The following is a 115,343-nucleotide window of genomic DNA, read 5'->3' as shown; positions in this document are numbered from 1 at the left end:
CGGGGAGTCGTCAAGGAGTCGTACGGCCATGCCGCTCCACTGCGAGCCCTGGCCGGGGAAGACGAACACGGCGCGGCCTTCTCGGCTCGCCGTGCCCTGGATCAGGGTGGGTGCGGTGGCGCCCGCGATCAGCGCGTCCAGCCCGGCGCGCAGGGTGTCCTCGTCCGCGCCGATCACGACGGCCCGGTGCTCGAAGGCAGTGCGGGTGGTGGCCAGCGAGTAGCCGATGTCGGCGGGCCGCGGGTGCGGGTGGCGGGTCAGGTGGTCGCGCAGCCGGGCGGCCTGCTCGCGCAGGGCGTCGACGCTGCGGCCGGACAGCGTCCAGGGCACCACGGTGTGCGAGGCGTCGGGGACGGTGGCGGGCGCCGGGGCGGCGGGCGGTTCCTCGACGATGAGGTGGGCGTTGGTCCCGCTCAGGCCGAAGGAGGAGATCCCGGCGCGCTTGGGCCGTCCGGTCTCGGGCCAGGGGGCGGCCTCGGTCAGCAGCCGGGCCGCGCCCTGGGACCAGTCCACATGGGGGGTGGGCGCGTCCACGTGCAAGGTGGCGGGGAGGGTGCCGTGCCGCATGGCCAGCACCATCTTGATGACTCCGGCCACACCGGCCGCGGCCTGGCTGTGCCCGATGTTGGACTTCAGCGAGCCGAGCAGCAACGGCCGCTCGTCAGACCGCTGTTGACCGTAGGTGGCCAGCAGCGCCTGGGCCTCGATGGGGTCGCCGAGCCGGGTGCCGGTGCCGTGCGCCTCCACCGCGTCCACGTCCGCGGGGCCGAGCCCGGCGTCGGCGAGGGCCTCGGTGATCACCCGTCGCTGGGCCAGGCCGCTGGGGGCGGTGAGGCCGTTGCTGGCGCCGTCCTGGTTGACGGCGGAGCCGCGCAGCACGGCCAGTACCGGGTGCCCGTTGCGGCGGGCGTCCGACAGCCGCTCCAGTACGAGCAGTCCCACGCCCTCGGCCATGCCGAATCCGTCGGCGGCCGCGGCGAAGGACTTGCAGCGGCCGTCCGCCGCGAGGCCGCGCTGGCGGCTGAATCCGGTGAAGGTCAGCGGCGAGCCGATCACCGTGGCGCCACCTGCGAGGGCCAGGGTGCACTCGCCCCGGCGCAGCGCCTGGGCGGCCAGATGGATGGCGACGAGCGAGGAGGAGCAGGCGGTGTCCACGGTGACGGCCGGGCCTTCCAGGCCCAGGGTGTAGGCCACCCGGCCGGAGAGCACGCTGGTGGAGATGCCCGCTACGAAGAGTCCTTCGAGTTCCTCGGGCACCTCGGCCATGCTGCCGCCGTAGCCCTGGTAGGCCGCTCCGGCGAACACCCCGGTACGGCTGCCCCGTTGGGCGGCCGGGTCGATCCCGGCCCGTTCGAGCGCTTCCCACGCGGTCTCGAGCAGCAGTCGCTGCTGGGGGTCCATCGCGAGGGCCTCGCGGGGCGAGATGCCGAAGAAGGCGGCGTCGAACCGGCCTGCCTCGTAGACGAAGCCGCCCGCTCCCGCATAGCTCGTGCCGGGCCGGTCGGGGTCGGCGTCGTAGAGGCGGGCCAGGTCCCAGCCGCGGTCCGCCGGGAATTCGGCGACCGCGTCGCGCCCCTCGGTGACCAGTTCCCACAGCTCGTCGGGGGTGCTGACGCCGCCGGGGTAGCGGCAGCTCATCGAGACGATGACGACGGGGTCGTCGTCGGTGGCCGCCTCCGCCGGTACGGCGGCTGCTTCCGCCGCGGCGCCGCCGAGGAGTTCGGTGCGCAGGTGCAGGGCCAGCGCGGCGGCCGAGGAGTAGTCGAAGACGACGGTGACGGGCAGACGGAGCCCGGTGGCCGTGTTGAGCCGATTGCGCATCTCCACGGCGGTCAGCGAGTCGAAGCCCAACTCACGGAAGGCGCGGTCGGGTTGGATCTCGGCCGGGGTGTCATGACCGAGCACCGCGGCGGCCTCGGCCCGGATCAGCTCGGTCAGTACGCGCTCGCGCTCGGGCTCGGCCAAGGGGCGCAGCCGCTCGCGCAGGGCCGAGGAGGCGGAGTCGTCCTCGGTGCCCGAGGTGACGGGGTCGGGCGCCAACGCCTGGCGTACTTCGGGCAGTTCACCGATCAGCGGGCTGGGGCGGCTGGTGGTGAAGACGGTGGCGAAGCGGCTCCAGTCGATGTCCGCGACCATGACCAGGGTCTCGTCCTGCTCCAGGACCTGGCGCAGCGCGGTGACACAGGTGGCGGGCGGCATGAACACCACGCCCTGGGCGCGCAGTTGCTTCTCGACGAGGTGGGCGGCCATTCCGGCGCCGTTCTCCGGGCTCCAGATGCCCCACACGACCGAGGTGGCGGCCAGGCCGCGGGCCCGGCGGTTCTCGGCCAGGGCGTCCAGGTAGGCGTTGGCCGCGGCGTAGGCGCCGTGGATGGCGCTGCCCCACACGCCGGAGATGGAGGAGAACAGGACGAAGGAGTCGAGCGAGTCGCGGTCGAAGACGGCGTCCAGGTGCTGCGCGCCGCCGACCTTGGCGTAGAGGGTGTCGGCGAATTCGTCCAGGTCGGTGTCGGCGAGCGCCACCAGTGATCCGGCCCCCGCGGCGTGCATCACGGACCGGATCTCACGGCCGTCGCGCGCCAGCCCGTCGACCAGCGCGGCCAGGGCCTCGCGGTCGGCGACGTCGCAGGCGGCGATGGTGACCCGGGCGCCCGACGAGGTGAGTTCGGCGGTCAGTTCGTCGGCTCCGGGGGCTTCCGGGCCGCTCCGGCTGACCAGTACCAGGTCCTCGGCTCCCTCGCGGGCCAGCCAGCGGGCGATGTAGGCGCCCAGGCCGCCGGTGCCGCCGGTGATCAGGGTGGTGCCGCGCGGGTTCCACGCGCGCCGGGGCGGCCGGTCGCCGAGTGCCGCCCTGACGAGGCGTCGGCCGTGTATGCCGGTGGCCCGGACGGCCAGTTGGTCCTCTTCGCCCAGTCCGGCGAGCGCCCGGCACAGCCGTGCCTCGGCCCGCGTGTCCAGCGTCTCGGGCAGGTCGACGAGCCCGCCCCAGCGCTGGGGGTACTCCAGGGCGGCCACCCGGCCGAGGCCCCAGGTGAGGTTCTGGGCGGGCCGGGCGGGTGCGTCGGCCCGGCCGACGCTGACCGCGCCCTGCGTCGCCCACCACAGGGGCGCGTCCACCTCTGCATCGGCCAGGGCCTGGACCAGCGCCAGGTGCGCGGCGGTGCCGGTGGGCACGGACGGGTGGCGGGGGTGTGGCCGTTCGTCCAGGGCCAGCAGGGAGAGCACTCCGGTGACGGGCTCGGTGGCGGTGGCCAGGAGCTGCCGCAACTGCTCCGCCAGTGGCCGCCGTTCGAGTTCCGTCCCGTCGAGGACGACGGGCAGGACGTCGGCTCCCGCGCGGTCGAGGGCGCGCAGACAGAACTGGGACGCCTCGTCCTCGTTCAGCGGGGCGGGCAGCAACACCAGCCAGGTGCCGGACAGTTCGGCCGTCTCGCCGTCGGGCAGCGCCCGCCAGTCGAGCCGGTAGCGCCAGGAGTCGACGGTGGCCAGTTCGCCGCGCCGTTCCCGCCAGGCCGCCAGGGCGGGCAGGACGGCGCTGAGCGGGTCCTCGGGCGCGACGCCCAGGGTGGCGGTCAGCTCCGGCAGGTTCCCGGCGCGTACGGCCTCCCAGAACCGGTCCTCCACTGGGTCGAGGGGGCTCTCGCTCGCGCGGGACGTGCTCCCGCCGGACTCCAGCCAGTAGGAGCGGTGTTGGAAGGGGTACGTGGGCAGGGCGACGCGCTCGTCGGGGTGCCCGGCGAACAGCGCGTCCCAGTCCGGTGACAGGCCCTGGACGTGGGCCTGGCCCAGGGACAGCAGGAACCGGTCGAGCCCGCCCTGGTCCCGGCGGAGCGTGCCCAGCACGGCCGCCTGTCCCCCGGCCGCCTCGGCGGTCTGCTCCACGCCGACGGTGAGGACGGGGTGGGCGCTGATCTCGACGAAGAACGTGTGGCCCTGCGCGAGCAGTTCGGTGATCGCCTCTTCGAAGCGCACCGTGCGGCGCAGGTTGCGGTACCAGTACCCGGCGTCCATGGTGGCGGTGTCCAGCCAGGCGGCGTCCACGGTGGACATCAGAGCGATGTCACCGGTGACGGGCGTGATCCCGGCCAGCGAGGTGTCCAACTCCTCGCGTATCTCCTCCACTTGGGCGGAGTGGGAGGCGTAGTCGACGGCGATGACGCGCGCCTGTACGTCCTCGGCGAGCAGGTCGGCGACGATCCCCTCGATCGCCTCCGGGTCGCCGGCCAGCACGGTGGACGCGGGGCCGTTGACCGCCGCGACGGACAACCGCTGGGCCCAGCGCTCCAGATGGTGTTCCAGTGCGTCGGCGGGGAGCGGCACGGAGGCCATGCCGCCCCGTCCGGCCAGTGAGGCCAGGGCCCGGCTGCGCAGCGCGACGACCTTCGCGGCGTCGTCCAAGGAGAGAGCGCCCGCCACACACGCCGCGGCGATCTCACCCTGCGAGTGCCCCACCACCGCGTCCGGCTCGACACCGTACGAACGCCACAACGCAGCAAGCGACACCATCACCGCGAACAACGCGGGCTGCACCACATCCACCCGCTCCAGCGACGGCGCACCCTCCTCACCCCGCAACACCGCCGTCAACGACCAGTCCACATACGGCGCCAACGCCCGCTCACACTCAGCGAGCCGCTCCGCGAACACCACCGACTCGTCCAGCAACGCGGTCGCCATCCCCACCCACTGCGACCCCTGCCCGGGGAACACGAACACCGTCCGGCCCTTGGTGCCGGTGGTGCCCTGGACCAGGCCGGGCGCGGCGGTGCCCTGGGCGAGCGCTTCCAGTCCCTCGGTGAAGCCCGTACGGTCGTCCGCGACGACGACCGCGCGGTGTTCGAAGGCCGCGCGGCCGGTGGCCAGGGCACGGCCCACCGCGCCGGGGTCCGGTTCGGGGTGGGCCGCCACGTGGTCGAGCAGTCGGCGGGCCTGTTCTCGCAGTGCCGGTGCCGTACGTGCGGAGAGCACCCAGGGCAGGGGCCGTACGGCAGGCGCGGGGCCGGGCTCGGGGGCGGGCTGCGCGGCGGGGGCCTGTTCGAGGATCAGGTGAGCGTTGGTGCCGCTGACGCCGAAGGCGGACACTCCCGCCCGGCGCGGCCTGTCGCCCTGCGCCCAGGGGCGGCTCTCGGTCAGCAGCCGTACGGCGCCGGTGGACCAGTCGACGAACGGGGACGGCTCGTCCACGTGCAGAGTGGGCGGCAACTCGCCCTGGCGCAGGGCCATCACCATCTTGATGACGCCGCCGACGCCCGCGGCGGCCGAGGAGTGGCCGATGTTGGACTTCAGCGACCCCAGCCACAACGGCCGGTCCTCGGGGCGGCCCTGACCGTAGGTGGCCAGCAGGGCCTGCGCCTCGATCGGGTCGCCGAGCCGGGTGCCGGTGCCGTGCGCCTCCACCGCGTCGATGTCCCCGGGCAGCAGCCGGGAGTCGGCGAGCGCCTCGGTGATCACCCGTTGCTGGGAAGGGCCGTTGGGGGCGGTCAGGCCGTTGCTGGCACCGTCCTGGTTGACCGCCGAACCCCGGATCACGGCGAGCACCTGGTGGCCGTTGGCCTCGGCGTCCGAGAGCCGTTCCAGCAGCAGCAGACCCACGCCCTCGGACCAGCCGGTGCCGTCGGCGGCGGCCGCGAACGCCTTGCAGCGGCCGTCCTCGGCCAGCGCCCGCTGCCTGCTGAAGGCGACGAACGCGTCCGGGGTGGACAGCACCGCCACCCCGCCGGCCAGCGCCAGTGAGCACTCCCCGCTGCGCAGCGAGCGGATGGCCAGGTGCAGCGCCACCAGAGAGGAGGAGCACGCGGTGTTCACCGTGAGGGCGGGGCCCTCCAGGCCGAGGGTGTAGGAGATGCGCCCGGAGACCACACTGGTGGCCGTGCCGGTCTCCAACAGGCCCTGGAGTTCGGGGAGATGGCGGGACTCGCCGCCGTAGTCGTTGTTGATGGCGCCGATGAAGACACCGGTCCTGCTGCCGCGCAGGGACGTCGGGTCGATGGCGGCCCGCTCCACGGTCTCCCAGGCGGTCTCCAGCACCAAGCGCTGCTGCGGGTCGGTGGCGAGGGCCTCGCGCGGGGAGATACCGAAGAACCCGGCGTCGAACTCGGCGGCGTCGGCGAGGAATCCGCCGTGCCGGGTGTAGGAGGTGCCGACGCGGTCGGGGTCGGGGTCGTAGAGCGCCTCGGCGTCCCAGCCCCGGTCGGCGGGCCACTCGGTGATGGCGTCGGTGCCCCGGGCCACCAACTCCCACAGTCGCTCGGGGGTGTCGGCGCCGCCGGGGTAGCGGCAGCCCATGGCGACGATCGCGATCGGGTCGTGCTGGGCGTCCTCCGCCTCGCGCAGCCGCCGCTTGGCCTCGCCCAGGTCGGCGGTGGCGCGCCTGAGGTAGTCGAGGAGCTTGTCGTTGTCCGGCATCTGTTCCCGCTCTCCCTCAGGCCATTCCGAAGTCGTTGTCGAGGAGTTCGAACAGCTCGTCGGCGGTGGCCGAGTCGAGCGCGGAGCCGTCCTTGGTGTCGCCGCCCGCTCCGGTGCGCTCGGTCCACCCGCGCAGCAGGATCTGCAGCCGGGCGCCGATCTCGTCGGTGCCGGACAGCTCGGGCGACAGGGCGGCCAACGTGTCGGCCAGCCGGTCGAGTTCGGCCAGGACCGGCACCGTGGGCGAGGTGGCCTCGCCCAGCACCGTGGACAGGTGTGCGGCGAGCGCGGACGGCGTGGGGTGGTCGAAGACCGCGGTGGGCGGTATCGGTATCCCCAGGGCCTCACTCAGCCGGTTGCGGTACTTCACCGCGAGCATCGAGTCGAAGCCCGCCTCGTTGAAGGCGCGTTCGGCGTCCACCGCCGCGGGACCCGTATGGCCCAGGATCGCCGCCGCGTGCCCGACCACCAGGTCGAGCACCGCCCGAAGCCGGTCCGGTTCCGCCAACGCGGCGAGTCCGTCGGCCTGTTGAGGCTCGGGCACGGTCTGCGGTGTCGGGGATCGGTCCGCGGCCACCGGGGTGGCGGTGCCGTAACGGCCGGGTGTGGGCAGCCAGTAGCGCCGACGCTGGAAGGCGTAGGTCGGCAGCGTCACCCGGTGTACGGGGCCGGGCAGGAGGGCGGTCCAGTCCACCGTGGCGCCGTACGCCCACGCCTGGGCCAGGGCCGCGGCGACCCGGTCCATCGCACCGTCCTCGCGGCGCAGGGTGCCCACGCCGGCCATCGGCCGACCGGCCAGCTCGGCGGTGTGCTCGACCGCGGGGAGCAGCACGGGGTGGGGGCTCACCTCGATGAACAGGTCATGGCCCGCGTCCAGCAGGGTGCGGGTGGCGGCGGCGAACTCCACCGGCTCCCGCAGGTTGCGGTACCAGTAGTCACCGCTCAGCACGGCGCCGTCCAGCAACTCCCCGGTGACCGTGGAGAACAGCGGGGTCTTCGCGGGGCGGGGCCGTATCCCGGCCAGCGCGGTGCGCAGTTCGTCGCCGATCTCGGCCACCTGGGCGGAGTGGGCGGCGTAGTCGACCGGGATCCGCCTGGCCCGTATGTCCTGGCGGGCGCAGTCGTCCAGCAGCGCCGTCAGCTCGTCGGGGGTACCGGCGACCACCACGGCCTCGGGGCCGTTGATCGCGGCCACACCGATCCGCTCGCCGTGGGGCAGCAGCAGTTCCCGGGCCCGTTCCTCGGAGACCGCGAGGGACACCATGCCACCTCGTCCGGCCAGCGCGGCCAGGGCCCGACTGCGCAGCGCGACGACCTTCGCCGCGTCGTCCAACGTGAGAGCGCCCGCCACACACGCCGCGGCGATCTCACCCTGCGAGTGCCCCACCACCGCGTCCGGCTCGACACCGTACGAACGCCACAACGCAGCAAGCGACACCATCACCGCGAACAACGCGGGCTGCACCACATCCACCCGCTCCAGCGACGGCGCACCCTCCTCACCCCGCAACACCGCCGCCAACGACCAGTCCACATACGGCGCCAACGCCCGCTCACACTCAGCGAGCCGCTCCGCGAACACCACCGACCCGTCCAGCAACGCGGTCGCCATCCCCACCCACTGCGACCCCTGCCCGGGGAACACGAACACCGTCCGGCCGTCGTGGGTCCGGCCGTCCACCGCGTACGGGGTGGGGGCCGCCTGTGCCACGTCGGCCAGGGCGTCGAGCAGGTGGTTCCGGACGGTTCCGACGATCACCGCCCGGTGGGCGAAGGACGACCGGGTGGCGGCCAGGGCGTGGGCGATGTCCGCGGGCCTCGCCTCGGGGTGGGCCCGCAGATGCTCCCGCAGACGGCGGGCCTGGTCCCGTAGCGCGCCTTGCGACTTGGCGGACAGCGGCCAGCAGACGGTACGGGACGTCGCCGTCGTCGGCTCCGGGCCGGGCTCGGCGGCCGGGGCTTCGGTGGGCGCCTCCCCCGTGACGGCACGGACGTCGGCGGGCTCCTCCGCCGGCACGGCATGGGCGTCGGCGGGCGCCTCTTCCAGCACCGCGTGGGCGTTGGTGCCGCTCATGCCGAACGCGGAGACCCCGGCCCGGCGCGGGCGGCCCGGGTCCTGCCAGGGCCGGGCCTCGGTGAGCAGCCGTACGGTGCCCGCCGACCAGTCGACCCGGCTGGAGGGCTGGTCCACATGGAGCGTGCGGGGCAGGGTCCGGTGCCGTAGGGCCAGGACCGTCTTGATGACTCCGGCGACGCCCGCCGCCGCCTGGGTGTGGCCGATGTTGGACTTCAGCGAGCCCAGCCACAGCGGCCGGTCGGCGGGCCGGTCCTCGCCGTAGGTGGCCAGCACGGCCTGCGCCTCGATCGGGTCGCCGAGGGTGGTGCCGGTGCCATGGGCCTCCACCAGATCGACGTCGGCCGCTGCCACCCCCGCGTTGGCCAACGCCTGGCGGATGACGCGCTGTTGGGCGGGTCCGTTGGGGGCGGTGAGACCATTGCTGGCGCCGTCCTGGTTGATCGCGGTACCCCGCACCACCGCCAGCACCGGATGTCCCTTCGCGCGGGCGTCGGAGAGCCGCTCCACCAGCAGCACCCCGGCTCCCTCGCCCCAGCCGGTGCCGTCCGCGGCGTCGGCGAAGGAGCGGCACCGGCCGTCGGTGGACAGCCCGCGCTGACGGCTGAACTCCACGAACAGGTCCGGGGTGGCCATCACGGCGGCGCCACCCACCAGGGCGAAGGAGCACTCACCGGCGCGCAGCGCCTGCCCGGCCAGATGCAGTGCCACCAGCGAGGAGGAGCAGGCGGTCTCCACGGTGACAGCGGGGCCCTGTAGGCCCAGGGTGTAGGCGACCCGGCCGGAGGCCACGCTGGTCACGGTGCCGCCCAGCAGATGCCCCTCCACATCCGCGGCGCCGTCCTGCGGACCTGTGCCGTAGCCCTGGCCCGCGACGCCGAAGTAGACGCCGCCCTGGCTGCCACGGACCGACTGCGGATCGATGCACGCGCGTTCGAGCACTTCCCAGGAGGCTTCCAGCAGCAGCCGCTGCTGGGGGTCCATGGCCAGTGCCTCGCGGGGCGAGATCCCGAAGAACTCCGCGTCGAACTCCCCCGCGCCGTCGAGGAATCCGCCGGACCGGGTGTAGCAGGTGCCTTCGTGCTCGGCGTCGGGGTGGTACAGCTCCTCCAGCGGCCAGCCTCGGTCGGCGGGCATCTCGCCGATGGCGTCCACCTCGTCGGCCACCAACCGCCACAGGTCGTCGGGGGTATGCACACCGCCCGGGAAGCGGCAGGCCATGGCGACGACGGCCAGCGGCTCGGCATCGGGTGCCGCCGCCGCGGCGGGTGCCGCCTCGACAGTGCCGGTGCCGGTCAGTTCGGCCAGCAACTGTCCGGCCAACTCGGCGGCGGTCGGGTGGTCGAAGACGGCGGTGGCGGGCAGCGCCGCTCCGGTGGCCTCGGCCAGCCGGTTGCGCAGCTCGATCGCGGTGAGCGAGTCGAACCCGGCTTCCCTGAAAGGCCGTTCGGCTTCCACGGCGAGCGCCGAGTCATGGCCGAGCACGGTCGCGGCCTCGGTCCGTACGAGGTCGGTCAGGAGGCGCAGACGTTCCGGCGCCGCCAGGCCGGTCAGCCGGTCGCGCCAGGCCGTGCCGGTGTCCGGGTCGCCCGCGCGGGCGGGCTCGGCGGGCCGGGCCTCGGGAAGCTCGCTCAGCAGGGCGCTGTCGCGGCCGGAGCGGAAGGCGGGGGCGAAGGTCGCCCAGTCCACGTCCGCCACCGCGATGCCGCTCTCCCGGCGGTCCAGCGCGCCCTGGAGTTCAGCCAGGGCCGTCTCCGGTGCCAGGGGGATCAGCCCGTGGCGGCGCAGTTCCGTCCCGACCGCGCCCTGTGCCATGCCCGCCCCGGCCCACGGCCCCCAGGCGACCGAGGTGGCCGCCAGACCGCGGGAGCGGCGCCGCTCGGCCACCGCGTCCAGGTAGGCGTTGGCCGCCGCGTAGCTGCCCTGGCCGCCGCTGCCCCAGGTCGCGGAGACCGAGGAGAAGAGCACGAAGGCGTCCAACTCCTGGTCGGCGAAGAGGGCGTCGAGGTGCGCGGCGCCGAGCAGTTTGGCGGCCGTCTCCTCGGCCAACCGCTCCAGGGTGCACTCCGCGATCCTCGTGTCGGAGGTGAGTCCGGCGGCGTGGAAGACCGCCCGTACGGTCTCGCCGTCGGTCCGCAACCGCTCCAGTACCGTGGTCAGTTCGCCACGGTCGGCCACATCACAGGCCAGGACAGTGGTACGGACGCCCAGCCCGGTCAGCTCCTCGCGGAGCCGGACCGCGCCGTCCGCGTCCGGGCCGCGTCGGCTCAGCAACACCAGGTGGTCGGCGCCCTGTTCGGCCAGCCGCCGCGCCACCTGGGCGCCGAGCCCTCCGGTGCCGCCGGTGATCAGGACCGTGCCGCGCGGCGTCCAGGCCTGTTCGTCCCGCGCGGTCGGCTCGGGCGCGCGGCGCAGTCGGCGGGCGAGCACCCCGGTCGGGCGTACGGCCACCTGGTCCTCGTAGCCGTCGCCGTCCCCGGGCTGCGACAGTACGGCGCACAGGGCGCGCCGCGCGTCCGCGTCCAACTCCTCGGGCAGATCGACCATTCCACCCCAGCGGTGCGGGTGTTCCAGCGCCGCCACCCGCCCGAGGCCCCATACGGAGGCCTGCTCCGGGTCGGCCGGGCCGAGGTCGCCTTCGGGTACGGCACCTGTGGTGGCACACCACAGACGCGCGTCGCAACCGGCGTCGCCCAGCGCCTGGATGAGCAACAGGGTCGTGGCGAGGCCGCAGTTGAGCGAGGCGAGGCGGGGGCGCGGGGCGTCGGCGAGGGCCAGGAGGGACAGCACCCCGGCGGCCTCCTCGCCCGCCAGCACGGCCTTCTCGCCCACCAGCGCGGCCAGTTCGGCCCGGTCCGCGTCCGCCGCGACGGGAACCACCGTCACCTGGGCGCCGTGTTCGGTGAGCGCCTGCTCGCAGGCGCGGGCGGTGGCCTGGTGTGCGTGCTCGGCGGGCACCACCAGCAGCCAGCGGCCGGACAGCGCCACCGTGGGGGGCTGCCGCACGACCGGCTGCCAGTCGACGCGGTAGCGCAGCCGTGCCGTCGGCGCGGACTGCGGCTCGGGCCAGAACCGCTGGTGCTGGAAGGGGTAGGAGGGCAGTTCGAGACGGTGCGCGGACCTGTCGTGCCAGTCGGGCGACCAGTCGACCGCGGCTCCCCGCACATACAGTCCGGCCAGCGCCGCGCCGACGGACTCCGGCTCCGGGCGTCCTTCGCGCAGCATCGGTACGGCCCGGACGCCGGGGTCGTCGGCCAGGCACTCGTGCACCAGGCCGGACAGCAGCCCGCCGGGGCCCAACTCCAGGCAGTCGGTGACCCCTTCGGCACGCAGCCGAAGGGCGCCGTCCAGGAAGCGTACGGTTCCCCTGACCTGACGGACCCAGTACTCGGGGTCGCACAGTTCGGCGGCGGTGGCCGGCGCGCCGGTCAGGTTGGAGATCACGGTCAGGTGTGGCGCGGAGTACGTCAGTCCCTCGGCCACGTCCCGGAAGGCGTCCAGCATGGCGTCCATCCGCGCCGAGTGGAAGGCGTGGCTGACGGCCAGTTCCTTGGTACGGCGGCCCTGCGCCGCGAAGGCCTCGGCGAGCTTCGCCACGGCTTCGCGATCGCCCGAAAGCACGGTGGAACGTGGACCGTTGACGGCGGCGACACCGACCCCGGCATCGTCGGTCAGCGCCTGGCGCACCTCCTCCTCGGTCGCCTCCACGGCTGTCATCGCCCCGCCCGGGGGCAGCGCGTCCATCAGCCTGCCGCGCGCGGCCACCAGCGCACAGGCGTCCGCGAGGTCGAACACACCCGCCACATGGGCGGCGGCCAACTCACCGATCGAGTGCCCCAGCAGCAGGTCCGGGCGCAGGCCCCAGTGCCCGGCCAGTCGGAACAGCGCCACCTCCAGGGCGAACAGGGCGGGTTGGGTACAGCGGGTCCGCTGCAACAGGTCCGCCTCGGGAGAACCGGGGGCGGCGAACATCACGTCCCGCAGCGGAAGATCGAGATGGGGGCCGAGATGGCTGAGGACCTCGTCCAAGGCGTCGGCGAACACCGGTTCGTCCCGGTACAGTTGCGCGCCCGCGCCCGCGCGCTGGCTGCCCTGTCCCGGGAACAGCATGGCCGTACGCCCCGGCGTGGCCGCCACTCCGGTGATCAGCCGCCCGCTGCTCCGCCCCTCGGCCAGCGCGCGCAGCGCATTCCGGACCGACTCCAGGTCCGTTCCGAGGACCGCGGCCCGGTGTTCCAGCGCGGCCCGTCCCGAGGCCAACGAGTAGCGCAGATCGGCGAGTTCGAGACCCTCGGGGTGCGCGTCCAGGTAGGAGCCGAGCCGCGCGGCCTGGGCCCGCAGCGCGGGCTCGGTACGGGCGGACAGCAGCACCGGAGCGACGACACCCCTCGCAGAACTCCCGTCATCTTCCGCCGAGTTGACGGACGGCTCCGTCTCCGGTGCCTGCTCCAGGATCAGATGGACATTGGTCCCGCTGATCCCGAACGAGGACACGCCCGCCCGGCGCGGCTCGCCCGTGCGGGGCCAGGAGATCCGCTCGGTCAGCAGCCGCACTCCGCCACCGGACCAGTCCACGTGCGGACTGGGCTCCTCGATGTGCAGGGTGGGCGGCAGTTCAGCGGCCTGGAGGGCGAGCACCATCTTGATGACCCCGGCCACACCGGCCGCGGCCTGGGTGTGTCCGATGTTGGACTTGACCGAGCCCAGCCACAGCGGATCGGCCGCACGCCCGGCGCCGTAGACGGCCTGAAGCGCCTGGGCCTCTATCGGATCGCCGAGGCGGGTGCCCGTCCCATGCGCCTCCACCGCGTCCACCTGGCCCGCGTCAAGTGCGGCGTCGGCCAGGGCGGCCCGGATGACCCGCTGCTGCGCGGGGCCGTTGGGCGCGCTCAGGCCGTTGCTGGCGCCGTCCTGGTTGACCGCGCTGCCCCGCACCACCGCGAGCACCCGGTGCCCGGCCGCCTGTGCGTCGGAGAGCCGTTCCAGGAGAAGCACACCGACGCCCTCGCCCCAGCCGGTGCCGTCCGCCCCGGCCCCGAAGGCCTTGCAGCGGCCGTCGGGAGCCAATCCGCGCTGGCGGCTGAACTCCACGAACAGCTTGGGGGTGCTCATCAGCGTGACGCCCCCGGCGAACGCCTGCTCACAGTCACCGCGCCGCAGCGCCTGGACCGCCAGGTCCAGCGCGACGAGCGAGGACGAACAGGCCGTGTCCACCGTGAGGGCGGAGCCTTCCAGGCCCAGCACATAGGAGATGCGTCCGGAGAGCACACTGGCCGTGTTGCCGGTCAGGAAGTGCCCCTCGGAGGCGCCCTCGTCCTGGCCCAACAGGCCGATGTAGTCCTGCCCGTTGGTGCCTACGAACACCCCGACCCGGCGACCGCGCAGTGCGGCGGGGTCCTGCCCCGCGCTCTCCACGGCCTCCCAGGCGGTCTCCAGCAGCAGCCGCTGCTGCGGGTCCATCGCCAGCGCCTCGCGCGGCGAGATCCCGAAGAACTCCGCGTCGAATCCGCCGATGTCGTCCAGGAACCCGCCCTGCCGACTGTACGTGGTACCGGGGCGGTCGGGGTCCGGGTCGTACAGCCGCTCCACGTCCCAGCCCCGGTCCAGCGGCCACTCCCCCACCGCGTCCCGGCCGTCGGCGAGCAACTCCCACAGATCGGCGGGGCTTTGGACACCACCGGGGAAGTGGCAGCCCATGCCGACGATCGCGATGGGCTCACTGTGCCGATCCGCTGTCCGCGGCCCGGCCGCCGACTTCTCCTCCTGCGCCGGGCTCTCGAATCCGCCGAGCTGCCCCAGGAGTTGACCGGCCAGCGCACGCGGCGTCGGATGGTCGAAGAGCACGGTGGCGGACAACCGCAGACCGGTCGCGGCGCTGAGCCGGTTGCGCAACTCCACGGCGGTCAGCGAGTCGAAGCCCGCCGCGGAGAAGGCCCGGTCCGGGAGCAGCGCGTCCGTCGTGCCATGGCGCAGTACCGCCGCCGCCTGGGTGCGCACCAGATCGGTGACGAACGCCTCCTGGTCGGAGCGGGTCAGACCGGCCAGTCGCGCGCGCAACTCCCCGTCCTGCTCCGCCCGCTCACCGGGGTCTGATACGGCCTCGAAGCCGGGCAGTTCACTGAAGAGCGCGGTGGAGCGCAGCCCGGCCGATGCGGCGAACCGCCGCCAGTCGGCGTCGGCGACCACCAGCAGCTCGTCGTCCTCCTCGATCGCCCGGCCGATGGCGGTGACCGCCGACTCCGGTGCCATCGAGGGCAGACCGCGCTCCCGCAGCCGCTCGGCCAGCCGGTCCGCCAGCATGCCCTCGCCGCTCGCCCACGCACCCCAGGCGATGGCCGTGGCGGGCAGCCCGGCGGCCCGGCGGACGGCGGCCAACTGATCCAACGCGGCGTTGGCGGCGGCGTAGTTGCCCTGTCCGGCGTTGCCCGTCACACCCATCACCGAGGTGAAGACGACGAACGCGGACAGCTCCTGTTCCCGCGTCAGCTCGTCGAGATGGCGCGCGGCCGTCAACTTGGCACGCAGCGAGGTGGCCAGACGTTCGGGGGTGAGCGCGTCCAGCACTCCGTCATCGAGCACGCCCGCCGCGTGGATGATGGCGGTGAGCGGCTGCCCGGCCGGAATCGCGGCCAGCAGCGCCGTCGCTGAGTCCCGGTCGGCGACATCGCAGGCCGCGATCGTCACGGCTGCGCCCAACTCCAGGAGTTCCGCACGCAGTTCATTCACGCCAGGGGCCTTCGCTCCTCGGCGGCTGACCAACAGCAGATGCTCCGCGCCCTGCCCCGCCAGCCAGCGCGCCACATGGGCGCCGACCCCGCCGGTCCCACCCGTGACCAGGATCGTGCCGCGCGGTCGCCAGCCGTCAGCGGATCCGGCGCGCCCGGCCGACGCGGCGCGCAGCCGCCGCCCGTAGACGCCGGTGGACCGCACCGCGACCTGGTCCTCGTCACTCACCCCGGCGAGCACCGCGCACAGCCGCCGCACCGCGCGCTCGTCCAACTCCCCAGGCAGGTCCACCAGTCCGCCCCAGCGGTCCGGGTGCTCCAGCGCCGCGCTGCGGACCAGACCGGCCACAGCGGCCTGGGCCGGGGCGCCCGGCAGCTCGCCCGCCCCGACCACGGCCGCACCCCGGGTCACACACCACAGGGGAGCGTCGATACCGGTGTCTCCCAGGGCCTGGACCAGCGCCAGGGTGAGCGCCACGCCGCCGGGGACATCGGGATACCCGGGATGCGGGCGCTCCTCGGCCGCCAGCAGCGACAGGACTCCGGCCACCGGCTGCCCGGCGACCTGGGCCAGCGCCGCCGCCAGTGACTCCCGGCTCTGCCCCGGACCCTCGGCGGTCACGACGGGCAACAGGTCCACTCCCGCCGCCGCCAGACCGCGTACGACATCGCTCGCGCCGCCGCCCTCGGGGCACACCACCAGCCAGCGACCGGAGAGCGCGGCACCGGACGGCAAGGACAGCGGGCGCCAACTCACCCGGTACCGCCAGGAGTCGACGCGTCGGCCGCGCTCCCGGTCCTGCCGCCACGCGGACAGCGCGGGCAGCACCTCGCCCAGGGCCTGCGGACTGACCTGAAGGGTCTGCGAGAGCCGGGCCGGGTCCTGGAGTTCGAGTTCCGTCCAGAGGCCGTCCGTTGCCGCGGTGAGCGCGGGTGCGGACTCCAGCCAGTAACGCTGGCGTTGGAAGGGGTAGGTGGGCAGCTCGACGGGGCGGGCGTCGGTGCCGTCGAAGGCGGGGGCCCAGTCGACGTTCACGCCGTGGGTCCATGCCTCGCCCAGGGACAGTAGGAACCGCTCCATGCCTCCGTCGCCGCGGCGCAACGTGCCCACCGCCACCGCGTCCGCCTCGGTCTCCCCTACCGCCATGGTGAGTACGGGGTGCGGGCTGGACTCGATGAACACCCGGTAGCCGTCGGCCAGTAGGGCTCGGGTTGCTTGCTCGAACTCCACCGTCTGCCGGAGGTTGCGGTACCAGTACTCGCCGTCCAGACCGGCGGTGTCCAGCAACCCGCCCGTCACCGTCGAGTAGAACGGCACCTCGGCCGTACGCGGCGCCACGTCCGCCAACGCCTGCGCCAACTCCGCCTGAACTCTCTCTACTTGAGACCCATGGGAGGCGTAGTCGACCGGGATCCGACGCGCACGCACACCCTCCCCCGCACACCACGCCATCAACTCGTCCAACGACTCGGTGTCACCGGAGACCACCACCGAGGACGGGCCGTTGATAGCGGCGACCGAGAGACCAGCCGTCAGGTGTTCACGTACTTCGCTGACCGGCATGGCCACCGACACCATGCCCCCATGGCCCGCAAGAGCACCCAACACCTGAGAACGCAGAGCCACCACACGCGCGCCGTCCTCCAACGACAGACCACCCGCCACCACAGCAGCCGCGATCTCACCCTGACTATGACCCACCACCGCATCCGGCACCACACCGAACGACCGCCACAACTCAGCCAGCGACACCATCACCGCGAACAGAACCGGCTGCACCACATCCACCCGGTCCAGATCCAGATCCCCGGGCTCACCGCGCACCACATCCAGCAACGACCAGTCCACATGAGGTGCCAACGCATCAGCACAAGCGCGCATCCGGTCCCGGAACACCTCCGAAGACTCCAGCAACCCCCGCGCCATCCCCACCCACTGCGACCCCTGCCCAGGGAACACGAACACCGTCCGCGCATCCCCCACAGCAGCACCCGTCACCCCCGTACCGGACGCCACCGCCTCCAACCCACCCAACAGCTCGGACCCTGTGCCCACCACCACCGCACGATGAGCATGCCGAGCCCGGCTCACGGCAAGCGAGTACCCCACATCAACCGCACGCGCCTCCCCGACACCCGCGTCCAGCAGACGCCGCGCCTGCTCCCGCAACGCATCCGCACTCTTCGCGGACAACAACCACGGCACGGGAACACCCGAATCACCCGCATCATCGGCCCGCTCCCCCGCCGCCTCCGACCCAGGCGCCTCCTCCAACACCACATGCGCGTTCGTGCCACTCACACCGAACGACGACACACCCACCCGACGTGGCTGATCGGCGCGTGGCCAAGGGGTCGGCTCGGTCAACAGGCGTACGGCGCCCGCGGACCAGTCCACATGTCGGGAGGGGGCGTCGATGTGCAGGGACATCGGGAGCAGTTCGTTCCGCAGGGCCAGCACCATCTTGATCACGCCACCGACCCCGGCGGCGGCCTGCGTGTGACCGATGTTGGACTTCAACGACCCGAGCCACAGCGGGCGTTCGGCGGGCCGGTCCTGCCCGTACGTGGCCAGCAACGCCTGCGCCTCGATCGGGTCACCGAGCGTGGTGCCCGTGCCATGGGCCTCCACCGCGTCCACCTCGCCGGAGGTCAGCGCCGCGCTCGCCAACGCCTGCCGGATCACCCGCTGCTGCGAAGGACCATTCGGCGCCGTCAGACCATTGGACGCACCGTCCTGGTTCACCGCACTGCCCCGCACCACGGCCAACACCGGATGCCCGAGCCGCCGGGCATCCGACAGCCGCTCCAGCAGCAGCACCCCGGCGCCTTCAGCCAGACCGAAGCCGTCGGCCGCGTCCGCGAACGCCTTGCAGCGGCCGTCGGGGGCCAGTCCGCCCTGCCTGCTGAACTCCACGAACATGCCCAGCGTCGGCATCACCGTCACACCGCCGGCCAGCGCCAGCGAGCACTCGCCGTTGCGCAGCGACTGCACGGCCAGGTGCAGGGCGACCAGGGAGGACGAGCAGGCCGTGTCCACAGTGACGGCCGCGCCTTCGAGTCCCAGGGCGTAGGCGAGGCGGCCGGACGCGACACTGCCGGTGTTGCCGGTGAGCAGGTGGCCGCCGACCTCCGACTCCTCGTGCAGCCGGGGGCCGTAGTCCATGGTCATCGCGCCGATGAAGGCGCTGGTCCGGCTCGATCGCAGGGTCGTCACATCGATACCGGCCCGCTCGAAGGTCTCCCAGGTGACCTCAAGGAGCAGCCGCTGCTGCGGGTCCATCGCCAGGGCCTCGCGCGGCGAGATGCCGAAGAACTCGGCGTCGAACTGGTCGGCTTCCGGGAGGAATCCGGCCTCCCGCTGGTAGTAGCGGCCGGGGCCGACCGGCTTCGGCTCGTATGCCTCGGCGGTGTTCCAGCCGCGGTTGTCGGGGAACGGGGACACCGCGTCGGTGCCCTCGGCCAGTAACTTCCACAGCTCTTCGGGGCTGTTGGCGCCACCGGGGAAGCGGCAGCCCATGGCGACGATCGCCACCGGTTCACCGGGGTCCACCTGGTCCGCGCCGAACTCGCTCTCGCTCTCGGCGCCACCTCGCAGTCGGGTGAGGAGGAAGTCCGCCAGCGCCTCGGGCGTCGGATAGTCGAACACCGCCGTGGCGGGCAGCGTCAGTCCGGTCGCCGCGGCGATACGGTTGCGCAGCTCCACCGCCATGACCGAGTCGAACCCGACGTCCGCGAACGGGCGTTGGGGGTTGATCGACGAGGATGTTCCCAGTACGGCGCTCGCCTCGCGGCCCACCAGCCGCAGCAACGTGGCTCGTTGCTCCACCGGCGACTGGCCGGTGAACCGTTCGGTCGCGTCATCCGGTACGGCTTCGGTGTCGGTGTCGTCCGCCGCGTCGGCGCGCAGGTCCTCGGGCAACTCCTCGCCGTCGCCCGCGACTTCGCCGAGCACCGCCGCCCAGTCCGGGAGCACACCATGGACGCACAGCTCCCCGAGGGAGAGCAGCATCCGTTCGGGCCCGCCCTGGTGTCGGCGCAGGGAGCCGGTGACCAGCGCGTCGGCGCCGTGCTCCTGGACGGTCTCCTGCATCGCCGAGGTCAGCACGGTGTGCGGGCTGACCTCCAGCAGCACGCCGTAGCCGTCGTCCAGCAGGGCGCGGGTGGCCTGGTGGAACCTCACCTCGCCGCGCAGATTGCGGCACCAGTACTCGGCGTCCAGCCGGGTGTCCTGGAGGAGGCCGCCGGTCACCGCCGAGTAGTAGGGCAGCCGGGCCGTCCGGGGTCGCACAGGAGCGAGGTCGGCGCGCATGCGCGGGACGATGTCGTCGATGTGCGAGGAGTGGGCGGCCAGGCCGACGGCGATCCTACGGGCGTGCAGTCCCGCCGCGGCCAGCTCGGCGAGCAGTTCACCGGCCGCGTCCGCGTCCCCTGAGACGACCACCGAACCAGGGCCGTTGACGGCGGCGACGACCAGGCGCCCGGCCCAGCGGTCCAGATGCGGCCGGAGCTGGTCGCGGGAGGCCATCACCGAGATCATCTCGCCTCGTCCGGCCAGGGTGGCCTGGGCCTGGCTCCACCGGGCGATCACCAGGGAGCCGTCGTCCAGGCTGAGTACGTCGGCGACCACGGCGGCGGTGACCTCGCCGATGCTGTGTCCCAGCACCGCGCCGGGCCGCACACCGTAGGACTCCCACAGCGCGGCCAGGGACACCGTCACGGCGAACAGCGCGGGCTGTACGACGTCGGCGTGCTCCAGCGCCGGAGCGCCCGGGACGCCGCGCAGCACATCGGGCAGCGACCAGTCGATGAACGGCTCCAGCGCCTGCGCGCAGTCATCCATGCGGGCGCGGAACACCGGGGAGGATTCGAGGAGTTCACTGGCCATGGTGGGCCACTGCGAACCTTGGCCGGGGAAGACGAACGCGACCTCACCGCCTCGGCCGCCCCCTGTCAGCAGTCCGGCCGTACCGCTGCCGTCGGCCAGTGCCCTCAGCCGCTCCAGGAAGCCCTCGCGGTCCTCGGCGACGAGGGCGGCACGGCGTCCCTCCTCGGGTGGCAGCGCGGCCAGTGCGTGGCCGACGTCCGTCGGACTCCAGTGTGCGCGGCCCGCCAGGTGGGTGTGCAGGCGTCGGGCCTGGGCGGCCAGTGCTGCTCCGCTGCGGGCGGACAGCGGCCAGAGCGCCGGGGTGCGCACACCGGTTCCATACGCCATCGTGCTTCACGGCTCCTTCCGGACGTGTCTGACCATCAGTCGGTGCGGTGGGCGCGGGAATCGGGAATGTGCCGGGCTCCCCTGCCCGCCACATGCTTCCGCGCCGGTATAGCGCCGCGATATCGCATGACGCGACACGGCTTCCGCGTTACCTGCGTCTGACCAGCGGGGGTGTCCCCGGTGACGGCACGCGGTCGGCCGACGCCCGGCAGGGGCGTCGGCCGACTGCCGACTCTCGTACGAGCCGATCCCGTACGAGCAACTCCGGTGCGCGCCGATCCCGCACGAGCAACTTCTGTACGCGCCGATCCCGCACGAGCAACTCCTGTACGAACAACTCCCGTGCGAACCCGCTCAGTAGAGGCCTTCGGGAGCCGAACTCGTCTCTTGCAGCGGGCGGACGTTGGCGACTCCGTCGCACGGCCAGTGTTCGGTGCGGAGCCGCACCGCCTGGTCGCGCTCGAGGATGTTGGGGAGGAACAGATCCTCGTGGAGCACGGTGAGCCGTACCTGTCCCACCGCTCCGTAGTCGACCGGGGTGGTCCAGTCGTCCTTGCGGACCACCGCCATGGTCACCTGGGGGTAGTTGGGGACGTATCCGATCAGCCCGGCATCCGGCGCCACGGGCAGGCTCGCCGCGTTGCCGAAGGTGTTGCCGTAGCTGATGCCGCAGATGCCGCCGCCGAGCGACTCCCGGAAGGTGTGGTACATCGCGGGGGTGATCTGTGTTCCGCTCAGCCGGACGCCTTCGAGCCCGGCCACCAGCTCGGGATGGCGCTGGCGGAGCGCCTGGAACAGCGCCGGTGTGGTGTTGAGGTAGCTGACGCGGCCCGGTCCGAGTATGTCCGCGATCTGTTCGAGCAGGTGGGTGGTGTAGTCGCCGACGTCCGCGAGCCGTCCGGCCCGGATCAGCCGCTTCACCCAGCGGGGGTCCATGTCGATGGCGTACACCTGCCCCGCGAACAGCTCGGCCGCCTCCCAGACCCCGTTGCCGATCAGGTGCGGTCCGGTGGGTGTCGCCTGGAGCCAGGAACGGCCTTCCTGGAAGCCCTCGGTGACGAAGGACCAGCGCCGCCAGAGCCCCCGATGCCGCACCATGTCCGGGGTGTAGAAGACCCGGCAGGGCGTCCCGGTGGTGCCGCCGCTCTCCCAGACCCGCCCGGCCAGCGGGCGCGGGACGGCCCGTGGCACGAGGTCGCCGGGGTCCCCGGTCCGCAGGGTGTCCAGCGTGAAGGGCCCGAGTTCGGTCAGCTCCTCGTACCGGGTGATGTCGCGTGGGTCGAAGGGGAGTTCGGCGGCCCGTCGCAGCCAGTACGGGCTGCCGGTCTCGGGGTGGAAGTGGCGCTGGACCACCCTGCGGCACCAGTGGTCGAGGTCGGCGGAGAGCCACTCCTCGATCCGGTCGTCCGGGGCGACCGCGGACAGGCCCGGTGCGACGGTCATCGTGTGGCCGGTGGGGCGGTGAGGTCGATGCCCAGCTCGTAGGCGGTGGTGACGGCCTGTTCGATGTGCTCGGGCTTGTCGACGTGGACCACCGGGAACGGGAAGTCGAGTATGCCCTCGGGTATGGACGGGCCCATGACGAACGCGAGGTCGACGCCCTGTCCCTTCATCCCGGTGTAGACGTCCACCAGACTGATCGGGTCGGTGGCGTTGCGGTGGAACAGGTCGCGGACGTCGTCCGCCGAGACCAGCGCCCGCTGCTCCAGGCAGGAGAGGAGCGGAAGTCGAGGGGGCGCGAAGGTCATGGCGTCGATGTGCGGTGCCATGAAGTCGCGGTACGGCTGACGGAGCGGCGAGTGGACCGCGATCAGCCGGTCCGGGAGCGGGACGACCGTGCCGGGAGGGGCCGCGGCGGCGACCTGTTCGAGGGCCGCGGCGAGGCCGGACAGCATGAGGATGCGCTGGGAGCCGTCGCTCGTGACGCCGAAGTCGCCGGAGGGGTGGATGTCGGGTTGCCCATGGCCGGGGTGGTCCGTCTCGGGCGCCCCGGCGGGGACGAAGGCGAGGGCGATCCCCTGGCGCGGGGCGTCGGGCGCGGGCTCCGGGACATGCCGGCTGTGCACCAGCATCCGGAACAGCTCCTCGCGGCTCACCGCGCCGACGAGGGCGGCCGCCGCCATCGCACCCAGGCTCAGCCCGCCGATCGCGCCGGGGCGCAGCCCCTGTTCGGCGAAGATGTCGTGGACGGCCATGGCGAGCGCGGCCTCCCGTACGGTGCCCGTGCTCTGGCGTTCCTCCAGCGCGTTGGGCAGCTCCTCCTCCAGGATCTGGCCGACCGTGAGGCCGGTCCACCCCGAGACCTGGTCGTACAGCTCCCGCATCACCGGGTAGGCCTTGTAGAGCTCGACGCCGTGCGGCTCGGTGCCCACGCCGCCGCCGAGCAGATAACCCAGAGTCATACACGTCTCCAGAGAGCGAACCGGAGTGGATGGGCTCCGGTTTGGGAATTCAATTCGAACTGCGCTTGATGCCGGTCGGCGGCTTGACCATACTCCGGGAAATGGGCGGACAGCCAGAGGGTGTCTCGTGTTCCGGGGAAGAGGGCGAGAGTCGCGGGCGGCGCTATCGAGACGATATGCGACTGCTGGACAATGCGTGCAGCGGGCGACTCGTATTTCACCCGAGCAATCCGAGCGACCCGATCGACCTGAGCAATCCGATCGACCTGAGTGGTCCGAGCGATCCGAGCGATATTCACGGAGCGATAGAGGAATGCCATGGCGCTTGACCGCCGCGGCGGGGAACCGAACGGCGTCCGTACGGTGGGGTACGAGGTCCCCGAAGCGCGGCACAGCGTCCGTACAGTGCGGCCGGCACCGGCCCCGGCACCGACCGCACCCATTCCGTCAGGCCGGGACCGCGCCCAACGGGACGCGCGGCACGTCCAGTTGCCGTGCGCACTCGTCCAGCGCGTCGACGAACTCCCGTACCTCGTCGGGGTGGTGCACCGCGCCGGGCGCGATGCGGAGGATCTCCTCACCCGCCGGGACACTCGGCGCGTTGATCGCCTGGACGTAGCTGCCGTGCCGGGTCAGCAGCAGGTCGGACGCCTTCCGGCAGAGGCTGTCGTCACCCACGAGAACGGACACGATATGAGACTCGTCCGAGAGGACGGGAAGCCCGCGCTCCTTGAGCAGCCGGTGCATCAACTCCGCGTTCTCCCGCAGCCTGTTCCGCTCCGTCTCGGAGTCGCGCAGATGCCGGACGGCCGCGAGGCCGCCCGCCGCGACCGCGGGCGGCAGAGCGGTGGTGAAGATGAACGAGCGGGAGAAGCTGCGCACGGCCTCGATCAGCGTGGCGGGGCCCGCGATGTAGCCGCCGACGGCGCCGAAGCCCTTGGCCAGCGTCCCCATGATGACGGTGAACTCGTCGGCCAGGCCCAGGTCGGCGGCGATTCCGGCCCCTTGGGGTCCGTACATGCCGACCGCGTGCACCTCGTCGAGGAAGGTCATGGCGCCGTACCGCCTGGCGATGTCGGCGATCCGCGCCAGCGGGGCGACGTCGCCCACCATCGAGTGGATGGACTCCAGGACCACCAGCTTGGGCCGGTCCGGGTCGGCGGCGGCGAGCAACTCCTCCAGGTGGTCGGCGTCGTTGTGCCGGAAGATCCGCTTCTCGGCGCCGCTGCGCCGCAGTCCGTCGATGATCGACGCGTGGTTCGACGCGTCGGAGAAGGCGAGGCAGTCGGGCATGTGACCGGCGAGCACGGACAGGGAGCCGTCGTTGGCGGCGTAGCCCGAACTGAAGAGCAGCGCCTCCTCCTTGCCGTGCAGTTCCGCCAACTCCCGTTCGAGCAGGACGTGGTAGCGGTTGGTGCCGCCGATGTTCCGGGAGCCTCCCGAGCCCGCGCCGTACTCGTCGATGCTGCGCTTCATCGCCGCCAGCACGCTCGGATGCTGCCCCATGCCGAGGTAGTCGTTGCTGCACCAGACGCTGATCTCGGCGGCCTCGCCGTCCTCCCGTCGGCTGCGGGCGGCCGGGAATCGCCCGGCGACCCGCTCGATCTCGAGGAAATCCCGCTTACTGCCGGCCGCTTCGAATTCAGCCATGTGTTGGCTGAATAAGTCAAGGTAAGGATTCATGACGTCCGCTCGCTTTCCGGCCGTCAAGACGATGGAAGAGTAATCGCCGGACGGCACACACGAAATGCCAGGGTCACATTCAACGCCCTACCGTACACATTCCACAATGCCCTGCCAAGCGCTCGATGGGAGACCATGGATGTCCGCGTGCGACACGTATGTTCAGCAAATCCTGGACGTGATTTCCGCCGATCCGGAGAAGACGGTCCTGTCCTGGCGTGGCACAGCGTTCAGCGCGGCGGAGTTCACGCATTCCGTCCGCTCCGCGGCGCATGCGCTGCACCGGCACACGGAGGGCGGGAAGGCGCCCGTTGTCGCCGTACTGACCACCACCAACACACCCGCCACCCTGCTTCTCCGGTACGCGGCCAACCTCGCGGGCGCGACCGCGGTCCATCTCCACACGACCAACGCGGTCGACCCCGATGACCGGCTCACCGCCGACGCCGAGTTGCGGATCCTGAAGGAGACCGACACGACCGTGCTCGCGGTCGACGCGGACCACCTCGACGTCGCCCGCCGACTCCGTGACCGGATGCCCACCCCGCTCGCCCTCGCGGGCCTCGGCTCCCTCGGCCCCGACGTCCTCGACCTCACCACGGGCGACGCGGCCGCCTTCGACCCGGCCGGGATCGAGATCGACCCGGAACGGACCGCCGTGGTCACCTACACCAGCGGCACCACGGGCAGGCCGAAGGGCATAGCCGTCGACTTCCGCACCCGCGGCTGGTTCATCTCCGCCGGGCTCAAGACCGGCTACCGGGCGGCCTATCTCGCCACCCTGCCGATGAGCCACTCGAGCGGCGCGACCACCGACGACTCGCTCGCCTCCGGCGGCACGGTGTTCCTGCACGACGGTTTCGAACCGGGCGCGGTACTGAGCGCCGTCGAACACCACCGGATCTCACGCCTGTTGATCTCGCCGCCCCAGCTCTATCAGTTGCTCGACCACCCGCGGCTGAGCGCCACCGATCTGTCGAGCCTCCAGATGCTCTGCTACACGGGCTGCCCCGCCTCCCCGGAGCGGCTGGCCGAGGCGGTCAAGGTCTTCGGCGCGGCGCTCATCCAGGTGTACGGCACCAGTGAGGCGGGCGCCGTCACCATCCTGATGCCACCCGAGCACGCCGATGCGGAGCTGCGTCGCACGGCGGGCCGCCCGCTGCTCGGTGAGGTCCGGATCGTCGGGCCGGACGGCACAGCCGAGCTGCCCGCCGGGGAGATCGGCGAGATCTGTGTGCGCTCGCCGCTGGCGATGCGCGGATACGTGGCCGACCCCGAACTCACCGCCCGTACGCTGGTGGACGGTTGGCTGCACACCGGCGACCTCGGCCGCTTCGACGACCGCGGCTATCTCCACATCCATGGGCGCATGGCCGACGTGATCAAGGCCAACGGGATCAAGGTCCACCCGACGGCGGTCGAGAACGCGCTCCTCACCCACGAAGACGTCGTCCAGGCCGCGGTGTTCGGCACACCGGACGAGGACCGCGTCGAGCACATCCACGCCACGGTGGTCCTGCGGGACGGCGCCACGGCCACCACCGCCGGGCTGCGCGAGCATGTCACCGCCGCGCTCACCCCGAACCACGCCCCGGCCAGGATCGACATCCGCGCCGAACTGCCGCTCACCGGTATCGGCAAACCGGACCGGGCGCGCCTGGCGACGGACGCGCGAAAGGCCTAGGCGGACATGTCTCTCTCGGTAGCCGCGATCCTCGCCGAGTCCGCGCTGCGGCGGCCGGAGCACCCGGCGATCGTCTTCGACTCCCGGCGGTTCTCCTACCGCGAACTGTGGGACGGTGCCCGGCGCTACGCGGCGGTCCTGCGTCGGCACGGGATCGGGCCCGGGGACCGGGTGGCGCTCCTGCTGCCCAACACCCCACAGTTCCCGATGGTGTACTTCGGCGTGCTCGCGCTCGGCGCGGTCGCGGTGCCGGTGCACGGCCTGTTGCGGGCCGACGAGATCGGCTATGTGCTCAAGGACTCCGAGGCGAGGGCGCTGATCTGCGGGGCACCGCTGCTCGACGAGGGTGCCAAGGCAGCCGAGGCCGTCGGCACACCGCTGTTCACCGTGACCGGCGGGCACCGCGCCGGGGTGCGGCTCGACCTGCTCGCCGAACAGGCCGCCCCGCTCGCGCACTTCGTCCCGCGCGATCCCGGGGACATCGCGGTCGTCCTCTACACCTCCGGCACCACCGGCCACCCCAAGGGGGCGATGCTCACCCACCTCAACATCGTGATGAACGTCGACACCTCGATGCTGTCACCCTTCGACTTCCGGCCCGACGACGTCCTGCTCGGCTGTCTGCCGCTGTTCCACAGCTTCGGCCAGATATGCGGGATGAGCACCTGCTTCCGGGCCGGTGCGACCATGGCGCTGATGGAGCGGTTCGACGCGGCGCGGGCGCTCGACATGATGGTCCGGGAGCACTGCACGCTGCTGATGGGCGTTCCGACGATGCTGCTCGCCCTGCTCGCCGAGGCCCGCACCGACCCGCGGCGCCCCCCGCTCGACCGGGTGTTCTCGGGCGGCTCCGCACTGCCGGTACGGGTGCTCGAGGAGTTCCAGAAGACGTTCGGCTGCACCATCTACGAGGGGTACGGGCTGACCGAGACCTCGCCGACGGTGGCGTACAACCAACGGGCCTGGCCCTGCCGCCCTGGCACGGTGGGCCGGCCGATCTGGGGTGTCACGGCGGAGATCGCGCGGGCCGAGGTCGAGGGCCGTATCGAGCTGCTCGGCCCCGGCGAGGTGGGCGAGATCGTCATCCGGGGCCACAACGTGATGGCGGGCTACCTCAACCGGCCGCAGGCCACCGCGGAGGTGATCGTGGACGGCTGGTTCCGCTCCGGTGACCTCGGTGTCAAGGACGCCGAGGGCTACCTCACCATCGTGGACCGCAAGAAGGACATCGTGCTGCGCGGCGGATACAACGTGTACCCGCGCGAGGTGGAGGAGGTCCTGCTGGGTCACCCGGCGATCTCCCAGGTCGCCGTCATCGGACTCCCCCACGAACGCCACGGCGAGGAGGTGTGCGCCGTGGTGGTGCCGGACCCCGGCGCGACACCCGGCCCTGTGCTCTCCCAGCAGCTCGTCGCCTGGGCCCGGGAACGGATGGCCGGACACAAGTACCCGCGCCGGGTCGAGTTCGTGGACGTCTTCCCCCTCGGCCCGAGCGGCAAGGTGCTCAAACGGGAACTGGTGCGGCGCTTCGCCTGAGAGGGTGGCGCCCCCGAGGGGGCGCCACCTCGCTCACGGCCTCTTGCGGACCAGCGTGATGCCGTCGGCCATCACCAGGAGCGACAGCTCCACTCGTTCGTCGTCCCGCAGCCGCGCGTTCAACTCGCGTACGGCGACGGTGTCCTGGTCATCGGCGTCCGGGTCGACGACCCGGCCGAAGTACAGCGTGTTGTCCACCACGATCAGCCCGCCAGGCCGCACGAGGCTGAGCGAACGCTCGTAGTACGACGAGTAGTTGGCCTTGTCGGCGTCGATGAAGACGAAGTCGAAGCACTCCGGCCCGCGTTCGGCCAGCAGGGCGTCCAGCGTCTCTGTCCCGTCACCGACCCGCAGCGCGATCCGGTCCGCGACCCCGGCACGCTTCCAGTACTCGGCGCCGATCGAAGGCCAGCGGTCCGTCAGGTCGCAGGTCACCAACTCACCGTCGGCGGGCAGTGCTCGGGCCATGCACAGGGTGCTGTACCCCGTGAAGGTGCCTATCTCCAGCACCGAGCGGGCGCCCGTGAGGCCGATCAGCAGCGCGAGGAGTTGCCCCTCCTCCGCCATCACCTGCATCGCCTCGCCCGCCGGCAGCTCGGCGGTCTCCTGGCGAAGCTCCGCCAGGAGCGGTTCGTCGCGGAGCGACACCGCCCGCACGTACTCCAAGAGCTGTTCGGTGGCCGCCACTTGCTGCGCCATGCGCTTCTCCTTCATGGGTCGACGTGCTCGGGGGTACGTACGGATTCACTGCGCGCCCGAGAGCAGGGCCCTGATCCCCGGCGACGGCTCGGCCGCCGCCCGCTCCTTCGCGTACGAGCGCTGCAGACGGTCGAGGTGGAAGCAACCGGCCCGGTCGGCGTGGAGCAGATGGACGTCGGCGAGCGCCTCGAGCACCTTCTCCGCCTCGGCGACCGAGCAGCCGAACAGACCGGCCGCACGGACCCGGTCGGTCTCGTTGACGCCGACCTCGCCGAGCAGCCGGAACGCCGCCGCCGGGTCGGTGCCGCCCGTGGCCCGGTCGCCCAGGCCGCGGTATCCGGCGGCCAGGCTGGTGCGGACCGCGAGATCGCCGATCCGTAACTCGTCGAGCACCTGCGGCGATTCGACCAGCAGGCGGGCCAGCCGGGCGAGGTCCCAGTGCGGGCGGCCCAGATAGCGGGCCCCGGCGATACGGATGGCCAGCGGCAGCCCGGCGCAGTGTTCCACCACCTCGCGGGCGGCCCGGGGTTCGGCCTCGACCCGCGGGTGTCCGACGATCGACCCCAGCAGCTCCAGGGCCGGGCGCTGCGCCAACGGCGCCAGGGTGATGGTGCGGGCGCCGTCCAGGTCACCGAGCCGCTCCCGGCTGGTGACGATCAGCCGACTGCCGCCGCCTCCGGGGATCAGTGGCCGGATCTGAGCAGCGCTGACCGCGTCGTCCAGCAGTACCAGGATGCGGCGGTCGGCGGTCAACGAGCGGTAGAGCAGGACGGCTTGCTCCTCGTCGACGGGTATGCGTTCGGGCGGCACCCCGAGTCCGGCCAGGAACCGGCCGAGTACGCGGCCGGGTTCCGACGGACCGTCACAGCCGCCGAGTCGGGCGTAGAGCTGGCCGTCCTCGAAGTGACCGCGGACGGCGTGGGCGGCATGCAGGGCCAAGGTGCTCTTGCCGGTGCCGCCCCCGCCGGTGACGACCACCACGCCGGACAGGTCGCTCGACGCCCGGTCGGTGGTCAACCAGCCGTTCAGGAAGCCCAGTTCGATGTCGCGCCCGGCCGGTTCGACCATCTGGGCGGGCAGTTGGGCCGGACGGACCCGGACGGCGTGCTGTTCCTCGGGCGCCGGACCGGCCCCGCGCACGGTCACGGGCGGCGGGGTGCCGACGACGGTGTCCACCACGCAAGCGCCGGGCGGCAGCGGATCGTCCGCGGCCAGTATCCGCCGCTGCATCTCGCGCAGTTCCGAGCAGGGTTCGGCGCCCAACTGGTCGATGAGGAGCGTCCGGGCGCGCTGGAAGACGGCCAGCGCCTCGGACTGCCGACCGGCCCGGAAGAGTGCCAGCATGAGCCTGCCCACCAAGGCCTCGCGCAGTGGTTGCTCGCGCACGGCCCGCCACAGTTCGGGGATGATCTCGGCGTGCCGGCCCAGGGCGAGATCGAGGTCCAGCCGGGATTCGAGGGTCTGCAGCCGGAGTTCCTTCAGATACTGGCCCTCGACCTCGCGCAGGGTGTGCGAGGGGATGTCGAGCAGGGGCTCGTCCCGCCAGAGGCCGAGCGCCGCGCTCAGCTCGGCGGAGGCCCGGTCGAACGCGCCCGCCTCCACATGCCGGGCCGCCCGCTCGCGGTGGGCAGTGAAGCTGCCGAGGTCGCTCTGGTGCTCGTCCAGCTTCATGAGATAGCCCGAGGCGCGGGTCTCGATGGCGCCGCCCGCCCGCTTCCCGAGGAGTCTGCGCAGCCGCATGACGTAGGTGCGGACGGTGGCCGCCGCGCTGGGCGGCGGGCAGTCGTCCCACACGAAGGCGGAGATCCGGTCGACGGACACCACCTGGTTGGCCTTGAGCAACAACGTCGCCAGGACTACCCGCTGCCGGGGCGCGGGTATCTCGAGCTCGATCCCGTCCGATCGTACGGACAGCGGTCCGAGCATCATGAACTTCACGGTCGTCCTCGATTTCCCGCACAGCGGCGCTTGGGTCTGCGGTTCGGTGATGCGACGGTCGGGCGGCCCCTGGCCGACCCGCAACGTAGTGACCGAGCAGTAGGTGTCCCCCTCACCTCTGCGCTACCAGATCGACACGCTCGGCAATTTAGAGTGCGCGATCGATCCGCCACAACCACTTCCGAAGCAACCCCGCAAAGAGCGCGGTAAATCGGCCAATGTACGACTGGTTCCGCTCCACACGGTTTATCAGCGAGCAGAAGTGGGTGGATTCACTCCAAATCGTTTCTCTCCCCCAGGGGAAGGCAGCAGACACCTGATGGACGACACATCCGAGGGACACCTGTGGCTCCGGCGCTTCCAGCCTTCGGACACCCCGACGGTACGGCTGGTGTGCTTCCCGCACGCCGGAGGCGCGGCGAGCTACTTCCTCCCGGTCGCGCGTGCGCTCGCTCCGGAGGTGGATGTCCTGGCCGTGCAGTACCCCGGCCGCCAGGACCGCCGGAACGAACCGGGGATCGGTGACCTCACCGTCCTCGCCGACCGCAGCGCACACGCCCTGAAGGGTGAGCTGGACCGCCCGCTGGCCCTCTTCGGGCACAGCATGGGCGCGTTGGTGGCCTACGAGGTGGCCCGTCGGCTCGCACAGACGTCACCGAGTCAGCCCGTACACCTGTTCGTCTCTGGCCGTCGCGCCCCCACCCGGCACCGCGTGGAAGACGTACACCTGCGGGGCGACGACGCCATCATCAAGGAGTTGCAGTCCCTCGGCGGCACCGATCCACAGATGCTCGCCGACCCCGAGGTACGGGAGATGATCCTCGGCGCGCTGCGCAGCGACTACCGGGCCGTGGAGACCTACCGGCACGTACCCGGCGAACGGCTGCTCTGCCCGGTGACCGCGCTGACCGGCGACCGCGACCCGAAGACGACGGTGGCCGAGGCACGCGCCTGGCAGGGCCAGGCACCGAAGGACGGCTTCACCTTGCACGTCCTGCCCGGCGACCACTTCTTCCTGGCACCCCGGGCCACCGAGGTCGTGGCCCTACTCCGCGAACACCTCCTGACAGCACCCGACACCCTCGCGCCCGCACGTCAGTAGGTCTCCGGCACTCTCCGAACACGCCCGCTAGATGCCGAGTAGCCGGTCACCGCGACCGGCCCGGCGCTGACCTCGGGCCGCGCGGTGAGGAACCTCCGCGTACATCAGCACCCCCGGGTGCCGCCCGCCGCCGTCGGGGAAGGCGGCGAACGCGTCGGCCTGACCGTCCGCGGTGGGAATCCGCAACGTCTTGATGGGCATGAATTCTCCTGTCGTGGTTGACATGTCGATCCTGCGATCCTGTGGTCAACACGACGGAGGCGGAGCCCGCGGGCCGACACGGGCCCGTACGGCGCTCAGAAGAGCACCGGGTCACCGATCCGTGTGTGGCGCGATGCCGTCCCGGTAGTCATGGCCCCAGAACATACTCCAGCCTCCGCCGGACGCCCGAGCGGTGGTCCATGGACCTGTCTCGACCTGCACCAACAACTCGACCTGCACGAACAAGAAGGAGTTCTCGAATCATGCGGCGGTACGTTCTCACCGGCACGCCGGGCGCGGGCAAGACGTCGATCCTGCGGTGCCTGGCCGAACTCGGGTACGGGGTCGTCGAGGAGGCGGCATCGGCGGTCATCGCACGACGGCAGGCGCTGGGCGAGGACGAGCCGTGGACACGGGCGTCCTTCATCGACGAGATCGTCGCGCTGCAACGGCAGCGGCAGTTGGCGGCCACCGGTTCTGTGCAGGTGTTCGACCGTTCACCGGTCTGCACCCATGCCCTCGCCACCTACCTGGGGCGACCGGTGTCCCCGGCGCTGACCGCGGAACTCGAACGGATCACCTCGGAAGGGGTCTACGAGCGCCACGTGCTCTTCGTCCGCAACCTGGGCTTCTGCGAGCCGACCGCGGCCCGGCGGATCAGCTTCCAGGACTCACTGGCGTTCGAGAGGATCCACGAAGAGAGCTACCGCGCGTTCGGCTACGAGATCGTCGACATCCCTGCCGCCGACTTGAATCACCGTGTCGCCACGGTGAGTTCACTGATCTCGGGTGCCTCGCCTCAGCCACCTGCGGGGTGAGCCGCCTCACCCCCCTTGCCTGATCCGGGTGTTGCCCTTGCCTGAGCAAGGGGCGCATGAAGAGGGGGCTCGTATGCCTTCCGTGCTTCCCGCGTGCGCCTTTCCCTTGCGGCAAGAGGGGTGGACTCTGTCCCTCCAGTCAGCGCACCGAGGTGGTGATCCCTCATGACAACAAGCAGCGGCGACAACTCCACAACGCCCCCTGAGCCCGAGCCACAATCCCCTGCGCCCGAGCCACCATCACCCGAGCCCGAGCCCGAGCCGCAACCGCGCGCAGACAGACGGCGCTGGCGCAACAGCGCGACGGTGCTGGCCTGCGTCGTGGCAGTCGTCAGCGCCGTGGCGGCTGCCGTCGTGACCCCGCTCGGAGATCACATAGTGAACGCCTTCCTCGACGACCCGACCTGTCCGGGTGAAGCCTGCGACGGGAAGAACCCACAGAGTCAGGGGTGTTACGAGGACGCCCGTACCTTCAAGCCCGCCATCGCCAACCCCGCTGTCCTCCAACTCCGTTACAGCAAGGACTGCCAGGCGGTATGGGCCCGGATCGAGCGGGGAAGCCCGGGGGATCTCGTGACGGCAGAGGTCACCGGCGGGACCAAGCGCACGGCCGAGATCGAGTACGGGGACGATCAGTTCACCAGCATGGTGCGTGTGGGCGACGGCGAGTTCCAGGCCACCGCCTGTGCGATCCCCGGCGCAGGTGGTGAGAGCACGTACGAGCGCTACTGCATCCACGCGACCGAAGCGACCGCCTGGCGGTGACGGCGCGGGGGCGAAGGATGCCGTAGAGACGCCACGAACTCCGTTGTCCAGGCCTTGTTTGTAAGGCTCCGCCCCGCCGACACCGAACAACGCAACCGGGCTAGACACCTCCCAGGACCGGACACAGGACGGCGGCGGAGGGAGTCGGGGCATGCGGCAGGCGGCGCGGAGCGGAGCGAGAGTGGTGGGTGCGGCGGCGGCCGTGTCGCTGCTCCTGGGATGCGCGGGACACCCCGGCGACGCCGCGGACCGTCGGCCACTGGCGGGTGTCCAGGCGGCCGGCCCCAAGGAAGTCCTCGATGTCGCCGAGCAGTTGCTCGAACGCGACTGCATGCGCCGCCACGGCTTCCGCTTCTGGGTGGTCCCGCCGACCGCGTCCGGAACGCGCCGCGACTTCCCGTACGCGGTCGACGACGTCGGCTGGGCCAGGCGCCACGGCTACGGCGCCGACCAGCGCGCGACACCGCGGCAGAGCGCCACGGCCGATCCCAACCAGCGCTACCTGCTGTCGCTGCCGCCGGACCGCCGCACCGCCCTGGTCGCCACGCTGAACGGCCCGCGCCCCAGCGGACTCACCGCCGACCTGCCGAACGGCGTCCAGGTCAGCCACAGCGACACGGGCTGTACGGCGGAGGCCGAACGACGCCTGTACGGCGCCCTGGTGGCCTGGTTCCGCGCCACCCGGGTCACCTCCTTCCTGGCCACCGAACGCGTGGCGGCGGTCCAGCGGGATCCGCGCTACCGCGCCGCCCGCGACCGTTGGGCGCGGTGCATGAAGGCCGCCGGACTCCCGTACGCCGACCCCCAGGAGAGCCGTGCCGCCGCCGACCCCGAGCGGGGCGTCAGCCGCACGCGGGAGATCCGGCTCGCGGTCGCCGAGGCGACCTGCGCGGTGTCCACGGGGCTGTCCCGCGTCGCCACCACCCTCGACCACTCCCACGACATGCGGCTCCGGCAGCGCTACCCGGACGCGTACGGCGACCTCGACCGGCTGACCGAGGCGGCGCTGCCCCGCGCCCGCGCCCTGGTCGCCCGCGGCTGACCGCCGCTCCCCCACAGACCTCCGCGGCGAGCCCCGCCGCGGGACGGCCGTCCAGGCCACCGAAGCACGCGCGGCACCAGCCGCCGGACAAGGAGAACACCATGTCAGTCAAGCAATTCATCGCCACCGGAGCCGTCGCCGCCAGCCTCGCGCTCGTCATCGTCCCCGCGTCGTCGAGCGCGTCGGCCGCGCCCACCCTGTCCGCCGGGCAGACCGCGCACAGCTCCGGCTCCGCTCCCCGCAGCGCCGCCGCGGCCGACGGCCTGCTGCACGCCTGGACCGATTCCTACGGCGGCGGCACACCCTGCTTCTGGAGCGGCAACGCCGACAACTGGGGCCCGTGCCGGAACGCGGCCTCCGACATCTGGAACAACGGCTACGCCACCAAGCTCGACTCCGTCGACCTCTACTGGGGCCTGAACGCCACCGGGGCGCACGCCTGCATCAGCCGGGGCGACTCCTGGAACAACCTGCCGTCGGGGAAGTGGAAGTTCACCTACGGCGAGGGCCAAGGCGGCTTCGGCCAGTCGCTCAACGACAACATCTCCTCGCACCGCTGGGTCGACTACTGCGACCAGGGCTGACACCCCTCGCCATCTGACGGGCCCGCTGGTACGGGGGGCGGGCCCGTCGGGCGGCGGGTGCTCCGGTCCCGGATCGGCCCCATCCCCTCACCGAACGGACCGCGCGGAGCCGCACGGCCGCCGGTACGGGAGACCGGCCAAGTAGCGGTGCCAGTCGGCAGGCGCCAAGCCCGAGGCGCCCGCCGTCCGGCAGATCCGGGCGGCCACCCGGTCCGTGTCGGTCTCCCAGAGCAGCGCGGTCCAGTCCTCGCTGCCGCTCGCCAGGGTGTGCCCGTCCGGGGCGAAGGCGAGCGCGTCCACCGGCTTGCCGTGCCCGCTCAGCACCGCCCTCGGCGCGGGCCGACGCGGGTCGGCGACATCCCACAGGCGGAGGGTCTTGTCGTAGCCGCCGGTGGCCAGGGTGCGGCCGTCCGGGGAGAAGCCGACGGCGTACAGGGAGCTGGTGTGGCCGGTGAGCGCGGGCACGGGCAGCTCCCACAGCCGCACGGTCCGGTCGCTGCTGTCCGACGCGAGGGTGCGCCCGTCGGGGGCGAACGCCAGCGAGGACACGTAGCCGGTGTGGCCCGCGAGGACGGTGGGAGGCCGGTCGCCGCGCGGGTTCGCGACGTCCCACAGTCGTACGGTCGCGTCGACGCCGCCGCTGGCCAGGGTGCGGCCGTCGGCGCTGTACGCGAGCGCCTTCACCGTGTCCGTGTGACCGGCGAGGGCGGCCAGCGGGCTCGGCGGCCCGTCGCCGTCGAGCCGCCACAGTCGCACCGTACGGTCCTCGTCGGCGGTGGCGAGGGTGCGGCCGTCCGGCGCGAACGCCACCGCTTCGGCGGCCGACAGCCGGGCGGTGACCCGCGCCGGACTCGGGCCGAGCCGCCACAGTACGGTCCCTTCCGGCCCCGCGGCGGCCAGGGTACGACCGTCCGGCGCGAACGCCACCGCGCGCAACTCGCCCTGGTCGTCCGCGAGTACGGCGGGCTGCGCGCCCGCTTCCCCGGCGGTGCGCCACACGCGGACGACCCCGTCCCCGCCGGCCGCCGCCACCGTCGCGCCGTCCGGGCTGAAGGCAACCGACACCAGGGCGGGGGGCGCCGCGGATCTCGGCAGCGCGACGGCGGTACGCAGGGCGCGCGCCGCGGCCCGTGGGGCGCCGTGCGGGTCCCACAGGCGCAGGGTGCCGTCCGCTCCGGCTGACGCGAGCACCTGGCCGTCGCGGCTGAAGGCGAGGGCGCGCACCGGCCCGATGTGCCCGGTGAGCGTGGCCACTTGGCGTGCGTGGTCGGGGTCGGCTGTGTCGACCAGCCGTACGGCGCCGTCGTCACCCGCGGTGGCCGCCAGCCGTCCGTCCGGGGCGTAGGCGACGGCCTCGACGGTGTCGGTGCCGGTCAACTGGGTCGCGTACGCGGTGGCGTAGGAGCTGAGTACGGCGCTGCGGGCGGCGCCGGTGGGCTCCAACCGGTAGGCGGCCAGGGCCAGTTGCACGGCGCGTGCCGGATCGGTCAGGCGCAGGGCCGCGGCGTCCTGGGCGACGCGCTGGGAGACGGCGATGTCACGCTGCCGCGCTGCCTGCCGTTCGGCGTGCACGGCGATACCGGTGGCGGCGGCGGTACCGGTCAGCAACACCGCGAGCAGCAGGGCCAGTCGGCGCAGCCTGCGGGTGCCCCGTGCCGCGGCGGCCACCTCCGCGTCCCGCGCCGCACGGCTCGCGGTGAGGAACTGCCGCTCCCGAGAGCTGAGCGACCCCGCGCCGGTCCGGGCCGCCCATTCGCAGGCCTGGTCCAGCCGTACGCCGCGGTAGAGGGCGCCGGGGTCGCGCTGGACGGCCTCCCAGTCGGCGGTGGCCTCGGTGAGGTGCCGGTGCACGCGTACCGCGTCGCGGTCCTCGGTGAGCCAGCCGCGCAGCCGGGGCCAACTGCGGATGAGCGCCTCGTGGGTGATCTCCAGGGTGTCCCGGTCGAGCGTGAGCAGCCGGGCGCGCGCGAACCGCTCCAGTACGAGCGCGGTGTCGGCGCTCGACCCGCCGACCGGGTCCCGGCGACCGTCCGTACGGGCATCGGCGTCGACCCGGCCGTCGGCGTCGAGTTCGTCGCGCCGGATGCGGCGCTTGGTGTCCTCGGTGCCCTCGCCGAGCGCCGTGAGCCGCAGCAGGACATGGCGGGCGATGCGCTGCTGCGCGGCGTCGAGTGTGCCCCAGACCTCCTCCGCGGTGTGGGCGAGGCCGCCGTCCAGGCCACCGGCGGCCTGGAAGCCGGAGAGCGTCAGAGTGTTGCCACGCCGCCGTCGCCAGGTCTCCAGCAGGGCGTGCGACACCAGCGGCAGCATCGCGGCCTGCCCGTCGGCCTGCGTCATGATGTCGGCCAGCAGCGCGCCTTCGACGGTGTATCCGGCTTGGGTCGCCGGGCGGGTCACCGCGCGTCGTAACTCGTCGGAGGTCATCGGGCCGACGACCACCTGGGCCTCGGCCATGACGGCCGCGAGACCGGGGTGGGCGGCGCAGTGCGCGTAGAAGTCGGCGCGTACGCCCACCACGATCCGGCAACGGCTGTCCGCCGCCAGGGCCACCGTGAGCAGGGCGTCGATGAAGCGGGACCGTTCCGTGTCGTCCCGGCACAGCGTGAAGACCTCCTCGAACTGGTCGACGACCAGCAGGAGTTCGGCCGCGTCGGGGGAGGCGGCGAGCAGGCGGCGCACGGCCCGGTCGAGAGCGGCCGACGGACCCACGGGCGGCTCACCTTCCGATGCCGTGTCCCGTTCGGACGGGCCGCCCTCGGCACCGGCATCGACCCGGCCCAGCAACGCCACGCAGTGCTCCAGCGGATGCGGGCCCGGAGAGAGCACCACCACCGGATGCCCGGGGTACTCGGTACGCCGACGCGGCACCAACCCCGCCCGCAGCAGCGAGGACTTCCCGGCGCCCGACGCCCCGACCACCGTCACCAGCCGCGCGCCGGTCAGCCGCCGGGCCAACTCGGCGACCAGCCGCTCCCGTCCGAAGAACCGCTCGGCGTCCTCGGTCCGGAACGCCGCCAACCCCGCGTACGGCGGCGCCTCTTGCCGCTCGCGAGCCGCCTGCGCGGCCTCGTCCCGGGCCAGTTCGGCCGCGACGGCCTGCCAGCGCTTCTTCCACAGCACGGTGTCGCCCTCGCAGCCCCGCACATACCCCAGCGTCACCGCGAGCGTCGGCAGGACCCGGCCACCGGCCGCCGCGGACAGCGTCGCCGCCGAGTAGTGCGTACGCCGGGCGAGTTCGCGGTAGGTCGGACTTCCCGCCTCCCGCCGCAACTGCCGCAGGTCCTCCGCGAGCCGCAACAGCGGGCTGTCCCCCACGTCGAGCGGCCGCTCCTTCCTCGGCACCGCCCACCCCCTTCACACATCGCGCCTTTCGCCCGATCTCACCCCCTCTCCCCTCTTCTCCGCAACCAGCACATACGTCCCTCGTGTCCCCGAACTCCCGCTGCTCCCTGACATGCGCCTTCATCGTGTCCTCGACCAGGTGCGGCCGACCGAGCGGTGTTGCGAGTTCCACCGTTCCGTCCGCGACCTGCTGACCGAGGTCCACCTCTACCGACTCTGCTGGCCCGGCAACGTACTGCTGACGAAGGACACCGTGCCCGCACGCCGCCCCCGACTCACGACAACGTCGCGGACACCGGGCTGTCGTCCGCAGTGATCACGACCGCGTGGCGTCAGAGCCCTCCGACGCCTTCGGCCATGGCCGTTCACCACCGTGGGCGCGACCGGCGTCGTTTGGGTCCGGGTGGGGGGCCGTAGGCGAGGGCGAGAGCTTGGCGGACGGCCAGTCGTCCGGCTTGGCGGAACGCCCCGGCGCGAGAGTCCACTTCGTGGATGCCGACGGCGCGGAGCACGGTGGCCACCGCCACCGTGGTCGTCGCCTCCAGTGCGGTCAACTCCTCCTGGACACCGGTGGCGACGGCCTTCTGGTACTCGGCCAACTCGTCCGGGGTGACGAAGCCGCGGGTTCGGAGATCGGCGTGTACTTCGAACTCGATGCCCTCTTCCCAGGGTTCGAAGTCCACGGTGATGTCCGCGAAGTCCGACGGACAGCCCGCCTGCCGCGCGTACACGGCGCGGACGCCCTGGAGCGGGCGGGGCGGGAAGCTCTCGTCCTGACGCACACCGGCCACAGTAGTCAACGCGGTCCTGGGACGGGTGCGTGAAGATGTTTCGGCGACCGCCGAAGCATCACAGGCCTACCGTCGCATCATGACTTCGCACACGTACGCCACCCACCTTCGGTGGGAGGGCTCCACCGCCGCCGGGATCCGCTCCTATTCTCGCGACCACATCGCCACCGCACCACCCGCCACCGCCGAAGTGGCGTTGAGCGCGGACCCGGCCTTCCGAGGCAGCTCTGAGCGGCTCAACCCGGAGCAGCTTGTGGTCATGGCCGCCTCCTCCTGCCAGATGCTGTCCTTCCTCGGCGCCGCCGCCCGAGCCGGTGTCGACGTGCTGGCCTACGAGGACCGTGCGACCAGTCACCTTGACCTGACGGCCCGGCCCGCCCGCCTCGGCGTGATCCGGCTGGCAGCCACCGTCACGGTCGCCGCGGGAACCGACGAGGTCACGGTTCAGGAGTTGGCCGAACAGGCCCACCGTGACTGCTACATCGCCAACTCACTGTCCGTGCCCGTCGAAGTGACCACCACGGTGGTGACCGCATGACCGCCCACCCACACCTCCAGGACCTCGAGGTCCGCCTGCCCGGGGCCGCCGTCGAAGCAGAACTGGGCGCTGTCACCGTCAGGGATGTGGGCAACTCGGTGCGTTGGCAGGCCTGTTGGGCAATGCGGGGATGAATGTGCTGACCCAGTACAGCGATCACGCGGGCCATCTCGTCGCGCGCTGGGAGAGCCACTGATTCCGAGTACTCAAGAGGATGCCTTCCGCGCCCCAACTCACGGCTCGACAAAAGGAATTAGGTAATCAGAACCCCCCTGCTATGGTGGCCCGATGGCATCGATCAAGCAGTTCCAAGTCACCTTCGACTGCGCGAACCCCGAGCGTGTCGCCCGCTTCTGGTGCGAGGTGTTGGGATACGTCGTACCGTCGCCGAAGGGATTTGCCACTTGGGACGAATTCGATCGCTCGCAGCCGCCCGAGGAGCAGGGTTCATGGTGCGCATGCGCTGATCCCTCGGGTGTGGGTCCGCGGTTCTACTTCCAGCGCGTTCCCGAAGGGAAGGTCGCGAAGAATCGGGTGCATCTCGATGTGCGGGTCGCCACCGGACTCGTGGGCGAGGAGCGCCTGGCCACACTCGAGGCCGAATGCGCCCGCCTGATCGCGCTCGGCGCGGTACGCGTGGCACTGCTGCCCGCCGACGACGAGAACGAGTCGTGCATCACCATGCAGGACATCGAGGGCAACGAGTTCTGCCTCGACTGACGGCGAGGAACGCGGCCTGCGCCTCGTCCGCGGTCAGTCCGGTGAGGCGGGTGCGGTAGCCGCCGACCAGCCGGTAGCCGCCAGCGTGTCCGGCCGCCCCTACGCGAGCACCTCACCGAAGCACTGGCCAGGGCCCTGCGGTTACCCGAGCCGCGCGGGTAGTGCTCAAACGACCCTGGTCCTCGGCTCGTTGAGGGCCGGGCCGATAGGGTACGTGGTCATGCCACGTGTACGTATCGCCCTCGCCACCCTCACCACCGCCATCGTCGGGATGGCCGCGCTCACCGCCTGCTCGTCCGACAGCGACTCGACCGACAGCACGCAGCAGGCGGACAAGCCGGCAGCCGCCCCGAAGCCGATCACCAAGGAGCTCAGCCAGGCTCACCTCACCCAGGCCCTGCTCGACGACGGCGAGACCCTTCCCCACTTCTCCCTGCACGGCCACAAGTCGGTGACGGACGGGGAGTTCTGCAACGCCGCGGAGGACGCCGACTCCGCCCCGAAGGGCTGGGTCCGCGGCAGTGACTCCTCGTACGAGTACGACGGCTCCACGCTCCACATGGCGGACATCAAGATCTGTCTCTTCGACTCGGCCGACGCCGCCCACCAGCAGTACACGCTGTGGAAGGGCACCGAGACGAGCAAGCAGCAGAGTCCCAAGAAGCCGATAGGCGACGAGAACACACTCGTCGTCAAAGAAGACGGATCCGTTTACGGGTACGTCCGTTCAGGCAAGGTCAACATTCGCGTATTTGTCGATGAGGTCGCCGCCAGTGACCCTTCGGGCACACAGGCCATGCTTGCCGCGACCCTCAAGCGTCTTCAGCAACTCCAGGACGACAAGGCGGCGACCGTGACGGCTCTCGACGAACAGGCCGCTGCCCGGCAGTAGTGGTAAGGGGGCGGGGAGTGATGTCCTGAGCGGTGCGGCAGTCACCGTGCCACGTCGCTCGCCAGGGCGGCGTTGACGAGCAGCCGCAGTGAAGTCGACAGCCGTCGGGCCTCTCCCCGTCCCAGTAGGTGCACGATCGGTCCGTTCCGCAGCGCGCCGAGCAGGATATGGGCCAGCAACTCCGCGTCCAGGTCAGGGCGTTCCTCGGCGATCAGCGCACTGATGTGGCGGTGCCAGAACCCGTAGACCGACTCTTGTTCGCGCGCATCCTCCTGTGCGTCGCGGGGAGTTGTCGCCGTCTCGCCAAGTGCGGCCAGCAGGCCCTTGTTGCGGCCGACCACGTCCACGACCGCGTCGAGGAAGGCCGACAGCCGCTGTCGGGCAGGCGCGCCCGGACCCAGCGGTGGGGGGCCGTCCGTGACCGCTTCACGCAGGGCGTGGGCGCGTTCCAGCATCAACTCGCGCATCAGGCCCGCCCGGCTGCCGAAGCGGTGGAACACCGTGGCCTTCCCGACCCCCGCCGCGGCGGCGATGCGTTCCATCGAGACCTGCTCCGGAGGGTGCTCGGCAAGGAGACTCTCGGCGGCTCGCAGGATCGCGCGCCGATTGCGGGCCGCGTCGGCGCGTTCCCGACGGACTTCGCTCATCGCTTCTCTCCTCATCCGGGGCTGCGCCTCATGGACAACCGGGCGCCATAGACAACTGGACCAGCGGTCCAGTACGGTCGGATTGGACCGCCGGTCCAGTTTAGAACAGTGCGCTGCACGAGGAGAGTTGAGATGCGAGGTATCCGCTACCACTCCTATGGTGGCCCCGAGGTCCTCACCCTGGAGGAGGTGCCCGTTCCCGCCCCGGAGGCGGGGCAGGTGCTCATCCGGGCCGAGGCGATCGCCGCCAACTTCGTGGACACACAGCTTCGGCGCGGCATGGCCCAGACCGAGCTGTACCCGCGCCCCTTACCCAGGTCACTCACCGGGGACGTGGTGGGCACGGTCGAGGCGGTCGGGCCGGACGCGGACCCGGGCCTGATCGGCCAACGCGTCGCCGCGGCCTCCGAGGACGCGTTCTGCGACCTGGTGCTCGCGGACACCCGGTGGCTCGTCCCGGTCTCCGACGGGCTCGACGCGGGCACGGCCGGCGCGCTCCCCATGGCGGCACCGGTGGCCCGGGGCGTGCTGCGCGCAGGTCAACTGGCGCATGGTGAGACCGTATTGGTGCACTCCGCCGCGGGGGCCATCGGCCATCTCACCGTGCAACTCGCGAAGCTCCTCGGGGCGGGTACGGTCATCGCCACAGCCAGTACGACCGCCAAGCTGGACTTCGCCCGCGCCCAGGGTGCCGACGTCGGCGTCGACTACACCGCCGAGGACTGGCCGGAGCAGGTCCGCGCAGCCGCGCCCGGCGGCGTGGACGTCGTCCTCGACGCGGTCGGCGGCGAGACCCTGCGCCGCAGCCTTGGCGTACTGGCCCCGCACGGACGGCTGGTGACGTACGGCGTCGCGAGCGGCGAGTTCGGCGGCATCTCCGTCACCGACCTGTTCGCCCTGAAGTCCGTCACCGGGTTCTCCCTCCTGGCCGCGAGGGCGGCCGACGCCGAGCAAGCGCTCAAGGACCTGGCCGAACTCACCGAGTACGCGAGCCAGGGGCTGTTGCGCACGACGGTCCACGCCCAACTGCCGCTGACCGAGACCCGCGAGGTGCACCGACTGCTGGAGAGCCGTGCGCCGTTGGGGCGCGTACTGGTCGTCCCGTAGGACGAGCGAGCGAGCCGTCAAGGCGTGATCCGCTCTGTGCGGGGCGCCTCCCTTGGCGGGGGTAGCGGGGTCTCGGTCCTTCCGGGCAGGAATGCGGTGGCGACCAGCATCACGGCCAACGTGGCGATGGCGAACCCGTACACGCCATGGATGCCCCGCATGACGTCGTCGTCGCCGACGGTCTTCAGGATGACGGTGACGAGGGCGATGCCGATCCCCGCGCCGAGCTGGTTGAGCATGTAGAGCACCGAACTGCCCTGCGGTACCAGGTGCGTGGGCAGGGTGCGGTAGAGCGATCCCATGGTCGGCGCGCCGACGAAGCCGAGGCCGAGGCCCATGGCGAACGCGGCGAGGGAGGGCCAGAGTTCGCTCGTCCCGGCGCCGACCCGGGTGAGGGCGAAGCCGCCGAGCGCAGCCGCGACCGCGCCGCCCTGGGCGAGCCCGCGGCTGCCTGTCCTGTCGCTGAGCGCGCCCGCCAGCGGCATGGCGAGTGCGGCACCCAGGCCCACCGGGGCGACCAACAGACCGGCGGCCAACGTGCCGTGTCCATGGGCCCGTTGATAGTAGAGCGGCAGGGCGAAGAGGCAGGCGAAGGTGGCGAGGCCGTTGAGCGTCATGACGGTGACGCTCGCGGTGAAGCCGGTGTTCTTGAACAGACGCAGGTCGATCAGCGGCACCTTGTCGCCGACGCGGAGCGCGTGGACGACGTAACCGACGAGCATCACGGCGGCGAGGATCAGCGGCAGGAGCACCTGGGGTGCGGTGAACGCGGGGTGCTCGGCGGTCTGGGTCATGGCCAGGACGAGGACGGCGAACCCTGGGCCGAGCAGAGCCAGTCCGATGACGTCGAGCTGGGACGTCGGCCGGTCCACGTCGGTTGACTGGTCCACGTCGGTTGACCGGTCCGTGCTGGTCGGGCGGTCCGCGGGTACCACCCTGACGGCGAGCAGCAGGGCGATCAGGCCGATCGGTATGCCGAGCAGGAACATCCAGCGCCAGCCGAGGCCTTGGAGGACGGCGCCACCCGCGATCGGGCCGAGCACCGGGCCGAGCGAGAGGACGACCCCCATGAGGCCCATGACGCGACCGGCGCGGGCCGGTCCGGCGGCGCGCGCCAGCAGCACCAGGACAAGGGGATCGAGAATGCCGGCCGCGATGCCCTGCAACGCGCGGAAGGCGATCAGGCTGCCGACGTTCCAGGCCGCGGCGCACAGCAGGGACGCCACCAGGAACAGGCTCAGGCCGATGAGCCACATGCGCCTGCCGCCGAACCGGTCCACCGCCCACGAGGTGAAGGGGATCATCGCACAGACGGCGAGCAGGAAGCCGGTGGAGGCCCAACTGATCGTGCTCAGCGAGGTGTTGAACTCCCGGCCGAGGGTCTGGGTGGCGACGGAGGCCATCGTGCTGTTGAGGATGCCCAGGATGCCACCGAGCAGGATCACGACGATCAGGCGCACCAGTGCGGGTTCGAGCCGATCGGCCCGTTCATGGGACATGGATGCATGCACCTCTGCGTTGGTTGAACCGGGTCGGTTTGACGCGGGATCAGGTTGAGCCGGGGTCGGGCTGAACCCGACGGTTCAATCTAATGACCCTTCACGCCACAACACAACCACCCAGCCCAGATACTTGAACCATCCGGTTCAATCTGTTGCGGCCATGAGTACGATGACCGGGTGACCGAAGCGAAGACGACAGCCGGGGACGGGCGCAAGGCGCCGCGGGGCCGTATCGACAAGAGGCAGGCCATCCTCGACGCCGCGTTCACGGTGTTCGCCCGGCAGGGCTACGCCAACGCGTGCGTGAAGGAGATCGCGGCGGAGGCCAACGTCGCCAAGCCGACCGTCTACAACCATCTGAACGACAAGGCGAACCTGTTCCGCCAGACCGTCCAGCTCACCGCCGACGAGGCGACCGCCCGGAACCTGGCCGCCGTCGAGCGCCTGGCCGCCCCCGGCGACGATCTGCGCGCCGCGCTGGTGGCCGTGGCCCAGGACCTGCTGCTCTGCTACGGCGGCGAGCAGTCCCAGGCGCTGCGCCGACTGCTCTACGCGGAGATCGCCCGCTTCCCCGACCTCCTCGACACCGTCCAGGGGCAAGGGGCGGACCGGATCACCGAGGCCATGGCCGACCGGCTGGCCCGGCTCACCCTGTCCGGTCGGCTGAACGCGACCGATCCGGTGCGCGCCGCCGAGCAGTTCATCGCCTTGCTCAGCGGCCCGATGGAGACCCGTTCCCGGTACGGCACCCGACAGATCCCGACCGCCGAGCGGAACGCCATGGCGGAAGCGGCGGTGGACACGTTCCTCAAGGCGTTCGGCTGACGGCCTCCGTCGACGTCACGCCGTCGCGGGTGGCCGCCGTGGCCAGGGCCCTGTTCTCGCAGCGGATGCGGACCGTGAGCAGTACGGCGTTGGCCACGGTGAACACCGTCGCTGTCCACCACGCCATGTGCACCAAGGGCAGGGCGGCGATCTCCACGACGACGGCGACGTAGTTGGGGTGGCGCAGGAACCGGTACGGGCCGGTGGCGACCAGAGGTACTCCGGGGACGATGATGACCCGGGTGTTCCAGAGCGGGCCGAGCGTGGTGACGCACCACAGGCGCAGCGCGTGTGCCAGGAGGACGAGCACCAGCATGGGCCATCCCAGAGCGGGCAGGAACGGCCGGTGAAGGAGTACGGGCTCGGCCAGACAGCAGACGAGCAGGCCGGTGTGCAGCGCGACCATGACCGGGTAGTGGCCGCGGCCGTGCTCCACACCGGCGCGGCCGAGGGACCAGGCCGCATGGCGCCGGGCGAGGACGAGTTCACCGACCCGTTCGCACGCCACCGCGAGGACGAGAAGCTCGTACCAGGGCATGGGCTCTCCTCAACGACGAAGCGGGAGTGGTTCCAGCCATGTTCCGTCGCGCATGATGACCCTCCCGCGTAGTTCCGGCACGCCGCGCCAAGCACGTACCGTCCTCGGGGTCACGCGTACGTACACGAAGGAACCCTCTTCCGCGCGTGGATCCCACCCGAACTTCTCGGCGAACGCCTCCGCCGCGGCTGCGGGCACCTCCTGCTCAGGGAAGCACTCTGCCTCGCCCTGGAGGAGCACCACGTCGAAGGTGTCCGGCAGCGACAGGCGTACGCGCGGCTCTTCGCGGACGTTTCGCGCGGTCACGGAAGTGGCGCTGGTGCACATCCACAGCGCTTGCCCGTCCCACGAGAACCACAGCGGCAGTTGGTGCGGCCCGTGCTCGGGGTGCGCCGTCGACACCCACACATCCCGCTCGGTGACGAGCCGCTCCAAGGTGTCGCGCATACGCTCCGCCGTCGGGCGGCGAACGGTTCCCGTGGTCTCCATGAGGACCGACCCTAGCCAAGCGGGCGCGCAGTACGCCTGAGGCGCGGGACCTACGCCCAGCGACCGATGCACCCCTCACCGCTATGGTGGGCCGATGGCTTCGATCAAGCAGTTCCAAGTCACCTTCGACTGCGCGGAACCCGAGCGTCTCGCCCGCTTCTGGTGCGAGGTGTTGGGATACGTCATACCGCCGCCAGCGGCGGGGTTCGCCACCTGGGACGACTTCAAGCAGGCGCAGCCGCCTGAGCAGCGGGACTCATGGTGCGCCTGCGCTGATCCCACAGGTGTGGGCCCGCGACTGTACTTCCAACGCGTCCCCGAGGGGAAGGCCGCCAAGAACCGGCTGCATCTCGATGTGCGGGTCGGCACCGGGCTCGTGGGCGAAGAGCGCCTCGCCGCGCTCGAGGCCGAGTGCGCACGCCTGGTCCCGCTCGGCGCGGTACACGTACGCACGCTGTACGACGGCAACGACGCGTGCATCCCGATGCTGGACATCGAGGGCAACGAGTTCTGCATCGACTGAACACCGCGGTGGGCCGCAGGTCAGACCTGGAGAGTCATCCCTTCGCGCGCGGCCAGGATCTCGCCGTCGTACGCGGCGCCCGCCTCCGCCACGGAGCGGCTTCGCTCGGTACCGGGCCAGAAGTGGGTGAGCAGCAGGCGCTCCGTCCGCGCGCGAGCGGCCCATCGGCCCGCCTGCGCCGCGCTGAGCAGGTACGGGTCGGTGGCCGAGCCTTGCAGGGTCGCCCCGGCGACCAACAGGTCGGCCCCGGCGGCCAGTTCACCGAGCGCGTGACAGGGACCGGCATCGCCGCTGTAGGCAAGGGTCAGTCCGGGGGTCGTCAACCGCAGCCCCGCGTGCGGCACATGGTGGGGAAGGAGCCGCCCGTCCAGCCGGAATGGACCGACCTGATAGCTACCGGGGAGCGGATGCGGGTCGAAGACCTCGCGGAGATCCTCGGTCGGCTCCATCGCCTGCACCCGCCCGAGCACTCCCGGAGGGCAGTACAACGGCACACGACCGTCACGCTCGCCCCCGAAGAACAGCGCTCGGCACAACGCGCTCAGATCGGCACAATGATCGGGATGCTCGTGGGTGATGACCACGGCATCGACCTTGCCCTCCGCGCACCGCCCCAGAAGCCGGGGAAGTGTCGCGTAGCCGAGGTCCATGACCAGCCGGAACCCGTCGACTTCCAGCAGGAACCCACTCGCAGCCCTCTCGGCCTCAGGCCAGGCGCCACAGGTCCCCAACACAGTCAACTCGCCCACCGACACATGCTCTCACCGAGTGATCGCCTCACGCAGCCGCTTCGCTATGTCCGCGCTCTGTCCAGGGGTGGGGGTCAGTACCCCGTTCTCGGCCATCAAGGCGTGAAACTGCTGATGCTCGTACGGGACCCCGGGCGGCAGTCCTGCGATGTGCCAGTGCACGTGGGCGTTGCCCTGTTGGCTTCCCAACGACAGCAGATACGTCCGCTCCGGCACGAAGACCGCCTCGACGGCCAGCGCGATCCTGCGCACGAACAGCATGAGGTTGCCGAACGCGGCCTCGTCGAAGCCCTGGACCACGTGCTCGATGTGCGCTTTCGGCGCCACCAGGACCTTGCCCGGCAGCGTCGGCCACCGGTCCAAGAAGGCCGTGTGAGCCTCGTCCTCGTAGATCAGCTCATGCCGGTAGTCCGGGTCTCCGCGCAGATACGCGCAGATGAAGCACGGACCGGTACGCGCCCTGGCTTCATAAGCCTGAAGATCCATCGTCTCCCGCTCCACCCGCTCCGAGTTGAGTGCTGATCGCCGTGTCGAGTTCTTCCATGGTGCGGCGAAAGGCCGCTTCGAGGTCGACGTCATAGCGGTGGGCCAGGATGAGCACCGACCACAGGCAGTCCGCGAGTTCGTGCTCCAACGCCGCCCGGCCGCCCGGCACTTCCCGAGCGCCCTCTTCGGCCATCACCAGCTTGGCCAGATCGCCGATATCGCCCACGAAGCCGAGCATGAACTCCTCCCGTGTCCATACCCGGCCCCGTTCGCGCCGGTTCAGCTCGTCGTACAGATCATGTATGCGCATGGCCTGCTGCCGCAGCTCGACAAGGCTCATCGGCCGTCCCTCGCAATCCTCTTGATCCGGTCCAGAAGGAAGCATGAACCCAAGAGCGCCGGGATGCTGAGCGTCGATACGGCCAACTGGAGCGACTGAGGGCACCGGTCGAGGCGCGCGCCCAGGCTGTCGGAGTACTACGCTCCCGCCCCACCCGGCCCACAACCAGGCAGGTCAGGTGGGCATCAACTCCTGTTCGTGGGGCAGCATCTCGCGGTGGACACGCACATTCGCCGGACTTCGGGTCGGCCAGCAGGCGCAGCGCGAGCCGAGTATGTCGGATATCTGCCTATTGCTTACCGCGAGCGAACCGCTCGCGCGGCAACGGGAGTTGCCCTCGGGGTCTGTGTTCGTCCGGTTTCTCCGTTGCCTGGGATTCACCGTGCGGATTTATCATCCCCGCAAAGTGGCGCTCATCGTTGCGAGGGGCCGTACAGATGACGGATCGTCAAGACCGTTTCGGGAGTGCGGACGAGTCGAGAGGCGAGCGCGAAGCGGCTGTCCCGCCCGGGGACAGCGGCGTTCTTCCGGTGCCCCGATCGGCACACGCCCTCATCGTCGCCGTGCTGTTGGGCTACGCGCTCCTGGCCTCCGTCGACATCCTCAGCACCGATGTGTCCCTGACGGCCCGGGTGACCGGTGTGCTCGTCCTTCTGCTGATCCTCGGCCTGCAACTCGTGCACTCCGCGGTGGGCGGCAGTCGGGCGCCGCTGGCGCGTAAGTGTCTGACGCTGGCGGCCCAGGCGCTGTTGACCTACCTGCCGCTTCTGATGTTCCAGACCTACTGGGGGACGATGACCGGCTACCTGGCCGGTTCGCTGCTGTTGCTCCTACCGCCGCTGGTGGCCTGGCCGTTGTATGGGATCGCCGGGCTCAGCATGCTCGTCCTGGCGGTCCTCGACGGCCGTCCGCTCATCGACGGCATCCACCTCGCCCAGACCTCACTGCTCGCCGGACTCGTCGTCTACGGGCTCACCCGGCTGACGGAACTGATCACTCAACTGCACGCGGGACGTGGTGAACTGGCCCGCCAGGCGGTCGCCGGAGAGCGACTGCGCTTCGCTCGGGACCTGCATGACCTGCTCGGCTACAGCCTGTCCGCGATCACGCTGAAGAGCGAGCTGATCCACCGGCTCATTCCCACCCACCCCGCGCACGCGCTGAAGGAGGTCGACGAGGTCCTGGCCATCGCCGGGCAGTCTCTCGCCGATGTCCGCAAGGTCGCCAGCGGGTTCCGCGACCTGTCGCTGCGGCAGGAGATCGGCACGACCCGGTCGATGCTCGGCGCCGCAGGCATCGACGTACGCGCGGAGGTCGACCTGGGGGCGCTCTCCCCCCACGTGGACACCGCGCTCGCCACCACCCTGCGGGAGGCCGTCACCAATCTGCTGCGGCACAGCAACGCCTCACGGTGCGGCATCCAGGCCGTCCAACAGGGCGGATCCGTCCGGCTGGTGGTCGAGAACGACGGCGTCGACCCCGCCTACCACGACCCCTCGCCGCACGGCGGCAACGGACTCGGCAACCTGCACGCGCGGATCACCGAGGTGGGTGGACGGCTGGAGTCGCACCTCGGGAAGGACGGCGTCTTCCGGCTGCTGGCCGAGGTGCCCGCGAAGAAGCCCCCGGAGACGAACGCGGAGGTACGGGAGGTCGTGTTCCCGCCCAAGGGGTCAGCCGCTTGATCGTGCGCCGCCGCTTCGGGAACGGTTCGGCTCACCGGGTCCGGTCCGGCACGTTGGCCGGGCCTCGCGGCGCGCGACGCGCAGCCACAGCAACTGGGCCATGAGCCAGCGCCGCATCGCGCCCAGATGAGCGGGCGAACCGTGCACGTCGTCGAACGTCTTGAACCGGACGTCGTCGAGCGTGCGGCGCAGCAGCGTCTGTTCCGTGTCCGGGATGATCTCGTCGCGGCCACTGGCGACGTACCGCACGGGGATCCGTACCTGCCGAAGCTGCTTCGGTGTGAGCGCGAACTCCGGTAGCCGGTCGCGGAGTTCGTCCAGGTCCTCGCTACCGGTGAGGTGGCGCAGGGTCTGGGCCGTGATGCCGGGCACGCGGGGCCACCAGGCTTCGTCGGTGAAGAAGTCGGCGACGGGAGCGCCCACGGTGAGGACGCGGCGGATGCGCGGGTCCTCGGCGGCGGCGCGCACGGCGAAATGGCCGCTGAAGCTGAGGGCGAGCATTGAGGTGTCGAACACCCGGGCGCGGTCGACGAGTTGGTCGAGCAGGAAGCCCAGGGTGCGCCAGGAGTCGGGGCCGTACGTGAAGGTGTTCTCGCCGACCCCCGGCAACTCGGTGACGACGGCGGCGAATCCGAGTCTTCGCAGCAGGGGCAGCAGCGGTGCCCACTGTTCCTTGACGCTGACGATGCCGCCCATGACGACGAGCAGCGGACGATGCCGGTCGAGCCCGGCGGCCCAGCAGGCGACGGTGCCGTCGGGGTGGTCGAACTCCAGGCGTTCGATGCCGCCTTGGCTGCGGCGCCACTGGTCGAAGGTGTCGACGCAGAGCCGCTGGGCCCGTACGCGATCGGCGTCGCCGTGGTACGGGAAGCGGGCGAGCGCGTAGTGCCGGCACGCGTCGAGGAGGTCGCCGCGGGCTGCCGCGACCCGGCCCTCGGCGGTCCACACCGCGGCCCAGGAGTCCGGGTCCCCCGGGGTGTCGTCGGTGATCCGGGCGAGGACGCTCGCGGTATGCCCGGCCGTCAGGCCCTGCCCCCGAGCGTGCAGGCGGGCGAATTCCTTCAGTTCTTCCACATGGTCCATGGAGGTCCGGTCACCGTCCCCGGTTCGTGGTGGGTGCCGTCGACGCGGCGTGGGCGTATGTCATCGGTGACGGCCCGCCCGCGACTCGGATTCCCGTCGCGGGCGGCGGCCGTCAGCCCAGCTCGGCCAGGTACGTCTCGACGGCGTCCGCCGCGACGACCGGGCCGTCGACGGAGCGCATGCGCTCCCGCAGGGCCCGCACCCGGTCGGTCATCGACGCGTCACCGGTCGTCCGGGCCGCGGCCTCGCGCAGGCTCCGCACGGTGACGTCCTCCTTGGCCAGATGGTGGCCGAGGCCCAGCTCCGCCACGCGCAAGGCGGTCGCCCGCTGGTCGTTGGACTGCGGCACCACCACCATGGGCACGCCGTTGTACAGCGATTCCATGGCGCTGTTCATCCCGCCGTGAGTGATGAACAGCCGGGCGTGGCCGAGCACATCGAGCTGTGGGGCGTAGCGCCGTACGTCGACGTTCGCGGGCAGCGGCCCGAGGTCGCCGGGGTCGGTGTGGTCGCCGACGGTGATGAGGACGTCCCACTCGGAGTCACCGAACGCTTCGATGGCCGTTCTGAAGAACTCTGGCCAGCCCCTGGCCGAGGTGCCGAGCGAGATCAGCAGGACAGGCCGGTCCGCCGAAGCCGGTCGCCAGGTGCCCTGATAGGGGCGTGCGGCGATGCAGGGGCCGGTGAAGACGAACCGTTCGTCGAACGTCTCGCCCGCGTACTGGAATTCGCGCGGGAGGAACACGAGTGCGCGCTTCTCGATGTGCGAGAGGAAGCCCATCGGATCGGCGGGCAGGCCGAATTGGGGAAGTACCCCCGCGAGCTTCCGCACCGCTTCGATGATCCGCGGGTCGTTCAGCTCCGCCACCGGGAACTTCTCGCGGATCGAGAAGTGTTCGTTCGCGCCGAACACGGGGTACGTCCGGATCAGCGGAATACCGTTCCGGGCGGCGAAGAATCGCGCTCCCCAGGCCATGAAGTCATGGACGATCACGTCCGGTCTGTTTCGCTCGTAGAACGGCGCGGTCTGTTCCACGAGGGCGAGGGCTTCGTTCAGGCACCGTATTCCGTCGCCCGCGTTCTCCTCGGCGGTCAGGGGGGCGCGGTAGAAGTCGCCGAAGACCGAGTCGTATCCGACCGGTTCGGCTCCGGCGGCCTTCACTATGGGGGCGAAATGCTCCGTCGCGGTGCAGGTGACGCGGTGCCCCCGTTTCACCAGTTCCTCGACCACGCCGATGGTGGGGTTGACATGGCCTACGGCGGGATAGTCGAAGAAGGCGATGTGGCGTCGGGTGTGAGGTCTCATGAATGTCTCCTTCCTGGCTCAGCCGATGGGTTCTCTTCGGGAGGCGAACTGACGTACTTCGTCGAGGAGTTCCGCCTGTCGCAGCGTGGCGCCGGGGTCCGGACGCGTTCCGGCGCGCGCTGCGGCGGCGAACGCCGCGACGGTGGCGGCCACTTGGTCCTGCGGGGCGAGCCGGATCTCCTCCGCCGTGCCGCCGCGGTGGAGGCGTATCACGGGCACATGGTCGGCGGGCGGGGTGAACGCCCGGTCGACGGTGATACTGCCCTCGCTGCCCCACAGTTCGTACGACGAGCGGTAGGCGTGCTCCATACCGAAGGTGAGCTGCGCCGTGATGCCGCCGGGCGTGCTCAGCAACGCCGCGCCAGAGGTCTCGACCTGCCGTCCCGCGCCCTGGACGAGACGGGCGCCGAGGACGTCGAGGTCGGGGCCCAGGAAGTGCAGTGCCGCCCTGATCGGGTAGATCCCCACGTCCGCCAGGGCCCCGCCGCCGAGTTCCGGGTCGTGTCTGATGTCACCGTCCGAAGGTGCCGGGATCGTGAACGCGGCGTGGAGTGCGCGGAGTTCACCGATCGCACCGTCCGCCAGCAGACGCCGTACGTCCCTGTGCCGGTGATGATGGACGAACATGACGTTCTCCATGAGCACCAGGCCACGGGTGTCGGCGAGTTGGAGCAGTTCCCTGGTGCGGCGGTGGTCCATGGACAGCGGCTTCTCGGCGAGGACGTGTCTGCCCGTGTTCAGTGCCGCCTCGGTCCACCGGGCGTGCAGAGCCGCGGGCAGCGGCACGTAGACGGCCTGGATGTCGTCCTGTTGGAGCAGTTCGTCGTATCCATGGACGGGGCGGCAGTGGAAGCGCTCCGCGATCTGCCGCGCCTTGGCCGGGTCACGGCTGGCCACCGCCGCGACGCGGATGTCGGGGCAGGCGGCGAAGGCGGGGAGCATGCGGCGCACCGCGATGTCCGCGCATCCGATCACTCCGACCCGCAGGGGTTCGGTCACCGGGTCCTCGTCTCCGTGGCGTTGAGGCAGGCGAGCAGGGTGCGGGCCTGGACGTTGAGGTAGTGGCCGTGCCGGACCAGTGAGGTGAGCTGTGCGCGGGTGACCCAGGCGTAGCCGGGGGGCGGGTCCAGCGGGGCGTCGGCCTCGTCCGCCTCGATGATGAGGCAGCGGCTCTCGGCGCCCAGGAACCGCCCGCCCTCCTCGGAGTGCACCGCCTCGTAGCGGATGCGGTCCGGGCGGGCGCGCAGCACGGTGTCCAGGAAGCGGGGCCGCTCGCTCGCGGGCAGGTGGGCGTAGTTGCCCGGTGTGTACTGGACGGTGGGCCCCAGTTCGATGGTGTCGAGGAAGCCCGCCTCGACCCGGGCGTGCATGAGCACATGCGGGACACCGCCGAACTCCCGGGTGAGGAAGGCGAGGACACCTGGGCCGACCGGCTCGAACAGGGGTTGGGTCCAGCCGGTCACCTCACGGTTGTCCGCCCGGACGGACACGGCCATGACCTTGAAGTAGCGGCCCGCCACATGCTCGATCGCGTCCTCACCGCGCTTCCAGCCGGGAAGGGCGTCCAGGGGGACGCGCTCGGCCCGCACCGAGTGCCGGGTGCGCTCCCCCGTGAGCCAGGAGAGCAGTTCGACGTCGGAGAGCAGTGCGCCGTCCGAGGCGTCCTCGAAGGGCAGGCAGGACAGCACCGTACGCGCGTCCATGTTGACCACGTTGTCCCGGTGCAGCAGTTCGTTGACCTGCCCGAGGGTGAGCCAGCAGAAGTCGTCGAGGAGCGGTACGTCGCCCACCGCCTCCACCACCATGTTGCGGTTGGACTTGCGATAGAACCACGATCCGTGCTCGGACTGGAGTACGTCCGCGATGACCCGGCCGCGGCCGGGTCCGACGAAGTACTCGATGTACTTGACGTCCGCCCCTTGGTGGGCCTTGGTGTAGTTGCTGCGGGTCGCCTGGACCGTGGGGGAGAGCTGGAGCAGGTTGGGGTTGCCCGGCTCCATCTTCGCCTGCATCAGGAGGTGCGGCACCCCGTCGAACTCCTTGACGAGGATGCCGAGTACACCCACCTCGGGCTGTTTGATGACGGGCTGGTACCAGTCGGCGTAGGGGCCGTCACCGTACGGTTCTCCCTCCTCGGTGATGTGCAGGCCTTCGACGGTGAAGAACCGGCCGCTGCGGTGCACGAGGTTCCCGGTGGACTCCTGGAACGACCAGCCGTCCAGCTCGGCGAACGGTATGCGCGCCACCTGGAAGGCATGGGCCCTGCCCCGTTCGGCCAGCCAGCCGCCGAAGTCCTCGGTGCGCAGATGTGCGCCGTGGGTGGTGGCGGCCGACAGGGCGATACGGGCGGGCACCTGCCTGTCCGCGCGCGTCTGGAGAGAGGGGGACGACATCGGAGGGACTCCCTGCCTTTCCGCGGGCTCAGCCATGCTGGGCCACGAACTCCTTGATCGTGGCGGTCATGTAGTCGAGCATCTCGTCGGTGAGTCCCGGGTAGACGCCGATCCAGAAGGTGTGTTCGGTGATGATGTCGCTGTTGGTGAGATCGCCGACGACACGGTGGGGGCGGCCGAGGTAGGCCGGCTGCCGGGTGAGGTTGCCCGCGAACAGCCGCCGGGTGCCGATCTTCCGTTCCTCCAGATGCGCGACGAGTTCGGCGCGCGTGAAGGGGGCCTCGGGGTCGACGGTGAGGACGAAGCCGAACCAGCTCGGATCGGACCTGGGCGTCGCCTCGGGGAGCAGCAGGCCCGGCACACCGTCCAGACTCTCGCGCAGGCGGCGCCAGTTGCGCCGTCGGGCCTCGATGAAGTCGTCCAGCTTGGCGAGTTGGGTGAGGCCGAGCGCGGCCTGGATGTCGGTTCCCTTCAGGTTGTACCCGACGTGGGAGAAGATGTACTTGTGGTCGTAGCCGGCCGGCAGGTCGCCCATCTGGTACTCGAACCGCTTGAAGCAGGTGTTGTTCTTGCCGGGTTCGCACCAGCAGTCCCGCCCCCAGTCGCGCAGCGACTCCACGACGCGGGCCAGGCCGAGATCGGAGGTGAGGACGCAGCCGCCCTCCCCCATGGTGAGATGGTGCGCGGGATAGAAGCTGACCGTCGTCATGTCGCCGAAGGTGCCGGTGATCCGGCCGTCGTAGGTGGAACCGACCGCGTCGCAGTTGTCCTCGATGAGGAACAGGCCGTGGTCCTGGGCGAGTTGGGCCACCTCGGTGACCTCGAAGGGGTTGCCGAGGGCGTGCGCGATGACGATCGCCCGGGTCTTGGGGCCGATCGCCCGCGCCACCCGGTCGGCCGTGGTGTTGTACGTCGCCAGGTCCACGTCCACGAAGACCGGTACGAGGCCGTTCTGCAGGATCGGGTTGACCGTGGTGGGGAACCCCGCGGCGACGGTGATCACCTCGTCGCCCGGCTTCAGCCGCCGGTCCCCGAGCTGGTGCGAGGTGAGGGCCGAGACGGCGAGAAGGTTCGCGGACGAACCGGAGTTGGTCAGATGGGCCTTGCGTCGCTTCAGACGCTTGGCGAAGGTGGACTCGAACTTCCTGGAGCTGGGTCCGGCGGCGATCCGCAGGGTCAGCGCGGCCTCGACGATGGCGACCCGGTCCGCTTCGTCCAACACCGCCCCAGAGGGCCAGATCTCGGTCACTCCGGGTATGAACTCCCGCGCGGGCTCGGTCTCCTGGTGGTACCTGCGGACCTCGTCCAGCACCCGCTGCTTGCTGTCGCTCATCGTCCTGTCCTTCCCTTGACCGGAGGTGGCAGCGCGGCCGTGAGCAGGTCGCGCAGCGAGGTGTCGAGGGTGCGCCGCGGCTGCCACCCCAGGAGGCGCGACGCCCGCGAGACGTCCAGTTGCTGCCACTCCACATCGGTGCGCGGGGAAGGGTCGGCAACGGCCTCGACGACCGGGAGGTCCACGCCGCTGAGTTCGATCATGCGGTCGATCAGCGCGTGGATCGGAACCGCCTCGCCCCGGCCGATGTTGACCACCCGGCCGCTGACCTCCGCCCCCGGCGCACCGGCGGCGGCGCGTACGGCGTCGACGACGTCGTGCACGTCCACGATGTCGCGGTGGGCGCGCAGCGGCGGGAGCCTCAGCTCGTCCGGCTGCTCGCCCGACGACCGGGCGCGGGCGGCCTGTCCGAGGTGCACCGCGACCCTGCCGAAGATGCTGCCTGCCGGTCCCCCGGCCCCGATCACATTGGCGAGGCGGAGCACCACACCGTCCAGGCCGTCGTCCGCCGCGGCCCGGAGGACGGCCCGCGTGCCGAGGAGCTTGCTGCGCCCGTACGGTGTGACGGGAGCGGGCTCGTGGTCCTCGGAGGTTCCGGTGCCCGGCGTGCCGGCGCCGTACTCGTGGACGCTGCCGAGCTGGATCAGCCGGGGCGGGCGGGGCGAGCGGGTGAGCGACTCCGTGATGCGGACGACCAGTTCGGCGTTGCTCGCGGTCATCTCGGCCTCGTCGGCTCGCCAGGCCCGGCCGACGGCGTTGACCACCACATCGGGCCGTACCGAGGCGAAGAACCGGTCGAGTTCGTGCGGGTCGACCGCCAGCAGGTCCATGAGGACGAAGCGCGGGTCGGCCGGGCGGTCCTCGGCCGGGCTGCGGGACACCAGGTGGACGTGGGCACCGTCGGCGGCGAACGCCGCACCGATGCGGCGGCCCAGGTATCCGGTGCCCCCGAGCACCACGACCCGCGGCCCGGCCGCCGTGCCCGTCTCAGCGATCGGCATGGTCGGCTCCGTACTTGGCGGTCTTCCACCAGTCGGGGTGGTCGCGGTACCAGGCCACCGTGGCGGCCAGGCCCTCCTCGAATCCGGTCAGCGGTACATAGCCCAACTCGTCGCGGATCTTGGACTCGTCGATGGAGTACCGCAGGTCGTGTGCCTTGCGGTCGGCGACGTGGTGGATCATCTCCTCGCCGCGGCCGGTGAGTTCGAGCAGATGCTCGGTGATGGCGCGGTTGGTCCGCTCGTTGCCGCCGCCGATGTTGTAGATCTCGCCGACCCGGCCCTTGTCGAGGACGAGGTGGATCCCGCGGCAGTGGTCGTCGACATGCAGCCATTCGCGCATGTTGCGTCCGTCGCCGTACAGCGGCACCTTCCGGCCTTCGAGCAGGTTGGTGACGAACAGCGGGATGAGCTTCTCGGGGTGCTGGTACGGCCCGTAGTTGTTGGAGCAGCGGGTGAGGGAGAGGTTCACTCCGTGGGTGCGCCAGTAGGTGCGGGCGACCAGGTCGGAACAGGCCTTGGAGGCCGCGTAGGGGGTGTTGGGCAGCAGGGGGTGGTCCTCGGTCCAGGAGCCCTGCGCGATCGAGCCGTACACCTCGTCGGTGGAGACGTGGACGACCCGTTCGACCCCGCATTCCAGCACGGCGTCGAGCAGTGTCTGGGTGCCCAGGACGTTGGTGCGGAAGAACTCTCCCGCGCCCTCCAGCGAGCGGTCGACATGGGACTCCGCGGCGAAGTGCACCACGGCGTCGTGTCCGGGCAGCAGGTCGCGCAGCAGGTGCGGGTCGCAGATGTCGCCCTGGACGAACTCCAGGCGTGGGTGCGAGGCGGGCAGGTTGTCCCGGTTGCCCGCGTAGGTGAGCTTGTCCAGGGCGGTGACTCGCGCGTTCTGCCACCCCGCGTAGCTGTCGGCGAGGAGGCTGCGGACGAAGTGGGAGCCGATGAACCCGGCGGCTCCGGTGACGAGGATCCTCATGCCGCGACTTCCACTCGGGTGTGGTCTCCGACGACCAGGCGGTAGCGGTCCGTGCTCTGCCCGACGGTGCCGACGCGGGCGGAGCGGCCGATGACGGAACTGCGCAGCCCCTGGACGCCGGTGACCGACGCCCCGTCCAGGGCGATGGAGTACTCCAGTCGGCTCGCGGTGACCGCGCAGTCACGTCCGATGGAGGTGTGCGGGCCGATGTGGCTGTCCTCCACGACCGTGCCCGCGCCGATGACCACCGGGCCCTCGATGCGGGAGCGCACGATGTGTGCCCCGGCTTCCACGACGACCGGGCCGGTCAGCACGCTGGCCTCGTCGACCTCGCCCTCCATGGCGGGCCGCAGGCTCTCCAGGATGTGCCGGTTGCACTCCAGCACGTCCTCGACGTCCCCGGTGTCCTTCCAGTAGCCCTCGTACTGACCGGCCCGTACGTCCGCGCCGGACGACACCAGCCACTGGATCGCGTCGGTGATCTCCAACTCGCCGCGGCTGCTGGGCTGGATGGCGCGGACCGCCTCGTGGATGGCGGCGGTGAAGAAGTACACGCCGATCAGGGCCAGGTCGCCGCTCGGCTGCTGTGGCTTCTCGACCAGGCCCAACACCTCGCCGCGCGGCCCGAGTTCGGCCACGCCGAAAGCGCGCGGGTCCGGGACCTTGTGCACCACGACATGGGCGGCGGGACGGTGTGCGGCGAACTCCTCGGCGATGCCGGTGATCCCCTCGGGCAGCATGTTGTCGCCGAGGTACATCACGAAGTCGTCGTCGCCGAGGAAGTCCCTGGCGATGGTGACCGTGTGGGCGAGGCCGAGCGGGGCGTCCTGCTGGAGGTAGGTCAACCGGCAGGCCCCGAACCGCGATCCGTCGCCGAGTACCTGACGGATCTCGTGGGCGCGGTCACCGACGACGACCCCTATCTCGGTCACGCCCAGGTCCAGGATGTTCCTGAGGACGTACTCCAGGACCGGTGTGTTCACGATGGGGATGAGTTGCTTGGGCATCGAGTAGCTGAACGGCCGTAGGCGGGTGCCCGATCCGCCGGCCAGCACCAGAGCCTTCATGGGAGGTCCTCTCGATTCACGTGTTGATGACTCGGGCCCGGTGCGCGGTGCATGGCCGCGCGGAGACCGGCGGACCAGGGGGACGCCCGGTCAGGCGATGTCGAAGCCGGGCAGCAGGCCCGCCGCGAGGGCCTCGGCCAGCAGGGGCGCATGCGCGTCCTTGTCCGAGATCAGCGGTGTCCCGGCGCACTCCCAGGGCAGGTCCAGGTCGGGGTCGAGCGGGTTGATGTCGATCTGTGTGCCGGGGACGTAGGTGGTGGAGACGACGTAGCAGACGCAGGTGTCGTCGGTGAGTGCGAGGAAGCCGTGGCCGACGCCCTCGGGTACGTACACGGACCGGCCCGAGGCGGCGTCCAGTTCGGTCACCCGGTGCGCGCCGAACGTGGGCGAACCGACCCGCAGGTCGACGACGATGTCACGCAGCGCGCCCCGGACGCAGGTGACGAGTTTGGCCTGTCCCGGAGGGATGCGCACGCTGTGGATGCCGCGCAGGGTGTGCCGTCGGGACACCGAGTAGTTGATCTGACGGGGCCGGAAGAGGACCCCCGCGGACCGCTCCAGTTCGTCGGACCGCATCGATTCGTAGAACACGCCCCGGTCGTCGGGCAAGTGTTCCGGCTCGATCACATAGGTGCCGGGGATGCCGGTCTCCTCGATGCGCACGGCTCGCTCGCCCTCTCTGTCTGAACTCGTCGTGCTGCGAAGGTCCGGCGGGTTCGGCCGCTCAGTCGCGGTGTTCCGCGGTCAGCCGCTCCAGGACCGGGACGGCATCCTTCGGCGCCGGGGCGGCCAGCATGTCCGCGTACAGGGCGCGGGCCCCGAGCTGGAAGGACGGCTCCTCGACCAGCCGGACGAGGTCCTTGCGCATGCTGTCGACGTCGATCGCCGCCGGGTCGGCGGCCAGTCCCGCGCCGCGGCGGACGACGTACCGCGCGGTGACCGTCTCGTCCCACATCGGGAGCGGCACGACCAACTGCGGCACCTTGAACGCGACGGCGGCGGCGAACGTCCCGCCACCGCCGTGGTGGATGATCGCCGAGCTGGTGGGCAGCACCTGGTTGAGCGGTACGTAGTCGAGGGCGCGGACGTTGTCCGGGAGCGTGCCCACGGCGTCCAACTGCTCGCCGTTCAGGGTGGCGACCAGTTCCAGGTCCAGGTCGGCCACCGAGTCGAAGAACTCCCGCATCGGGAAGCCGCTGTGGCGACCGGCGAGCAGTCGGCGGCTCACCCCGAGGGTGAGCACCGCGCGGGGCCGCTCGGGCCGGGAGTGCAGCCACGGGGGAAGTGTGGCGGCCCCGGTGTACGGGACCCGGCGGACCGGAACGTAGGTCAGGTCCAGCGGGTGGCGCATCCGGGACTGGGTCAGGTCCAGGGACCACTGACCGACCAGGGTCTCCTCGGTGAAGTCGAGGCCGTAGCGCTCCAGCACCGGGCCCAGCCAGGACATCCAGGGGTCCTCGGTCAGGCCGGAGGACGGATCGGCCAGCTCCTGGCGGGTCTTGGCGCGGATCAGGCCGATGTTGTCCATGCCGAACAGCAGGCGTGCGTGGGCCGCGCCGCAGGTGCGCGCGGCGATCGCGCCGGTCGGTGCCAGCGGGTCCCACAGCACCAGGTCCGGGCGCCACTCCCGGGCGAACTCCACCAGCGTGTCCAGGACCGGCCGACGTCCGCCCGGCGCCGACTCCGGCGGGTAGTACGCGTGGAACATGCCCGCGAGTACGGCCCGGGTCGTGCGCCAGGCGTTCTCGTCGTCGGGGTCGAGCGCCAGGGTGGGCCGGTCGGGGCCCGCTCCGGCGATCAACGGCGCCAGCGAGGCGGTGAGTTCCTCTCTGCCGCCCAGCGACACCGCGGTGAGACCGGCCGAGGTGACGCGGTCGATCACGTTCGGGTCGACCACGCCCTCGGGGCTCGCCACCACGACCTCATGACCGGCGCTCTGCAACGCCCATGCCAGCGGGATGGCCGGATAGAGATGTGCGGTTGTCGGAAAGATGGTGAAAAGAACGCGCATCGCTGACCTCTCCGAGACGGTCGGCCCGACGCCGACGCATGCTGTTCGCACGAATCCTGCGAGGGTGCTCTAAAGAGCCGCTTGTGCAGGGCGGGTGAGGAGCCACCGACACCCCTGACGGCCCGCATACCGATCCCGATCGACCGGAGCGGCCCCGAACTCGGTAACGCGGAGGTCGAAATCAGCGTTCTCGTATGCGGCACTTCCGGGAACGAATGGGTCAGGGTTGGATTTTCGACATACCCCTGCCCCCGGGGTGAACTGATAGGTCCGTACAAAGAGTTGAGCGTCCGGACATTCGTGCTTACCGCGGCCTGATTTCCGCAACGTTGACTTATCATTCACGCAGGATGGCGCACATATAGGCGAAAGGCCGTGCAGATGATCGCGCACCGCTCCAAGAACGGTACGGATCACGACACCTCGCCGCGATCCGGGCCCTCACGCACCGCGGAGGGAAGCCCCGTGATACGGATACTGATCGCCGAGGACGTCAACATGGTCCGCGGCGCCCTGGTCGCCCTGCTGAACCTCCACGACGACCTCGATGTGGTCTGCGAGGTCGAACGAGGCGACCAGATCGTCGACATGGCGCTCGAGCACCGGCCCGACGTGGCCGTCATCGACATCGATCTGCCCGGCGTCGACGGCCTGTCGGCCGCCACCCGACTGCGCGAACTGCTCCCCCAGTGCCGCACCCTCATCCTCACCAGCCTCGGCCGCCCCGGCACCCTGCGCCGGGCCCTGGAGGCACGGGTCGCCGGCTATCTGCTCAAGGACGCCCCGTCCGCCGAACTCGCCTCCGCCGTGCGGCGGGTGGCGGCGGGCTACCGGGCCGTCGACCCCGAACTGGCGCTGGCCGCCTGGGGAGAGTCCGAGAGCCCCCTGACCGACCGGGAGACCCAGGTACTGCGGCTCGCGGCGGAAGGCGCGGAGGCACGGGAGATCGCCTCCATGCTGCGGCTGTCGGCGGGGACGGTGAGCAACTACCTGACCGTCATCGTCGCCAAGCTCAACGCGCGTAACCGCGTGGACGCGATCCGGATCGCGAGGGACGCGGACTGGCTGCACTGACGGCACCGTGGCGGGGTCCGGTCGAAGCGGGCCGCGCGTCGAAGGCGACGGGTGACGGCTGGCTACTCTTCAGTACGGCTTCCCCGGTCCTTCAGCGGAATCGGGCAGTGTGCACCCCGTCAAGCGCACGTCCCCCGCACGCGTTTCGACCCGGACACCGCCGCAGAGGACCCCCACATGAACACCTTCACCGCGCCGTCCCCCTCCTTCCTCGGACCGCACCACCTGGTCCACCGACCGGCCAGCCCCGAGGCGTTCCTCCTCAAGATGGCCGCACCGGTACGGCAGAACTTCGCGTTCTCCGCCGAACTCCCCGAAGAACACCCACTGTTCGGCGCCTGTGCCGCGCCGTACCACGACCTGCTGTTCCCGATGGAGTCACTGCGCCAGGCGATGCTGTTCGCCGCGCGCCGGTACTTCAGAGTGCCGGGAGGCCTGCACCCCGTGGTGGCCTCCGCCAGTGCCACGGTCACGTCCCTGGACGCCTGGCGCCGCGGCGACACACAAGCCGGGATCGCGCTCGAACTCGCGATGACACCACTCGATGTCGCGGGCGGTGTGCCCCGCGGGCTGGAGTGCCAGGCCGCCGTCCTCATCGACGGCGAGCGCTGCGGTGCCGCGTCGGCGCGGCTGGTCTTCCTCGCCCAGAGTGTCTACGACAGCCATCGTGTGCCCTGGCGGCGGCAGGGCGAGGCAGCCGGGGACAGTGTCCCGGTCTCCCCCGGTGCGCCACTGCCCGAACAGGTGGGTCACGAGGACAGCCGTAACGTCCTGGTCGGACTGCCCGAGCGCACCGGAGCGGACGGCGGCGAGGGACTGGCCTTCGCCGTCGACGCCAGGGCAGCCGCGGAGCTGCGGTTCGACGCCCCCGACGCGCCGGACGAGATGCCGCCGATGCTGTTCCTGGAGGTGTCCCGCCAGGTGGGGCTGCTCGCCGCCGCGGAGCTGCGCGGCTTCGTCCCCTCGCACGCCGTCCTGTCCCGCTGGCAGGCCACGTTCCGCGGCTTCGCCGAGCCCGGCCTGCCGCTGCGCTGCACGGTGCGTGAGGACGGACGGCGTACGGACGGGCGGGTGTCCCGTGACGAGGCGGGCCGCCCGGTGATCGGCCTCAGGCTGTCGTTCCTCCAGGGCGGCCGGGTCGTGGCGGGTATCTCCGCGTCCGTGCTCCAGGACTGCTGAGCCGCGCGATGAGATACCGCGTGCTCGGCCCCGTGCGCATGACGCCTCGTACGCCGTCCGCGGCCAAGCCGCGCGCGGTCCTGGCCACCCTGTTGGTGCAGAGCGACACGGTGGTGTCGACCCATGCCCTGATCGACGAGTTGTGGGGCGCGGAACCACCGCGCACGGCCACCACCACCCTCCAGGTGTATGTGTCCCAACTGCGCAAGGCCCTGCTGGCGGACAGCGGTGAGGCCGCCGTGGAGACGGGCCCGGTGCAGCCGCTGCTGACCCGGCCTCCCGGCTATCTGATGCGGATCGCCCCGGAGGACCTGGATCTGACCGTCTTCGAGTCGCTGCGGGCCGAGGGCCGGGCCGCGTACGGCCGCCGCGAGTACGGGGCCGCCGCGCAGGCGTTGAGCCGCGCGCTAGGACTGTGGACGGGGCCCGCGCTGTCGGGCGTACCGCACGGGCCCTCGCTGGAGACCTCCGCGATCAGACTGAACGAACTGCGCGCGGAGGTGCTGGAACAGCGGATCTCCGCCGAACTGCGGCTCGGGCTGCACCAGGAACTGGTCGGTGAGCTGATGGCCCTGGCGCACGAACATCCGCTCCGGGAGACGCTGCACTGCCATCTGATGGTGGCGCTCTACCGCTGCGGCCGGCAGTCCGACGCCCTACAGGTCTATCACCAGGCGCGACGGTCGCTGGTCGACGAACTGGGGGTGGAGCCCGGCCCGGTGCTCAGCAGGCTGCTGGAGCGGGTCCTGGCCTCCGACCCCTCGCTGGCCTGGCACCGCGAGCCCGCGCACCGGCTCGCCCCCGTCGGCGGATCCGGCGTCGGCGGACCCGGCAGGCCCGCGGAAGGCGGCCGGGACACGGAAGGCGGCCGGGACACGGGGCCCACGGTGTGGCTGCCGCCCGCCGTGTCGGACTTCACCGGGCGCGAGGACCAACTCGCCTTCGGTGAGCGGCTGTTGGCGTCCGATCCGGCGGCGCGGAACAAGGTGCTGGTGCTGTCGGGCCGGGCGGGCGCGGGGAAGACGGCGCTCGCCGTGCGACTGGCCCACGACGCCGGGGACCGGTTCCCCGACGGACGCGTGCTCGTGACGTTGCGGGACGCGGGTGGGCGGCCCGTCGAACCGCGGGCCGCCCTGGCGACGCTGCTGCGCCGACTGCGCGGGACGCCGACAGGAGCCGCCGCGGGAACGGACTCCGGCGCGGATCCGCTGCCGCTGTCCGAGGCGGAAGTCGCGGAACTGCTGCACCGTCGCACCGAGGGCCGCAAGATGCTCATCGTCCTGGACGACGCCGCCTCGGAGGCCCAGATCCGGCCGGTGCTGTCGGCCGTGCCGGACAGCACGGTGCTGGTGACGAGCCGTCAGGTGCTCGGGGCGCTGGAGAGCGTCCGGCATCTGGCCCTCGACGTGCTCTCCGCGCAGGAGGCCGAGGCCCTGCTCGCGGCATGCGGCGGACAGCGGATGCGGGACGACCCGGAGGCGGCGAAGGAGATCGCCCGGCTCTGCGGCCGACTGCCGCTGGCCCTTCGGGTGGCCGCCGCCGGGCTCGCCGCCCGTCCGCACTGGACCGCCGCCGGGCTCGCCCGACGACTGCGCGACGAGCGGACCCGGCTGGCCGCGCTGTCGCTGGGCGACCTCGACGTACGCAGCAGTCTGCTGACCGCCTACCTCGACGTGGGCGAGGAGGCCCGGCACGCGTTCCGGATCCTCGGGCTGGCCGCGCTGCCCGACTTCGCCCTGTGGAGCGCGGCGGCGCTGCTCGCCACGGACCGGGCGGAGGCCGAGCGGCTCACCGAGGAACTGGTACGGGCCCATCTGCTGGAGGCACGGCGGCGGCCGGGGCGGCTGACCCCGGTGCGCTACGGCTTCCACGCGCTGCTGCGCTCACTGTCCCTAGAGGTGCTGGCGCAGGAGTCTCCGCAGGAAGGGCCCGCGGCCGTGGAGCGGTTGTGCCGTGCCTTCCTCGCCCTGGCCCGGCACGCGGACGCGCGGCTGGCGCCCGGCCGGGACCGGCTCGCCGACAAGGCCGAGCCCCTGGCCGCGACTGCGCTCTCCGGTGCGGAGGTGGTCGGCGGCGCGCCGCTGCGGTGGTTCCAGGAGGAGTCCGCGGGCCTGTCGGAAGCCGTACGGCAGGCCCACGCGCACGGGTTGTGGAGTCTGTGCTGCTCGTTGGCCTCGGCCGCGGCGGGCTACTACGAGGCGGGCGCCCTGTGGGACGAATGGGAGGCGACGCACGACCTCGCGCTGGACGCGGCCCGCCGGTCCGGTGACGTCCACGCGGAGGCCGTGATCCTGCGGTCCCTCGGCGACCTGGCCTGGCAGCGCCGCCGGACCTCGTCGGCGCTCGACCGGTACCGCCTCGCCTGGCATCTGTTCACCCGCCACGGCGACCGGACGGCGGCGGGCCGCTGTCTGTCCGCCGAGGCGGACGTGCTCCTCGGCATGGGGCGGACGGCGCAGGCCGAACGGGCCTACGAACACGCCCTGTCGGTGAGCCGGTCGGACGACGACGCGCGGGGATCGGCCGAGGCGCTGCGCGGGCTGGCGCTGGTGGCCCAGCGCGACGGCCGCCACGAGGAGGCGCTCGCCCGCCTCGAGGAGTGCGCGAGCGCGGCGCGCTCCGCCGGTGACCACCGCTGGATCGAGTACGCGCGGCGCACGGCGTCCGCCCTCCGTACGGCGCTCGCGTCGGACCGGTCGGCGGCCGTGTCCTCGGTCCCGCTCGAAGTCCGGCCCGGGATCTGGCTCTTCCTCCCGTCACGGCCGGTCCAGCGCGCCGGGTGAGGATCCCGCCTGTTCCTCTTCCCCATGTGCCCCCGTCAGGGCGTCCACGAGAGCCGGGTCGAGTGCGGTGGCCGCCGCCGTGTCCGTCGCGCGGCCGAAGCCCGCGTCGCGTACCGCGACGGCGACGGTGTGGTCCGCGACCGACAGGGAGCGGAAGGCCCAGGCGCCGACGGTGGCGGGGGTGCCGTCGGGGCGCAGCACGTCCGTGGGCGCCCGGTCCGGGCTGAATCCGAAGTCGGTGAAGCGGAACAGCAGGCCGAGTCCGAGGGCCTTGCTGTAGGCCTCCTTCAGCGTCCACAGGCGCAGTACGGCGGGGTTGCGTTCGGCGGCTGGCAGGGCCTCGATGCGCTCCCTCTCGTACGGGGTGCACATGTGCCGGACCAGCCCCGGCCCGTACAGGGCGCGGTCGCGGTGCTCGGCGTCGACGCCGATGGTGGCGCCGTCGGCCAGGCCGACCAGCAGCAGGTCGTCGGTGTGGCTGAGGCTGATGTCCAGGCCGTCGTAGCCGCGCAGGCCGGGGCGTCCGGTGAGGCTGTAGCCGAGTTCGACGGCCTCGGGTCGTACGTCGAGCGCGGCTGCGGCGGCGGACTTCAGCAGGAGGCGGGAGGCGGCGAACCGGGTACGGACCAGCGGGTGTGTCAGTTCGCGGTAGCGGTCCCAGTCGTGGCCCAGCAGTGCGCGCAGCCGTGGCGCGTCCGCCTGGTCCGGGCCCCAGTCGTCCGGGTGGGCGCAGACCAGCGCGGCACCGTGTCGGCGCAGGTCAGCGCGTACCCTGCTCCAGTCCGCCGAGGGGCCGGGGAGCACGAGCGGCTCCCCGAGAGTCCGGCCCGGGGTTCTGCGCCCAGGTGCCGTCATCGAAGGCCTCCAGCGTGTGGCGGAGATCGGAGAGCACATCGGCGGCGGTCGCGCCGTCGATCACCCGGTGGTCGAAGGTGAGGCCGAGCCGCATCATGGGCGCGGGCACCACGACGCCGTCGCGCACCACCGCCCGGTCCACGACGCGGCCCGCGCAGAGGGTCACGGCCGTGCCACCGGCCGAGTGGAAGCCGTCGACGCTGCGGTGGCCGAGCGAGCTGACCGAGACGGTGCCGAACACACCGGCACGCCTGCGGGGATCGCGCAGGGCCGCGGCGAAGGCGGCCCTGCCGAGCGGGACCGGAAGTCTGCCGAGCGTGCGTACGCCCCTGAACTCGGGCAGTTCGGCGGCCTGTTCGCCCCGGTAGCGGTCGACGCGCTCCTGGATCTCGCGCAGGCTCGCCGCCTCCAGTCCGGGAACGAGCGCCGAGAGCACGGTGCGTTCGCCCTCGACCGGCCGGTCCAGGGCGAGTTTGGCGGTGACGCCGTCGAAGCGGACGGTTCTCGGGCGCCGCAGCAGTCCGGGCCAGCCGGGGGCCATGGCGGCGTTGGCCTGCGGGTGGCGGTCGAGGACCCGCCCGGCGGCGTACAGCAGATAGCTGACCACCGAGTAGCGTCGGCCGTGGTCGCGGGCGGCGGCGCGGTGCGCCTGGACGCGGGTCATGTCGATGTCGGTGTCGAGGTGCACGGGCCGCTGGGCCGCCGCCCACTCCAGGAAGTACAGGGTGTGGCGGCGGCGCCGTTCGACGGTGACGGTGGGGGTCACCCGCTCACCGCCAGTCCGTAGATCTCCTCGAGGCTGCGGGCCTGAAGGACCTCGGCGACCGGGACCCTGCGGCCGAGGGCGAGTTCCAGGGCGGTGACGAGCTTGAGGAGGTACAGCGAGTCCCACTCGGGGAGTTCGTCGAAGTCGTGGGCCACCTGGTCGGGTGCGAGCGGCATGCCGACCTCGTCGTTGACGAGCCGGACGTAGGCGTCGAGGTCGAGACCACCCGCAGCGGGTGCGGGCGCGGAGGCGGTGCTGTCGATGCTCATATCTTCTCCAGGGCGAAGCCGGCCTTGATCCACTTGCTGGACTCGACGGCGACCGCGAGGGCCCGCTCGCCGCGGGACATCCGCTCCAGCAGCTTCTCGATCTGCAGGAAGGGCAGGGCGTTGCCGTTGTTGCCGGTGTCCGCGACGCACGAGATGTCCCGCGCGGTCGGCACGTCGAGTTCCTCCGTGATGCGACGGGTCATCCGGCCGGACAACTGGGGTGGCAGCAGATAGTCCAACTGCTCGGCGTCCCAGTCGAGTTCGCCGAGGATCTCCCAGAGGATCTCGACGGCCATGACGGGCACGGACTCCTCGATGGCCTTGTAGTCCTCGGTGAGGGCCTGCCGGTCGTCGTGGCGGTCGGCGAGCCCGAACCACTCGATGATCTGACCGGGCGCGCGGCCCAGCCCGGTGAAGCGGTTGAGGACATGGCGCAGCGCGAGTCGCTGACCGCGCGGCTCGTCGGTGAGAACGGCGGCGCCCGCGCCGTCGCCGAACAGGACGTGGTTGACGAGGTCGCCGGGGGCGGCGGCGGACAGGTCGCGCTGGAGGTCGAGGTGCTTGCTGCACACGTCGCCGCCGATGACGAGACCGGTGCGGAACCGGCCGGACGCGATCATCGCCCGGGCGACGTCCAGGGCCTGTACCGCTCCGGCGCAGCCGGACTGGAGCTGGAAGGTGGGCACTTGGTCCAGGCCGAGCTGGTCGGCGACCTGGTTGACGGTGGCGGGCATCAGGGTGTCGGGGGTGGCCGTGCCGAGGACGATGAACTCGATCTCGGCCGGGTCGGTGTCCGGGGCGGCGAGTGCCTTCTCGGCGGCCTGCGCGCACAGGTCGGCGAGCGACCAGCGGACCTCTCCGGTGCCGAGGTCCCGGGCGAAGTAGCGCGTCCTGGTGCCGATGAAGACCTCCATCCAGTCCTCGTTGATGCCGAGCACCTTGGACAGGGTGGCGTTGTCCACGGGGTCGCCGGGCAGTGCGGTGCCGACGGAGGCCAGACAGGTCGTCGTCGCGGTGGTCATGCGGTCCTCTCCTCTTGCCTGAGTGCTCGGTTCTCCGCCATGTCGCCAAGGCTCTCGAAGTCCGGTTCCATGGCGCCGAGTTCACGCAGGAACGTGATGAGGTCGCCGACCGAGGAGAGCCGGGGCAGCAGGTCCTGGACCGTGAGGGTGCCGATGCCGGTGAGCCGGTCCTCCAGCCGGTTCTTGAGTTCCATGACCATGACGGAGTCGAAGCCGAGATCCTCGTAGAGCCGGTCGTGGGGGCCGACTTCGGCGTCGGCGTAGCCACCGACCAGCCGGACGGCGTCGAGGACGGCTTCCGCGACCGGGTCCGCCGCGCGGCCCGGCAGGTCGAGGGCGAGGGAGGTCCGCGGCTGCTGACGCGGTACGAACGCGGGGGCGACCGGCTCGTCCGCCGGGACGGCGACCGTTCCGGGGGCCCGTACCGGATTCCTTGCCCAGAAGCGGTGTTCCGTCGAGAAGGTGTACGGCGGCAGCGGGTGCGGGACGCGTTCCTCGGGCGCGTACGCGGCGTCCCAGTCGGGTTCGACGCCGCCCCGGTACAACTCGGCGACGGCGTCGGCGAGTTCCCGGCCGCCGGACTCGGGGCCGCGCACCGGCAGGACATGGGCCGGGCCCGTGCCGGGGGCGCGGCCGTCGAGGCGACGTACCATCCCGCAGAGCACCGGCCGGGCACCGATCTCCACCAGATGGGTCGAGCCGTCGGCGAGGAGCGTGGTGGCCGCGTCGCCGAACTGCACGGTGGCGCCGATGTGTTCGACCCAGTACGCCGCTCCCATCGCCTCGCCGTCGAGCATCCGGCCGCGTACGGTCGAGTACACGGGGATCTCGGGCACTCCCCCGCCGACCTCGGTGGCGATCGCCGCGAAGCGGGCCAGCACGGGCCGCATCAGCGGTGAGTGGAAGGCGTGCGAGACCTGGAGTCTGCGGGTGGTGACTCCCTCGGCCGCGATCTCTGCGCCGATCCGTTCCAGGGCGTCCAGGTCACCGGAGAGCACCGTGGACGTGGGGCCGTTGATCGCGGCGAGGCCGATCAGGGGTTCCCGCTCGATCCGCGCCGCCAGGTCCTCCTGGGCGACCCGGACGGCCAACATGCCGCCGCCCGCGGGGAGTTCCTCCATCAGCGCGCCGCGCGCGGCGACCAGCCGGGCGGCGCCGTCCAGCGGGAGCGCCCGCGCCAGGACGGCGGCGGCGAACTCGCCGACGCTGTGGCCGAGAAGCATGGCGGGGTGTGCGCCGAGTTCCGTCAGGGTCCGGCCGAGGGCGTAGCCGACGGCGAACAGTGCGGGCTGTGTCCATCGGGTGCGGTGGACCGCTTCGTCGCCCGTGCGGAGCAGGTCGCGCACGGACCGCCCGGTGTGCGGGAGCAGCGCGGCGTCGGCCTCGTCGAGGAAGTGCCGGTACAGCGGGGACTGTTCGTACAGTGCGGCGGTCATCCGGGGGTACTGCGAGCCCTGTCCGCTGAACAGGAACGCGACGCGCGGCCGGGCGGTGGGGCTGCCGGTGAGCCGGGCCAGCAGGGCGGGGTCGGCGGCCGACTCGCGCAGTGCGGCGACGAGTTCACCCGTGTCGGTGGCGGTGGTCGCGAAGCGGTGCCGGTGGCCGGCCTTGACGCGGTTGGCGGATCTGGCCAGCGGGCCCAGCGGTACCCGGCGGGCCGCCGCCGCGTCCGCCTGGGTCAGCAGGTTGCGGCGCAGCGCGTCGGCGTTCGGTGCGGTGAGGGTGAAGACGGCGGCGCCGATCCCGCTCGGGGTGGCGCGGTGGGCCGGTCGGGGGCGCGCGGCGGGCGCGGACTCCAGGACGGCGTGGGCGTTGGTGCCGCCCATGCCGAAGCTGCTGAGTCCGGCGACGGTGGGGCCGGGGGGTAGCCGCAGCGGTGCCTTGAGGAGTCGCAACCCGTGGTCGCGCAGGGCGAGTTGTCTGTTCTCCTTGGCCGCGAAGCGGCTGGTGGGGACCACGCGGTGGTGCAGGGACAGGGCGACCTTGATCAGTCCCGCGATCCCGGCGGCGCCCTCGGTGTGGCCGATGTTGCCCTTGACCGAGCCGAGCGCCATGGGTGTGTCGGCGCGGCCCGCGTGGTGGTGGCCGAGTGCCTTGACCTCCATCATGTCGCCGAGGCCGGTGCCGGTGCCGTGCGCCTCGGTGAAGACCACGTCGGCGGGTTCGACGCGGGCCCTGCGGTACGCGGCGGCGAGTACGTCCTGCTGGGCCCAACGGTTGGGCGCGGTCAGCCCGTTGCTGCGGCCGTCCTGGTTGACGGCGGTGCCGCGGATGACGGCGTAGACGCGTTGGCCGTCGGCGAGCGCGTCCCGCAGTCTGCGCAGTACGACCACGCCGACGCCCTCGCCGCGGCCGATGCCGTTCGCCTCGGAGCTGAAGGGCTTGCAGCGTCCGTCGGGTGCGGAGAGCCCGGCCTGGGTGTAGAAGATCGACAGCGCGGGGGTGAGGGCCACGTTGACGCCGCCGACGAGCGCGTGGTCGCACTCCTCGGACAGCAGCGCGTTGACCGCGAGATGTGTGGCGACCAGCGACGAGGAGCAGGCGGTGTCGACGGCGAGGCTGGGGCCCTTCAGATCGAGGTGGTACGAGATCCGGTTGGCGGTCATGCAGTAGCCGTTCCCGGAGCCGGTCTGCGGGGTGACATTGCCGTAGTCGGTGAGGTGCAGATGCGCCCACTCGTTGCCCATGATGCCGACGAAGACCCCGGTCGGGGTGGCGGCGAGGGTCCGTGGCGCGATCCCCGCGTCCTCGACGGCCCGCCACGCGGACTGGAGCAGCAGCCGCTGTTGCGGGTCCATGGCGGCGGCTTCGCGCGGTGAGACGGTGAAGAACTCGTGGTCGAAGGCGTCCGGATCGGCGATGAAGCCGCCCTCGGTGGTGTTGGCGTGCCCCGCGTCCCCGGCCTGCGCGTAGAACTCCTTTGCGTCCCACCGCTGTCGGGGGATCTCCCCCACCCCGTCCGCGCCGCGCATCAGCAGGTCCCAGTAGGCGCCGGTGTCGGGCGCCCCCGGGAATCTGCAGTCGATGCCGACGATGGCGATGGGCTCCATCAGGCGCCGCCGCCCTGCGCGGTGTCGGCGGCGAACTCCGCCATGAGGTGGCCGGCGAGCGCGTGGACGGTCGGGTAGTCCCAGGCGGCCGTCGGCTCGATCACGAGGTCGAAGTCGTCCTCGATGTCTCCGCACAGGCTGAGGGCGGCGACGGAGTCGAGGCCGTACTCCGCGAGAGGCACGTCCGGGTCGATCTCGGCGGGCCGCCGCGTGAGGTAGAGGGCGACGCGCTCGGCCAACCAGGTGGTCAACGACTCGGTGGTGGGTGCGGTGGTCGGAACGGGCATGGGGCACTCCTCGGCGGGGGTGAGCTGTTTCGCTTGCGGTCGTGATGTCGTCGTCCGGTGGCTGTGGCGGGCGGGCCGGTGTCCGTCAGCCGACGAGCGGGGTGTCGTACAGGTCGTAGCTGCCGCGGGCGTGGAATCTGCGCAGTACTTCCTCGTGCACCCGGGCGTCCACGGACGCCGGGAGCGCGGCGGGCCGCCGCCCGAGCCGCCGGGCGATCCGGTGCAGGGCGGCGGCGAGCCAGGCGGGGTCGGCGAGGAACGCGTCGCCGCCGTCACGGGACGCCTGCTGCCGGACGCCGATGGCCGAGGAGGCCGCGAGCAGGAGGGCGTACCGGTCGGCGAGGGCGAAGGCGGCGGGGCCCGCGAGCGCCGTACGGTCCTCGGGCGCGAGCGCGCGGCTCGCCTCCTGGACCTGACGCAACTCGTCCACCAGCGTCAACACCAGTGCGTGGACGGCTCGTTCCTCGCGGGTGGCGGCGGGCGGGGTGTCCGCGGCGGCGACCAGTGTGGCGCTGAGCCCGTCCCGTCCGCCAGTCAGGGCGAGCCGGTCGAAGGGGATCTGCGGCAACTCCGCGTTCTGCTGGAAGAGTTCGGCGGGGGCGGGTCCGTCGCTGAACCAGGAGCGCCGGGCGAGCCGGGACAACTGCGGGATGATCGTGGCCTGGCAGGCCGCGGAGCCCGCGTGGCCGAGGCTGAGCACCGGCAGGTCGCGGAGGTGCTTCTGGAAGATGCCGTGCTCGTGGTCGCGGAGGTAGAAGCGAGCGCCGAGCACGATGGAGAGATCGTGCAGGGTGTCGGTGAGCAGCTTCGGCACGAGGTACTTGGTGGCGGCGGCGAGGACGCTGGTCTGCTCGGGGAGCAGGTGCACGGCCCGGGTCGCGGCCAGGGAGAGGCTGTCACAGGTGAGGAGGTCGACGAAGGCCCCGGACAGGGTGGCCCTGGCGTGCGGGATCTCCATGACGGACTTGCGGTAGAGCCGTCGGCCGAGGGCGAAGCGCACCACGGTCCGCAGGGCCGTGTCGGTGGTGCCGACCGCCATGCCGGGGAGCGCGGCCCGGGTGAGCTGGAAGGCGCGCAGGGCGGTGTCGACGCCCCGTCCGGCGGCACCGACGAGGGACGAGGCGGGTACGCGGGTGTGGTCGAACCGGAGTCCGGACAGATGGCAGCCGCGCACACCGACGGTGTCGTAGCGGGGCAGGACCTGCCAGGTGTCCGTGTCGAGCCCCGCGCGCTCGACGAAGAGCACGGAGTGGCTGCGGCTGCCGGGTGCCGGGTCGGTGCGGCTGAACAGGACCCAGGCGTCCGCGCGTCCGGCGTTGTTGATGACCTGCTTGGCGCCGCTGAGCAGATACCCGCCTCCCGCGGCGGGGCGGGCCTCGAACTCGTTGCGGGTGAAGTCGTTGCCGTGCGCGAGTTCGTGGTAGGCGACCGAGACCTTGCCGCCGTCGCCGAGGATCCGCGCGAGGCGTGCGCGCTGCGCGGTGTCACCGGAGGTCCAGACGTTCACGGCGGCCATGAAGGAGGTCACGCCGTAGCCGAGGCCGAGGGCGACGTCCCGGCGGAACACCTGCCGCATGACCCGGACCAGGGTGTCCAGCCGTTCCAGGCGACCGCCCTCGGCAGTCGGTACGAAGTCGGCGCCGAGCCTCAGTTCGTCCAGGGCGCGCTCACCCGCCGCGGAGAGTTCACCGGCCTCGTCCGCCTCGACCAGCCGGGCGTAGGAGAGTTCGTTGCGTTCGTCGGTGGGGTCGCCGAGCCCCCGGTCCACCTCGGCCACGCGGGCCGCCGCGCGCGCCTCCTGTCCCGGTGCGCCGTGACCGTCCGGTACGGCGGCGCTCGTCGCGTGCGTGTCCTCGGGCTCCGTGCCGGTCAGCATGGTGTCCTCTCCCTGTCTCCGGTGACCGCACCGGGTGTCAACGGCCGCCGTTCGGGGCCCTGTTGAGGAAGCAGGGAGAACAGCCGCCCCGAGGAGCGGGCCGCCCGCAGGGTGCCGAGCAGTGCTTCGTATGTCTCCCGGTCGGCCGCCGCCGGTTCGCCGAGGCGGACCAGCAGCCGGTCCAGGGCGGTGTGCAGCCACAGGCCGTCGCGCCACAGCGGCCCGGTGCGGGGGTCGTCCTGCATCCGGTCGACGCTGCGGGTCCACAGGCCGAGGCAGGCCGCTCCCGCCCAGCACAGGGCGTAGCGGCGCGCGACCTCGAAGGCGGCGGGCGGGACGTCGGTGAGCGCGCCCTGGTACTCCTCCATGTCGGCGTGCACCGCGGTGGTGACGGCGAACAACCGCCGCGCGGCCTCGGCCACCGGGGTGAGCGCGGGGTTCGGTCCCGCGCGCCGGGTGACCTCCTCGACGCAGGAGGCGAGCCCTGCCATGACTCCGCTGCCGTGCCGGGCGACCAGCGACAGCTTCGAGGGGTCCAGGGGCGGCAGGGGGGCGCCGAGGTCGCAGGCGGTGTCGCTGCCCGCGGTGTCACCGGTGCCGCGCCGGAAGCCGCGGGCCAGTGAACGGAACTGGTTGATCAGGGAGTTGAGGTTGACCAGGGTGTTGCCGTCGAAGAGTCCGACCAGGCGGTGGTCGCGCTCGACCTTCTGGAACCGGCCGTAGGTGTGACCGCTCTTGAGGAAGGCACGGGCGCCGAGCAGCCCGGCCAGGTCGGCGAGGACCTGGTCGGTGCCGGTGGGCAGCAGGTACTTGGTCACGGCCGCGGTGACACCGAGTTCCGCGGTCTGGGTCTGTACGGCACGGGCGGCGACCAGGGCGACCGCCTCGTGCAGCAGGACATCGGCGGCGGCGCCGGTCAGCACATGCCGGGCCTGCGGGAGATCGATCAACCGCCTTCCGTACAGCTCCCGTTGCTCGGCGAAGTCCAGACCGAGCCGGAGCCCGTGGTCACCGGCGCCGAGCGACAGGGCCGCGCACATGGTGCGGGTGAGCTGGAGCGCCTTCAGCACGATCTCCAGACCGGCGCCCTCCTCCCCGACGAGGGCGCCGCGCGGCACCCGCGCGCCGTCGAAGGCGATGCCGGAGATGTCCGCGCCGCGGACGCCATGGGTGCGGATCTTGGGGAGGTGGCGGTAGGTGTCCTTGTCCAGTCGGCGCTTGTCCACGAGGAGGACGCTGAAGCCGCGCGGGCCCGCCTTTGGCCGCGTACGGGTCAGCAGCGACAGCAACGACCCCCGGGTGGCGTTGTTGATCAGCCACTTCTCGCCGCTGACCAGCCAGTGGTCCCCGGTGTCCGCCGCCGTGTCGTCGGTGCGCACCTCACCGGCCAACAGGTCGCTGCCGTGGGCGCGTTCGGTGAGTCCGAGGGACACCGGGACCCCGGCCATGATGTCGGCGCCGAGGCGAGCACCCTGCTCCGCGGAACCGGCCACCCAGACGCACACCCCGCCGAGGTAGGTCTTGCCGTGGCCGACCGCACAGGTCAGATCACGGCGGGCGACGGTGCGCATGAGCTGGAGCACCTGCTCGTAGTCGCGCAGTCCGCCCCCGTGTTCCACCGGTACGTACTGGTCGGGCAGGCCCCACTCCTCGAAGCGGCGGCAGATGTCGGCGGGGAACTCCTCCCGCTCGTCGAGATCCGCGCAACGCGCGTAGGAGAAGACCTCATCGGGGTCATCGGGGTCGCCGAGGAACCGGTCGAACTCCTCGGCGAGTCGGTACGGTGCGTGGTCCATGTCAGACCACCGCTTCCAGGGGCTGTGTGCCGCCGGTCGCGTCGTCGGCCGCGGTGGGGGCGATGACGGCGCGGACGGCCGGTTCCAGGACTTCGTACAGTGCCGTGATACGGCCCTCCAGGAAGAGCTTGCGCATCAGGGTCCGCTGGATCTTGCCGCTGGTGGTCTTGCGGACGGTTCCGGGGCGTACGAGCAGGACGTTGCCTGCGGGGACGCTGAACTCCTTGCTGACGCACGCCTGGACGGTGGCGGCGAGGGCGCGCAGGTCGCCGGTGACGTTGCCGGGGCGGATCTCCTGGACGGCCACCAGGTGTTCGCGGTCGGTCTCGACGGAGAAGACGGCGCCCGCACCGGCACCGAAGGCCTTGTCCTCGGCCTGGACAGCGCGTTCGATGTCCTGCGGGTAGAGGTTGCGGCCCGCCAGGATGACCATCTCCTTGAGCCGGCCGGTGACATAGAGCTGTCCGTCCTGGAGCACACCCATGTCTCCGGTGCGCAGCCAGCCGCCGCCGTCGTGTCCGCCCGTGCCGTCACAGATCGCCGCGTCGAAGATCTCCTTGTTGGTCCGAGGCCGCTTCCAGTAGCCGGAGGCGACGCTGTCGCCCTTGATCCAGATCTCGCCGATGTGTCCGCCGGGCTTCTCGACCTTGCTCTCCGGATCGACGACGCGGATGTCGAAGTCCCGCGCGATCCCGCTGCTGACGAGGGAGCGGGTGGGGGCGCCCTCGCGCGGGTCGGCCAGTTCGCCGCGCTCGAACGCCGCGGCGTCGACATCGAGCACGCGCGGGCCCGCGGTGCGGGGGATGCCCGAGACCAGCAGGGTCGTCTCGGCCATGCCGTAGCAGGGGAAGAACTGCTCGGGGCGGAATCCGGCGGGCGCGAAGCGCTCGGTGAAGGCGCGGAACGTCTCGGCCCTGATCGGTTCGGCACCGTTGCACGCGGTCGTCCAGGAGGACAGATCGAGCGTCCCGAGCTGCTCGTCGGTGACCCTGCGCACGCACAGGTCGTAGGCGAAGTTGGGGCCGCCGCTGGCGGTGACTCCGTACTCGCTGATCATCCGCAGCCAGCGCGCGGGGTGTTTGAGGAAGGCGAAGGGTGTCATCAGGACGGTGGGGACGCCGAGGTAGAGCGGGTGGAGTATGTGTCCGATCAGACCCATGTCGTGGTAGAAGGGCAGCCAGCCGCCGCACACGGTCGTCGTGTCGGTGCCGAGCGACCGCTGGATCGCCGCCTCGTTGGCGAGCAGGTTGCGGTGCGAGACGACGACGCCCTTGGGGTCGCTGGTCGAGCCGGACGTGTACTGCAGGAAGGCCGGGCTCTCGGGGGCGAGCAGGGGTGGGTACCAGGCGTCCGCGTCACCCTGGGCCGGATCGTCGGTGGCCAGGCACGGTACGTCGGTGAAGCCCTCTGTTGCCAACCAGGCAGAGATCTCGGGGGCGTTGGCCGCGTCGGTGAGTACGGCGCACGCTTCGGCGTCACGCAGCATGCCGGAGACCCGGGCGAAGTGCCGGCCCTGCTCGGCGGGCAGCGGTCCGGGCACGGCCACGGCTCCGGCGTACAGGCAGGCGGTGAACGCCTTGACGAAGTCCAGGCCCGGCGGGAAGAGCAGGAGGACCTGGCGGCCCGCGGCTCCGCGCTCCTGGAGCCAGGACGCGATCCGCCGCGCCTCCCGGTCGAGCCCGGCGAACGCGAGGTGCTGCGGCACCGAGCCACGGGCGTCGTCGGGCAGGAAGATGAAGGCATCCGCGGCGCTGCGGGCGTCGGTGCGCTCCAGAACCAGTTCCGTGAAGGTTCGGAAGTTCGTCAACGTCGTTCCCTGACCTCTCCGAGATCCGCTGGCGTGGCGCCGGCACAGGTTGTTCTGACATCACGATCGTCGTCCGGGGCGCTAAGGAGACGCTTGCGCGTCATGGACGGCACGCGGGTGCGGCGGCCGTCCCCGGGGGTGGGGTTCAGGTCATCGGGCACGGTCGGGGAAGGCCGCGTCGAGGGTCACATGCCCCGGTACTTCGGGTAGTCGGGTGAGTGCGTGCGTGAACTCGACGGTGGCATCCGCCCGTTCGACGGTCTGCACGAAGCCGAGCGACGGGTAGAAGCCGCGCACCTTGTGGTTCTTGGCCGTGGGCCGGTAGCTCGCGCGTACGTCCGCCGCGCCCGAGTCCACAGCGTGCTCCAACAGCGCCGCGAGCGCGGCCTGTTCGATACCGCGAGCGAAGACCCGGCAACTGAGCACCATGTTGTCGATGCGCAGGGACGCGTCCTCCCAGTGGGCGAAGAGCGCTCCGACGACCCCGTTGTCACCGAAGCGGTCGCGGGAGCGTACGGCCAGCACCAAGTGGCCCGGCGTATCGAGGCGTTCACGGACGTCGGGCGGCTGAAGCCGACGGGTGGTGAGATTGAACTGGTTGGTGCGCAGGGTCATCTGGGCGACCCGGGCCACTTCGTGGTCGCGGACCGGTGCGACCTCGACCCTCACCTCAAGGGCGCGCAGATACTCCTCCATCGAGCCGGTGGCCCGCTGGAGGTCCTGCCGGTCGGCCTCCTGGCGGTACTGCGCGGCACGGCCCCGGTCCTCGGTGGTCAGTTCCCGTACGTCGAACCAGCCGTCGGCGAGCAGCCGGTCGATGTGCAGGGCCGGTTCCTCGTCGATCCCGATCACGGCGATCTCGGGAAGCGAGGAGGCGACGAGGCCGCGTTCGAAGGGCGAGTCGTCCACGAAGACGAAGCTGTCGGTACCGAGGGCGAGCCGGGCGGCCATGTCCCGGATGACGCCGTCCTTGGGCTCCCAACCGGCGCTGATCCGGACGAAGTCGGCCTCGCGCAGGGTCATGTCGGGATGGGTGCGGAGCACGTCCAGGACCGGCTCGGGGTCGTTCTTGCTGCACACCGCGAGCAGCACGCCCTGACTGCCGATCTGCTTGACCACCCGCTGGAACCGGCCGAAGGCCGCACCGCGGTAGGTGGTGGCGGCGGCGATGCCGTCGGGTCCGTCATCGCCGAGGATGCCGTCCCAGAGGGTGTTGTCGAGGTCCAGGACGAGGACCTTCTTCGCGTTGCCGCGCAGCGTCCGCAGCAGATGGGCCACCTGCCGCGCGTACCTGGCGAGCACGTCCTCCCCCAGGTGCACCGTGGCGTAGGCGGCGAGCCGTGGGTCGCGCACCGGTCCGCCCTCGGCGATCAGCGGCTCCAGGTCGATGACGTGCAGCCGTGGATGGGCGAGGGCGAGCCGCAGCAGCTTCGCGTTGAACTCTCGCCAGGCGATGGAGAGTTCCGTACGGGAACGGTGGTCGAGGAGCTGGTTCGTGTGCTGGGGCAGCAGCGGCAGGGTGTTGAGAACGAGCGTCCCGGCGCCGTGTTCGTCGTAGCGGGTGGCGAGCGCGTCGAGAAGTCCGAGCTTGGCGGCGGCGGTCCGGGCGACATCCTCCGGCCCCCAGGGCAGGGGCAGTTCGTCGAAGACGATCTGGGCGTCGAGCACGGACAGGGCGAGTTCGGTGCCGGAGGCGTACAACTCGCTGCCGGTGTCCTGGAGATCGCGCAGCCACGCGTCGTGGTCACCGGTATGGAGGCGCAACGGGACGCCGTGGCGGGCGAGTTCCGCGGTGAGCGGTGCGGTCAGCCCGTCGAGCGTGCCGTGTCCCGTGACGGCGACGGTGGCGGGTACGACGCCGGGGTGCCGCTTCGCGATGTCCTCGGCGGCGAGCTTGGCGAGCAACCGGCCCGCGCGCGCGAGGTGCGTGAACCCGTCGTCACGCTGGGCCAGTTCGGCGAGCAGTCCGGGGACCTCCGGGTACGCGGAGACAAGCCGCCTCTCGACGTACAGCGTGCGCAGCCGGTCGAGGGGGCCGACGGGCCCGGTGCCCTCCGGGGCGGGCGTCGTCACTGCTGTGCTCACGGTCTGTTCGCCTCTCTGACAACGGGGCGGGCGGGCACTGCGGAGCCTGGGGTCCGGTGCTAAAGACGGGCTTGCGCCCTGGTGCGCGCCGGGCCGCGCGCACCGTCGGGGACCGTCCGCAAGGGCTGCTTTAGGCGGGCTGCCGACCATCGGCGCAGGATGACTCCCTCCGGAAAGGCAGCGCTGACGATGACAACTGAGCTGACCGCAGAGGTGTGTGTGGTCGGAGGAGGTCCGGCGGGGCTCACACTGGCCGTGGAACTCGCCAAGCGTTCGGTCTCCGTCGTGGTCCTGGAACAGAGCGGTCACTTCGACCGGTCCTTCCGGGGCGAGTCGGTCTCCCCCGACTCGGTGTGGCTGCTCGACAAGCTGGGCGTCCTCGACCGACTGGACGGCGCCTACCAGCAGATGCACGGCATGGAGATCACCGACTCCGGCAGCACGGTGCTGCGCGCCGACTTCCGCCGCTTCCCGTACCCGCACCCCTACCCGGTGGAGATGCCGCAACCGGCGCTGCTGTCGGCCCTGGCGGATCTCGGACAGAAGGAGCACGCGGAGCACTTCACCCTGGTGCGCCGGGCGACGGCCACCCGTCTGCTGCGCGCGGACGGCGGGAGCGGTCCGGTCACGGGGGTGGCGGCGCGCACCCCGGAGGGCGAGATCACGGTGCGCGCGGCGCTCACCGTGGCGGCGGACGGCCGGTTCAGCAAGGTCCGCGAGATGGCGCGACTTCCGTACACGAAGCTGCCGTTGGACCGCGACGTGGTGTGGCTGAAGCTGCCGTTCCCGGCCGGGTGGGACGACCGTACGTATCGCATCCGGATCCGCGGCGACCAGCACGGGCTGTTCATCCCGACCCACCCGGACAGTGTGCGCGTCGGGTTCAACATCCCCAAGGGCGGGCTGAGGCAACTGCGGGCCCAAGGGCTGCCCGCGCTGTACGAGCGGCTGGACCGGCTCGCCCCCGAGCTGGCCGTGTCGGTGCGCGGCGAGATCCGCTCCTGGTCCGACACCTCGATGCTGGACATCTTCACGACGTTGGTGCCGCGCTGGTCCATGCCGGGCCTGGTCCTGATCGGCGACGCGGCGCACACACTGACGCCGATCCTCGGGCAGGGCGTCAATCACGCGATCATCGACGCGGTGACGCTGGCCCCTCTGGTGCGCGAGGCGTTCGACGAGGGTGGGGACGCGGCGGCGCTGCTGCGGGCGAGCGAGAGGTTCCAGCGGGCGCGGGAGGCCTCGGTCGGCAGGTCGCGCGGTCTACAACTGCGCCAGGAACGGCTGTTCGCCCTGCACGGAGCCGGCGGTGTCCTGCGCCGCTCGCTGTACCGGGTGGTCGACCGCAGCCAGCGGCTGAAGGAGAGGGTGCTGGGGGGCGCGTACTTCCAGTTGCAGAAGCCCGGACCGCACGTCGTGGCAGCGCAGTCACCCACCACCCGCGTCTGACTGTGCCCACTACCCGTATATGACCGGTGTGTCACCGCCCCGATGAGAGGCGGGAACACACCGGTCCGATCCGCTCCGTTACCAGGTGACGGGCAACCGGGTCAGGCCGTGCACCATCATCCCCGTCGTCAGCTCCAGGGCGTCGACGTCCTCCGCGAGCCGCAGCCCGGGGAAACGGTTCAGCAGCGAGGAGATGACGATCTGGAGCTCCGCCCTGGCCAGCGCGGCGCCCACACAGAAGTGCGGACCGTGGCCGAACGCGACGTGGTGGACGGCCTCGGGCCGTGCGGGGTCGAACTCGTTCGGGGTGGCACCGGGGAAGCGCGCGGGGTCCTGATTGGCGGAGCAGACCGCCGCCAGGACCGCGCTGCCCTTGGGGATCACGGTCCCGCCGACCTCGACGTCCTCCAGGGTGATGCGCAGCGGGCCGCCGTCACCGATCGGGTTGACGCGCAGCAGCTCCTCGATGGCATGGTCGAGCATCTCGGGGCGTTCCCGCAGCGCGGCCATGTGTTCCGGATGGCGCAGCAGGGTCAGCACTGTCTTGCCGATCATGCTGACGGTGGTCTCGTGACCGGCGACGAGGATGGTCGCCGCCATGACGATCAGCTCGTACTCGTTGAGGCTGCCCTCTTCGTCGTGGGCGGCGACGAGCGCCCCCATCAGGTCGTCCGTCGGCTGCTCCCGCTTGCGCTGGACCAGTGCCGCCAGGTACTCGATCATCTGCTGGCGCTTGGCCGCGGTCTCCTCCGGGGTGTGCGCGGTCAGCGAGACGAAGGCGTCCGACCAGTCACGGAACCGGTCACGGTCCTCGAAGGGCACACCGAGGAGTTCGCAGATCACCATCACCGGCAGCGGGAAGGCCAGCGCCGTGTTGAGGTCGACCGGGCCGTCGAGCTTCTCGATGTCGTCCAGAAGAGCGTCGGTGAGTTCCTGGATCCGGGGACGCATGTTCTGCACACGGCGGGCGGTGAACTCGCGGGAGACGAGCCTGCGCAGCCGGGTGTGCTCGGGCGCGTCCGTGGTGAACAGGCTGCCGGGCACAGGAGGGGTGGCGGTGAGCTGCGGGGCATCGGGGGCGATGGTGGCGGCCCGGCTGAACCTCGCGTCGGCGAGAACGGTACGCACATCGTCGTAGCGGGTCACCACATAGCCCTCGTCACCGCTGGGCAGCCGGACGTGGGCGACAGGGCATGTGGCCCGCAACTCCTCGTAGACGGGGGGTACTTCGACGGCGGAGGGGCGGTGGAACGGGTAGTCCAGCAGAGGTTGACCGGGCTCCGGCCCGCTGTGCGTCGTACCTGTCCCACCCGTCGTACCTGTCATGTCTTCCACGTCCGCCGTGTCCGCCGAGTCCGTCGTCACAGTCGTCTCCGTCGTGCCCGTCGTATCCATGCGTTCCCTCCGGCAAGCAGGTGCTCAGCGGTTCCTTGTCTGGCTCGTCGAGCCTCGCAGCCGGTGCTTGCGCGGGGGCAAAGCGCCCTGTCGTCGCGTCGGGTCAGCGCTGCCAGCCGTCGGGGGTCCGCAGGCCGAAGCCGAGGGCCCGGTCGGAGGTGATGTGCTGCGTCCACGCCAGGCCGAAGGTGAACAGGGGGACGGAGGCGGCCGAGACGCCGGGGATCAGGCAGGTGAGCATGACGGCGAGGGCGACGGGGATCCGGTGCAGGAGGTTGTAGAAGGGAACGGCTCTGCGGGGCAGTTGGCCGTGCTGGTGCGGGCCCTTGCCACCGGCGAAGAAGGACAAGTCGGGTGCGATGACACCGGCGATCGCCGCGACGATCGCCCAACCGCCGTACTTCACCGCCTCGAACACCACCCAGATCAGCAGGAAGGCGGACAACAGCCCCCAGGCGACGCGGACTTGCCGCGAGGCCGAACTCCTGACGGCGCCCTGCGCGCCGTCGTGACGCGTGCCGTCATGTGGGGCGTCGTGGTGTGTGGCGTCGTGTGTCACGGGACGTGCTCCTTCGTCATGCCACGACCTGCTCGGTGGCGTACTCGCGTGCCAGGGAGGCGAGTTCACGCAGGAACTCGTCTTCGTGCGACCTGAGGAAGAAGTGCCCGCCGGGCATCGTGCGCACGTCGAAGCCGCGCCCCGCGTGCCGACGCCAGGAGAGCACCTCGGAGTAGGTGACCAGCCGGTCCTCGCTCCCCGCGAACAGGTGCAGCGGCACCCGTAGCGGCTCGGTGTGCGCGGCGGTGCTGCCGACGCACAGCCGGAGGTCGTCGCGGACCACCGGGAGCAGCGCGGAGAGGAAGTCGGGATGGTCGAGCAGCGTCGGCGGGATGCCGCCGAGTGCCGCCAGCGCGGCGACGAGTTCCTCGTCCCCGGCGTCCGGGTCGGCGAGCGCCGGGGCGGGCAGATGCGGGCCTCGGAAGGCGCTCAGCAGCAGCGCCCTGGGCAGGGCCGCGCCGCGCCGCTGCCGCCGCCGGGCGAGCGAGTACGCGAGGAGCGCCCCCATGCTGTGCCCGTAGAAGAGATGGGGCTTCGACAACTCCTCGTCGAGCTGTGCGTCCATGTCGTCGACGAGGGCGTCCAGATCGGTGAACCTGGGTTCGTCGAACCGCCCTTCCCGGCCCGGCAGTTGGACGGCCATCACCCGGACTCCGGCGCCATGGGCGTCGAGGGTGCGCTGCCACTGCCGGTATGCCGAGGCTCCGCCGCCCGCGTAGGGGAAGCAGAACAGCCGGGTCGCGGGGTCCGGGCCGTTGTCCGGGCGCCTCCGGGACAGGTATCGCGTCATGTCGCTGTCGCTCCGTCTCGGTTCCGTCCAGGGGTGAGCGGGTCGGTCGGGTCCGCGGTCCCACGGTGGCGGGGACCGCTAAAACGCCGCCAAACTCGGTGTGTCCAGGTCTAGTCGGGGGTCGGCGGCCAGGATCGCCCGGTGCAGCCGCTGGATCCGCAGTGAGGGTTCTATGCCCAGCTCCTGGACGGTCGACGCGCGTAGCTTTCGGAAAGTCTCGAGCGCCTGCCATGAGCGTCCGCTTCGGTAGAGCGCCAGCATCAACAGCGCGTGCAGACTCTCCTGGAGCGGGAAACGCTCGGTGAGCGCGAGGAGTTCGCCGATCACCTCGGTGTGTCTGCCGAGCCGCAGATCGGCGGTGATCCGCCCCTCCAGCGCGGAGCGCCGCGCCTCCTCCAGCCGGAGCAGCTCGACGCGCAGCGCGGGGCCGATGCGTACGTCGGCGAGGGCCGGCCCGCGCCACATGGCGAGCGCCTCGCCCAGCAGCTTCGAGGCCGTCGCGTCGTCGCCGTCGGCCAGGGCCCGCAACCCGCGGCCGGTGAGCTGCTCGAAGAGGTCGGCCTCCATGACGGGCACCGGCATGTTCAGCGCGTACCCGGCATAGCTGCGGCTCAGTACCTCCTTCGGCGCGTACTCATGTTCCGGTCCCAGGGCGAGGGCGATGGCCCGGCGTAACTGCTTGACGTAGGTCTGCACCACACCCGCGGGTCCGCTGGGTGGGCTGGAGTCCCACAGCTCCTCCGTCAAGGTCGTCATCTTCACGCCCCAGCCCGCGTTGACCGCCAGCAGCGCGAGCATCTGGCGCGGCTTGGCCGCGCTCGGCACCACGGAAGTGCCGTCGATCCTGACCACGAGCGGCCCGAGAACGCCGATCTCCATGCCACTACTCCTTCCGCTTGCCGGGATATTGACACGTTGTCGCCTACAGCGGCACTTAACCGATCATGATTCCGGCCGGGAAATCGACCCCCTCGGGACATGAAAATTTCATGCCGCACTGGTGGGGCTCAAGCGGCGCTTCAGGCCGAGCGGTGACGATGAGTGCTCGAACGGGGCGCGTCGTGGGACCGCTTCGGGACCACCTGGCAGAGGAGGGCGGCATGAGGCTGAGGTGCTGGCTCAGCAGGGCCGACGCCATCGTGACGAAGCTGCTCGTCCACCTCGGCTCGGCCGCCTGGTTCGCCATCAGCCTGCCGCCGGGCCTCTACGGCCCCGACCCCGAAGCCGATTCCGGATCCGACCGCGCTCCATGGGAAGCCCCGCCGCCGAGAGCCACGCACGACCCGCACCAAGACGGCGGCAGGAACCACGGCCCTCCGGCCGGACACCCGGAGCGACGCTGCACCACCCCGCCGAGCGAGGTCGAGCGGAAGCTGTGGGCGTCACTCGGCATCGACCCGGAACGAAGGTGAAGTGCCGCCCACCGAGCGCACGTTGGCCTTCGACGGTCAGTGGACCGTCCAGCCTCCGTCCACGGCCAGCGCCTGGCCGGTGACGAAGGAAGAGGCGTCCGAGCACAGCCACACCGCTGCTTCGGCGACCTCCCGAGGGGCGGCGAGCCTGCCTATCGGCTGCATCGATGACAGTTCCGCCTCGGTGGTCATTCCTGATGTGATGGCCTCGTCCAGCATCGGGGTGCGGACAGCGCCCGGACAGATGGCGTTGACGCGTATCCCCTGGCGGGCGTACTCCAGTGCTGCCGCGCGGGTGAGACCGACGACTCCGTGCTTCGACGCGACGTAGCCCGACACACCGATCGGGAGACCGACAAGCCCCGCGGCGGACGCGGTGTTCACGATGGAGCCTGTTACGCCCTGTTCGAGCATATGGGAGATCTCGTGCTTGAGGCACCACCACACACCCGTGAGGTTGACCTCCAGGACGTCACGCCAGTTCTCCTCGGTGTACTCATGGAGGGGGCTGGCCGATCCGTCGACACCCGCGTTGTTGACGCAGCAGTCGAGGCGGCCGAAACGATCGACGGTCCTCTTGACCATCTCGGCGACGCATTGCCCGGAACGGACATCGGCTTCGATGGCGAGCGCCTGCCCGCCTTCCTCGGCGATCGCGGCGGCGTTCTCCTCGACGCCCTTCAGATCGACGTCCGCGAGGGCCACCCGCGCCCCGTGACGCGCCATGAGCTGCGCCGTGGAAGCGCCGATCCCGGATGCCGCACCGGTGATCAGAGCGGCCTTCCCCGCCAGTGACTGCCCATCCATACCGACCACATCGCTTCCGAAGACATACGCCCGGCTGCCGAACGGACATACGGGCCAGGAACAGAGCCATCGCGGTCTTGCCGCCGTGATACTGCCCCGGTGATGTGCGCTTCGGCAAGACCGACGACCCGGTTCCGGAGAGCCGTCGCGACAACGACGCGTGTCGGGCCTGACGCGGTCACGCGAACGACGGCCACCGGTCGGCGGCCCACTCCCGCCAGCCCGCCCACCCGAGGGGTGGGTCGAGGGCCATGCGGCCTTCCCGTTCCGCCGCGTCGGGCTCCTCGAAGTGCGCATGCCCGTACAGGATGTCGGCCTCGGTCATCGGCAACGTCTCCTCGGCGGCGCTCGCCCGGCGTCGGGCGATCCGGGCGCGCTGGGTCTCCTCGTCCACCGGCAGATAGACCATGCGGAAGCTCGCGCCCTCGGCTTCCACGAGCCAGCGGATCGCGGAGCGTTCGTCCCGGGACCAACAGCCGAAGTCCACCACGACGTCGGTGCCCAGCCTGACCACCTCCAAGGCGAGCCAGAGCATGCGTCCTTCCAGCACGTCGCGCTTCCCCTCCGGCTCCGCGCCGCCGAAGAGGGGCAGCATCCAGTCGTCGGGGGTCAGACGCAACGCGCCGTACTCCTCGGCGAGTTGCCGGGCTCTCGTGGTCTTCCCGGCCCCGGGCAGGCCGACCATCAGGAACAACGTGGTCACACACGGATCGTGGCAGAGAAGCCGGGCGAACGACCATCGCATTGTCCTGCCGACCGGTGCGTTGCCCTGCCGACCGGTGCGATGTCAGTGCCGGGTGGCATGCTCTGGCGCCATGAACAGAGAGCAGTTCTGGCACCTCATCGACGCGGCCCGCGACCGGGCGGCCGACCCGGACGACGGAGAAGTGGTCGCCCAGCGGGCGACCTCGCTGCTGGCCGCACTCCCGGCCGAGGAGATCGCCGCAGCTCAGCAGGTGTTGTGGGACCTGATGGCCGACTCGTACACGAATCCCCTGTGGGCCGCCGCCTACGTGATCAACGGCGGGTGTTCCGATGACGGGTTCGACTACTTCCGCGGCTGGTTGATCGCGCAGGGGCGCGAGGTCTTCGAGCGCGTGGTCGCCGATCCGGACGCCCTCGCCGAACTGCCCGTCGTGCGAGCGTCAGCAGCCGACGGAAGTGATCTCGATTGCGAGGACATGCTGAGCATCGCGTGGACCGCGCATGTCAGGGCAACCGGCGAGCAGGTCTCTGGCTTCAGCATCAAATGCCCGAAGCTGGACCCCAGTTGGAACTTCGACTTCGACGATCGGGCCGAAATGACCCGCCGACTGCCCCGCTTGGCAGCTCTCTACCTGGCGTGACCGAGGACTCGGTCCCACCGGTTCGATCACCGGAACGTTCGAGCAACGCTCAGTCGGCGGCGGAGAGTTGGTGGGCGAAGCGGCGGACGGCGTCGGTGAAGGCCTCCGGGGCGTCGAAGTTCGCGAGGTGTCGTGCCCTCGGGATCAGTTCGACGCGAGCGTGTGGATGCGCGCGGGCAAAGTCCCTCTCCCCTGTCCGGAAGACGGTGTCCTTCTCGCCGTTCAGGATGAGGACCGGAGTCTTCACCTGACGCATCGCATCGGCGTCGAAGCGTCCGAGTACCTCGCCCCAGGCTGCCGGCAGGGCGGGGAAGGCGTAGCCGGAGCGGATGGTCGCCTCCACCACTTCCCGTGGGTAGAGCCGCCGCAGGAGCCGGTCGTTCCACCGGGTCAGGCGATCCTCGGGGATACGAGGGACCAGCCCGGCGACCCACCGATAGGGCGCTGTCCAGGGGCCGCGGGTGGAGGCACTGGCCCCCGCGAGGATCAGCCCACGCAGGCGTTCCGGACAGCGCCGCGCGAACTCCAGCGAGGCGTATCCGCCGAGTGAGTGCCCGACGACCAGAGCGGGACCGCGGTCGAGCGAGTCCACCGCGGAAGCGATGATCTCCGTCGCGGCGCTCAGGCTCCAGGGCTGCGCCCGGCGCGCCCCATGACCGGGCAAGTCGACGGCGACCACCGGGAATTCGTCCCGGAGCCCGGCAAGCTGCGTGCTCCACTGCCCCGCGCTGAAGCGCGTCCCGTGAACGAAGACTATGGGCACGGCATCCGCTGCTGTCATCAATCCCCCCAGGTGACAACGCCCTTGAGCCGAGTCTACCGACCGGCCGCCCTCGCGCCCTCACGCCCCCCGGGCTCAGGCGGGCGGCGTGACCGGGGCCCGCATACCGAGCCACTGCTCGGCGCCCCAGGCCTCGAACCGCTCCACCTCGGTGAACCCCAGCTTCGCCGCGAGGCGCATCGAACCGACGTCGGCGGACTGGGTGGCGAGCACCACCGGCTCGCCGGGAAGGACACCGCCGAGCCAGTCGAGCGCCGCCGCGCACGCCTCGGTGGCGTACCCGCGTCCCCACGCCCGCGGCAGGAACAGGCAGCCGAGTTCGACTTCACCGACGCCCCGCCCTCTCAACACCCGCTGAACGCCCGACGATTCACCCCTGGAGGGAACCGAGCCAGGCAGTCAGCAGGCGGTTGACCTCCTCCGGACGCTCCTGCTGGATCCAGTGCCCGCAACCCTCCAGGATGTGCGCGGCGGCCAGGCCCGGAAGGGTAGTCGGGAAGGCGTCGATCGCCTCGGCCATCCAGGTCGTGGAGGCGTCCAGGGCGCCGCCGACGAACAGGGACGGCTGCTTGATCGGGGCGCCGTTGTACGGGGCGAGATCCTCCCAGTCGCGGTCCATGTTGCGGTAGCGGTTGAGGGCCCCGGTCATGCCGGTGCGCTCGAACTCCCCGACGTACACATCGAGTTCGTCCTCGGTCAGCCAGGCGGGCAGCTCACCGCCGGGGAAGCGGTCGCGCAGTCGGCCGCCGGTACGGGTCACGAAGTGCGGGTCGGGCTCGCCCTGGGCGGGCATGGTGTCGCCGGACAGGGCCGCGTAGAAGCCCGCGAGCCAGCCCCGGAGGTCGGGCTCCATCTCCGCTTCGGCCCGGCCGGGCTCCTGGAAGTACGAGACATAGAACTCCTCGTCACCGCCCATCCGCGCGAAGACCTCGGAGGGGCGGGGGCCGCCGGGCGGCGCGTAGGGGACGCTCAGCAGTCCGACGGCGCGGAACACCTCGGGGTGGAGCAGGGCGGAGGCAGCCGCGATGTTGGAGCCCCAGTCGTGCCCGACGACCACCGCGCTCTCCTCGCCCAGGGCTCGCACCAGGGCGACGTTGTCCTCCACCAGGTCGAGCATCCGGTAGGCGGCCGGCGCGGCGGGCTTGGAGGAGCGGCCGTAGCCGCGTACGTCGAGCGCCACGGCCCGGTACCCCGCCGCCGCGAGGGCGGGGAGCTGGCGGCGCCAGGAGTACCAGGACTCGGGGAAGCCGTGGACGAGCAGGACCAGGGGTCCGGTGCCCTGCTCGACCAGGTGCAGGCGCCCGGCGGGTGCCTCGATGGTGCGGTGGCGCAGGTCGGCGGACGGTGCGGGACGGTGCATCGCTTCTCCTCGGTTCATGGGTGGCCGCGTCTCCTCGGTTCACGGGTGGCCGCGGTTACCCACCGATCATGCGGCGCCGTGACCGCCCGACGCGAGCACCCTTGCCGTCCTGGCAAACTGGCAGGCAGGGCGGGGCGACGGAGGCGGTACGGCCGAAGGAGGCGGAGAGACGGTGACGGACGACGGCACAGCCGACACGCTGGCGGCGATGGGCCCTCGGCTGCGGACCGCGCGCGAGCGGCGCGGCAGCACGCTCACCGACGTCAGCCGCGCGACCGGCATCTCGCCGAGCACGCTGTCGCGGATCGAGACCGGTCGACGCAAGCCGACCCTGGAGGTGCTGCTGCGGCTCGCGAAGGCGTACGACGTCTCCCTGGACGAGCTGGCCGGCACCGCACCCGCCCCCCGCGCCCCGGCGCCGCGGCGTCCCGGCGACGAAAGGGCGGTGCTGCCGCTGACCCGGTACGTAGGGGGCCTGCACGCCCACAAGCACGTCCTGCCCGCCGTCGAGGCGCCACCGACACGGCCTCGGCAGGTCTCCCACGACGGGCACGCATGGCTGTGCGTCCTGTACGGGCGGCTGTGGCTGGCGCTCGGCGAGCAGGACCTCGTCCTGAGCGCCGGGGAGGTGACCGAGTTCGACGCCCGCACCGCCCACGGCGTCGCGAACGCCGGGCCCGGCGGACCGGTCGAATACCTGATCATGTTCGGCCCGCAGGGAGAACGTCTACGCCCACGTCACTATCGCCCGGGAGTCACGAGTCCCGACTCATAGGCCACCACCACTGCCTGTGCCCTGCTGCCCAGATCCAGTTTGGTCATGGTGCGGTTGAGGTGGGTCTTGACGGTCGCCTCACTGATGCGGAGGCGGTCCGCGATCTCCAGGTTGGACATACCGTGTGCGGTCAGCTCCAGGACCTCCAGCTCACGAGAGGTCAGCGTGTCCAGGTCCGCGGGCGGTGCGCTGACGGTCTGGCGGGCGGCGTACGCCTCGACGAGACGGCGGGTGACGCTGGGCGCGAAGAGCGCGTCGCCCCCGCCGACCGCGGCCACCGCGGCGAGCAGCCGCTCCGGACCCGAGTCCTTGAGCAGGAACCCGCAGGCTCCGGCGCGCAGTGCCCCGTACACGTACTCGTCGAGGTCGAAGGTGGTCAGCACCAGGATCCGGGGCGCGGGGTCGGTGGCTTGGGCGAGGATCCGTTCGATGGCCTCGATGCCGTTCATGCCGGGCATCCGGATGTCCATGAGGATCACATCGGGGACGGTCCGAGCGGCCAGCGTCACGGCTTCCGCACCATCACCGGCCTCGCCCACCACCTCGATGCCGGGCGCGGCGCGCAGCAGGCCCACCAGCCCGGCCCGGATGAGGAACTGATCGTCGACGACGAGCACTCTGGTCATGTGGTGATGTCGTCCCCCCGTACGGTGGCCCTCGCGGAGGTCGGGAGGGTCAGCCGCACGGCGAAGCCACCTTGGTCCCGCGGGCCGGTGCTGATCTGCCCGCCGTAGAGCTTGGCCCGCTCGCGCATGCCAATCAAGCCGTGCCCGCCGCCGGTTCGTACTCTGTCCGAATTCACCCCCTCTCCGTCGTCCGTGACCGAAACGGTCACCTGATGCGGTTCATAGCGCAGCCGTACGTCCGCGTGCGCGCCGGGAGCGTGTTTCAGCACGTTGGTGAGGGCCTCCTGCACCACGCGGTACGCGCACAGGTCGACTCCCGGGGCGAGCGGGCGCGGGGTGCCCTCGACGGTCAGGGCGACCGGGACACCACCGGCGCGCACACGATCGGCCATCTCCTCGATGCGGGCGAGTCCGGGCATCGGGCCGACCGGGGCGCCGTCCTCCGAGGCACGCAACACCCTGAGCATGCGGCGCAGTTCGTCGAGGGCCTCCTTTCCGCTGGCGTCGATGATGTCGAGTGCGGTGCGCGCGGTCGGGCGGTCGCTGTCGAAGACGAACCGGGCGAGGCCTGTCTGCACGGAGATCACGGACATGTGGTGGGCGACCACGTCGTGCAGTTCGCGGGCGATCCGGCCGCGTTCCTCGGCCACCTCACGACGGGCCCGCTCGGCCTGCTCCTGACGCAACTGCCGGGTCAACTCAGCCGAGCGACAGGCTAGTTGGCCGAACCGCCACAGCACCGCCGGGTAGACCACGGCCTGCCCGAGCACGGACGGCCAGGAGTCGGTGTGGCTCACCGCGCCCGCGTACAGCCAGACCCCGCCCAGCAGAACCGCGCACGGTACGGAGATCCGTACCCTGCGAAGGGAGGCGACCGTATAGACGGCGAGCATGGGGCCGAAGCTGCACACCACGGGCCAGTATCCGAGGCTGATGTAGACCAGCCAGGTCGCGTGCGCCAGGCAGCAGACCACGACGGGGGCCCGGATGCGGAGTACGAGCGGCAGGTGGACCAGGACCACCAGCGCATAGGCGGTCGTGTCGAGCGGGTACTGCCCCTGGCGCTCGGCCTCCGGCCCCAGCAGCAAGGCCACGCCGGTCAGCGCCGCCGCGATCAGCGTGTCGACGGCGAAAGGACGAATACGCACCGCGGCAGCGTAGCGCCGACCTCACTGACTGGTCGTCAATCTGCTGAAGTCCCACCGGAGTTGCACCGAAGCGACCGGCTACCGCGTTGGTTTACCCGCAAGTTCAACCCGATGCGGGATGCCGGTCGCACCGCGCGGACCGTAGCTTCTGGGATGCACGAGACGCCGTGAGGGCCACGACACCGCACTCGGTACGTGGGGGGAGTGCGCGGGGCGAAGGCCTTCCGGCGGTGTCCAGAGACGAAGGAGATCCATGCGTATACCCATCCGCGGGTGGAGGAAGCACGCCGCGTTGGCGGCGGCCGGAGCCGCTCTGGCAGGAGCGGCGCTCGTGACACCCGCTCATGCCGAGAGCACGGCGACGAATACGGCCTCGGCCTCCGAAGCCCCGAGCACAACTACCCGATCGGCTCCGCGGGTTGGCGCCGGCACGGTGATACAGCGGCTGACGCCGACCGAGATGAAGGACTTCAAGCGCAAGGCGCCCGAGCAATTCGCGCGCATGCAGAAGATCCTGTCGCGCTCCTCGTCGACGGTGGCGCCCACGGCCGACCGCCCGGCGCTGGCGGCCAGTGGCGATCTCTACAGAATCGTCAACGTCAACAGCAACAAGTGCCTGGCGATCGGGTCCAGCAGCACCGCCAACGGCGCCCACGCCATCCAGTGGGACTGCCTCAGCGACAGCTACGGACAGATGTGGTTCTCCGACGGATACCGCATCGTCAACGCCAACAGCGGCAAGTGCCTGGCGATCGGATCGAGCAGCACCGCCAACGGCGCCCACGCCATCCAGTGGGACTGCCTCAGCGACAGCTACGGACAGTTGTGGTACGCCCAGGACGACTGGGACATCATCAACTGGAACAGCGGCCTGCATCTGGCGATCGGCTCCAGCAGCACCGCCAACGGCGCCCACGCCATCCAGTGGGAGTACACCGGCAGCAACGGCCAGGCGTGGTACTACTACTGATCCGCCCCCGCGTCCGTACCTCCCGGCACGGGGGCCGGGAGGTACGGCGCGGCATCTCGACCAGGGTCCGAGCGGCGTCCTTCCAGCGGGCGACGCACCGTCCAGCGCGGCGGTCCCGGCTGGATGCCTGCTGTCCCGCAGTACGCGGAGTCGGCAGGAGTCGGCCCCGCCCCCGGTTCAGCAGCCGGACAGGCCGGTGTCGGTGTACGAAGTCCCCGTCGGAGAACCGACGTCGGTGCCGTCGCGGTACACGTGGTACGAGGCGGCACCGCCGACGGCGTCCCACCGTAGCGATGCTCCCGTGTCGGTGGTGCCGGTGACCGTGACCCCGGACGGCGCGGGCAGCGAGCCGCTGCTGCCGGAGCCGTCCAGACCCCAGAACTGCGCGGTGTGGTAGCTGGAGCAGATGTAGTCGAGGTAGTAGGCCCCGGTGCTGCCGCACTGGTCGGCGCCCGAACCGGGGTTCACGGCGAGGCCGTGCCCCATGCCGGAGACCGAGAAGAGAGCCACGGCGGGCTTACCGGCGGGGTCGTTGTAGACACTCTCGGTGGTTCCTCCGGTCAACTCCCTTGTACTGGAGGCTGTTTGACCGATGCCCCAGACATCGGTCCACTGGTCACGCAACTCGGTGCCGTTGACCGGGGCGACGGTGGTGTCGGAGGTTCCCTGCCAGATCGCGACCCGCGGCCACGTACCGGTGTACTCCGGATAGGAGTTGCGCACCTTGTCGCCCCACTGCTTCGGAGTGAGGTTCTGACTGCCGTACTGGCAGGCAGAGGCCGCGCTCTGGGTGGTGGCGCACTGTGCGGGAAGTCCGGAGTCGACGGCGCCGCCCGCGAACACGTCGGGGTAGTCGGCAAGCAGGTCGGCGGCCATACCGCCACCCGCCGACAGGCCGGTCACGAAGACCCGGCCACGGTCCGAACCGTACTGTGCCGCCGCGGTGTCGACCATCCGCACGACCGAGGCCGCCTCGCCCTTGCCCCGGGCGTCCTTGGCCGAGTCGAACCAACTGAAGCAGGACAGAAGGTTGTTGGCCGTACTGGTCTGCGGGTAGACCACGGCGAAGCCCCACTGGTCGGCGAACTTCTGCCAGCCGGAGTGCGCGTGGTAGTCGCTCGCCGACTGGCCGCAGCCGTGCATGGCCACGACCAGCGGCGCGTTCGCGGGGAGATCGGCGGGCGCGTACTCGTACATCGCGAGGTTGCCGGGGTTGGACCCGAAGTCCGTGACCTGCTGGAGGGTGCCGGCCGCTTCGGCGGTGGGGGTGAGAGGGGTGACAGCGGTCAGGGTCGCGGCGACGGCACCGATCGTGGCGACCAGCGCGGTGCGCCTGAAGAGTCCGCGTATGAAGGAGCGCATGGAGGAACTCCCGTGTGGGGTGGGGGGAATGGGGGTACAACCTGCGACTGCGCCGTTCCTAGTCTTCGGTCTCCGTCACGCCTGCCGTGGCCAGCAGGTGGCGTGCCACGGCTCGGGCGCCGTCGTCGCCGACGACGATCGAGTAGTGGTTGGTGTCGGGAACGAATCGCGTGCGGACCAGTTCGGGGTCGAGGCCCGCGGAGGCGAGTCGCTGCTCGTCGTACAGACCCTGCGGCTCGTTCATCAGGCCGCGTTCCGCCCACAACAGCACGGCCGGGCTGGGCAGTTGGCGGACGGCGCTCGATACCTCCTCGCCGAGCTGGTCAACACCGTCGGTGCGGACCGCCTCGATCCCGCAGGACGATCGCAACTCGGGCTCCTCCCCCACCAGATCACGCTGGACATAGGCGTCCACCCACGGCGACCAGGATGCGGCGAAGGCCGGGTGCCGCTGCCAGTACGCGCTGTAGGACTGCCGGTCGGGGAACGTCATCGACAGCCGCCGCATGGCCGGGCCGATCACGGCGGTGAGCAGCTCGTCGGGGGTCAGATGGGTCGGGGCGGGGAAGGCCACGCCGCCGTCCACCAGCAGCAGGCCGGAGAGCAGGTCCGGGTGGCGTACCGCGGTCAGGGCCGCGACGAAGGCGCCCATGGAGTGACCGGTCAGTACCACCCTCCCGAGGTCCAACGCGCCCACCACCGCGGCCATGTCGTCGGCGTGTGCCGCGATGCCGTAGGGGCCGGGAAGGTGCCCGCTGCGGCCCCGGCCGCGCAGGTCGGGGGCCACCAACGTGACCCGGCCTGCCAGGTGGTGGGCGACCCGGGCCCAGGTCAGGCCGTTGGCGGTGATGCCGTGCAGCGCCAGCACCACGGGCGCGCCCGGATCGGTGCCGGGCCAGCGCAGTACGGCCAACTCCCCGCCGGGCACCGGCACAAGGAGTTCCTCGTACGCGGGGGAAGTCGTGTCCTGACGCTCCGTGGTGCGGTGGTGGTGCGGAGTGCGGTTCATGACCGGGGGGCCTCCTTGTGATCGGTGGTGGCTCGAGTGCCACGGGCGGCACGGGCAGTGCGTAGCCGCGCGGGCAGCCGCACGACGCCGCCGGGCAGCAGGTAGATCACCGCGACGAACAGCGCTCCGAGCAGGAACAGGGGCTGGGAGAGCGGCACCCGCACCACGGCGGGCAGAGCGGCGACCGCGCCGGAGTCGGCCAGGTCGCCGAGCCGGTGGTCGGCCCAGGTGTAGAGGATGCCGCCGAGCATGGGGCCCCAGCGGGTGCCGGAGCCGCCGAGCACGACCATCACCAGAAGGGACAGAGTGAAGTCGGAGGTGGTGGTCTGCGGGGTGGCGCCGCCGGTCAGCAGGAGGTAGACGATGCCGCCGAGCGCGGCCAGGCCACCGGCCAGGACGAAGGCGGCCAGCTTGAAGCCGTACGGCCGCAACCCGAGTACCTCCACGCGGCGTTCGTTCTCCTTGATGCCCTCCCAGACCCGGCCGGTGGGTGAGCGGATCGCCCACTGGACGGCGCACACCACCACGACGAGGTAGGCCAGGGCGAGCCAGTACAGGTTGGCGGTGTGCTCGATGCCGACCAGTGCGGCGGGCAGCTTGTCCGCGGGGGCGGCCCTGCCCTCCTCGCCGCCGGTGAGGCCACCCGGGTCGCGCTGCACGAGGATCGACCCGGCCTGCGCGAAGGCGAGGGTGACCATGGAGAACCCGATGCCGCTCACGCGCAGGCTGACCGCGCCCAGCAGGGCGGACAGGACGACTCCGCAGAGCAGGCCGAGCAGCGCGGAGACAGCGAACGGCAGGCCCGCCTCCAGCATGATGATGTCGGTGACATACGTGCCCGCGGCGAAGTAGAGCGCGTGGCCGAAGGACAGCAGGCCGGTACGGCCCAGCAGCAGGTCGTAGCCGGTGGCCAGGGCCCCGAAGACCAGGCACAGGGCGAGCAGTTGGAGGTTGCCGGGGCTGCCGATCGGGCCGTCGAGCAGGCCCGGCAGGGGCAGCGCGCTGTAGGGGGCGATGACGAGCACCACCAGCAGCGGGGCGGGCCACCAGCGGGCGGCGCGGCGCAGTTGACCGGCGCGGGCCGCGTGGGGGTGGTCCGCCGTACGGGTCTGGTCGCGCGGTTGGGTGGCGGTGGTCATGCGAGTCTCCCGGTGAGCCCACGCGGCCGGACCAGCAGCAGGGCGGCGAGCAGGACGACGACGGCGAGGTCGCCGAGCCCGGCGGTGGTGTAGTAGTTGGCGAACTGCTGGACGAGGCCCACGGCGACCGAGGCCAGCGCGGCGCCGGTGAGCGAGCCCATGCCGCCCATCACGACGACCACGAAGGCGAAGATGAGCAGCGAGGTGCCCTGTGCGGGGTCGACCGAGCCGAAGTAGAGTCCGCCGATCGCACCGCCGAGGGCCGCCGCCGCCCCGCCGAGGGCGAAGACCAGAGTGAAGGCCTTGCGTACGTCGATGCCGAGCGCGGTGACCATGGCCCGGTCCTCGACGCCCGCGCGGACGACCAGGCCGTGCCGGGTGCGGCCGAGGAACAGGTGGAGTGCGGCGAGTACCACCGCGGCGGTGGCGATCAACACCAGCCGGTTGAGCGGTACTTCGGCCCCCAGGAGCCCGAAGGTGCCGGACAGCGCGTCGGGGCCGGGGAAGGGGCGGGCGTCGGCGCCCCAGATCGCGGACAACAACGCCGGGACGGCGAGACCCACGCCGACGGTGGCGAGGATCTGCTCGCGCGGGCGTGTGTACAGCGGGCGGATGACGGCGAGTTCGAGCAGCACCGCGGCGGCCGTGCCCACCGCCGTGCCGAAGAGCACCGCGAGGGCGAAGCCGAAGCCGCCGGATCCGGCACCGGGCAGATGACCGGAGGCGGCCCACCAGGTGGCGTACGCGCCGATGGACATCAGGGCGCCGTGCGCGAAGTTGAGCACGTCCATCAGCCCGAAGATCAGGGAGAGCCCGGAGGCGACCAGGAAGTACAGGGCGCCCAGACCGAGCCCGGTGAGGGTGAGCAGCACGACGGTGGACATCAGGCGTCGGCCTCCGCGGTCGGGGCGGCGGGGTGCGCCGCGGTACGGGCGGGGGTGCCGACGGTGCCACCGTGGCCTGCCCGGCCGACGCCGAGCAGTCGGCGGGCCTCGTCGGCGTCGGCGAGCAGTTCGGCGGCGGGGCCCCGGTGCGCGGTGCGGCCGTCGGCGAGTACGGCGCAGTGCTGGGCGAGTCGGCGCACCACGGCGAGGTTCTGCTCCACCAGCAGGATGGGCACCGCCTCGGCGGCGCGTTCGAGCACCTGGGCGACCTCGGTGACGACCTTGGGTGCCAGGCCCTTGGTCGGCTCGTCGGCGATGATCAGCCGGTTGCCGTTGAGCAGAGTGCGGGCGATGGCGACCATCTGCTGTTGGCCGCCGGACAGGGTGCCCGCGGCCTGCCGGGCGCGCTGCCTGAGTTCCGGGAAGAGTTCGTACACCAGGTCGTACGCGGGTTCACCGGCGCCGGGCCGCTCGGCCAGCCGGAGGTTCTCGGCCACGGTGAGGGCGGCGAAGACGCCGCGGTCCTCGGGGGCGTAGCCGATGCCGCGGCGGACCAGGGCGTGGGTGGCCAGACGTACCGTCTCCGCGCCGTCCAGCAGCACGCTGCCGGTGCGGGGGACGAGGCCGAGGATGCCGCGCACGGTGGTGGTCTTGCCCGCGCCGTTGCGGCCGAGCAGGGCGGTGGTGCCAAAGGCGGCGACCTCCAGGTCGACACCGTGCAGGATGTGTCGGCCGCCGATGACGACCTTCAGGTCACGCACCGTCAGCAGGGGCGCGGGCATGGCGCTCACAGCTCCTCCCCCAGGTAGGCCTGCTGGACGGTGGTGTCGGCCATGACGGCCTGCGGGGCGTCCAGGGCCAGCAGCGTGCCGTGGTGCATCACGGCGAGCCGGTCGGCCAGGCCCAGGAGTACGTCCATGTGGTGCTCGACCATGAGTACGGTGCGGCCCTCTTCGCGGTGCAGGGAGCGGATGAGTTCGGTCAGTGCGGGGACTTCCTCGGCGCTCACGCCCGCCATCGGCTCGTCGAGCAGCATCAGCCGGGGTTCGCCGACGAGCAGCACCGCGAGTTCGAGCTTGCGCTTCTCTCCGTGCGAGAGGGCGTCGGCGCAGGTGTCGGCGCGGTGGGCGAGGTCGGTGCGGGCCAGGACCCGGGCGACCTGCTCGGGGTAGGTGTCGGCGCGGCGCCAGACCCGGTACGAGCCGCCCCCCGCGGCCTGGGCAGCGAGCCGTACGTGGTCGGCGACGGTCATGCCCGGCCACAGGCTGGAGGTCTGGAAGGTGCGGCCGAGTCCGCGCCGGGCCCGTGCGTGGGCGGCCTCGGCGGTGACGTCGGCGCCGTCGAGTTCGATCGTGCCCCGGGAGACCCGGGTGACCCCGCTGACCAGGTTGAACAGGGATGTCTTGCCCGCGCCGTTGGGGCCGATGAAGGCCAGGAACTCGCCTTCGTGGACATCGAGGGAGACGGAGTCGAGGATGGTCGCGCCGCCGACCGTCCAGCCGATGTCACGCAGCCGGAGGACAGGGGTCGGGGAGGTGCCGGGCTCCTCGACGCCCGGACCCCGCGCGGCGCTCGGTCGCGTCGTGTCCGAGGAGGTCATGGTGTCAGCCCGCCGTCTTCACCGGGGGTGCGACCGCGCCCATCGGGATGCTGTCGATCAGCTCGGGTCCGGCGGCGGCGCCGGTCCCCTTCAGCCGGGCCGTGAACATCGGTTGCAGCAGGGCGTGGTCCTCGGCGCGGATCCGCTCCTTGCCCTTGGGGCCGTCGAAGCTCCAGCCCTCCAGGGCCTTGACCATGGCGGCGGTGTCGGTGGCGCTGCCCGCTTCGACGGCATGCACGATCATCTGTGCGGCGGTGAAGCCGTCGGGGCTGAACAGGTCGGGGGTGCCGCCCGCCTGGTCGATGGCGTCGAGCATCGCCTTCTCCACCGGGTTGTCGCCGGCGGCGCCCGGGAAGTAGTGCGCGAGGAAGGAGATCTTGGCGCCCGCCTTGCCGAAGATCGGGTACGAGGCGGTGCCGGCCAGTCCGGTGACGACCTTGCCGGCGTCCAGGACGCCCTGCTGGTCCAGGGCGGTCCACAGGGCGGGGGCGGTGGCACCGGCCCACGCGACGAACACCAGGTCGGGCCCGGCTGCCTTGGTCTGGCGGGCGAAGGGGGTGAGGTCGGTGGCGCTCGGCGGGGCCAGCACGGAGTCGACCTTCGCGCCCTTCGCGCCCAGGACGGCCTGCACCGCGGCCACGTTGGCCTGCCCGAACGCGGAGTTCTGGGCGAGTACGGTGACCTTCTTGCCCTTGGCGTCGCCGAGGAGTGTGCCCGCGGTGAGGATGTCCTGGTAGGACTGGCGTCCGGAGCGGAAGGTGTAGTCGTTGACGCCGGTGACCGCGTCGGTGGCGGCGGGCCCCGCGACGTACAGCACCTTGTTCTGCGCGGCCAGTGGCGCCATCTGCAGGGCCACACCGGAGTCCGTGGTGCCGACGACGATCTTGTATCCCTTGCCGACGAGGGTCTTGGTCGCGGCGACGGCCTTCGCGGGGTTGCCCGCGTCGTCCTGCTCGGTGACCTCGATCGGGTGGCCACCGGCCTTGTTCGTCCCGTGCGTGGCGTAGGCCAGGCCCGCCTTGAAGCCCTCCTCGTACTGCTTGCCGTACGCGGCGAGCGGCCCGCTGCGGGAGTAGACCAGCCCCACCCGCACCGGAGCGGAGGCCTTGCTGCCGGAGCCGGAGGACGCCGTACCGGCGGTGCCCGCCGCGGAACAGCCCGTGACCAGGGCCCCGACGGCGATCAGGGTGAGTGCGCGGACGGTTCTGCTTCTGACGGTGTCCGTGACGCTGGGACGCATGATGACCGGCTCCTGACACTGTGTCGCCCGCCCGCCACCTGCCGGGCACCGCCTGCTGCTGAGAACGGCGCCCCGTACGCACGGTGACGGAATCGCGGTGATGGATTGCCGGAACGATAGGAGCGCCACACCACGTATGACATGTGGTCAACCACCGTTACTGGAGAACCGGTCATGGCACCGGAACACATGGCCGATGCTTCACACCGACTCGATCGAGTTGGACGAGTACAAGCCGGTGCGCGAGGTGACGGGGCTGGCGGACACTTGGTGGCGATCTGCTCGGGGGAGGCCACGGAGCCGTCTGAGGGCGGCGGAAGCGTCGCGGGCGGGTAACTGCACGGCGGCAGCGGCGACTTACGGTCCGGGGGTCTTGCGGGTCACCCCCGGGCGACCATCGCCTCGATCCCGGCGATCAGCGTCTCCAGTGCGAAGGCGAAGTCGCGTTCGCGCATCTCCTCCACCGTGTCACCACCGCGGGCCTCCATGATGTCCCTGGACCGGTGCATGACCTCTTCGAGCGCGGGGTTCTTCGTCAGTGCGCTCATGGCCTCGCGGAAGTAGTCGTCCTGGCTCACCCCGGCCGCCGCGCAGTGCTCGATGAAGTGGCCCTCGATCGTGCCGAACCCGTACACGAACTGGAAGACCGCGGACATCGCGCCCGTGTGGCTGTGCGGGGGAAGCCCGGTCAGCTCGATCACCCGCTGCGCGGTGTGCGAGAAGGCCATGGCGTGCGGGCCGATGTTGAGGAACGCACCGGTCAGCGGGGACACCCAGGGGTGGCGCACCAGCAGCGCCCGGTACTCCGTCGCGACCGCCCGCAGTTGATCGCGCCAGTCCTCCTCCGCGTCGGCGCCCGGCAGCCGGATCTCGCCGAAGGCCGTGTCCAGCGCCAGCTCCAGCAGGTCGTCCTTGGTGTCCACGTACCAGTAGACCGACATCGCCGTGACGTTCAACTCGGTGGCCAGGCGACGCATGGAGAACTTCGCGAGGCCCTCCGCGTCCAGCAGCCGTACGGTCACCTGGATGATCCGCTCGCGGTCCAGGCCGGACGGCTGACCGCCGCCACGGGAACCACTGCCTCGGGGCGCCTTGTCCGCCAGCCACACGCTGGTCCGCGCCACACGCCCCGCCCCCTGGGCTCCCTTCGCCATGGCGCACCTTCTCTCGACACTTCCAACGCCTGGTCACGATGCTAGTGCCCCGACAGGCAACCTTCCCCCCTCGGGGCACCCGAGCCTCCACAGAAGTGTCCAGTGCCCGGCACTAGTCGGCGACCACCGCCCCCGCCTCCAGCCGCTCCGCCTTGCGCAGCAGCGCCGCCGCCAGCAGTCCCCCGAGCAGCACGGCCACCGCGCCCACGAGTTGGCTGGCCGTCAACCCGGAGGAGAAGGCGTCCATGACCCGGCGCCGCTCCGCCTCCGAGTGCGTTGACTCCAGCGTCTTCGGCAAGGACGTCGCGGCGAACGGAATCAGCGCCGCGAAGCGGGAGTTGAGGATCGCCCCGAGCACCGCCACACCCAGGCCGTTGCCGAACTCCGCGAGCGTGCCGTTGAGGCCCGCGCCCACGCCCGCCTTCGCGGGCGGGATGGCGCTCATGACAGCATAGGCCATGGCCGGGCCCGCGACCGCGGTACCCGCGCCGATGAGCACCAGACCGAGCAGCGTTCCGGCGTAGCCGTGCCGCGCGAGCAGAGCGATCGACACCAGACCGGCGGACATCAGCACCATCCCGAGCGCGATCGAGACCGGCGCGCCGAGCTTGGTCGTCCACTTCGCCGACAGGCCGGTGAAGTTGAGCGCCACGACCGTGAGCGCGAGCGGCGCCGTACGCAGGCCCGCTTCCAGCGCGCCGTATCCGAGGACGAACTGGAGGTGCTGGGTGAGCAGGAAGAGGGCCCCGCCCATGCCGAAGGCGATGAGCACGGCGCCCGCGACCGCGCCCGTGAACCGGCGGTTCCGGAAGAAGTGCAGGTCCAGCATCGGGTACGGGATCCTGCTCTCCCAGTAGGCGAAACCGGCGAGCACGACGAGGGCGAAGGCCGCCGGGAGCAGCACGCGGGACGACGTCCAGCCATGCTGCGGGCCTGAGATGATCGCGAAGACGAGCGAGGCCATGCCGACCGTGGAGAGCAGGGCGCCGAGGAGGTCGGGGCGGTCGCCGTGGGGGTTCTTGGACTCGGGGACGAGGGCCACCACCGCGACCAGGCCGAGTGCCGCCACCGGCAGGTTGACCAGGAAGATCGCGCCCCACCAGAAGTGGTTCAGCATGAAGCCGCCGAGGAGCGGGCCGGCCGCGAAGCCGAGTGCGCTGACCGCGCTCCAGATGCCGATCGCCTTGGGACGGTCCTCGGGCGTGAAGATCTGCATCACCACGGCGAGGGTCGTGGTGAGCAGGAGCGCGCCCCCGACCCCCATGCCCGCCCGAGCGGCGATCAACTGCCCGGCGGACTGGGCGAAACCGGCTGCCAGGGAGCCGAGGCCGAACAGCGCCAGTCCCGCGATCAGCAGCTTCTTGCGGCCATAGCGGTCGGCCGCGCTGCCCGCGCTGAGCAGCAGGCCGGACTGCACCAGGGAGTACGCGTTGATCATCCACTGGATGTCGGAGCTCGCCGCGCCCAACTCCTCGGTGAGCGAGGGGATCGCGACATTCAGCACGGTGTTGTCGAGCAGCACGGTGAGTTGCGCGAGACAGATCACGCCGAGGATCAGCCAGCGCTGAGGATGCCCCTGGGGAGTCCCCCCGGGGGTCGTTCCAGGAGTCGTCGTCAGTTCGCTCATGCTGTACACCGTAGAACAGTTCCCATACGGTGTACAACGCGAAGCGGCAGAGGGGCTCTGTCCCGGCCATACCGGACCATCGCCACACCTGGCACTTTCAGGCCATCCCCGCACATGAGCACCCAGGAGGAATGAACAACTAGCGCAATCGATCGAATACGCTGTGCGACGAACGGCCGTGGTGATCACGGCCCGGACGGCATGGAGTTGCCCATCATGCGACGTTTGACCAGCAGAATCGGCACCCTCGCAGCGACCGCACTTCTCACCCTCGCCGGTACGTCGGCCGCACAGGCCGCGAACGGACACACGCAGACGCCGCACGCCTCCGCGGAGGCCGCGTACTTCAACCTCCACGACAGCAGTGGCTCCGACTTCGTCATCGAGCTGACCGATCCGAACAAGATCAGCGAGGCCCGCGACATCGTCAGCACCGGGGGCGACCAGCTCGTCATAGGCACCATCGAGAAACAGCCTGCCTCCTACAACCCGCCGTGGAGCTTCCATCTCCAGCCGGACACCATCCACTTCGCGGACATGGCCATCGAGGTCTGCGACGCCAACATCCCCTACGTCGAGGAGCACTTGGACGAGGTGGGCGGGGCGCTCCTGCCCGGCCAGGTCTGGTGTCCCTGGTCGGGGCGCCTGACGCACGAGGTCACCCCGTAGCGCCGACCGTCTCGCTCGTCCCGCCCCTGACTCCGGTCGCCCTCTGTGTGTGGGCGGCCGGAGCCGGGCATCGAGGCACAGATCGGCCCGGCCGGAGGGTCTCAGCCGATGGCGGTGGCGGCCTTGGCGACCAACTCGCTGATCTGATCGACCGCGCGGGAAGGACCGGGGAAGAACCGGTTCTTGGTCAGCGCGAAGGAGATGCCGGTCGCGGTGTCGGCGTACGCCGTGCTGCCTCCCATGCCGGGCATGCCGAACACGCTCAGCGTGTCCCGCGGGTCGGCTCCGGGGCGGCCGAGGTTGTAGCCCAGCGCGCGTGGGATCGAGAAGCCGACCATGGGGTCGACATCAGCCGTGGCCAGGGCCGTGACCTCACGCAGCCGCTCGTCCGGGACCAGCCGTACGCCATCCACCTCACCCAGCAGCGCGGCGTACATCCTGGCCACCGCGCGGGCGGTCATCGTGCCACCCGAGGGAATGTCCGACGTGAGCACCACGGGGTTGTTGCCGTACGCGGCGCTGGGGGTCACGGCGGGTGGTGTGGCCTTGAGCATCGGCATGTCGGCGGGCATCGCTGCCCTCATCTCGGCGGATCCGGGCGCCTCCTCGAGCCGGGCGAGTCGGCCGAGTTCGGACTCCGGGACACCGAAGAACAGCTCGTCGGTGACGCCCAGCGGGGCCGCCACCTCCTGTCCGAGTACGTCCGAGATCGGCTTGCCGGTGACCCGGCGGATGATCTCACCCATCACGAAGCCCCAAGTCAGCGCGTGGTAGCCGGACTTGGTCCCGGGCTCCCACCAGGGCTCGGAGTCGGCGATCAGGGCGCACATCCTGTCCCAGTCGGCCAGGTCCCGCACCGTGAGGTCGGACGGCACCGCCGGAACGCCGATGGAGTGGGTCAGCGCATGGCGGACGGTCGCCTTGTCCTTGCCGTGGGCGCCGAACTCCGGCCAGAGCACCGCGATCTGGGTGTCATAGTCCAGGGCGCCGCGGTCCGCCAGGACGTGCGCCACCGTCGCCGTCACACCCTTGCCGGTGGAGGCGCTGTAGAACGGGGTGTCCGAGGTGACAGGACGGCCACTGTCCGGATCAGCGACGCCCGCCACGGCGTCCACCACCAACTCGCCGTGTCGGTACACCGCGACCTGGATGCCCAATTCGGCACCTGACGCGACCAGTTGGTCAATGGCCTGTTGCACGAGCTTCTGCATGATGTTCATGCCCTCCCTCTCGGTCTCCGACTGCGGCACGTGGGGGCGCCGTTCACCCGAGAGTCGGTGCGGGCGGTCAGATCTCGACATCTCCGTGGCGCTGTTCGGCACGGTCCACCCGTGTCGCTGGCTGCTTATGCTTCAGCCGGATCGGCCACCCGTGCCCTACGCACACCTACGACCGGTGACCGCTCTTCGCGTCAACTCCCTTGTCAGCGACCGTTCGTAGCGTGATCAGCGCCACGGCCGCACCCGTGACAGCGAAGCCGAGGCCGGTGACCATGGTCACCGCCTGCGCATGAGTGAAGGCGCTCCGGGCCATGTCGGCGATGACGGCTTCTTCCGCGCGCCCGGACGCGTACCGAAGGGTCGCCGCCAGCGAACTGCTCGCGCGCTCAGGGACATTGCCGGGCAGCAGCCCCCGGTACACGGTCGCCAGCAGGCTGCCCAGCATGGCCACACCCAGGGCGATCCCCATCTGCTGGTGGGTGTCATTGAGTGCGGAACCCATCCCCGCCCGGTGGGGCGGCACCGCGCCGAGTACGGTACTGGTCCCCGCCGGACCGGCGAAGCCCGTACCACCGCCGCACAGCAGGAGTCCCAGCGCCACGACGGTGTAGTCGCTGTCGGGCGTGAGTCCGCTCAGAACGGCGAAGCCGCAGGCCGTCACCGCGAACCCGGCGACGATCGAGGCGCGGTGACCGATCCGCTCCGGCGCCCGCCCCCCGAACGCGGACCCGACGACCACGCCCACCGCCAGCGGGGCCACGGCGAGCCCCGACTGCGACGCGCTGAGTCCACGGACCAGTTGGAGGTACTGACTCAGGACAAAGAGTGTGCTTCCGGTGGCCACGGACAGCAGCGCGATGGCGAAACTCGCCCCGGCGAACCGCCGGTCGCGGTACAGCCCGAGGTCGACCATCGGCTCCTGGGCCCGGCCCTGGCGCACCCCGAAGGCGAGCAGAGCGAGAGCGGCGAGCGCGGCGGATCCGAGAGCGGACGGCGCGGTGAAGCCCCGCTCCGGTACGGAGATCACCGCCCACACCAAGGCCACCATGCCCACCGTGATCAGCACCGTGCCCAGCGGATCCAGTGGACGGCGTACGGGGTCCTTGGACTCCGGCACCAGCTTGAGCGTCCCGGCCAACGCCACCACGACCATGGGCAGGTTGATCAGGAAGACACCTGCCCAGTTCCACTGGTCGACCAGCACCCCACCGAGCAACGGCCCCAGGCCCATGGCCACCGAGGCCACCGCCGCCCACGCCGCGAACGCCCGCGGTCGCTCGGCGGAAGGGAAGACCTGAACGATCACCGCGAGCGTGGCGGGCATCACCAGCGCCGCCCCGGCCCCCATGGCCGCACGCATGCCGATCAGCCACCACACCGACTGTGCCAGGATCGCGCCCACCGAGGTCAGAGCGAAGACGATCAGCCCAATGACCATCGTGCGCCGCCGCCCGTAACGGTCGGAGAGCACACCGGCGGGGACCAACAGGCCACCGAACACCACCACATACGCGTCCAGGACGGCCTGCAGCTCGCCGGTCGACGCGTTGAAGGCCTGGCCGATCGAGGGCATGGCCACGTTGAGGACCGTGTTGTCGATGACGATCACCAGCAGCGCCGCGCACACGGCCACGAGGATGAGCCACCGCCGGGGATGCCCCTGCCCCTGTGCCGCGGCTTCGGGCACCTCGGGCTCCTCGACAGTCGATCGATCCATGACTCGTCCCACCCTTCTCCAACGCTGGTGGAGTAATCCAACACTGTATGGTTGCTCGACCACCATACGGGGGGAAGTAGGCTCCTGGCCATGAGTGGCAAGCCGAAGGCCGCGGCGGCGCACGGAGCGCCCGGGGATGTGTGGTTCCGCGAGGCGAAGACGAAGGGGCGGTCGAAGCCGCACCTGACACGCGAGAAGATCATCACCGCCGCGGTGGAACTCCTGGACGCCCAGGGCGTGCAGCACCTCAGCATGCGCAACCTCGCCGAGCGTTTGCAGGCCCACGCGACCAGCCTCTACTGGCATGTGGCGACGAAGGACGACGTCCTGGATCTCGCCCTGGACGCGGTCTTCGCCGAGATCCGGCTGCCCGCCGGGCACCACGCGTCCTGGCGCGAGGACGTCGTCACCTTCATGACCGAACTGCGCCGTGTTCTCCTGCGCCACCCCTGGGCCGCGCCCCTCGCGAACAGTCGCCCCCTGGTCGGGCCGCACGCCCTGTCCCGGTCGGAGTTCGTCTACGCCGCGCTGATCACCGCGAGGTTCACCGGCCCGGACCTCTCCGCCGCAGCCGCCGCCATCACCACGTACGTCACGGGTACCGCCTCGTCAGAAGCGGTCTGGCGACAACACGACGAAGCCGACGTACGCTCCGCCGTCCATGACCACCTCCAGACCCACCAGACCCGATACCCCACCCTGGCCGACCACTTCCCCCTCTCCGGCGGTGACTGGACCGCCCATTTCACCCGAGGAATGAACTTCCTCCTGGACGGCCTCTCCGCCAATTCCCCAGGCTGACTTCGGGGCCGTCTCACCGCGCCTGCTGAGCCGCGCCGCGTGGTCAGAGGCGATGCACTGGTGCTGTGCTGTCGATCCAGTGCCAATTCGTCGGCTGCCACAGCCTCTTGAGGATCGTGCGTTCCTTGGCACAGGAGGCAGCAGATGGCCCGCCGGAGTCGTACTGATCCACGCGGCGAACGGGTCGCGCACGCCGTCGTCCTGCCCACTGTCCGGTATGCCGTGGTGCGCGGTCACCGCCGCAAGGTCCGCGGTGATCAGATGGGTGTGGTCTTCCGATCCGGTCGCCGCCAGTGTCTCGTCGGGCAGGACGCACCGTCCCTTGGCCCAGCACAGGTCCTCACCCAGCCCTGTCGTAGAGCCGCCGCACACCGTGTCCTGGTCCACGTCCTCGCTCTGCCCCGAGACCGCGGTGGCGAGCAGGGTGCCGTCCGGGGCGTACCTGGTCACCAACGAGTTGCCGAAGCGTGATGCTCGACAAGCGCGGACGAAAGCGGCACCGGCATCGCGTGAGTCATGACGCCATTCTCACCGACCCCACTGACAACGCCGGTTCCGCACTCACCCTCACAACGAGCGACATCAACGGACCCGTTCGGGGGACATATCGCCTACCTCGCCGGTTTCAGGGCATCGCTGGCACTGACCGTTCCCACACCCGACAGAGAGAGATCCCCGTGTCCGCTCGCTCCATCACCGCGGCCCTCGGCGCCGCCTCCAGTGCCTTGGTCCTGCTGCTGGCCGCACCCGGCTCGGCCTCGGCGGCAACCGGCCAGTTCCGCTACTCCTACACCACCGACGAGGGATACGAAGCCGTCGGCTTCCTCAACAACCCCGCCGGCGGCACATGCGTCAACCTGCACGGCCCCGGCTCCGAGCCGGGATCGCCCGGCCGGGCTCCCAAGAACCGTACGGACGCCACCGCCACCGTCTTCCTCCGTGCCGACTGCGAAGGCGACATCTACTACACGCTGCGTCCCGGCGCCGGAGCAGGTGATCGCCTCCTCGTGCGGTCCGTCGTCTTCTCCTGACCTTCCGACCGCGACACGGGCGGGCTTCCGGCCCGCCCGTGGCTCATGCCAGATCAACGATCAGGCGTCATCCGCGAGTTGGCTCTGCGCCAGGCCCGACAGTGCCGCCAGCACATGTGAACGCGCCGTCGTGTCCAGCGACTTGAGCGAGTCGTCGATGAGGTGACGGTAGAAGGACTTCTCCGCGGCGTAGGCACGCTTGCCGGTGGAGGTCAGTGCCAGGACGACGGTGCGGCGGTCGGTGGGATGGCGGCGGCGCTCCAGGTAGCCGTCACGCTCCAGCCGGTCCGCGAGGCTGGTCAGCGTCGACGGGGTGAGCCGCAGGCTGCGGCGGATCGCGAGGATCGGGGTCTCGCCGTTCAGGCCGAGCAACTGGATGACCATCCGGGCCCGCAGATCCAGGGACGACGTCGGCCGGGCGCGATGCTCCGCCTCGATCACATGGACCAGGCGCATCAACGCCTCGATCTCGCGGTCGGTCGTACCCGAATCTTGCGTGGCCATGGAGTGATCCTACTTAGACACGACCGAGGATCCGGTCGATCGCGGGACTGCCGAACAGGCCGCCCGGATCGAGTCGCGTACGCAGCGCGGTGAACTCGTCCCAGCGCGGGTAGAGTTCGCGCAGTTCGGCCGCCTCCAGCGTGTGCCACTTGCCCCAGTGCGGACGGCCGCCCACGGCGACGCACGCCCGCTGCGCCTCCTCCCACGCGCCGTCGATGTCGATACCGGGCGACTGTACGGCGGCGCCGACCCAGGTCGAGGTCCTGCCGTACGCCGGGTGCAGCCAGGCGGACTCCGCCGGGGCGATCCGGGTCTCGCACGGGAACGCGGCGGGAACCTTCGCGTCCTCCATGGCGGTCATCAAGCGCCGTACGCAGTCGGGTCCTTCGGCCTGCTCCACGGCGAACTCGAACGCGTCGTGCCGTACGAACAGCGGGCGCAGGAAGACCTTGTCGTAGACGTCGACGGTGGTCTCGGGCCGGATCCCGCGGGCGAACGCCCGGCTCAGCGCGGGCACGAGGCGCGGCGCCCTGCGCGCCACCGCCCCCATCGCGTCGAGGCCGTAGTTCACCTTCACCACATCGCGGAACCACTCCCCCAGCGCCGACGGCTTGTCGACCGGGTCGCCGGTACGCTCGGCGGTCCACATCAGCACCTGGTCGATGTACGGCATGAAGTAGAGGCCGATGTGGTCGATCGCGGGCGGGTCCGCGAGCAGGGCGAAGGCCTCGTCGCGGGTGACGATCGCGTCCGACCTCCGCAGGTTGTACATCGGCACCGCCTGAAGCGTGACCGAGACGATGATCCCCAGGGCACCGAGGGAGACCCGGGCCGCGTCGAAGAGATCGCCCTCCTCGGCGCCGTACCGCACGATGCCGCCGTTCGCGAGCATCAGCTCCAACTCGACCACCTGCGACGCGAATGCGGGTGCGTTCAGCCCGGTGCCGTGGGTTCCGGTGGAGAGCGCGCCCGCGATCGACTGGTGGTCGATGTCGCCCATGTTGGCGAAGGCGAGCCCGAGTTGGCCCAGCACGGTACGGATCCTGCGCAGCGTGGCCCCGCCCTCGACCTTCAATCGGGCGGACGCCACGTCGACTTCGAGCACCTTGTCGAGATGGCACAGCGAGACCTGCGTCTCCGGCGCGACGGCCACGTCGTTGTAGGAGTGGCCGCTGCCGACGACCCGCACCCGCGACCCCTCGGCCGCCGCCTCCTTGAGCACCCGGCGCAGCCCGTCGAGATCGGTCGGCGCGACGACACGTTGCGGGCGCACGCTGTGGCGTTTCGAGAAGTTCGTCCAGGTGCCGTCTGCGGAGACCTCGGCACCTGCGGCACGACGGAAGCCCATCCGAATATTCCTTATCTCGTAAGGTCTCTTGTACGTAACTTCCGAGATGCATATGATCCGCGTCACAGCAGACGGCGTCAAGACGCCGACAGGGAGGTTTCGATGGGCGTCACGATCGTCAATCCGACCAGCTACGAGGCGGCTCCCCGGTCGGTCCCACGCGTCACGGTCCCCGGCCTCGACGGGCTGACCGTGGGCTTCCTCAGCAACAGCAAGACGAACGCCGACAAGGTGCTCGAGGGCGTGGCCACGGCCCTGGTCGGGCGGTTCGGCATCACGCCCCGGCTGTACGCGAAGCGGGTGCCCTCGATCGCCGCGACCGACGAACTCCTCGACCGGATCGCGGCCGAGTGCGACGCCGCCGTCGTGGCGATGCTCGACTGCGGCTCGTGCGCGTCGTGGGCGGTGGCGGACATGGCCGCGCTCGCCGCCCGTGCGCTGCCGGTGTGCGGCATGGCGTCCACCCAGTTCGAGGGGTTCTCCCGCCAAGTCCTCGCCATCCAGGGCGCGGACGCGCTCGGCCTCTCCGTCATCGCGCACCCGATCGGCGGGATCCCCCCGCAGGAGGCCTTCGAGCGTGTCACCCCCGCCGCGGTCGACGTCGTCGTCTCCGCGCTGACCACCGAGACCCACAAGGAGAGCGCGGCGTGAGCGTCAACGGGTCGACCGACCTCATCGACATCGCGGACGTCCACGACGAGGACTCCGCCGCCGAGCAACTGCACAGGTGGGGCTGGACAGACGGGCTGCCCGTCGTCGTACCGACCCCGCGACGAGTGGAGCGCTTCCTCGCCGCCGCGACCCGCGACCCCGGCGCGTCCCTCGGCCCGATCGCGCCGCGCGGCGCGGAGTTGACCCTGCGGGGGCTGGCCGCCAACGCGGTGATGGCCGGCTGTCTGCCTGAGTACATGCCGGTCCTCGAAGCCGCGGTCGTCGCGCTGCGGCAGCCCGACTTCAACCTCTACGGCATGCAGATGACGACCCATCCGTGCGCGTTGATGGTCGTCGTACAGGGCCCGCTCGCGGGCGAGTTGGGCATCGCGAGCGGTGCCGGCTGCATGGGCGCCGGGTTCCGCGCCAACGGCACCATCGGCCGTGCCGTACGCCTCGTCGCGATGAACATCGGCGGCGCCCGCCCCGGTGAGGGCGAAGTCGCCGGTGACATCGACCGGGCCACCCAGGGATCGCCCGCCAAGTGGTCGTTCTGCTTCGCCGAGAACCAGGGCGACAGCCCATGGCCGTCGTACGCCTCGGAGTTGACGTGGCCCGACGGCTGGAAACCCACGGACAACGTGGTGACGGTGGCGGCCGTCGAGGGGCCGCACAACATCAACGACCACCAGTCGTCGACCGGCGAGAACCTGCTGATGACGATCGCGGCGACCATGTCGACACCGGGCGCCAACACGGCGTACCGCGGCGGCGATCAGTTCCTGGCGCTCGGCCCCGAACACGCACGGGTACTCGCCGACTCGGGACTGTCGCGGCGCGACGTCCAGGAGTACCTCTTCGAGAACGCCCGCGTCGACGCGACCCGCGTCGGCACGGAGAAGCTCGACGAGGCGAGCCTGTGGGGCGGTTACCGGCTCAGGCTCGACGAGTGGGGGCACCGGGTGCCGATCGCGCGGGCGCCGGAGGACATCCGGATCGTCGTCGCCGGGGGCACCGGCAAGCACTCCGCCTGGATGCCGACCTTCGGCGCGACATGGAGCCAGACGGTACGGCTGCCGCGTACGGCGGGCGACGAGTTCGCGGTCGCGCCCCTGAACGAGACGGCGAGTTGGGCGAACGACCTGGAGTCGGAGTGAGCGCGAGATGAGCATCTGGGCCAACGTCGCCGCAGCGCCGACCCTGCCCTTGGACACCGTCGACGCGGTCGTCGTCGGGGGCGGACCGGCCGGTTGGACGGCGGCCGTCTATCTGGCACGGGCGTGCGCCGACACCGTCGTGCTCGCGGGCACGGCGCCCGGCGGGCACCTCATGGACACCGGCACCGTGGAGAACTTCCCCGGCTTCCCCGACGGAATCGACGGCCCCGAGCTGATGGCGCGGATGCGCGAACAGGCCGAGCGGGCCGGTGCGAAGGTCCTCACCCTCGACGCCCACGAGATCCGGTACGCCGTCGGCGGTTCGGCCCCGGACAAGGCCATGCACGAGGCCGTGCACGAGGTCGTCACCGCCGACGGCACCGTACGCACCCGCGCGATCATCCTGGCCACCGGATCGGCGCCGCGCCGCCTAGGCCTGCCCGGCGAGGCCGAGTTGGGCGGCGGGCTCGGCGTCGCCTACTGCGCCGTGTGCGAGGCGCCGCTGTTCAAGGGCCGGGACGTCGCAGTCGTCGGCGGAGGCGACAGCGCGATGGAGGAGGCGCTCGCCCTCGCCCCGCACGCCCGGCGGGTGCGTCTGCTCCACCGCGGCGACTCGTTCCGGGCAACTCCCGTGCTGCTCAAGCGCGTTCGGGAACTGCGCAATGTCGAGATCCGCACCGGTCGTGTCGTACGCGCGTTACGGCGGGACGACGGCGGCCGACTGGCCGGTCTGAGCGTCGAGCACACCGCGACCGGAGAGACCGAACACCTCGCGGTCCAGGGCCTGTTCGTCGCGATCGGGCACGACCCGCGGACCCGACTCGCCGACGGCTCCCTGTCGTTGACCGCCACCGGCCACCTGCACACCACCGGCCCCGGCGGGGCCACCGAACTGCCCGGGGTCTTCGTCGCCGGTGACGTCGCCGACGACCGGTTCCGGCAGGCCGTCACCGCGGCGGGCGCGGGGTGTGCCGCCGCCCTGGAGACCACGCGTCACCTGCGTCATCTGGAGGACGTCCATGCATGAACAGCCGACGCATGAAAGGCCGACACCCGGACAACCACCGTACGACCGGCCGACCGGCCCGCTGAGCGGCGTACGCGTCGTCGACCTGTCGCGGGTGGTGATGGGGCCGTTCGCGACCCAGATCCTCGCCGACCAGGGCGCCGACGTCGTGATGATCGAGGCGGCGGGCGGCGACACCAACCGGGTCATGGGCCCGGGACCGGTGCCACAGTTCTCCGGTGTCGCGCTCAACATGCTGCGCAACAAGCGCTCCGTCTCCCTCGATCTCAAGGATCCCGAGCAGGCGGCGGTCGTCCGCGAGCTGATCGCCGAGGCCGATGTCGTGGTCGCCACCATGCTGCCCGGCACGCTGCGCCGACTCGGCCTCGACCACGAGTCGGTCCGCGCGCTCAACCCCGAGATCATCTACTGCCAGGCGCAGGGGTGGCCGCTCGGCTCCCCGGCCGAGGACTTCCCGGCGTACGACGACATCATCCAGGCGGCCGTCGGGGTCGGCGACATGATGGACCGCGTCACGGGCGAGCCGGTGCTGCTGCCGACGATCTTCGCGGACAAGGTGAGCGGCCTCGCACTCGCGCAAGCGGTGACCGCCGCCCTCTTCCACAAGTCCCGTACCGGACAAGGGCAGCACGTCGAGGTGCCGATGGTGCAGGCGATGACCGCGTTCATGCTGGCCGAGCACGGCTCGGGCGCGATCCCCGAACCGCCGACCCCGCAGGGCGACTTGCCGACCACCGGCTACCCGAGGGTGATGACCCCCGAGCGCCGCCCGCAGCGCACCGCCGACGGCTGGATCCAGATCCTGCCGTACCACCCGAGCCACTTCCTCGCGATCTTCAAGGACGCCGGGGAGACCCACCTGCTGGAGGACCCCCGCTTCGCCGACCTCGCCTCGGCGATCAAGCACGCGCCCGACCTGTACCCGATCATGCGGGAGGTCGTGCGGCGGCGTACGACGCGGGAGTGGCTGGACTTCTGCCACGGCGCCGGTATCCCGGCCGTGCGGATGGCGACCCTTCAAGACCTCGTCGACGCACTGCCGTTGGCCGAGCACCCGACCGCCGGTATGTACCGCACACTCCCCCCGACGGCGAACTTCTCGCGCACGCCCGCGACCGTACGCCTCCCCGCACCCGCCATCGGGGAGCACACCGGGGAGGCACTGACCGACGGCTCGGTGTGGAGCAAGGGCCCGGTATGGAGCAACGGCCCGGTCCGCGACGACGGAAGGACGTCGGCATGAGCCGTGTGCGACTGACCGCGACCGAACTCACCGCCTCCGAGCGGGAGTTGCGGCATGAAGTACGGGAGTGGCTGAACGAACGGCTGCCCGAGGGCAGTTACCCGGTCGGGCTCGGTATGGCCGGGGCGTTCGACCCACGGTTCTCACGGGACCTGGGTGCGCGCGGCTGGCTCGGTATGGCCCTGCCGAAGGAGTACGGCGGCGGCGGTCGTACGGCGGTCGAGCGGCTCGTGGTCGTCGAGGAGCTGCTGGCCCGTGGGGCGCCGGTCGGGTTCCACTGGGTGGCCGACCGCCAGTCCGGGCCGAGCATCGCCCTGCACGGCACCGAGGAGCAGAAGCGCGAATTCCTGCCGCGTATCGCCGCCGGAGAGCTCTCCTTCGCGATCGGCATGTCCGAGCCGGACTCCGGCTCCGACCTGGCCTCGATCAAGTCCAAGGCCGAACGCGTGGACGGCGGTTGGGTCATCAACGGCAGCAAG

At 71.3% G+C, this 115,343-nt stretch carries 89 protein-coding genes and 3 pseudogenes (2 of these 92 cut by a window edge); 31 read left to right on the top strand and 61 right to left on the bottom strand.

The window, feature by feature from the left end; genetic code table 11:
* The 5 genes from ACZ60T_RS24810 to hemA all read right to left on the bottom strand — a co-directional run.
* On the bottom strand, positions 1–6,405 hold the 5' end (the start) of the coding sequence (locus ACZ60T_RS24810) for a type I polyketide synthase (RefSeq protein ID WP_469667891.1). It extends 8,406 nt beyond the left edge of the window; the window shows 6,405 of its 14,811 coding nt (coding positions 1–6,405); it begins with the start codon at positions 6,403–6,405; the stop codon falls past the left edge of the window.
* A 16-nt stretch (positions 6,406–6,421) separates the two neighbouring features.
* Entirely contained in the window at positions 6,422–20,419 is a 13,998-nt protein-coding gene (locus ACZ60T_RS24805; RefSeq protein ID WP_469667890.1) for a type I polyketide synthase, read from the bottom strand.
* Positions 20,420–20,773: 354 nt separating this feature from the next.
* Positions 20,774–21,862, bottom strand: coding sequence for an acyl-CoA synthetase family protein (locus ACZ60T_RS24800; protein ID WP_469667889.1), 1,089 nt, complete (start codon positions 21,860–21,862; stop codon positions 20,774–20,776).
* Positions 21,859–22,821 (bottom strand): ACP S-malonyltransferase, encoded by a 963-nt coding sequence (locus ACZ60T_RS24795; RefSeq protein WP_469667887.1) that lies wholly within the window; start codon positions 22,819–22,821, stop codon positions 21,859–21,861. The genes ACZ60T_RS24800 and ACZ60T_RS24795 overlap by 4 nt, the downstream gene beginning before the upstream one ends.
* A gap of 447 nt (positions 22,822–23,268) precedes the next feature.
* Positions 23,269–24,504 (bottom strand): 5-aminolevulinate synthase, encoded by a 1,236-nt coding sequence (gene hemA, locus ACZ60T_RS24790; protein WP_365626189.1) that lies wholly within the window; start codon positions 24,502–24,504, stop codon positions 23,269–23,271.
* Positions 24,505–24,682: 178 nt separating this feature from the next.
* On the opposite strand from hemA, the gene ACZ60T_RS24785 reads away from it, so the two are divergent.
* Together ACZ60T_RS24785 and ACZ60T_RS24780 are read left to right on the top strand one after the other, a co-directional pair.
* A complete protein-coding gene (locus ACZ60T_RS24785) occupies positions 24,683–26,188 on the top strand; it encodes an AMP-binding protein (protein WP_469667886.1) in 1,506 nt (501 codons plus the stop codon).
* A gap of 6 nt (positions 26,189–26,194) precedes the next feature.
* Complete coding sequence (locus tag ACZ60T_RS24780; protein ID WP_469667885.1) at positions 26,195–27,724, top strand: long-chain-fatty-acid--CoA ligase; 1,530 nt, start codon at positions 26,195–26,197, stop codon at positions 27,722–27,724.
* Positions 27,725–27,757: 33 nt separating this feature from the next.
* On the opposite strand, the gene ACZ60T_RS24775 is transcribed toward ACZ60T_RS24780, so the two are convergent.
* Together ACZ60T_RS24775 and ACZ60T_RS24770 are read right to left on the bottom strand one after the other, a co-directional pair.
* Positions 27,758–28,423, bottom strand: a complete 666-nt coding sequence (locus ACZ60T_RS24775; protein WP_469667884.1) for an O-methyltransferase — start codon at positions 28,421–28,423, stop codon at positions 27,758–27,760.
* A gap of 45 nt (positions 28,424–28,468) precedes the next feature.
* Positions 28,469–30,352, bottom strand: a complete 1,884-nt coding sequence (locus ACZ60T_RS24770) for an AfsR/SARP family transcriptional regulator (protein ID WP_469667958.1) — start codon at positions 30,350–30,352, stop codon at positions 28,469–28,471.
* Between the two features lie 328 nt (positions 30,353–30,680).
* Between ACZ60T_RS24770 and ACZ60T_RS24765 the strand changes: the two genes are divergently transcribed.
* Positions 30,681–31,463 (top strand): thioesterase II family protein, encoded by a 783-nt coding sequence (locus tag ACZ60T_RS24765; RefSeq protein ID WP_469667883.1) that lies wholly within the window; start codon positions 30,681–30,683, stop codon positions 31,461–31,463.
* A gap of 93 nt (positions 31,464–31,556) precedes the next feature.
* On the opposite strand, the pseudogene ACZ60T_RS24760 reads toward ACZ60T_RS24765, so the two are convergent.
* Positions 31,557–31,664 (bottom strand): annotated as a pseudogene (locus tag ACZ60T_RS24760) (dienelactone hydrolase family protein); the annotation flags it as partial.
* Positions 31,665–31,927: 263 nt separating this feature from the next.
* Between ACZ60T_RS24760 and ACZ60T_RS24755 the strand changes: the two are divergent.
* The 4 genes from ACZ60T_RS24755 (at position 31,928) to ACZ60T_RS24740 (ending at position 34,873) form a co-directional block, all read left to right on the top strand.
* On the top strand, positions 31,928–32,482 hold the full coding sequence (locus tag ACZ60T_RS24755) for an ATP/GTP-binding protein (protein WP_365625669.1): 555 nt from the start codon (positions 31,928–31,930) through the stop codon (positions 32,480–32,482).
* 321 nt (positions 32,483–32,803) lie between these two features.
* Positions 32,804–33,247: a DUF2690 domain-containing protein gene (locus ACZ60T_RS24750; protein WP_365625666.1), complete on the top strand. Its 444-nt coding sequence runs from the start codon at positions 32,804–32,806 to the stop codon at positions 33,245–33,247.
* Between the two features lie 151 nt (positions 33,248–33,398).
* A complete protein-coding gene (locus ACZ60T_RS24745; protein WP_469667881.1) occupies positions 33,399–34,289 on the top strand; it encodes a hypothetical protein in 891 nt (296 codons plus the stop codon).
* A 101-nt stretch (positions 34,290–34,390) separates the two neighbouring features.
* A complete protein-coding gene (locus ACZ60T_RS24740) occupies positions 34,391–34,873 on the top strand; it encodes a hypothetical protein (protein WP_365625660.1) in 483 nt (160 codons plus the stop codon).
* An 87-nt stretch (positions 34,874–34,960) separates the two neighbouring features.
* Here the strand turns inward: ACZ60T_RS24740 and ACZ60T_RS24735 are convergent, their stop codons facing one another.
* Positions 34,961–38,215: an nSTAND1 domain-containing NTPase gene (locus ACZ60T_RS24735; protein WP_469667880.1), complete on the bottom strand. Its 3,255-nt coding sequence runs from the start codon at positions 38,213–38,215 to the stop codon at positions 34,961–34,963.
* Positions 38,216–38,327: 112 nt separating this feature from the next.
* On the opposite strand from ACZ60T_RS24735, the gene ACZ60T_RS24730 reads away from it, so the two are divergent.
* A complete protein-coding gene (locus ACZ60T_RS24730) occupies positions 38,328–38,531 on the top strand; it encodes a hypothetical protein (RefSeq protein WP_469667878.1) in 204 nt (67 codons plus the stop codon).
* A gap of 49 nt (positions 38,532–38,580) precedes the next feature.
* On the opposite strand, the gene ACZ60T_RS24725 is transcribed toward ACZ60T_RS24730, so the two are convergent.
* Positions 38,581–38,997 (bottom strand): hypothetical protein, encoded by a 417-nt coding sequence (locus ACZ60T_RS24725; protein WP_469667877.1) that lies wholly within the window; start codon positions 38,995–38,997, stop codon positions 38,581–38,583.
* An 88-nt stretch (positions 38,998–39,085) separates the two neighbouring features.
* On the opposite strand from ACZ60T_RS24725, the gene ACZ60T_RS24720 reads away from it, so the two are divergent.
* From ACZ60T_RS24720 to ACZ60T_RS24710, 3 genes are all read left to right on the top strand, one after another.
* Positions 39,086–39,544: an OsmC family protein gene (locus ACZ60T_RS24720; RefSeq protein ID WP_469667876.1), complete on the top strand. Its 459-nt coding sequence runs from the start codon at positions 39,086–39,088 to the stop codon at positions 39,542–39,544.
* Between the two features lie 288 nt (positions 39,545–39,832).
* Complete coding sequence (locus ACZ60T_RS24715; protein WP_469667875.1) at positions 39,833–40,264, top strand: VOC family protein; 432 nt, start codon at positions 39,833–39,835, stop codon at positions 40,262–40,264.
* Positions 40,265–40,484: 220 nt separating this feature from the next.
* The gene (locus tag ACZ60T_RS24710) at positions 40,485–41,156 is read left to right on the top strand and encodes a hypothetical protein (RefSeq protein ID WP_469667874.1); all 672 of its coding nucleotides are present in this window, start codon (positions 40,485–40,487) and stop codon (positions 41,154–41,156) included.
* Positions 41,157–41,197: 41 nt separating this feature from the next.
* Here ACZ60T_RS24710 and ACZ60T_RS24705 read toward each other — a convergent pair whose 3' ends face one another.
* Entirely contained in the window at positions 41,198–41,803 is a 606-nt protein-coding gene (locus tag ACZ60T_RS24705; protein WP_469667873.1) for a TetR/AcrR family transcriptional regulator, read from the bottom strand.
* Between the two features lie 132 nt (positions 41,804–41,935).
* Between ACZ60T_RS24705 and ACZ60T_RS24700 the strand changes: the two genes are divergently transcribed.
* On the top strand, positions 41,936–42,910 hold the full coding sequence (locus tag ACZ60T_RS24700; RefSeq protein ID WP_469667872.1) for a quinone oxidoreductase family protein: 975 nt from the start codon (positions 41,936–41,938) through the stop codon (positions 42,908–42,910).
* Positions 42,911–42,927: 17 nt separating this feature from the next.
* On the opposite strand, the gene ACZ60T_RS24695 is transcribed toward ACZ60T_RS24700, so the two are convergent.
* Complete coding sequence (locus ACZ60T_RS24695) at positions 42,928–44,409, bottom strand: DHA2 family efflux MFS transporter permease subunit (RefSeq protein WP_469667871.1); 1,482 nt, start codon at positions 44,407–44,409, stop codon at positions 42,928–42,930.
* A gap of 180 nt (positions 44,410–44,589) precedes the next feature.
* Between ACZ60T_RS24695 and ACZ60T_RS24690 the strand changes: the two genes are divergently transcribed.
* The gene (locus ACZ60T_RS24690) at positions 44,590–45,237 is read left to right on the top strand and encodes a TetR/AcrR family transcriptional regulator (protein WP_469667870.1); all 648 of its coding nucleotides are present in this window, start codon (positions 44,590–44,592) and stop codon (positions 45,235–45,237) included.
* Here the strand turns inward: ACZ60T_RS24690 and ACZ60T_RS24685 are convergent.
* Positions 45,221–45,775, bottom strand: coding sequence for an isoprenylcysteine carboxyl methyltransferase family protein (locus tag ACZ60T_RS24685; protein WP_469667869.1), 555 nt, complete (start codon positions 45,773–45,775; stop codon positions 45,221–45,223). The genes ACZ60T_RS24690 and ACZ60T_RS24685 overlap by 17 nt on opposite strands.
* A gap of 9 nt (positions 45,776–45,784) precedes the next feature.
* Complete coding sequence (locus tag ACZ60T_RS24680; RefSeq protein WP_469667868.1) at positions 45,785–46,264, bottom strand: pyridoxamine 5'-phosphate oxidase family protein; 480 nt, start codon at positions 46,262–46,264, stop codon at positions 45,785–45,787.
* A gap of 94 nt (positions 46,265–46,358) precedes the next feature.
* Here ACZ60T_RS24680 and ACZ60T_RS24675 point away from each other — a divergent pair, with 94 nt between their 5' ends.
* Entirely contained in the window at positions 46,359–46,787 is a 429-nt protein-coding gene (locus ACZ60T_RS24675; protein WP_469667867.1) for a VOC family protein, read from the top strand.
* Positions 46,788–46,807: 20 nt separating this feature from the next.
* Here the strand turns inward: ACZ60T_RS24675 and ACZ60T_RS24670 are convergent, their stop codons facing one another.
* The 3 genes from ACZ60T_RS24670 to ACZ60T_RS24660 are packed head-to-tail and all read right to left on the bottom strand — an operon-like array spanning position 46,808 to position 48,362.
* Complete coding sequence (locus ACZ60T_RS24670) at positions 46,808–47,536, bottom strand: MBL fold metallo-hydrolase (protein WP_469667866.1); 729 nt, start codon at positions 47,534–47,536, stop codon at positions 46,808–46,810.
* A 12-nt stretch (positions 47,537–47,548) separates the two neighbouring features.
* Positions 47,549–48,022 carry an HIT family protein gene (locus ACZ60T_RS24665; RefSeq protein WP_365625618.1) on the bottom strand — a complete coding sequence of 158 codons (474 nt, stop codon included), beginning with the start codon at positions 48,020–48,022 and terminating at the stop codon, positions 47,549–47,551.
* Positions 48,003–48,362, bottom strand: a complete 360-nt coding sequence (locus tag ACZ60T_RS24660; protein ID WP_469667864.1) for a MazG nucleotide pyrophosphohydrolase domain-containing protein — start codon at positions 48,360–48,362, stop codon at positions 48,003–48,005. Before ACZ60T_RS24660 ends, ACZ60T_RS24665 begins: the two co-directional genes overlap by 20 nt.
* Before the next feature lie 530 nt (positions 48,363–48,892).
* Here ACZ60T_RS24660 and ACZ60T_RS24655 point away from each other — a divergent pair.
* The gene (locus ACZ60T_RS24655; RefSeq protein ID WP_469667862.1) at positions 48,893–50,047 is read left to right on the top strand and encodes a sensor histidine kinase; all 1,155 of its coding nucleotides are present in this window, start codon (positions 48,893–48,895) and stop codon (positions 50,045–50,047) included.
* On the opposite strand, the gene ACZ60T_RS24650 is transcribed toward ACZ60T_RS24655, so the two are convergent.
* From ACZ60T_RS24650 to ACZ60T_RS24605, 10 genes are all read right to left on the bottom strand, one after another.
* The gene (locus ACZ60T_RS24650; protein WP_469667860.1) at positions 50,036–51,130 is read right to left on the bottom strand and encodes an alpha/beta hydrolase; all 1,095 of its coding nucleotides are present in this window, start codon (positions 51,128–51,130) and stop codon (positions 50,036–50,038) included. The two genes, ACZ60T_RS24655 and ACZ60T_RS24650, sit on opposite strands and share 12 nt — an antisense overlap.
* A 112-nt stretch (positions 51,131–51,242) precedes the next feature.
* Entirely contained in the window at positions 51,243–52,436 is a 1,194-nt protein-coding gene (locus ACZ60T_RS24645; RefSeq protein ID WP_469667859.1) for a macrolide family glycosyltransferase, read from the bottom strand.
* Between the two features lie 18 nt (positions 52,437–52,454).
* Positions 52,455–53,435: a Gfo/Idh/MocA family protein gene (locus ACZ60T_RS24640; protein WP_469667858.1), complete on the bottom strand. Its 981-nt coding sequence runs from the start codon at positions 53,433–53,435 to the stop codon at positions 52,455–52,457.
* Entirely contained in the window at positions 53,432–54,829 is a 1,398-nt protein-coding gene (locus ACZ60T_RS24635) for an NDP-hexose 2,3-dehydratase family protein (RefSeq protein WP_469667857.1), read from the bottom strand. Before ACZ60T_RS24635 ends, ACZ60T_RS24640 begins: the two co-directional genes overlap by 4 nt.
* Positions 54,830–54,857: 28 nt before the next feature.
* Positions 54,858–56,162: a lipopolysaccharide biosynthesis protein RfbH gene (rfbH, locus tag ACZ60T_RS24630; protein WP_469667856.1), complete on the bottom strand. Its 1,305-nt coding sequence runs from the start codon at positions 56,160–56,162 to the stop codon at positions 54,858–54,860.
* The gene (locus ACZ60T_RS24625) at positions 56,159–57,163 is read right to left on the bottom strand and encodes an NAD-dependent epimerase/dehydratase family protein (protein WP_469667855.1); all 1,005 of its coding nucleotides are present in this window, start codon (positions 57,161–57,163) and stop codon (positions 56,159–56,161) included. Before ACZ60T_RS24625 ends, rfbH begins: the two co-directional genes overlap by 4 nt.
* Positions 57,150–58,136 carry a dTDP-glucose 4,6-dehydratase gene (rfbB, locus tag ACZ60T_RS24620; protein ID WP_469667853.1) on the bottom strand — a complete coding sequence of 329 codons (987 nt, stop codon included), beginning with the start codon at positions 58,134–58,136 and terminating at the stop codon, positions 57,150–57,152. Before rfbB ends, ACZ60T_RS24625 begins: the two co-directional genes overlap by 14 nt.
* Entirely contained in the window at positions 58,133–59,203 is a 1,071-nt protein-coding gene (locus tag ACZ60T_RS24615; protein ID WP_469667852.1) for a glucose-1-phosphate thymidylyltransferase, read from the bottom strand. Before ACZ60T_RS24615 ends, rfbB begins: the two co-directional genes overlap by 4 nt.
* Positions 59,204–59,293: 90 nt before the next feature.
* Positions 59,294–59,866, bottom strand: coding sequence for a dTDP-4-dehydrorhamnose 3,5-epimerase family protein (locus tag ACZ60T_RS24610; RefSeq protein WP_469667851.1), 573 nt, complete (start codon positions 59,864–59,866; stop codon positions 59,294–59,296).
* Positions 59,867–59,927: 61 nt separating this feature from the next.
* Positions 59,928–61,214, bottom strand: coding sequence for an activator-dependent family glycosyltransferase (locus ACZ60T_RS24605; protein WP_469667850.1), 1,287 nt, complete (start codon positions 61,212–61,214; stop codon positions 59,928–59,930).
* Positions 61,215–61,679: 465 nt separating this feature from the next.
* Between ACZ60T_RS24605 and ACZ60T_RS24600 the strand changes: the two genes are divergently transcribed.
* From ACZ60T_RS24600 to ACZ60T_RS24590, 3 genes are all read left to right on the top strand, one after another.
* Positions 61,680–62,288 (top strand): response regulator transcription factor, encoded by a 609-nt coding sequence (locus ACZ60T_RS24600; protein ID WP_365625579.1) that lies wholly within the window; start codon positions 61,680–61,682, stop codon positions 62,286–62,288.
* Positions 62,289–62,465: 177 nt separating this feature from the next.
* Complete coding sequence (locus ACZ60T_RS24595; RefSeq protein ID WP_469667849.1) at positions 62,466–63,467, top strand: AfsA-related hotdog domain-containing protein; 1,002 nt, start codon at positions 62,466–62,468, stop codon at positions 63,465–63,467.
* An 8-nt stretch (positions 63,468–63,475) separates the two neighbouring features.
* On the top strand, positions 63,476–66,250 hold the full coding sequence (locus tag ACZ60T_RS24590; protein WP_469667848.1) for an AfsR/SARP family transcriptional regulator: 2,775 nt from the start codon (positions 63,476–63,478) through the stop codon (positions 66,248–66,250).
* On the opposite strand, the gene ACZ60T_RS24585 is transcribed toward ACZ60T_RS24590, so the two are convergent.
* The 10 genes from ACZ60T_RS24585 to ACZ60T_RS24540 form a co-directional block, all read right to left on the bottom strand.
* Positions 66,224–67,054 (bottom strand): 4'-phosphopantetheinyl transferase family protein, encoded by an 831-nt coding sequence (locus ACZ60T_RS24585; RefSeq protein WP_469667847.1) that lies wholly within the window; start codon positions 67,052–67,054, stop codon positions 66,224–66,226. The genes ACZ60T_RS24590 and ACZ60T_RS24585 overlap by 27 nt on opposite strands.
* Positions 67,011–67,871 (bottom strand): 2-oxo acid dehydrogenase subunit E2, encoded by an 861-nt coding sequence (locus ACZ60T_RS24580; protein WP_469667846.1) that lies wholly within the window; start codon positions 67,869–67,871, stop codon positions 67,011–67,013. The genes ACZ60T_RS24585 and ACZ60T_RS24580 overlap by 44 nt, the downstream gene beginning before the upstream one ends.
* On the bottom strand, positions 67,868–68,140 hold the full coding sequence (locus ACZ60T_RS24575) for a phosphopantetheine-binding protein (protein ID WP_469667844.1): 273 nt from the start codon (positions 68,138–68,140) through the stop codon (positions 67,868–67,870). Before ACZ60T_RS24575 ends, ACZ60T_RS24580 begins: the two co-directional genes overlap by 4 nt.
* Positions 68,137–69,162 (bottom strand): 3-oxoacyl-ACP synthase III family protein, encoded by a 1,026-nt coding sequence (locus tag ACZ60T_RS24570; protein WP_469667843.1) that lies wholly within the window; start codon positions 69,160–69,162, stop codon positions 68,137–68,139. The genes ACZ60T_RS24575 and ACZ60T_RS24570 overlap by 4 nt, the downstream gene beginning before the upstream one ends.
* The gene (locus ACZ60T_RS24565; RefSeq protein WP_469667842.1) at positions 69,159–72,212 is read right to left on the bottom strand and encodes a type I polyketide synthase; all 3,054 of its coding nucleotides are present in this window, start codon (positions 72,210–72,212) and stop codon (positions 69,159–69,161) included. Before ACZ60T_RS24565 ends, ACZ60T_RS24570 begins: the two co-directional genes overlap by 4 nt.
* Positions 72,212–72,499, bottom strand: a complete 288-nt coding sequence (locus tag ACZ60T_RS24560; RefSeq protein ID WP_469667840.1) for an acyl carrier protein — start codon at positions 72,497–72,499, stop codon at positions 72,212–72,214. Before ACZ60T_RS24560 ends, ACZ60T_RS24565 begins: the two co-directional genes overlap by 1 nt.
* Positions 72,500–72,584: 85 nt before the next feature.
* A complete protein-coding gene (locus ACZ60T_RS24555) occupies positions 72,585–74,375 on the bottom strand; it encodes an acyl-CoA dehydrogenase (RefSeq protein WP_469667838.1) in 1,791 nt (596 codons plus the stop codon).
* Entirely contained in the window at positions 74,369–76,171 is a 1,803-nt protein-coding gene (locus tag ACZ60T_RS24550) for an acyl-CoA dehydrogenase (protein WP_469667836.1), read from the bottom strand. The genes ACZ60T_RS24555 and ACZ60T_RS24550 overlap by 7 nt, the downstream gene beginning before the upstream one ends.
* Position 76,172: 1 nt before the next feature.
* Positions 76,173–77,978, bottom strand: coding sequence for a fatty acyl-AMP ligase (locus ACZ60T_RS24545; RefSeq protein WP_469667834.1), 1,806 nt, complete (start codon positions 77,976–77,978; stop codon positions 76,173–76,175).
* Between the two features lie 150 nt (positions 77,979–78,128).
* Positions 78,129–80,063, bottom strand: a complete 1,935-nt coding sequence (locus ACZ60T_RS24540) for an HAD-IIIC family phosphatase (protein WP_469667833.1) — start codon at positions 80,061–80,063, stop codon at positions 78,129–78,131.
* Between the two features lie 189 nt (positions 80,064–80,252).
* On the opposite strand from ACZ60T_RS24540, the gene ACZ60T_RS24535 reads away from it, so the two are divergent.
* Entirely contained in the window at positions 80,253–81,512 is a 1,260-nt protein-coding gene (locus tag ACZ60T_RS24535; RefSeq protein ID WP_469667832.1) for an FAD-dependent oxidoreductase, read from the top strand.
* Between the two features lie 78 nt (positions 81,513–81,590).
* Here the strand turns inward: ACZ60T_RS24535 and ACZ60T_RS24530 are convergent, their stop codons facing one another.
* The 4 genes from ACZ60T_RS24530 to ACZ60T_RS24515 all read right to left on the bottom strand — a co-directional run bounded on the left by ACZ60T_RS24530 (position 81,591) and on the right by ACZ60T_RS24515 (position 85,135).
* Entirely contained in the window at positions 81,591–82,907 is a 1,317-nt protein-coding gene (locus ACZ60T_RS24530) for a cytochrome P450 (RefSeq protein WP_469667831.1), read from the bottom strand.
* Positions 82,908–83,010: 103 nt separating this feature from the next.
* Positions 83,011–83,466 (bottom strand): DUF4260 family protein, encoded by a 456-nt coding sequence (locus tag ACZ60T_RS24525; protein WP_469667830.1) that lies wholly within the window; start codon positions 83,464–83,466, stop codon positions 83,011–83,013.
* 16 nt (positions 83,467–83,482) lie between these two features.
* Positions 83,483–84,256: a thioesterase II family protein gene (locus ACZ60T_RS24520; protein ID WP_469667829.1), complete on the bottom strand. Its 774-nt coding sequence runs from the start codon at positions 84,254–84,256 to the stop codon at positions 83,483–83,485.
* A 78-nt stretch (positions 84,257–84,334) separates the two neighbouring features.
* Complete coding sequence (locus ACZ60T_RS24515; protein ID WP_365625529.1) at positions 84,335–85,135, bottom strand: AfsR/SARP family transcriptional regulator; 801 nt, start codon at positions 85,133–85,135, stop codon at positions 84,335–84,337.
* 221 nt (positions 85,136–85,356) lie between these two features.
* On the opposite strand from ACZ60T_RS24515, the gene ACZ60T_RS24510 reads away from it, so the two are divergent.
* Positions 85,357–85,668: a DUF6059 family protein gene (locus ACZ60T_RS24510; protein ID WP_469667827.1), complete on the top strand. Its 312-nt coding sequence runs from the start codon at positions 85,357–85,359 to the stop codon at positions 85,666–85,668.
* A 36-nt stretch (positions 85,669–85,704) separates the two neighbouring features.
* On the opposite strand, the gene ACZ60T_RS24505 is transcribed toward ACZ60T_RS24510, so the two are convergent.
* Positions 85,705–86,475, bottom strand: coding sequence for an SDR family NAD(P)-dependent oxidoreductase (locus ACZ60T_RS24505; RefSeq protein ID WP_469667826.1), 771 nt, complete (start codon positions 86,473–86,475; stop codon positions 85,705–85,707).
* Between the two features lie 178 nt (positions 86,476–86,653).
* Complete coding sequence (locus ACZ60T_RS24500) at positions 86,654–87,178, bottom strand: P-loop nucleotide/nucleoside kinase family protein (RefSeq protein ID WP_469667825.1); 525 nt, start codon at positions 87,176–87,178, stop codon at positions 86,654–86,656.
* 112 nt (positions 87,179–87,290) lie between these two features.
* Here ACZ60T_RS24500 and ACZ60T_RS24495 point away from each other — a divergent pair, with 112 nt between their 5' ends.
* Positions 87,291–87,821 (top strand): DUF4240 domain-containing protein, encoded by a 531-nt coding sequence (locus ACZ60T_RS24495; RefSeq protein ID WP_469667823.1) that lies wholly within the window; start codon positions 87,291–87,293, stop codon positions 87,819–87,821.
* A 49-nt stretch (positions 87,822–87,870) separates the two neighbouring features.
* On the opposite strand, the gene ACZ60T_RS24490 is transcribed toward ACZ60T_RS24495, so the two are convergent.
* The 3 genes and pseudogenes from ACZ60T_RS24490 to ACZ60T_RS24480 form a co-directional block, all read right to left on the bottom strand.
* Positions 87,871–88,602 (bottom strand): alpha/beta fold hydrolase, encoded by a 732-nt coding sequence (locus tag ACZ60T_RS24490; protein ID WP_469667822.1) that lies wholly within the window; start codon positions 88,600–88,602, stop codon positions 87,871–87,873.
* Between the two features lie 75 nt (positions 88,603–88,677).
* Positions 88,678–88,998: pseudogene (locus ACZ60T_RS24485) on the bottom strand (GNAT family N-acetyltransferase); the annotation flags it as partial.
* The gene (locus tag ACZ60T_RS24480; RefSeq protein WP_469667821.1) at positions 88,973–89,962 is read right to left on the bottom strand and encodes an alpha/beta fold hydrolase; all 990 of its coding nucleotides are present in this window, start codon (positions 89,960–89,962) and stop codon (positions 88,973–88,975) included. The pseudogene ACZ60T_RS24485 and the gene ACZ60T_RS24480, both read right to left, overlap by 26 nt.
* Positions 89,963–90,170: 208 nt before the next feature.
* On the opposite strand from ACZ60T_RS24480, the gene ACZ60T_RS24475 reads away from it, so the two are divergent.
* Positions 90,171–90,737 carry a helix-turn-helix domain-containing protein gene (locus ACZ60T_RS24475; RefSeq protein ID WP_469667957.1) on the top strand — a complete coding sequence of 189 codons (567 nt, stop codon included), beginning with the start codon at positions 90,171–90,173 and terminating at the stop codon, positions 90,735–90,737.
* On the opposite strand, the gene ACZ60T_RS24470 is transcribed toward ACZ60T_RS24475, so the two are convergent.
* Positions 90,704–91,363 carry a response regulator transcription factor gene (locus tag ACZ60T_RS24470; RefSeq protein WP_365625514.1) on the bottom strand — a complete coding sequence of 220 codons (660 nt, stop codon included), beginning with the start codon at positions 91,361–91,363 and terminating at the stop codon, positions 90,704–90,706. The two genes, ACZ60T_RS24475 and ACZ60T_RS24470, sit on opposite strands and share 34 nt — an antisense overlap.
* Positions 91,360–92,511, bottom strand: a complete 1,152-nt coding sequence (locus tag ACZ60T_RS24465) for a sensor histidine kinase (protein WP_469667820.1) — start codon at positions 92,509–92,511, stop codon at positions 91,360–91,362. Before ACZ60T_RS24465 ends, ACZ60T_RS24470 begins: the two co-directional genes overlap by 4 nt.
* A gap of 433 nt (positions 92,512–92,944) precedes the next feature.
* Between ACZ60T_RS24465 and ACZ60T_RS24460 the strand changes: the two genes are divergently transcribed.
* On the top strand, positions 92,945–93,481 hold the full coding sequence (locus ACZ60T_RS24460; RefSeq protein WP_469667819.1) for an RICIN domain-containing protein: 537 nt from the start codon (positions 92,945–92,947) through the stop codon (positions 93,479–93,481).
* A 186-nt stretch (positions 93,482–93,667) separates the two neighbouring features.
* On the opposite strand, the pseudogene ACZ60T_RS24455 reads toward ACZ60T_RS24460, so the two are convergent.
* The 9 genes and pseudogenes from ACZ60T_RS24455 to ACZ60T_RS24415 all read right to left on the bottom strand — a co-directional run.
* Positions 93,668–94,843 (bottom strand): annotated as a pseudogene (locus ACZ60T_RS24455) (extracellular catalytic domain type 1 short-chain-length polyhydroxyalkanoate depolymerase); the annotation flags it as partial.
* 58 nt (positions 94,844–94,901) lie between these two features.
* Entirely contained in the window at positions 94,902–95,852 is a 951-nt protein-coding gene (locus tag ACZ60T_RS24450) for an alpha/beta hydrolase (RefSeq protein WP_469667818.1), read from the bottom strand.
* Positions 95,849–96,991 carry a branched-chain amino acid ABC transporter permease gene (locus ACZ60T_RS24445; RefSeq protein WP_469667816.1) on the bottom strand — a complete coding sequence of 381 codons (1,143 nt, stop codon included), beginning with the start codon at positions 96,989–96,991 and terminating at the stop codon, positions 95,849–95,851. Before ACZ60T_RS24445 ends, ACZ60T_RS24450 begins: the two co-directional genes overlap by 4 nt.
* Positions 96,988–97,875 (bottom strand): branched-chain amino acid ABC transporter permease, encoded by an 888-nt coding sequence (locus ACZ60T_RS24440; RefSeq protein WP_365625499.1) that lies wholly within the window; start codon positions 97,873–97,875, stop codon positions 96,988–96,990. Before ACZ60T_RS24440 ends, ACZ60T_RS24445 begins: the two co-directional genes overlap by 4 nt.
* Positions 97,875–98,657 (bottom strand): ABC transporter ATP-binding protein, encoded by a 783-nt coding sequence (locus ACZ60T_RS24435; protein WP_469667815.1) that lies wholly within the window; start codon positions 98,655–98,657, stop codon positions 97,875–97,877. The genes ACZ60T_RS24440 and ACZ60T_RS24435 overlap by 1 nt, the downstream gene beginning before the upstream one ends.
* A 5-nt stretch (positions 98,658–98,662) precedes the next feature.
* A complete protein-coding gene (locus ACZ60T_RS24430) occupies positions 98,663–99,475 on the bottom strand; it encodes an ABC transporter ATP-binding protein (protein WP_469667813.1) in 813 nt (270 codons plus the stop codon).
* A 4-nt stretch (positions 99,476–99,479) separates the two neighbouring features.
* Positions 99,480–100,715, bottom strand: a complete 1,236-nt coding sequence (locus tag ACZ60T_RS24425; RefSeq protein WP_469667812.1) for a substrate-binding domain-containing protein — start codon at positions 100,713–100,715, stop codon at positions 99,480–99,482.
* Positions 100,716–101,095: 380 nt separating this feature from the next.
* A complete protein-coding gene (locus ACZ60T_RS24420) occupies positions 101,096–101,869 on the bottom strand; it encodes a TetR/AcrR family transcriptional regulator (RefSeq protein WP_469667811.1) in 774 nt (257 codons plus the stop codon).
* 112 nt (positions 101,870–101,981) lie between these two features.
* On the bottom strand, positions 101,982–103,496 hold the full coding sequence (locus ACZ60T_RS24415; protein WP_365625484.1) for an MFS transporter: 1,515 nt from the start codon (positions 103,494–103,496) through the stop codon (positions 101,982–101,984).
* Positions 103,497–103,712: 216 nt separating this feature from the next.
* Here ACZ60T_RS24415 and ACZ60T_RS24410 point away from each other — a divergent pair, with 216 nt between their 5' ends.
* A complete protein-coding gene (locus ACZ60T_RS24410; protein ID WP_365625481.1) occupies positions 103,713–104,165 on the top strand; it encodes a BP74-related protein in 453 nt (150 codons plus the stop codon).
* Between the two features lie 101 nt (positions 104,166–104,266).
* On the opposite strand, the gene ACZ60T_RS24405 is transcribed toward ACZ60T_RS24410, so the two are convergent.
* Both ACZ60T_RS24405 and ACZ60T_RS24400 read right to left on the bottom strand, forming a co-directional pair.
* The gene (locus ACZ60T_RS24405; protein ID WP_469667810.1) at positions 104,267–105,385 is read right to left on the bottom strand and encodes a serine hydrolase domain-containing protein; all 1,119 of its coding nucleotides are present in this window, start codon (positions 105,383–105,385) and stop codon (positions 104,267–104,269) included.
* A gap of 166 nt (positions 105,386–105,551) precedes the next feature.
* Positions 105,552–107,102 carry an MFS transporter gene (locus ACZ60T_RS24400; protein ID WP_469667809.1) on the bottom strand — a complete coding sequence of 517 codons (1,551 nt, stop codon included), beginning with the start codon at positions 107,100–107,102 and terminating at the stop codon, positions 105,552–105,554.
* A gap of 90 nt (positions 107,103–107,192) precedes the next feature.
* Between ACZ60T_RS24400 and ACZ60T_RS24395 the strand changes: the two genes are divergently transcribed.
* Both ACZ60T_RS24395 and ACZ60T_RS24390 read left to right on the top strand, forming a co-directional pair.
* Positions 107,193–107,903, top strand: a complete 711-nt coding sequence (locus ACZ60T_RS24395) for a TetR/AcrR family transcriptional regulator (RefSeq protein WP_469667808.1) — start codon at positions 107,193–107,195, stop codon at positions 107,901–107,903.
* Positions 107,904–108,580: 677 nt separating this feature from the next.
* The gene (locus ACZ60T_RS24390) at positions 108,581–108,934 is read left to right on the top strand and encodes a hypothetical protein (RefSeq protein WP_469667807.1); all 354 of its coding nucleotides are present in this window, start codon (positions 108,581–108,583) and stop codon (positions 108,932–108,934) included.
* 60 nt (positions 108,935–108,994) lie between these two features.
* Here the strand turns inward: ACZ60T_RS24390 and ACZ60T_RS24385 are convergent, their stop codons facing one another.
* Both ACZ60T_RS24385 and ACZ60T_RS24380 read right to left on the bottom strand, forming a co-directional pair.
* Positions 108,995–109,438 carry a MarR family winged helix-turn-helix transcriptional regulator gene (locus ACZ60T_RS24385; RefSeq protein ID WP_469667806.1) on the bottom strand — a complete coding sequence of 148 codons (444 nt, stop codon included), beginning with the start codon at positions 109,436–109,438 and terminating at the stop codon, positions 108,995–108,997.
* A 13-nt stretch (positions 109,439–109,451) separates the two neighbouring features.
* A complete protein-coding gene (locus ACZ60T_RS24380) occupies positions 109,452–110,786 on the bottom strand; it encodes a D-arabinono-1,4-lactone oxidase (protein WP_469667805.1) in 1,335 nt (444 codons plus the stop codon).
* Between the two features lie 102 nt (positions 110,787–110,888).
* Between ACZ60T_RS24380 and ACZ60T_RS24375 the strand changes: the two genes are divergently transcribed.
* The 5 genes in view from ACZ60T_RS24375 to ACZ60T_RS24355 are tightly spaced (at most 7 nt apart) and all read left to right on the top strand, a layout consistent with a single transcriptional unit that may run on beyond the window.
* Positions 110,889–111,437, top strand: a complete 549-nt coding sequence (locus ACZ60T_RS24375) for a UGSC family (seleno)protein (RefSeq protein WP_469667804.1) — start codon at positions 110,889–110,891, stop codon at positions 111,435–111,437.
* Positions 111,434–112,594, top strand: coding sequence for a hypothetical protein (locus ACZ60T_RS24370; protein WP_469667803.1), 1,161 nt, complete (start codon positions 111,434–111,436; stop codon positions 112,592–112,594). Before ACZ60T_RS24375 ends, ACZ60T_RS24370 begins: the two co-directional genes overlap by 4 nt.
* Before the next feature lie 7 nt (positions 112,595–112,601).
* Positions 112,602–113,621, top strand: a complete 1,020-nt coding sequence (locus ACZ60T_RS24365) for an NAD(P)/FAD-dependent oxidoreductase (protein ID WP_469667801.1) — start codon at positions 112,602–112,604, stop codon at positions 113,619–113,621.
* Complete coding sequence (locus ACZ60T_RS24360) at positions 113,614–114,864, top strand: CaiB/BaiF CoA transferase family protein (protein WP_469667800.1); 1,251 nt, start codon at positions 113,614–113,616, stop codon at positions 114,862–114,864. Before ACZ60T_RS24365 ends, ACZ60T_RS24360 begins: the two co-directional genes overlap by 8 nt.
* Positions 114,861–115,343, top strand: the 5' portion of a protein-coding gene (locus tag ACZ60T_RS24355) for an acyl-CoA dehydrogenase family protein (protein ID WP_469667799.1). The gene runs 654 nt beyond the window's last position; 483 of the gene's 1,137 nt are visible here — the first part of the coding sequence; the start codon lies at positions 114,861–114,863; its stop codon lies beyond the right edge, outside the window. Before ACZ60T_RS24360 ends, ACZ60T_RS24355 begins: the two co-directional genes overlap by 4 nt.

The organism is Streptomyces sp. NPDC104371 (assembly GCF_055583785.1).
The sequence above is the reverse complement of the archived record's forward strand: the minus strand, read 5'-3'. Positions and strand labels throughout refer to the sequence as shown.

Excerpts from the sequence above, each read along its gene's own strand:
- ACZ60T_RS24415 (WP_365625484.1), bottom strand. The coding sequence starts at position 103,496 with ATGAGCGAACTGACGACGACTCCTGGAACGACCCCCGGGGGGACTCCC.
- ACZ60T_RS24575 (WP_469667844.1), bottom strand. The coding sequence starts at position 68,140 with ATGAGCATCGACAGCACCGCCTCCGCGCCCGCACCCGCTGCGGGTGGT.
- ACZ60T_RS24445 (WP_469667816.1), bottom strand. The coding sequence starts at position 96,991 with ATGACCACCGCCACCCAACCGCGCGACCAGACCCGTACGGCGGACCAC.
- ACZ60T_RS24470 (WP_365625514.1), bottom strand. The coding sequence starts at position 91,363 with ATGACCAGAGTGCTCGTCGTCGACGATCAGTTCCTCATCCGGGCCGGG.
- ACZ60T_RS24520 (WP_469667829.1), bottom strand. The coding sequence starts at position 84,256 with ATGACGCGATACCTGTCCCGGAGGCGCCCGGACAACGGCCCGGACCCC.
- ACZ60T_RS24595 (WP_469667849.1), top strand. The coding sequence starts at position 62,466 with ATGAACACCTTCACCGCGCCGTCCCCCTCCTTCCTCGGACCGCACCAC.
- ACZ60T_RS24660 (WP_469667864.1), bottom strand. The coding sequence starts at position 48,362 with ATGAGCCTTGTCGAGCTGCGGCAGCAGGCCATGCGCATACATGATCTG.
- ACZ60T_RS24570 (WP_469667843.1), bottom strand. The coding sequence starts at position 69,162 with ATGACCACCGCGACGACGACCTGTCTGGCCTCCGTCGGCACCGCACTG.
- ACZ60T_RS24515 (WP_365625529.1), bottom strand. The coding sequence starts at position 85,135 with ATGGAGATCGGCGTTCTCGGGCCGCTCGTGGTCAGGATCGACGGCACT.
- ACZ60T_RS24795 (WP_469667887.1), bottom strand. The coding sequence starts at position 22,821 with ATGACTCTGGGTTATCTGCTCGGCGGCGGCGTGGGCACCGAGCCGCAC.
- ACZ60T_RS24480 (WP_469667821.1), bottom strand. The coding sequence starts at position 89,962 with ATGCACCGTCCCGCACCGTCCGCCGACCTGCGCCACCGCACCATCGAG.
- ACZ60T_RS24755 (WP_365625669.1), top strand. The coding sequence starts at position 31,928 with ATGCGGCGGTACGTTCTCACCGGCACGCCGGGCGCGGGCAAGACGTCG.
- ACZ60T_RS24740 (WP_365625660.1), top strand. The coding sequence starts at position 34,391 with ATGTCAGTCAAGCAATTCATCGCCACCGGAGCCGTCGCCGCCAGCCTC.
- ACZ60T_RS24360 (WP_469667800.1), top strand. The coding sequence starts at position 113,614 with ATGCATGAACAGCCGACGCATGAAAGGCCGACACCCGGACAACCACCG.
- ACZ60T_RS24560 (WP_469667840.1), bottom strand. The coding sequence starts at position 72,499 with ATGCCCGTTCCGACCACCGCACCCACCACCGAGTCGTTGACCACCTGG.
- ACZ60T_RS24505 (WP_469667826.1), bottom strand. The coding sequence starts at position 86,475 with ATGGATGGGCAGTCACTGGCGGGGAAGGCCGCTCTGATCACCGGTGCG.
- ACZ60T_RS24700 (WP_469667872.1), top strand. The coding sequence starts at position 41,936 with ATGCGAGGTATCCGCTACCACTCCTATGGTGGCCCCGAGGTCCTCACC.
- ACZ60T_RS24590 (WP_469667848.1), top strand. The coding sequence starts at position 63,476 with ATGAGATACCGCGTGCTCGGCCCCGTGCGCATGACGCCTCGTACGCCG.
- ACZ60T_RS24475 (WP_469667957.1), top strand. The coding sequence starts at position 90,171 with ATGGGCCCTCGGCTGCGGACCGCGCGCGAGCGGCGCGGCAGCACGCTC.
- ACZ60T_RS24410 (WP_365625481.1), top strand. The coding sequence starts at position 103,713 with ATGCGACGTTTGACCAGCAGAATCGGCACCCTCGCAGCGACCGCACTT.
- rfbB (WP_469667853.1), bottom strand. The coding sequence starts at position 58,136 with ATGAGGATCCTCGTCACCGGAGCCGCCGGGTTCATCGGCTCCCACTTC.
- ACZ60T_RS24375 (WP_469667804.1), top strand. The coding sequence starts at position 110,889 with ATGGGCGTCACGATCGTCAATCCGACCAGCTACGAGGCGGCTCCCCGG.
- ACZ60T_RS24495 (WP_469667823.1), top strand. The coding sequence starts at position 87,291 with ATGAACAGAGAGCAGTTCTGGCACCTCATCGACGCGGCCCGCGACCGG.
- hemA (WP_365626189.1), bottom strand. The coding sequence starts at position 24,504 with ATGAATCCTTACCTTGACTTATTCAGCCAACACATGGCTGAATTCGAA.
- ACZ60T_RS24650 (WP_469667860.1), bottom strand. The coding sequence starts at position 51,130 with ATGGACCATGTGGAAGAACTGAAGGAATTCGCCCGCCTGCACGCTCGG.
- ACZ60T_RS24730 (WP_469667878.1), top strand. The coding sequence starts at position 38,328 with ATGCGCCTTCATCGTGTCCTCGACCAGGTGCGGCCGACCGAGCGGTGT.
- ACZ60T_RS24645 (WP_469667859.1), bottom strand. The coding sequence starts at position 52,436 with ATGAGACCTCACACCCGACGCCACATCGCCTTCTTCGACTATCCCGCC.
- ACZ60T_RS24425 (WP_469667812.1), bottom strand. The coding sequence starts at position 100,715 with ATGCGTCCCAGCGTCACGGACACCGTCAGAAGCAGAACCGTCCGCGCA.
- ACZ60T_RS24535 (WP_469667832.1), top strand. The coding sequence starts at position 80,253 with ATGACAACTGAGCTGACCGCAGAGGTGTGTGTGGTCGGAGGAGGTCCG.
- ACZ60T_RS24405 (WP_469667810.1), bottom strand. The coding sequence starts at position 105,385 with ATGAACATCATGCAGAAGCTCGTGCAACAGGCCATTGACCAACTGGTC.
- rfbH (WP_469667856.1), bottom strand. The coding sequence starts at position 56,162 with ATGAGCGACAGCAAGCAGCGGGTGCTGGACGAGGTCCGCAGGTACCAC.
- ACZ60T_RS24365 (WP_469667801.1), top strand. The coding sequence starts at position 112,602 with ATGAGCATCTGGGCCAACGTCGCCGCAGCGCCGACCCTGCCCTTGGAC.
- ACZ60T_RS24565 (WP_469667842.1), bottom strand. The coding sequence starts at position 72,212 with ATGGAGCCCATCGCCATCGTCGGCATCGACTGCAGATTCCCGGGGGCG.
- ACZ60T_RS24715 (WP_469667875.1), top strand. The coding sequence starts at position 39,833 with ATGGCATCGATCAAGCAGTTCCAAGTCACCTTCGACTGCGCGAACCCC.
- ACZ60T_RS24775 (WP_469667884.1), bottom strand. The coding sequence starts at position 28,423 with ATGGCGCAGCAAGTGGCGGCCACCGAACAGCTCTTGGAGTACGTGCGG.
- ACZ60T_RS24510 (WP_469667827.1), top strand. The coding sequence starts at position 85,357 with ATGAGGCTGAGGTGCTGGCTCAGCAGGGCCGACGCCATCGTGACGAAG.
- ACZ60T_RS24420 (WP_469667811.1), bottom strand. The coding sequence starts at position 101,869 with ATGGCGAAGGGAGCCCAGGGGGCGGGGCGTGTGGCGCGGACCAGCGTG.
- ACZ60T_RS24615 (WP_469667852.1), bottom strand. The coding sequence starts at position 59,203 with ATGAAGGCTCTGGTGCTGGCCGGCGGATCGGGCACCCGCCTACGGCCG.
- ACZ60T_RS24435 (WP_469667815.1), bottom strand. The coding sequence starts at position 98,657 with ATGCCCGCGCCCCTGCTGACGGTGCGTGACCTGAAGGTCGTCATCGGC.
- ACZ60T_RS24770 (WP_469667958.1), bottom strand. The coding sequence starts at position 30,352 with ATGATGCTCGGACCGCTGTCCGTACGATCGGACGGGATCGAGCTCGAG.
- ACZ60T_RS24430 (WP_469667813.1), bottom strand. The coding sequence starts at position 99,475 with ATGACCTCCTCGGACACGACGCGACCGAGCGCCGCGCGGGGTCCGGGC.
- ACZ60T_RS24800 (WP_469667889.1), bottom strand. The coding sequence starts at position 21,862 with ATGACCGTCGCACCGGGCCTGTCCGCGGTCGCCCCGGACGACCGGATC.
- ACZ60T_RS24530 (WP_469667831.1), bottom strand. The coding sequence starts at position 82,907 with ATGGATACGACGGGCACGACGGAGACGACTGTGACGACGGACTCGGCG.
- ACZ60T_RS24490 (WP_469667822.1), bottom strand. The coding sequence starts at position 88,602 with ATGACAGCAGCGGATGCCGTGCCCATAGTCTTCGTTCACGGGACGCGC.
- ACZ60T_RS24745 (WP_469667881.1), top strand. The coding sequence starts at position 33,399 with ATGCGGCAGGCGGCGCGGAGCGGAGCGAGAGTGGTGGGTGCGGCGGCG.
- ACZ60T_RS24635 (WP_469667857.1), bottom strand. The coding sequence starts at position 54,829 with ATGTCGTCCCCCTCTCTCCAGACGCGCGCGGACAGGCAGGTGCCCGCC.
- ACZ60T_RS24450 (WP_469667818.1), bottom strand. The coding sequence starts at position 95,852 with ATGAACCGCACTCCGCACCACCACCGCACCACGGAGCGTCAGGACACG.
- ACZ60T_RS24385 (WP_469667806.1), bottom strand. The coding sequence starts at position 109,438 with ATGGCCACGCAAGATTCGGGTACGACCGACCGCGAGATCGAGGCGTTG.
- ACZ60T_RS24705 (WP_469667873.1), bottom strand. The coding sequence starts at position 41,803 with ATGAGCGAAGTCCGTCGGGAACGCGCCGACGCGGCCCGCAATCGGCGC.
- ACZ60T_RS24765 (WP_469667883.1), top strand. The coding sequence starts at position 30,681 with ATGGACGACACATCCGAGGGACACCTGTGGCTCCGGCGCTTCCAGCCT.
- ACZ60T_RS24380 (WP_469667805.1), bottom strand. The coding sequence starts at position 110,786 with ATGGGCTTCCGTCGTGCCGCAGGTGCCGAGGTCTCCGCAGACGGCACC.
- ACZ60T_RS24695 (WP_469667871.1), bottom strand. The coding sequence starts at position 44,409 with ATGTCCCATGAACGGGCCGATCGGCTCGAACCCGCACTGGTGCGCCTG.
- ACZ60T_RS24550 (WP_469667836.1), bottom strand. The coding sequence starts at position 76,171 with ATGGACCACGCACCGTACCGACTCGCCGAGGAGTTCGACCGGTTCCTC.
- ACZ60T_RS24400 (WP_469667809.1), bottom strand. The coding sequence starts at position 107,102 with ATGGATCGATCGACTGTCGAGGAGCCCGAGGTGCCCGAAGCCGCGGCA.
- ACZ60T_RS24625 (WP_469667855.1), bottom strand. The coding sequence starts at position 57,163 with ATGCCGATCGCTGAGACGGGCACGGCGGCCGGGCCGCGGGTCGTGGTG.
- ACZ60T_RS24665 (WP_365625618.1), bottom strand. The coding sequence starts at position 48,022 with ATGGATCTTCAGGCTTATGAAGCCAGGGCGCGTACCGGTCCGTGCTTC.
- ACZ60T_RS24605 (WP_469667850.1), bottom strand. The coding sequence starts at position 61,214 with ATGCGCGTTCTTTTCACCATCTTTCCGACAACCGCACATCTCTATCCG.
- ACZ60T_RS24805 (WP_469667890.1), bottom strand. The coding sequence starts at position 20,419 with ATGGCGTATGGAACCGGTGTGCGCACCCCGGCGCTCTGGCCGCTGTCC.
- ACZ60T_RS24685 (WP_469667869.1), bottom strand. The coding sequence starts at position 45,775 with ATGCCCTGGTACGAGCTTCTCGTCCTCGCGGTGGCGTGCGAACGGGTC.
- ACZ60T_RS24395 (WP_469667808.1), top strand. The coding sequence starts at position 107,193 with ATGAGTGGCAAGCCGAAGGCCGCGGCGGCGCACGGAGCGCCCGGGGAT.
- ACZ60T_RS24440 (WP_365625499.1), bottom strand. The coding sequence starts at position 97,875 with ATGTCCACCGTCGTGCTGCTCACCCTCACCGGGCTCGGTCTGGGCGCC.
- ACZ60T_RS24675 (WP_469667867.1), top strand. The coding sequence starts at position 46,359 with ATGGCTTCGATCAAGCAGTTCCAAGTCACCTTCGACTGCGCGGAACCC.
- ACZ60T_RS24780 (WP_469667885.1), top strand. The coding sequence starts at position 26,195 with ATGTCTCTCTCGGTAGCCGCGATCCTCGCCGAGTCCGCGCTGCGGCGG.
- ACZ60T_RS24555 (WP_469667838.1), bottom strand. The coding sequence starts at position 74,375 with ATGCTGACCGGCACGGAGCCCGAGGACACGCACGCGACGAGCGCCGCC.
- ACZ60T_RS24680 (WP_469667868.1), bottom strand. The coding sequence starts at position 46,264 with ATGGAGACCACGGGAACCGTTCGCCGCCCGACGGCGGAGCGTATGCGC.
- ACZ60T_RS24720 (WP_469667876.1), top strand. The coding sequence starts at position 39,086 with ATGACTTCGCACACGTACGCCACCCACCTTCGGTGGGAGGGCTCCACC.
- ACZ60T_RS24710 (WP_469667874.1), top strand. The coding sequence starts at position 40,485 with ATGCCACGTGTACGTATCGCCCTCGCCACCCTCACCACCGCCATCGTC.